At 61.6% G+C, this 111,951-nt stretch carries 108 protein-coding genes and 2 pseudogenes (1 of these 110 only partly in view); 62 read left to right on the top strand and 48 right to left on the bottom strand.

The genetic code is table 11. From position 1 onward, the window contains the following. Positions 1-582: the 5' portion of an aldose 1-epimerase family protein gene (locus HMPREF3153_RS10930; RefSeq protein ID WP_141740952.1), read on the bottom strand. 240 nt of this gene lie to the left of the window's left edge; 582 of the gene's 822 nt are visible here — the first part of the coding sequence; it begins with the start codon at positions 580-582; the stop codon falls past the left edge of the window. Between the two features lie 168 nt (positions 583-750). Continuing rightward, positions 751-1,221, bottom strand: coding sequence for a YdcF family protein (locus tag HMPREF3153_RS10925; RefSeq protein WP_070420863.1), 471 nt, complete (start codon positions 1,219-1,221; stop codon positions 751-753). Positions 1,222-1,251: 30 nt separating this feature from the next. Between HMPREF3153_RS10925 and HMPREF3153_RS10920 the strand changes: the two genes are divergently transcribed. Beyond that, positions 1,252-2,235, top strand: coding sequence for a LacI family DNA-binding transcriptional regulator (locus HMPREF3153_RS10920; protein ID WP_005528046.1), 984 nt, complete (start codon positions 1,252-1,254; stop codon positions 2,233-2,235). Positions 2,236-2,310: 75 nt separating this feature from the next. Here HMPREF3153_RS10920 and purE read toward each other — a convergent pair whose 3' ends face one another. Beyond that, the gene (purE, locus tag HMPREF3153_RS10915; protein WP_005528045.1) at positions 2,311-2,811 is read right to left on the bottom strand and encodes a 5-(carboxyamino)imidazole ribonucleotide mutase; all 501 of its coding nucleotides are present in this window, start codon (positions 2,809-2,811) and stop codon (positions 2,311-2,313) included. A 9-nt stretch (positions 2,812-2,820) separates the two neighbouring features. Further along, positions 2,821-4,038 carry a 5-(carboxyamino)imidazole ribonucleotide synthase gene (locus HMPREF3153_RS10910; RefSeq protein ID WP_070420862.1) on the bottom strand — a complete coding sequence of 406 codons (1,218 nt, stop codon included), beginning with the start codon at positions 4,036-4,038 and terminating at the stop codon, positions 2,821-2,823. Between HMPREF3153_RS10910 and budA the strand changes: the two genes are divergently transcribed. Next, positions 4,024-4,743, top strand: coding sequence for an acetolactate decarboxylase (gene budA, locus HMPREF3153_RS10905; RefSeq protein ID WP_046646521.1), 720 nt, complete (start codon positions 4,024-4,026; stop codon positions 4,741-4,743). The genes HMPREF3153_RS10910 and budA overlap by 15 nt on opposite strands. Here budA and HMPREF3153_RS10900 read toward each other — a convergent pair. Continuing rightward, entirely contained in the window at positions 4,740-5,180 is a 441-nt protein-coding gene (locus HMPREF3153_RS10900; protein WP_005528042.1) for a hypothetical protein, read from the bottom strand. The two genes, budA and HMPREF3153_RS10900, sit on opposite strands and share 4 nt — an antisense overlap. Before the next feature lie 240 nt (positions 5,181-5,420). Here HMPREF3153_RS10900 and HMPREF3153_RS10895 point away from each other — a divergent pair, with 240 nt between their 5' ends. After that, complete coding sequence (locus HMPREF3153_RS10895) at positions 5,421-5,828, top strand: DUF4956 domain-containing protein (RefSeq protein WP_052953218.1); 408 nt, start codon at positions 5,421-5,423, stop codon at positions 5,826-5,828. A gap of 106 nt (positions 5,829-5,934) precedes the next feature. Here the strand turns inward: HMPREF3153_RS10895 and HMPREF3153_RS10890 are convergent, their stop codons facing one another. After that, positions 5,935-6,765, bottom strand: coding sequence for a biotin--[acetyl-CoA-carboxylase] ligase (locus tag HMPREF3153_RS10890; protein ID WP_070420861.1), 831 nt, complete (start codon positions 6,763-6,765; stop codon positions 5,935-5,937). A gap of 116 nt (positions 6,766-6,881) precedes the next feature. Further along, positions 6,882-7,157, bottom strand: a complete 276-nt coding sequence (locus HMPREF3153_RS10885) for a PC4/YdbC family ssDNA-binding protein (RefSeq protein ID WP_083281038.1) — start codon at positions 7,155-7,157, stop codon at positions 6,882-6,884. 331 nt (positions 7,158-7,488) lie between these two features. On the opposite strand from HMPREF3153_RS10885, the gene HMPREF3153_RS10880 reads away from it, so the two are divergent. From HMPREF3153_RS10880 to HMPREF3153_RS10810, 15 genes are all read left to right on the top strand, one after another. Next, on the top strand, positions 7,489-8,481 hold the full coding sequence (locus tag HMPREF3153_RS10880) for an ABC transporter ATP-binding protein (RefSeq protein ID WP_046646524.1): 993 nt from the start codon (positions 7,489-7,491) through the stop codon (positions 8,479-8,481). A 161-nt stretch (positions 8,482-8,642) separates the two neighbouring features. Next, positions 8,643-9,932, top strand: coding sequence for an ABC transporter substrate-binding protein (locus HMPREF3153_RS10875; RefSeq protein ID WP_046646525.1), 1,290 nt, complete (start codon positions 8,643-8,645; stop codon positions 9,930-9,932). Positions 9,933-10,120: 188 nt separating this feature from the next. Beyond that, on the top strand, positions 10,121-11,077 hold the full coding sequence (locus tag HMPREF3153_RS10870) for a carbohydrate ABC transporter permease (RefSeq protein ID WP_070420860.1): 957 nt from the start codon (positions 10,121-10,123) through the stop codon (positions 11,075-11,077). Beyond that, positions 11,077-11,898 carry a carbohydrate ABC transporter permease gene (locus HMPREF3153_RS10865; RefSeq protein ID WP_005528032.1) on the top strand — a complete coding sequence of 274 codons (822 nt, stop codon included), beginning with the start codon at positions 11,077-11,079 and terminating at the stop codon, positions 11,896-11,898. Before HMPREF3153_RS10870 ends, HMPREF3153_RS10865 begins: the two co-directional genes overlap by 1 nt. Then, positions 11,898-12,266, top strand: a complete 369-nt coding sequence (locus HMPREF3153_RS10860) for a hypothetical protein (RefSeq protein WP_070420859.1) — start codon at positions 11,898-11,900, stop codon at positions 12,264-12,266. Before HMPREF3153_RS10865 ends, HMPREF3153_RS10860 begins: the two co-directional genes overlap by 1 nt. Continuing rightward, positions 12,266-12,451, top strand: a complete 186-nt coding sequence (locus HMPREF3153_RS10855; protein ID WP_005528030.1) for a hypothetical protein — start codon at positions 12,266-12,268, stop codon at positions 12,449-12,451. Before HMPREF3153_RS10860 ends, HMPREF3153_RS10855 begins: the two co-directional genes overlap by 1 nt. Then, positions 12,448-13,977 (top strand): maltose alpha-D-glucosyltransferase, encoded by a 1,530-nt coding sequence (gene treS / locus HMPREF3153_RS10850; protein WP_070420858.1) that lies wholly within the window; start codon positions 12,448-12,450, stop codon positions 13,975-13,977. Before HMPREF3153_RS10855 ends, treS begins: the two co-directional genes overlap by 4 nt. 310 nt (positions 13,978-14,287) lie before the next feature. Next, on the top strand, positions 14,288-15,595 hold the full coding sequence (locus HMPREF3153_RS10845) for an inorganic phosphate transporter (RefSeq protein ID WP_083281036.1): 1,308 nt from the start codon (positions 14,288-14,290) through the stop codon (positions 15,593-15,595). A 9-nt stretch (positions 15,596-15,604) separates the two neighbouring features. Then, positions 15,605-15,907, top strand: coding sequence for a hypothetical protein (locus HMPREF3153_RS10840; protein ID WP_046646527.1), 303 nt, complete (start codon positions 15,605-15,607; stop codon positions 15,905-15,907). A 175-nt stretch (positions 15,908-16,082) separates the two neighbouring features. After that, entirely contained in the window at positions 16,083-16,334 is a 252-nt protein-coding gene (locus tag HMPREF3153_RS10835) for a hypothetical protein (protein WP_070420857.1), read from the top strand. Between the two features lie 254 nt (positions 16,335-16,588). Then, positions 16,589-18,202, top strand: coding sequence for an acyl-CoA carboxylase subunit beta (locus HMPREF3153_RS10830; protein WP_046646529.1), 1,614 nt, complete (start codon positions 16,589-16,591; stop codon positions 18,200-18,202). A gap of 26 nt (positions 18,203-18,228) precedes the next feature. Then, entirely contained in the window at positions 18,229-19,761 is a 1,533-nt protein-coding gene (locus HMPREF3153_RS10825; RefSeq protein WP_070420856.1) for an acyl-CoA carboxylase subunit beta, read from the top strand. Between the two features lie 11 nt (positions 19,762-19,772). Then, positions 19,773-19,997 carry an acyl-CoA carboxylase subunit epsilon gene (locus tag HMPREF3153_RS10820; protein WP_005528020.1) on the top strand — a complete coding sequence of 75 codons (225 nt, stop codon included), beginning with the start codon at positions 19,773-19,775 and terminating at the stop codon, positions 19,995-19,997. A gap of 14 nt (positions 19,998-20,011) precedes the next feature. Next, on the top strand, positions 20,012-20,608 hold the full coding sequence (locus HMPREF3153_RS10815; RefSeq protein ID WP_070420855.1) for a Maf family protein: 597 nt from the start codon (positions 20,012-20,014) through the stop codon (positions 20,606-20,608). Between the two features lie 47 nt (positions 20,609-20,655). After that, positions 20,656-21,078 carry a DUF3151 domain-containing protein gene (locus HMPREF3153_RS10810; RefSeq protein WP_005528018.1) on the top strand — a complete coding sequence of 141 codons (423 nt, stop codon included), beginning with the start codon at positions 20,656-20,658 and terminating at the stop codon, positions 21,076-21,078. Positions 21,079-21,087: 9 nt separating this feature from the next. On the opposite strand, the gene HMPREF3153_RS10805 is transcribed toward HMPREF3153_RS10810, so the two are convergent. The 3 genes from HMPREF3153_RS10805 to HMPREF3153_RS10795 all read right to left on the bottom strand — a co-directional run bounded on the left by HMPREF3153_RS10805 (position 21,088) and on the right by HMPREF3153_RS10795 (position 23,759). Continuing rightward, positions 21,088-21,426, bottom strand: a complete 339-nt coding sequence (locus tag HMPREF3153_RS10805) for a DUF1801 domain-containing protein (RefSeq protein ID WP_141740951.1) — start codon at positions 21,424-21,426, stop codon at positions 21,088-21,090. A gap of 163 nt (positions 21,427-21,589) precedes the next feature. Next, positions 21,590-22,519, bottom strand: coding sequence for a DUF4282 domain-containing protein (locus tag HMPREF3153_RS10800; RefSeq protein ID WP_070420853.1), 930 nt, complete (start codon positions 22,517-22,519; stop codon positions 21,590-21,592). A gap of 187 nt (positions 22,520-22,706) precedes the next feature. Continuing rightward, positions 22,707-23,759: a Cj0069 family protein gene (locus HMPREF3153_RS10795; RefSeq protein WP_049147333.1), complete on the bottom strand. Its 1,053-nt coding sequence runs from the start codon at positions 23,757-23,759 to the stop codon at positions 22,707-22,709. Between the two features lie 387 nt (positions 23,760-24,146). On the opposite strand from HMPREF3153_RS10795, the gene HMPREF3153_RS10790 reads away from it, so the two are divergent. The 3 genes from HMPREF3153_RS10790 (at position 24,147) to HMPREF3153_RS10780 (ending at position 27,533) form a co-directional block, all read left to right on the top strand. Further along, complete coding sequence (locus tag HMPREF3153_RS10790; RefSeq protein ID WP_070420852.1) at positions 24,147-25,010, top strand: sulfurtransferase; 864 nt, start codon at positions 24,147-24,149, stop codon at positions 25,008-25,010. A 171-nt stretch (positions 25,011-25,181) separates the two neighbouring features. After that, positions 25,182-26,951 (top strand): acetyl/propionyl/methylcrotonyl-CoA carboxylase subunit alpha, encoded by a 1,770-nt coding sequence (locus HMPREF3153_RS10785; RefSeq protein WP_070420851.1) that lies wholly within the window; start codon positions 25,182-25,184, stop codon positions 26,949-26,951. An 18-nt stretch (positions 26,952-26,969) separates the two neighbouring features. Then, positions 26,970-27,533: a GNAT family N-acetyltransferase gene (locus tag HMPREF3153_RS10780; protein WP_070420850.1), complete on the top strand. Its 564-nt coding sequence runs from the start codon at positions 26,970-26,972 to the stop codon at positions 27,531-27,533. A gap of 89 nt (positions 27,534-27,622) precedes the next feature. On the opposite strand, the gene HMPREF3153_RS10775 is transcribed toward HMPREF3153_RS10780, so the two are convergent. Further along, the gene (locus HMPREF3153_RS10775) at positions 27,623-31,054 is read right to left on the bottom strand and encodes a pyruvate carboxylase (RefSeq protein WP_070420849.1); all 3,432 of its coding nucleotides are present in this window, start codon (positions 31,052-31,054) and stop codon (positions 27,623-27,625) included. 284 nt (positions 31,055-31,338) lie between these two features. Here HMPREF3153_RS10775 and HMPREF3153_RS12555 point away from each other — a divergent pair, with 284 nt between their 5' ends. The 3 genes from HMPREF3153_RS12555 (at position 31,339) to HMPREF3153_RS10760 (ending at position 34,876) form a co-directional block, all read left to right on the top strand. Further along, positions 31,339-31,698, top strand: a complete 360-nt coding sequence (locus HMPREF3153_RS12555; protein WP_168161730.1) for a peptidase inhibitor family I36 protein — start codon at positions 31,339-31,341, stop codon at positions 31,696-31,698. Between the two features lie 66 nt (positions 31,699-31,764). Further along, a complete protein-coding gene (locus tag HMPREF3153_RS10765) occupies positions 31,765-32,451 on the top strand; it encodes an ABC transporter ATP-binding protein (protein WP_070420848.1) in 687 nt (228 codons plus the stop codon). Further along, positions 32,441-34,876 (top strand): hypothetical protein, encoded by a 2,436-nt coding sequence (locus tag HMPREF3153_RS10760; RefSeq protein WP_070420847.1) that lies wholly within the window; start codon positions 32,441-32,443, stop codon positions 34,874-34,876. Before HMPREF3153_RS10765 ends, HMPREF3153_RS10760 begins: the two co-directional genes overlap by 11 nt. Here the strand turns inward: HMPREF3153_RS10760 and HMPREF3153_RS10755 are convergent. From HMPREF3153_RS10755 to prpD, 3 genes are all read right to left on the bottom strand, one after another. Beyond that, positions 34,873-36,024 (bottom strand): bifunctional 2-methylcitrate synthase/citrate synthase, encoded by a 1,152-nt coding sequence (locus HMPREF3153_RS10755; protein ID WP_070420846.1) that lies wholly within the window; start codon positions 36,022-36,024, stop codon positions 34,873-34,875. The genes HMPREF3153_RS10760 and HMPREF3153_RS10755 overlap by 4 nt on opposite strands. Positions 36,025-36,119: 95 nt before the next feature. Further along, a complete protein-coding gene (gene prpB, locus HMPREF3153_RS10750) occupies positions 36,120-37,049 on the bottom strand; it encodes a methylisocitrate lyase (protein ID WP_005528003.1) in 930 nt (309 codons plus the stop codon). Then, positions 37,050-38,579 carry a 2-methylcitrate dehydratase PrpD gene (gene prpD, locus HMPREF3153_RS10745; protein ID WP_070420845.1) on the bottom strand — a complete coding sequence of 510 codons (1,530 nt, stop codon included), beginning with the start codon at positions 38,577-38,579 and terminating at the stop codon, positions 37,050-37,052. It lies immediately after the preceding gene. Positions 38,580-38,790: 211 nt separating this feature from the next. On the opposite strand from prpD, the gene HMPREF3153_RS10740 reads away from it, so the two are divergent. Together HMPREF3153_RS10740 and HMPREF3153_RS10735 are read left to right on the top strand one after the other, a co-directional pair. Beyond that, positions 38,791-40,104, top strand: coding sequence for a short-chain fatty acyl-CoA regulator family protein (locus HMPREF3153_RS10740; protein WP_070420844.1), 1,314 nt, complete (start codon positions 38,791-38,793; stop codon positions 40,102-40,104). Between the two features lie 132 nt (positions 40,105-40,236). Further along, entirely contained in the window at positions 40,237-40,926 is a 690-nt protein-coding gene (locus tag HMPREF3153_RS10735; RefSeq protein WP_070420843.1) for an Ltp family lipoprotein, read from the top strand. 16 nt (positions 40,927-40,942) lie between these two features. On the opposite strand, the gene HMPREF3153_RS10730 is transcribed toward HMPREF3153_RS10735, so the two are convergent. The 4 genes from HMPREF3153_RS10730 to upp form a co-directional block, all read right to left on the bottom strand. Continuing rightward, entirely contained in the window at positions 40,943-42,391 is a 1,449-nt protein-coding gene (locus tag HMPREF3153_RS10730; protein WP_246817199.1) for an NAD(P)H-quinone dehydrogenase, read from the bottom strand. A 72-nt stretch (positions 42,392-42,463) separates the two neighbouring features. After that, positions 42,464-43,645, bottom strand: a complete 1,182-nt coding sequence (locus HMPREF3153_RS10725) for an amidohydrolase (protein ID WP_070420842.1) — start codon at positions 43,643-43,645, stop codon at positions 42,464-42,466. A gap of 190 nt (positions 43,646-43,835) precedes the next feature. Continuing rightward, on the bottom strand, positions 43,836-44,186 hold the full coding sequence (locus HMPREF3153_RS10720) for a helix-turn-helix domain-containing protein (protein ID WP_005527991.1): 351 nt from the start codon (positions 44,184-44,186) through the stop codon (positions 43,836-43,838). Between the two features lie 49 nt (positions 44,187-44,235). Then, positions 44,236-44,871, bottom strand: coding sequence for a uracil phosphoribosyltransferase (gene upp / locus HMPREF3153_RS10715; protein ID WP_005527989.1), 636 nt, complete (start codon positions 44,869-44,871; stop codon positions 44,236-44,238). Positions 44,872-44,997: 126 nt separating this feature from the next. Between upp and HMPREF3153_RS10710 the strand changes: the two genes are divergently transcribed. From HMPREF3153_RS10710 to HMPREF3153_RS10700, 3 genes are read left to right on the top strand one after another with little or no spacing between them, the layout of a single operon-like run. Continuing rightward, positions 44,998-45,276 carry a hypothetical protein gene (locus HMPREF3153_RS10710; RefSeq protein WP_070420841.1) on the top strand — a complete coding sequence of 93 codons (279 nt, stop codon included), beginning with the start codon at positions 44,998-45,000 and terminating at the stop codon, positions 45,274-45,276. Next, on the top strand, positions 45,273-46,181 hold the full coding sequence (locus HMPREF3153_RS10705; protein ID WP_070420840.1) for a C40 family peptidase: 909 nt from the start codon (positions 45,273-45,275) through the stop codon (positions 46,179-46,181). The genes HMPREF3153_RS10710 and HMPREF3153_RS10705 overlap by 4 nt, the downstream gene beginning before the upstream one ends. Before the next feature lie 48 nt (positions 46,182-46,229). Then, positions 46,230-47,468, top strand: a complete 1,239-nt coding sequence (locus HMPREF3153_RS10700; RefSeq protein ID WP_070420839.1) for a hypothetical protein — start codon at positions 46,230-46,232, stop codon at positions 47,466-47,468. Here the strand turns inward: HMPREF3153_RS10700 and HMPREF3153_RS10695 are convergent. Both HMPREF3153_RS10695 and HMPREF3153_RS10690 read right to left on the bottom strand, forming a co-directional pair. Continuing rightward, a complete protein-coding gene (locus HMPREF3153_RS10695) occupies positions 47,465-48,463 on the bottom strand; it encodes an alpha/beta hydrolase (RefSeq protein WP_070420838.1) in 999 nt (332 codons plus the stop codon). The two genes, HMPREF3153_RS10700 and HMPREF3153_RS10695, sit on opposite strands and share 4 nt — an antisense overlap. After that, complete coding sequence (locus tag HMPREF3153_RS10690; protein WP_349018537.1) at positions 48,463-49,368, bottom strand: amidohydrolase family protein; 906 nt, start codon at positions 49,366-49,368, stop codon at positions 48,463-48,465. The genes HMPREF3153_RS10695 and HMPREF3153_RS10690 overlap by 1 nt, the downstream gene beginning before the upstream one ends. A 39-nt stretch (positions 49,369-49,407) precedes the next feature. Here HMPREF3153_RS10690 and HMPREF3153_RS10685 point away from each other — a divergent pair, with 39 nt between their 5' ends. Next, a complete protein-coding gene (locus tag HMPREF3153_RS10685; protein WP_070420836.1) occupies positions 49,408-50,667 on the top strand; it encodes a D-alanyl-D-alanine carboxypeptidase family protein in 1,260 nt (419 codons plus the stop codon). Here the strand turns inward: HMPREF3153_RS10685 and HMPREF3153_RS10680 are convergent. From HMPREF3153_RS10680 to HMPREF3153_RS10650, 7 genes are all read right to left on the bottom strand, one after another. Beyond that, complete coding sequence (locus HMPREF3153_RS10680; protein ID WP_070420835.1) at positions 50,636-51,490, bottom strand: RDD family protein; 855 nt, start codon at positions 51,488-51,490, stop codon at positions 50,636-50,638. The two genes, HMPREF3153_RS10685 and HMPREF3153_RS10680, sit on opposite strands and share 32 nt — an antisense overlap. A gap of 50 nt (positions 51,491-51,540) precedes the next feature. After that, positions 51,541-52,623 carry a YhjD/YihY/BrkB family envelope integrity protein gene (locus HMPREF3153_RS10675; RefSeq protein WP_046646549.1) on the bottom strand — a complete coding sequence of 361 codons (1,083 nt, stop codon included), beginning with the start codon at positions 52,621-52,623 and terminating at the stop codon, positions 51,541-51,543. 78 nt (positions 52,624-52,701) lie between these two features. After that, entirely contained in the window at positions 52,702-53,721 is a 1,020-nt protein-coding gene (gene trpS, locus HMPREF3153_RS10670) for a tryptophan--tRNA ligase (RefSeq protein WP_005527978.1), read from the bottom strand. A gap of 11 nt (positions 53,722-53,732) precedes the next feature. Continuing rightward, on the bottom strand, positions 53,733-54,212 hold the full coding sequence (locus tag HMPREF3153_RS10665) for a DinB family protein (RefSeq protein ID WP_070420834.1): 480 nt from the start codon (positions 54,210-54,212) through the stop codon (positions 53,733-53,735). Between the two features lie 333 nt (positions 54,213-54,545). After that, positions 54,546-54,737, bottom strand: a complete 192-nt coding sequence (locus HMPREF3153_RS10660; protein WP_046646551.1) for a hypothetical protein — start codon at positions 54,735-54,737, stop codon at positions 54,546-54,548. Between the two features lie 55 nt (positions 54,738-54,792). Continuing rightward, on the bottom strand, positions 54,793-55,716 hold the full coding sequence (locus HMPREF3153_RS10655; RefSeq protein WP_070420833.1) for an exodeoxyribonuclease III: 924 nt from the start codon (positions 55,714-55,716) through the stop codon (positions 54,793-54,795). A gap of 57 nt (positions 55,717-55,773) precedes the next feature. Next, complete coding sequence (locus HMPREF3153_RS10650; RefSeq protein WP_083281032.1) at positions 55,774-57,039, bottom strand: MFS transporter; 1,266 nt, start codon at positions 57,037-57,039, stop codon at positions 55,774-55,776. A gap of 182 nt (positions 57,040-57,221) precedes the next feature. Here HMPREF3153_RS10650 and HMPREF3153_RS10645 point away from each other — a divergent pair, with 182 nt between their 5' ends. From HMPREF3153_RS10645 to HMPREF3153_RS10605, 9 genes are all read left to right on the top strand, one after another. Beyond that, positions 57,222-58,277, top strand: a complete 1,056-nt coding sequence (locus HMPREF3153_RS10645; protein WP_070420832.1) for an iron-siderophore ABC transporter substrate-binding protein — start codon at positions 57,222-57,224, stop codon at positions 58,275-58,277. Between the two features lie 5 nt (positions 58,278-58,282). Then, entirely contained in the window at positions 58,283-59,275 is a 993-nt protein-coding gene (locus HMPREF3153_RS10640) for a FecCD family ABC transporter permease (RefSeq protein ID WP_070420831.1), read from the top strand. Further along, entirely contained in the window at positions 59,275-60,309 is a 1,035-nt protein-coding gene (locus tag HMPREF3153_RS10635) for a FecCD family ABC transporter permease (protein WP_070420830.1), read from the top strand. The genes HMPREF3153_RS10640 and HMPREF3153_RS10635 overlap by 1 nt, the downstream gene beginning before the upstream one ends. Before the next feature lie 7 nt (positions 60,310-60,316). Then, on the top strand, positions 60,317-61,117 hold the full coding sequence (locus HMPREF3153_RS10630; RefSeq protein ID WP_046646557.1) for an ABC transporter ATP-binding protein: 801 nt from the start codon (positions 60,317-60,319) through the stop codon (positions 61,115-61,117). After that, positions 61,117-62,001 carry a siderophore-interacting protein gene (locus tag HMPREF3153_RS10625; RefSeq protein ID WP_070420829.1) on the top strand — a complete coding sequence of 295 codons (885 nt, stop codon included), beginning with the start codon at positions 61,117-61,119 and terminating at the stop codon, positions 61,999-62,001. The genes HMPREF3153_RS10630 and HMPREF3153_RS10625 overlap by 1 nt, the downstream gene beginning before the upstream one ends. A gap of 69 nt (positions 62,002-62,070) precedes the next feature. Continuing rightward, positions 62,071-64,242: an NADP-dependent isocitrate dehydrogenase gene (locus tag HMPREF3153_RS10620; protein ID WP_070420828.1), complete on the top strand. Its 2,172-nt coding sequence runs from the start codon at positions 62,071-62,073 to the stop codon at positions 64,240-64,242. Positions 64,243-64,621: 379 nt separating this feature from the next. Continuing rightward, positions 64,622-66,007 carry a PepSY-associated TM helix domain-containing protein gene (locus tag HMPREF3153_RS10615; RefSeq protein WP_070420827.1) on the top strand — a complete coding sequence of 462 codons (1,386 nt, stop codon included), beginning with the start codon at positions 64,622-64,624 and terminating at the stop codon, positions 66,005-66,007. 50 nt (positions 66,008-66,057) lie between these two features. Beyond that, positions 66,058-68,124, top strand: coding sequence for a M3 family metallopeptidase (locus HMPREF3153_RS10610; RefSeq protein WP_070420826.1), 2,067 nt, complete (start codon positions 66,058-66,060; stop codon positions 68,122-68,124). A 120-nt stretch (positions 68,125-68,244) separates the two neighbouring features. Continuing rightward, complete coding sequence (locus HMPREF3153_RS10605; RefSeq protein WP_070420825.1) at positions 68,245-69,273, top strand: HNH endonuclease signature motif containing protein; 1,029 nt, start codon at positions 68,245-68,247, stop codon at positions 69,271-69,273. On the opposite strand, the gene ppc is transcribed toward HMPREF3153_RS10605, so the two are convergent. The 3 genes from ppc to pdxS all read right to left on the bottom strand — a co-directional run bounded on the left by ppc (position 69,270) and on the right by pdxS (position 73,591). Continuing rightward, positions 69,270-71,948: a phosphoenolpyruvate carboxylase gene (ppc, locus tag HMPREF3153_RS10600; RefSeq protein WP_070420824.1), complete on the bottom strand. Its 2,679-nt coding sequence runs from the start codon at positions 71,946-71,948 to the stop codon at positions 69,270-69,272. The genes HMPREF3153_RS10605 and ppc overlap by 4 nt on opposite strands. A 153-nt stretch (positions 71,949-72,101) precedes the next feature. Then, positions 72,102-72,686: a pyridoxal 5'-phosphate synthase glutaminase subunit PdxT gene (gene pdxT, locus HMPREF3153_RS10595; protein WP_070420823.1), complete on the bottom strand. Its 585-nt coding sequence runs from the start codon at positions 72,684-72,686 to the stop codon at positions 72,102-72,104. Beyond that, complete coding sequence (gene pdxS / locus HMPREF3153_RS10590; RefSeq protein ID WP_141740949.1) at positions 72,680-73,591, bottom strand: pyridoxal 5'-phosphate synthase lyase subunit PdxS; 912 nt, start codon at positions 73,589-73,591, stop codon at positions 72,680-72,682. Before pdxS ends, pdxT begins: the two co-directional genes overlap by 7 nt. Positions 73,592-73,672: 81 nt before the next feature. Between pdxS and HMPREF3153_RS10585 the strand changes: the two genes are divergently transcribed. Then, on the top strand, positions 73,673-74,980 hold the full coding sequence (locus tag HMPREF3153_RS10585) for a MocR-like pyridoxine biosynthesis transcription factor PdxR (protein WP_070420821.1): 1,308 nt from the start codon (positions 73,673-73,675) through the stop codon (positions 74,978-74,980). 44 nt (positions 74,981-75,024) lie between these two features. Here HMPREF3153_RS10585 and HMPREF3153_RS10580 read toward each other — a convergent pair whose 3' ends face one another. Genes HMPREF3153_RS10580 through HMPREF3153_RS12785 form a run of 3 tightly spaced genes read right to left on the bottom strand, consistent with a single transcriptional unit; the run spans position 75,025 to position 76,421 of the window. Next, positions 75,025-75,648, bottom strand: coding sequence for an anti-sigma factor (locus HMPREF3153_RS10580; protein WP_046646572.1), 624 nt, complete (start codon positions 75,646-75,648; stop codon positions 75,025-75,027). Further along, positions 75,645-76,208, bottom strand: a complete 564-nt coding sequence (locus HMPREF3153_RS10575; protein ID WP_070420903.1) for a sigma-70 family RNA polymerase sigma factor — start codon at positions 76,206-76,208, stop codon at positions 75,645-75,647. The genes HMPREF3153_RS10580 and HMPREF3153_RS10575 overlap by 4 nt, the downstream gene beginning before the upstream one ends. A gap of 57 nt (positions 76,209-76,265) precedes the next feature. Continuing rightward, a complete protein-coding gene (locus HMPREF3153_RS12785; RefSeq protein ID WP_005527944.1) occupies positions 76,266-76,421 on the bottom strand; it encodes a hypothetical protein in 156 nt (51 codons plus the stop codon). A gap of 151 nt (positions 76,422-76,572) precedes the next feature. Between HMPREF3153_RS12785 and HMPREF3153_RS10570 the strand changes: the two genes are divergently transcribed. Then, on the top strand, positions 76,573-78,162 hold the full coding sequence (locus tag HMPREF3153_RS10570) for a redoxin domain-containing protein (protein ID WP_070420820.1): 1,590 nt from the start codon (positions 76,573-76,575) through the stop codon (positions 78,160-78,162). A gap of 9 nt (positions 78,163-78,171) precedes the next feature. Then, the gene (locus tag HMPREF3153_RS10565) at positions 78,172-78,768 is read left to right on the top strand and encodes an MBL fold metallo-hydrolase (protein ID WP_070420819.1); all 597 of its coding nucleotides are present in this window, start codon (positions 78,172-78,174) and stop codon (positions 78,766-78,768) included. Between the two features lie 68 nt (positions 78,769-78,836). Here HMPREF3153_RS10565 and HMPREF3153_RS10560 read toward each other — a convergent pair whose 3' ends face one another. From HMPREF3153_RS10560 to HMPREF3153_RS10550, 3 genes are read right to left on the bottom strand one after another with little or no spacing between them, the layout of a single operon-like run. Further along, positions 78,837-79,691, bottom strand: a complete 855-nt coding sequence (locus tag HMPREF3153_RS10560; RefSeq protein WP_046646575.1) for an SPFH domain-containing protein — start codon at positions 79,689-79,691, stop codon at positions 78,837-78,839. Beyond that, positions 79,691-80,338 (bottom strand): hypothetical protein, encoded by a 648-nt coding sequence (locus HMPREF3153_RS10555; protein ID WP_070420818.1) that lies wholly within the window; start codon positions 80,336-80,338, stop codon positions 79,691-79,693. Before HMPREF3153_RS10555 ends, HMPREF3153_RS10560 begins: the two co-directional genes overlap by 1 nt. Positions 80,339-80,350: 12 nt before the next feature. Beyond that, positions 80,351-82,942, bottom strand: a complete 2,592-nt coding sequence (locus HMPREF3153_RS10550) for a nitric-oxide reductase large subunit (protein WP_070420817.1) — start codon at positions 82,940-82,942, stop codon at positions 80,351-80,353. A 415-nt stretch (positions 82,943-83,357) separates the two neighbouring features. Between HMPREF3153_RS10550 and HMPREF3153_RS10545 the strand changes: the two genes are divergently transcribed. The 3 genes from HMPREF3153_RS10545 to HMPREF3153_RS10535 all read left to right on the top strand — a co-directional run bounded on the left by HMPREF3153_RS10545 (position 83,358) and on the right by HMPREF3153_RS10535 (position 86,208). Further along, positions 83,358-83,567, top strand: a complete 210-nt coding sequence (locus HMPREF3153_RS10545) for a hypothetical protein (RefSeq protein WP_070420816.1) — start codon at positions 83,358-83,360, stop codon at positions 83,565-83,567. A gap of 131 nt (positions 83,568-83,698) precedes the next feature. Then, complete coding sequence (locus HMPREF3153_RS10540) at positions 83,699-85,027, top strand: O-acetylhomoserine/O-acetylserine sulfhydrylase (protein WP_070420815.1); 1,329 nt, start codon at positions 83,699-83,701, stop codon at positions 85,025-85,027. A 29-nt stretch (positions 85,028-85,056) separates the two neighbouring features. Then, positions 85,057-86,208, top strand: a complete 1,152-nt coding sequence (locus HMPREF3153_RS10535) for a homoserine O-acetyltransferase MetX (RefSeq protein WP_080970022.1) — start codon at positions 85,057-85,059, stop codon at positions 86,206-86,208. On the opposite strand, the gene HMPREF3153_RS10530 is transcribed toward HMPREF3153_RS10535, so the two are convergent. Then, positions 86,205-86,558 (bottom strand): DUF3017 domain-containing protein, encoded by a 354-nt coding sequence (locus HMPREF3153_RS10530; RefSeq protein ID WP_046646580.1) that lies wholly within the window; start codon positions 86,556-86,558, stop codon positions 86,205-86,207. The genes HMPREF3153_RS10535 and HMPREF3153_RS10530 overlap by 4 nt on opposite strands. Beyond that, the gene (locus tag HMPREF3153_RS10525; RefSeq protein ID WP_046646581.1) at positions 86,559-87,416 is read right to left on the bottom strand and encodes a bifunctional methylenetetrahydrofolate dehydrogenase/methenyltetrahydrofolate cyclohydrolase; all 858 of its coding nucleotides are present in this window, start codon (positions 87,414-87,416) and stop codon (positions 86,559-86,561) included. A gap of 24 nt (positions 87,417-87,440) precedes the next feature. Between HMPREF3153_RS10525 and HMPREF3153_RS10520 the strand changes: the two genes are divergently transcribed. The 4 genes and pseudogenes from HMPREF3153_RS10520 to HMPREF3153_RS12550 all read left to right on the top strand — a co-directional run bounded on the left by HMPREF3153_RS10520 (position 87,441) and on the right by HMPREF3153_RS12550 (position 90,663). Next, positions 87,441-87,911, top strand: a complete 471-nt coding sequence (locus HMPREF3153_RS10520) for a tRNA (cytidine(34)-2'-O)-methyltransferase (protein WP_005527936.1) — start codon at positions 87,441-87,443, stop codon at positions 87,909-87,911. A 254-nt stretch (positions 87,912-88,165) separates the two neighbouring features. After that, the gene (locus HMPREF3153_RS10515; RefSeq protein ID WP_083281042.1) at positions 88,166-88,432 is read left to right on the top strand and encodes a FeoA family protein; all 267 of its coding nucleotides are present in this window, start codon (positions 88,166-88,168) and stop codon (positions 88,430-88,432) included. 2 nt (positions 88,433-88,434) lie between these two features. Beyond that, a pseudogene (gene feoB / locus HMPREF3153_RS10510) lies at positions 88,435-90,382 on the top strand (ferrous iron transport protein B). Continuing rightward, a complete protein-coding gene (locus tag HMPREF3153_RS12550) occupies positions 90,379-90,663 on the top strand; it encodes a hypothetical protein (RefSeq protein ID WP_005527932.1) in 285 nt (94 codons plus the stop codon). Before feoB ends, HMPREF3153_RS12550 begins: the two are co-directional and overlap by 4 nt. On the opposite strand, the gene HMPREF3153_RS10505 is transcribed toward HMPREF3153_RS12550, so the two are convergent. Together HMPREF3153_RS10505 and HMPREF3153_RS10500 are read right to left on the bottom strand one after the other, a co-directional pair. After that, on the bottom strand, positions 90,617-92,068 hold the full coding sequence (locus HMPREF3153_RS10505) for a PH domain-containing protein (RefSeq protein WP_070420813.1): 1,452 nt from the start codon (positions 92,066-92,068) through the stop codon (positions 90,617-90,619). The genes HMPREF3153_RS12550 and HMPREF3153_RS10505 overlap by 47 nt on opposite strands. Then, on the bottom strand, positions 92,065-92,514 hold the full coding sequence (locus HMPREF3153_RS10500; protein ID WP_049192340.1) for a PH domain-containing protein: 450 nt from the start codon (positions 92,512-92,514) through the stop codon (positions 92,065-92,067). The genes HMPREF3153_RS10505 and HMPREF3153_RS10500 overlap by 4 nt, the downstream gene beginning before the upstream one ends. 91 nt (positions 92,515-92,605) lie before the next feature. Here HMPREF3153_RS10500 and HMPREF3153_RS10495 point away from each other — a divergent pair, with 91 nt between their 5' ends. From HMPREF3153_RS10495 to HMPREF3153_RS10485, 3 genes are read left to right on the top strand one after another with little or no spacing between them, the layout of a single operon-like run. Continuing rightward, positions 92,606-92,866 (top strand): helix-turn-helix transcriptional regulator, encoded by a 261-nt coding sequence (locus tag HMPREF3153_RS10495; protein ID WP_005527929.1) that lies wholly within the window; start codon positions 92,606-92,608, stop codon positions 92,864-92,866. Positions 92,867-92,869: 3 nt separating this feature from the next. After that, positions 92,870-93,343, top strand: a complete 474-nt coding sequence (locus HMPREF3153_RS10490) for a hypothetical protein (RefSeq protein ID WP_070420812.1) — start codon at positions 92,870-92,872, stop codon at positions 93,341-93,343. Between the two features lie 2 nt (positions 93,344-93,345). Continuing rightward, positions 93,346-93,798: a hypothetical protein gene (locus tag HMPREF3153_RS10485; protein WP_070420811.1), complete on the top strand. Its 453-nt coding sequence runs from the start codon at positions 93,346-93,348 to the stop codon at positions 93,796-93,798. A gap of 9 nt (positions 93,799-93,807) precedes the next feature. Here the strand turns inward: HMPREF3153_RS10485 and HMPREF3153_RS10480 are convergent, their stop codons facing one another. The 3 genes and pseudogenes from HMPREF3153_RS10480 to HMPREF3153_RS10475 all read right to left on the bottom strand — a co-directional run bounded on the left by HMPREF3153_RS10480 (position 93,808) and on the right by HMPREF3153_RS10475 (position 97,541). Then, entirely contained in the window at positions 93,808-94,095 is a 288-nt protein-coding gene (locus HMPREF3153_RS10480) for a hypothetical protein (RefSeq protein ID WP_070420810.1), read from the bottom strand. 10 nt (positions 94,096-94,105) lie between these two features. Beyond that, positions 94,106-94,207, bottom strand: a pseudogene (locus tag HMPREF3153_RS12665) (BCCT family transporter); the annotation flags it as partial. 187 nt (positions 94,208-94,394) lie between these two features. Further along, entirely contained in the window at positions 94,395-97,541 is a 3,147-nt protein-coding gene (locus tag HMPREF3153_RS10475) for an error-prone DNA polymerase (RefSeq protein WP_070420809.1), read from the bottom strand. A gap of 133 nt (positions 97,542-97,674) precedes the next feature. Here HMPREF3153_RS10475 and HMPREF3153_RS10470 point away from each other — a divergent pair, with 133 nt between their 5' ends. From HMPREF3153_RS10470 to HMPREF3153_RS10460, 3 genes are all read left to right on the top strand, one after another. Continuing rightward, entirely contained in the window at positions 97,675-98,559 is an 885-nt protein-coding gene (locus HMPREF3153_RS10470) for a MetQ/NlpA family ABC transporter substrate-binding protein (protein ID WP_046646586.1), read from the top strand. An 84-nt stretch (positions 98,560-98,643) separates the two neighbouring features. Continuing rightward, complete coding sequence (locus HMPREF3153_RS10465) at positions 98,644-99,687, top strand: methionine ABC transporter ATP-binding protein (protein WP_046646587.1); 1,044 nt, start codon at positions 98,644-98,646, stop codon at positions 99,685-99,687. Further along, complete coding sequence (locus HMPREF3153_RS10460; protein WP_070420808.1) at positions 99,684-100,364, top strand: methionine ABC transporter permease; 681 nt, start codon at positions 99,684-99,686, stop codon at positions 100,362-100,364. The genes HMPREF3153_RS10465 and HMPREF3153_RS10460 overlap by 4 nt, the downstream gene beginning before the upstream one ends. On the opposite strand, the gene HMPREF3153_RS10455 is transcribed toward HMPREF3153_RS10460, so the two are convergent. Further along, entirely contained in the window at positions 100,351-101,205 is an 855-nt protein-coding gene (locus HMPREF3153_RS10455) for a sucrase ferredoxin (RefSeq protein WP_070420902.1), read from the bottom strand. The two genes, HMPREF3153_RS10460 and HMPREF3153_RS10455, sit on opposite strands and share 14 nt — an antisense overlap. A gap of 115 nt (positions 101,206-101,320) precedes the next feature. Between HMPREF3153_RS10455 and HMPREF3153_RS10450 the strand changes: the two genes are divergently transcribed. After that, positions 101,321-101,941, top strand: a complete 621-nt coding sequence (locus HMPREF3153_RS10450; RefSeq protein WP_070420807.1) for an AMIN-like domain-containing (lipo)protein — start codon at positions 101,321-101,323, stop codon at positions 101,939-101,941. 6 nt (positions 101,942-101,947) lie between these two features. Here the strand turns inward: HMPREF3153_RS10450 and HMPREF3153_RS10445 are convergent, their stop codons facing one another. Together HMPREF3153_RS10445 and HMPREF3153_RS10440 are read right to left on the bottom strand one after the other, a co-directional pair. Continuing rightward, positions 101,948-103,501: a Y-family DNA polymerase gene (locus tag HMPREF3153_RS10445; RefSeq protein ID WP_070420806.1), complete on the bottom strand. Its 1,554-nt coding sequence runs from the start codon at positions 103,499-103,501 to the stop codon at positions 101,948-101,950. Continuing rightward, on the bottom strand, positions 103,498-104,190 hold the full coding sequence (locus tag HMPREF3153_RS10440; RefSeq protein WP_246817198.1) for a hypothetical protein: 693 nt from the start codon (positions 104,188-104,190) through the stop codon (positions 103,498-103,500). The genes HMPREF3153_RS10445 and HMPREF3153_RS10440 overlap by 4 nt, the downstream gene beginning before the upstream one ends. A gap of 65 nt (positions 104,191-104,255) precedes the next feature. Between HMPREF3153_RS10440 and HMPREF3153_RS10435 the strand changes: the two genes are divergently transcribed. Then, positions 104,256-104,669: a hypothetical protein gene (locus HMPREF3153_RS10435; RefSeq protein ID WP_034656540.1), complete on the top strand. Its 414-nt coding sequence runs from the start codon at positions 104,256-104,258 to the stop codon at positions 104,667-104,669. A gap of 3 nt (positions 104,670-104,672) precedes the next feature. On the opposite strand, the gene HMPREF3153_RS10430 is transcribed toward HMPREF3153_RS10435, so the two are convergent. Together HMPREF3153_RS10430 and HMPREF3153_RS10425 are read right to left on the bottom strand one after the other, a co-directional pair. After that, complete coding sequence (locus HMPREF3153_RS10430) at positions 104,673-105,326, bottom strand: response regulator transcription factor (RefSeq protein WP_070420805.1); 654 nt, start codon at positions 105,324-105,326, stop codon at positions 104,673-104,675. A 2-nt stretch (positions 105,327-105,328) separates the two neighbouring features. Continuing rightward, positions 105,329-106,477 (bottom strand): ATP-binding protein, encoded by a 1,149-nt coding sequence (locus tag HMPREF3153_RS10425; RefSeq protein ID WP_070420804.1) that lies wholly within the window; start codon positions 106,475-106,477, stop codon positions 105,329-105,331. On the opposite strand from HMPREF3153_RS10425, the gene HMPREF3153_RS10420 reads away from it, so the two are divergent. From HMPREF3153_RS10420 to HMPREF3153_RS13070, 5 genes are all read left to right on the top strand, one after another. Beyond that, complete coding sequence (locus tag HMPREF3153_RS10420; RefSeq protein WP_083281028.1) at positions 106,476-107,606, top strand: PspC domain-containing protein; 1,131 nt, start codon at positions 106,476-106,478, stop codon at positions 107,604-107,606. The two genes, HMPREF3153_RS10425 and HMPREF3153_RS10420, sit on opposite strands and share 2 nt — an antisense overlap. Beyond that, positions 107,606-109,213, top strand: coding sequence for a permuted SH3 domain-containing protein (locus HMPREF3153_RS10415; protein ID WP_070420802.1), 1,608 nt, complete (start codon positions 107,606-107,608; stop codon positions 109,211-109,213). Before HMPREF3153_RS10420 ends, HMPREF3153_RS10415 begins: the two co-directional genes overlap by 1 nt. Next, entirely contained in the window at positions 109,210-109,881 is a 672-nt protein-coding gene (locus HMPREF3153_RS10410; protein WP_070420801.1) for an ABC transporter ATP-binding protein, read from the top strand. Before HMPREF3153_RS10415 ends, HMPREF3153_RS10410 begins: the two co-directional genes overlap by 4 nt. Next, positions 109,878-111,149, top strand: a complete 1,272-nt coding sequence (locus HMPREF3153_RS10405) for an ABC transporter permease (protein ID WP_046646595.1) — start codon at positions 109,878-109,880, stop codon at positions 111,147-111,149. Before HMPREF3153_RS10410 ends, HMPREF3153_RS10405 begins: the two co-directional genes overlap by 4 nt. 304 nt (positions 111,150-111,453) lie before the next feature. After that, a complete protein-coding gene (locus HMPREF3153_RS13070; RefSeq protein ID WP_070420800.1) occupies positions 111,454-111,885 on the top strand; it encodes a hypothetical protein in 432 nt (143 codons plus the stop codon). Positions 111,886-111,951: the final 66 nt, after the last annotated feature.

Genomic DNA, 111,951 nt, shown 5'->3' with positions numbered 1-111,951 from the left:
GAAGCAGTCATCCCATTCCACTTCGGCAATGCGCTGGCGCTTGACGACGACCTCTTCTACCTCACCCGTCGGCAAGTTCCGGGCGTCCAGCAGGTGGTGCTCGGTGACGGGGAGGGTCAGTTCGGAGGCGTCGGCAGCCGCGCCGCGTGCCGAGAGATAGGTGTGCAGGCCGAACGCGAACGGGGCGGGCCCTTCGGCGCTGGCCTCGAAGTGGGCGGATAAGCCGGCTGCGTCGAGGGTGTAGGTGGCTATGAGTTGGGTAGGCCACGGCCACGGTTCCTCGATGCGGGTGGTGAGTTGCACGCGGTCGGTGGCGTAGTAAACCAGATCCCAGGCTGCGTCGAGGACGAAGCCGTGGTTTGCGTTGTTGCGCTCGGGCTCGTTGACGGGGACTAAGTGCTCAGTCCCGCGCCAAGTGAAGCAGCCGTCTTCTGTGCGGTTTGGCCATGGTGCAAGAACCACGCCGGCGCACATCGGAGGCAGGCCGTCGTAGGTTTCCACAAGGGGTTCGCCGTTGTAGGTCAGCGCCTTAATGCCGCCGCCTAGGCTGGCGATTTCCGCCATGTATGCACCGTGTGCCATTCGGTACACAGGTGCAGAGCTGCTCGGGCTAGCCGTTCTGGTCATAACCTATTGCCCTTTCTTCCGTGTGTAACTCACTACGGGTTTTAGGTTAAGTCGCAGCTCAAGGGCCAGTCAATCGTTTGCATAAACTTGCATAGTGATATCCCTGAAATCTACTTTTAGGTGCTACTGGTCATACACAGCAGCGCAAATCCTCCGCCAAATGATGCGCGCGGCCGAATGCGGGGTGGCCAAGACTTCGCGCAGATAGTTCTCCGGCTTCAGCTCCCACGGCGTAAAGGCAGAGTGCACGCGCACGGGAATTCCCAGGTGCCACGACCACAGCTTGGTCCGCAAGGCATGAAAGTCACTGGTGACCACATCAAAGTAGGGCGCGCGGTACAGCGCGAGGGAGTTCTCCAAATTTTCGTTGGTACTCGTGGCGTTGGGCTCGACGATGATTTTCTCGGCTGGCACTCCCCTGCCAATGAGATAAGCCTCCATCACCTCGGCTTCTCCGCGTCCGGACACGATGATGTCCTGCCCGCGCCACAGCAAAAATGCGCGCTCAAGGCGACGCTCGAGCATAGGACCTGGCACGCCGCCTTGGACGCGAGCTCCCAATACCAACAGGGGGACTAAGATAGGTCCGGACATAAAGCACGAGCTTAATCCAGGAAGGACACCGTGGCCACACCGACTCTGAAGGACCTCGCCGCGGCCACAGGAGTGTCCATCTCCACGGTCTCGCGCGCATTGGCCAACCATCCGGCCATTTCGCAGGCCACCACGAAAAAGGTCAAAGACGCCGCGGAAAAGCTCGGCTACCGCCCAAATGCCCAGGCCCGCGCGCTGCGCGGCTCCCGCTCCGACGCCATCGGTGTGGTCATCCCCAACCTTGCCGACCCATACTTCGCGCTCATCGCCGCCGCCATCGAGGCCGAGGCCGAACGCGAGGGAATTGCCGCAATCATGACCACGTGTTCGGAATCCCCGGAGCGCCTGGCCAAGGCTCTCGATGCCCTGACCTGGCGCCAAGTCGACGGCATCATCACCGTCCCCGTCGAAGGTGCAGAGGCCGCTCTCAACGAGGCCGCGAAGTCCCGCCCGCTTCTGCTCATTGACCGCGAGCTAGCCCCCTTCCCTGCCGTGGCCTCCGATCCACGGCCCGGCATGTTCGCCGCGCTGACCCAGCTGCGCCAGAAGGGCCACGAGCGCATCGGCTACATCCCGGGGCCTCAACAAACATCCACGGGCCGGCAGCGACTCAAGGTTTTTCGCGGCGCGACCAGCGAGTTCAGTACCTTCTATGCGCAGGGTGGCTATCGCCGCAAGGACGGTTACGTCGGAGCGCTGGAGCTCTTTGAAAAGGACGTCACGGCTATCGTCGCGGGCGATTCCATGATGACCGCCGGTGCACTGGAGGCCTGCTACAACGCGGGCAAGCGTATTGGTACGGATATCGCATTGGTCGGATTCGACGACCTCAACTTCTTCCGCCTGCAGCCGGTCCCCATTTCTGTGGTGGACCAAGATATGGCGGCGCTTGGCCGCCTAGCGGTACAACAACTGACCGCGGCCATCGCGCACAACGCCACCCCCACGGGCGTCAAGGTCCCGACAACCTACATTCCCCGCGTCTCGACTGCCGCGCGTTTGACCAAGAGCTAGCCGACTGCCGCACGTTTGACCGAGAGCTGGCTCTACGATCAAACGTGCATTTACTGCAGGAGGCAATCGCGGCCCCTACTCGCCGAGAAGCTTCGCGCGCAGGTTCGCGTCCTTCTGTTCGACCTCGGCGGCCATGTTCTCTTGGTACTCTGCCATCTTCTGCATCAGGGCAGGATCGCCAGCACCGAGGATGCGCACGGCCAGCAGGCCGGCGTTCTTTGCGCCGCCGATGGACACGGTCGCAACCGGCACGCCGCCCGGCATCTGCACGATGGACAGCAGCGAGTCCATACCGTCGAGCTCCTTAAGCGCACGCGGGATGCCGATAACCGGCAGCGGAGTAGCCGCCGCAACCATGCCCGGCAGGTGCGCCGCGCCGCCCGCACAGGCGATGATGGCCTGCAGGCCACGCTCGTGCGCGGACTTGGCATAAGCCAGCATCTTCTCCGGGGTGCGGTGCGCGCTGACCACGCCCACCTCGAAAGGCACGCCGAACTCCGCGAGCACCTCGGCTGCGGGTTTGACGGTGGGCCAGTCGGAATCGGAGCCCATAATCAGACCAACCTGCGGTTCCATAAAATCTCCTTAAGCTTCGGCCCACTCAGCGTGGACGAGGAAGTGTGCGGCATCGGCAGCGATGCGGCGGGTTTTAGCCACATCCGTGCCCACGACGTTGACGTGGCCAATCTTACGGCCGGCGCGATAGTCCTTGCCGTACAGGTGAATCCTGGCCTGCGGGTAGCGCTCCATCACTTCGCGCACGCGCTGCCGCATCGGCATTTCTGGGTCGGCAGGGCCGCCCAGCACGTTGGCCATGACGGTGATAGGCGCCAGCGGATCGGTAGCGCCCAGCGGCAGGTCCAAGACCGCGCGCAGGTGCTGCTCAAACTGCGAGGTTACTGAGCCATCCTGGGTCCAGTGGCCGGTGTTGTGCGGGCGCATGGCCAGCTCGTTGACGGCGATGTCTTCACCGGCATCAGCATTAAACGCGAAGAGCTCAACCGCCAAGACGCCCGTGACGCCGAGCTGCGCGGCCACGAGTTCGCCGACCTTAGCAGCACGCTCTGCCAGCTCAGGGCTCAGCCCCGGCGCGGGGGCGAAAGCCTCGGCGCAGATACCGTCGCGCTGCACGGACTCGGTGATCGGCCAAGCCTTCACTTCGCCGGAAGGGCGGCGGGCAACGAGCACGGAAAGCTCGCGGGTCAGCGTGACCTTCTCCTCTGCCATGAGGGGTGTGCCCGCATCAAGCAGCTTGGCAACCAATGACTCCAGCTCATGCGCTTCAGGGAACCACACGCCGTGGCCGTCGTAGCCACCGCGGCGGGCCTTCAGGCACACACGGCCCTCAACGAGTCCGAAGAAGTCCAGCGCATCTGCCACGGTTTCAATCGCGGCAAAACGCGGGACTGGTGCACCCAGCTCCGCGAGCTTCTGGCGCATGAGCAGCTTGTCCTGCGCGTACAACAGTGCAGAAGGCTGGGGCTGGACATTGTATCCGGCGTCGATAAGCGCCTGCACATGCTCGGTAGGCACGTGCTCGTGCTCGAAAGTCAGGCCGTCCGCGTCCTGGGACGCGCCGACGAGAGTGTCGTAGTCGTGGTAATCCCCCAGGACAACGTCCGGGATGACCTGCGCTGCGGACTGCTCGCCGGAGGAGGCGAGGATGCGCAAATGGATGTCTAGCTCAGCGGCTGCCGGCTGCAACATGCGTGCGAGCTGGCCGTCGCCAAAAACGGTAACGATGGGCTTTGCTTGTTGACTCACCTGTCCAATACTAGCCTTAAGGCTATGATCGTCCGGCATACTATCTTCCAAAACTCCCTCATGACGGCCCTTCTCGACGGCATCTATGACGGTGAGATGACCATCGGCGAGCTACTCGGCAAGGGTAACTTCGGCATCGGCACGTTCGACGCCCTCGATGGCGAGATGATCATCCTCGACGGCGTGTGTTACCAGCTGCGCGGCGACGGAACTGCCACCATCGCGGACCTGGACCAAGGAACGCCCTTTGCGGTGGCTACGAACTTTGTGCCGCGCATCAAGGTCGAGGCGCCGCAGGGCATGCTGCGCTCCGAGCTTTCAGCTTTCGTGGATGAGATTCAGCCCTCCGCGAATTACATGTATGCCGTGCGAATCTCGGGCCGCTTCCGCTCGGTGACCACCCGCACCGTGGTCAAGCAGTCCAAGCCCTATCCCCCAATGGCCGAGGCCGTGGGCGGCGATAAGGAGCTGCACTTCACCGATGTCGAGGGCATCATCGGCGGCTTCCGCACTCCGGTCTTTGAAAAGGGAATCTCGGTGCCGGGCTGCCACGTGCACTTTATCGACGTCGATCGCACCTCCGGCGGACACGTCCTGGACTACGTTGTGGACCACGCCACCATCGAGCTATGCCCCGGCACCGACCTCGAAATGCGCCTGCCGCTGACCCAAGAGTTTGGCCAAGCCAACCTGGCTCCTGAGGATCTGGACCACCAGCTGCACGCCACAGAGGTTAAGAATTAGAAGAGCTCCTGCTCGTTGAGGATCTCCTCCACGCGCTTGGCCTTGGGGATGGAAGGGAAGTACATCGGGCGCTCGTAGCCGTGGATAGCGAGGGAGATGCCGCCGCGGCGGCGTCTAGCGCCGCGAATATCCCGCAGTGGGATCGAGTCCACGTGGCTGCCCTCGCGCGCGATGACGCGCAGGTTGGTCACGATGAAGCGCCGGCGCCGCGTGCGGTACAGCGGCAGGCCAAAGCGCCAGAGGGAAAGTACCGCCCACAGGCCCACGATGCCGTTGCGAAGATTGACGTCAAGGCCATAAGAATCCGCCCAGCCGATGGCCATCCAGGCCAGGCCGGTGATGAGGATGAGCTCGAGAAATGGGAAAAGGAGCGCACGGTACGGCGCGGTCATATCTACGCGGACGACTTCACCGCGGCCCATCTTCATCAATCCCATAGGGGTGCATGATACCCGCAGGAGGCGACGGCGTCGGCAAGCATGGCGTAGGTGGGGCCAAAGCATTCCGGAGCGGGAACTTGCAGGAGCCCGCCCCCCCACAGGAACCATTCAGCGAACTCTCGGGCTAACTGTGCGAAGACTTCACACCTAATCCCACATTTTCAAAAGCTTTCCCACAATTTGGTCTTCGATACTCGTCTCCGACAGCACACCACTGATTGAAGAGGAGATCCCCTTATGACCACCACCGCGCTCATGATGGCCGTCGACATTGCCGCCATCCTCACCCTTGTTTTCGCTGTATACTTCCCCCGCCACCACCGCGCTGACCTTGTCGTTGCCTTCATCGGCGTCAACATCGGTGTGCTCGGTGTCTCCACGATGCTCACCTCCGCGGAAGTCTCCATGGGCATCGGACTGGGCCTGTTTGGGGTGTTGTCCATCATCCGCCTGCGGTCCTCGGAAATCTCGCAGCGCGAAATCGCCTATTTCTTCGCCGCCCTCGCGCTCGGCCTCATCTGCGGCCTGTCCACTGCCCTCAACCCGGTGACCATCGCAGTGGTGGTCATGCTCGTCGCAGCGCTGGCGCTGGCCGACTCCACCCGCCTGTTCGGTGACTACATCAGCCAGGAGGTTGCTAAATAGACACAATTTGCCAAATAGGAATGCCTACCACGCTCTGGGGCGGGCCTTATTTGGCAAATTGTGCTTTAATACGCCCCGCCACTCCACGCGGCGCGGTAACGAGTCGCTACTGGACCGGGCGCAGGTGCGTGACGTCGCCGGCGGAGTAGTACTCGCCGCCGACGTTGATGCGTCCGTCGTCGGCGATGCTTTCGACGACACCGACGACGTCGCCAGTCGGCGCCTCAAGACGAACTTCCTGGCCGATGGAAGAACAGACCTTGCGGTAGTCAGCCATCAGCTGTGGATCCTGGTTCTCCCACTGGGTGATGCGGCGGCGCAAGTTCTTCAGTAAAGCAATTGCCAGCTCGGTGCGGTCGGTGTCGCGGCCTTCGAGGGCCAGGGACGTGGCCTTCTCGATGGGCAGCTGCTCGCGGGTCAAGGTGACGTTCAGACCCATGCCCACGACAACGCGTGCAGACAGCGTAGCTCCTGCTTCGGTCTTCGGGGCGACCTCAGCCTTGTTAACCTCCGCCTTATTAAACTCAGTCTTCGGCGCGGACTTGAAGGCAGCGCCCACTGGGCCAGCTTCGGCGAGAATGCCGCAAAGCTTGTTGCCGTCGATGTGGACGTCATTTGGCCACTTAAGCACGGAGCCCTCAACCGTATCGGTGACCGCCAAACCAGAAGCAAGCGGCAAAGTGCCGAGGTACTCAAGGGTCTCGGGAAGGATGAGCACCGAAAGAATCAGCTGTGAACCCGCCGGGCTAACCCAAGTACGGCCCAAGCGGCCTTTGCCGGAGACCTGCTCGTTGGCCAACAGCACGGTGCCATCAGCGACGTTTTCCGCCTGCATGAGGTCCGTGTTGGTTGAACCGGTCTGCTCTACGTAATCAATTACAGCGAAGTCATCAGCTAGCGCGGTACGAATGCGTTCAATATCAAGTGGAGCTGTCATGCCACCGAGATTACCCGCCACCTAAAAGCAGCCCCGGCTGACACTAGCTAATGCGCATAACCACCCCGCCCACACTAGAACCAGCCAGGCTTATCCAGGATTTCCTGCTTGCCCTTTTAATCAAGACAGGTGGTCAACACCGCCTGCGGCAGGGCTTTTTCTACCTGCTCAGGGGATATAGTTATGCCGCGCTGCCCCGGCAACCATTCGACGGTGTCCTTAATGAGGAGGTCATGCGTCCCACGCAGATCGCCCTGCAGTGAGTCGCCGTTTCCTTCCATAGCCACCGTGTAGCGAATTCTCGGGTCTACCCACTCGCATACCCATTGCCCGTACTCGGTAACCTCAGCATCGGAAAGCTGAAGGCCCGCAGTATTCAGACTGTCTTTCATTAATGCAGTGTCGAACTTGCCGTGGTTTTCTAAATAGTCGCGGACCCCGGCAGCTTCAGCTTGCTCACCGAAGATATTGCTGAAAGTGGTGTCGCGTGGTGCTGAATTTGATGTAGTTTCCGGTCTTTCCGAAACAGACGCGCGCCTGACGTTTCCGCGTTCGGAGCCTGTTCATCCGCAGCTCCAACGGCATTGTTAGTGGTAAACGAAGCCGCGTTATCTACGGTATCGGCACCAGAACAGCCGGCTACGAGCAGAGCTAGGAGTGGAGCAAGCTTTTTCATAGCGCCGACCAGCATAGGCTATTTAACGGGGGTGCTAGTGTAGGCGCATGGCAAAGGTCACTTTTGAGAAGGTCAACATCACCTACCCCAACGCCGCCCAGCCCACGGTCAAGGACCTTGACCTGGAAATCGCAGATGGTGAGTTTCTGGTGCTCGTCGGCCCATCCGGCTGCGGAAAGTCCACCACCCTGCGCTCCTTGGCAGGTCTTGAGCCGACCTCCAGCGGCCGCATTCTCATCGACGATAAAGACGTCACCGGCCTCGAACCAGGCGAGCGCGATATCGCCATGGTCTTTCAAAATTATGCCCTCTACCCGCACCTTTCCGTAGCTGAGAACATGGGCTTTGCCCTCAAGCTCGCCAAGCTGCCTAAGGATGAGATTAAGAAAAAAGTCGACGAGGCCGCAGCCACCCTCGGCCTGACCGAGTACCTCGACCGCAAGCCGAAGGACCTCTCCGGCGGTCAGCGTCAGCGCGTAGCCATGGGCCGCGCCATCGTGCGTAATCCCAAGGTCTTCCTCATGGATGAGCCGCTGTCCAACTTGGACGCGAAGCTACGCGTCCAGACCCGCTCGGAGCTCGCCAGCCTGCAGCAGCGCCTGGGCACCACCACCGTCTACGTCACGCACGACCAAGTCGAGGCCATGACCATGGGCGACCGAGTGGCTGTACTCAAGGACGGCGTCCTGCAGCAGGTCGCTCCCCCACGCGAGCTCTACGACGCCCCCGTCAACGAATTCGTCGCTGGCTTCATCGGCTCGCCTGCCATGAACATCTTCAACTACAACGAAGGCCGCATCGGCGTTCGCCCAGAGGACATGCTCATCACAGAAGCCCCGACTGATATCTCCGGCATCGTTGACATCGTCGAGGAACTCGGCGCTGAGTCTTATGTCTACGTCACCGTTGGCAACCAGCGTTTCGTCGCCCGCGCAGATAAAGCACACACTCCACAGCGCGGCGACAGCGTACATCTATCTTTCGACCCGAATAAAGCGCATCACTTCGACCCCGAAACGGGCGAACGCATTAACTCCTAATAAGACGTTGGGGGTGGATCTCACCCCCGACCGCGTCTTTCTACTGGGACTTTCGGAAAAAATAACGGTCTCAGACCGGGAAATAAGTCAAACCCCCGCGCGATGTGCTCGTTTTAACTTATTTTTAAGTCACCAGAAGTTTTCCGAAAGGTGAAATGCCCATGAAGAAGTCCGTACTTCGTTCCAGCCTCCACACCGCCCGCAAGGGCGCCGTTGTCACCACCGCTGCTCTCGCGCTGGTATTGGCAGGCTGCTCATCCTCCTCTGACGAGGGTTCCTCCGATTCCGCATCCAGCGGTTCCGCCGACGGCGCTGACGGCCGCGGCCCCATCACCTTCGCGATGGGTAAGAACGACACCGACAAGATCCAGCCGGTCATCGAGAAGTGGAACAAGGAGCACCCTGACGAGAAGGTCACCCTCAAGGAGCTCGCCGGTGAGGCAGACGCTCAGCGCGACACCCTCGTACAGTCCCTGCAGGCTGGCAACTCTGACTACGACGTCATGGCACTCGACGTCGTCTGGACCGCAGAGTTCGCCGCAAACCAGTGGCTCGCTCCGCTGACCGGCGATCTGGAGGTTGACACCTCCGATCTACTCGAGTCCACCGTTGAGTCCGCTACCTACAACGACACCCTCTACGCTCTGCCTCAGAACACCAACGGCCAGCTCCTCTTCCGCAACACCGACTTGGCTGACAAAGCACCAGAGAAGTTCGACGACATCAAGACTGCTTGCGAGGCGCTCAAGGAGGACACCTCCTGCCTGACCACACAGCTCAAGCAGTACGAAGGCCTGACTGTAAATACCGCAGGCTTCATGGAGGGCTGGGGCGGCTCCGTTCTGGCTGACGACGGCACTCCTTCCGTAGACTCGGCTGAGTCCAAGGCTGGTCTGCAGGCGCTTGTCGACGCTTACAAGGACGGCGTCATCTCCAAGGATTCCACCGCCGCTACCGAGGAGGAGACCAACCTGGCCTTCACCGAGGGCAAGACCGCTTTCGCCATCAACTGGCCGTACATGTACACCAACGCTGAGGATGAAGGTGTGAAGTTCGAGGTCCAGCCGCTGGTAGGCAAGGACGGCGTTGGCGTTTCCACCCTGGGTGGCTACAACAACGGCATCAACATCAACTCCGAGAAGAAGGCCACCGCGCTGGACTTCATGAAGTTCATCATCAACGAGGAGAACCAGAAGTCCTTCGCTGAGGCTTCCTTCCCGCCGGTTCTGGCTTCCGTCTACGACGATGCTGCCCTCATCGAGCAGTTCCCGTACCTGCCAGCTCTCAAGGAGTCCCTGGAAAACGCCGCACCGCGTCCGGTCTCCCCGTTCTACACCGCAATCTCCAAGGCTGTTCAGGACAACGCTTACGCAGCGCTGACCGCTGACAAGTCCGTGGATGACGCAACCAAGGACATGAAGGCTGCTATCGAGGCTGCTTCCCAGGGCTAAAAGACCAGTCCCTTTTAACTAGGTTCTCTTTTAGATAGAGAGCTGAGAATGCGGGGCGTGAGTGAGCTTGTGTGCTCACACACGCCCCGCATTGTCTTTGATGTCCGGCACACCCGTTAAACTCTTAGCCAACCTGATCACTTACTGCAGAAAGGCGTCCCAGCGTGGCAGTAACAACTCCCACAGCCATGAAGCGCAAGCAGAACCTCAATGCCGCGGGCCTTATCGCACCGGCACTGATTGTGCTAGCCGTTGTTATCGGCTACCCCATCCTGCGTGCTGTCTGGCTTTCTTTCCAGGGAAATCGCCACTTGAACCCCAAAACGGGCATTTTCGAGGAAGGCGGCTTCGCCGGCCTTGAGAACTACCTGTACTGGATCAATAACCGTTGTGTTTCTGGCACCGGGCAGATCTCGCAGTGCCCTCCTGGCGTTATCGCCACGGACTTCTGGCCGGCGCTAAAGATTACGCTGTTCTTCACCGTGGTCACCGTGTTGTTGGAGACCATCCTCGGTATGTTCATGGCCATCATCATGAATGGTGAGTACAAGGGCCGCGGCCTTGTCCGCGCGGCAGTGCTGGTGCCGTGGGCTATTCCTACGGCTGTGACGGCTAAGTTGTGGCAGTTCATGTTCGCCCCAGATGGCATCGTGAACTCCCTGCTGGGAACCCATATTTCTTGGACCACGGACCCGTTCTACGCCCGTCTTGCCGTCATCATCGCGGACGTGTGGAAGACCGCCCCATTCATGGCCCTGCTCATCTTGGCTGGCCTGCAAATGATTCCGCGGGACGTGTATGACGCCGCGCGTGTCGACGGCGCGAGCCGCATCCAGACCTTCTTCAAGATCACGTTGCCACTGGTGCGCCCCGCCCTCATGGTGGCTATCTTGTTCCGTACCCTCGACGCACTGCGCATGTACGACCTTCCGGTCATCATGATCTCGGCGTCGTCTAACGCGCCCACTGCCACCATCTCCCAGCTGGTGGTTGAGGATATGCGCCAAGGCAACTTCAATTCTGCCTCGGCACTATCGACTCTCATCTTCTTGCTCATCTTCCTCGTTGCCTTCATCCTGGTTCGCTTCCTGGGAGCTGATGTCTCCGGCAATGAGCGGCGCTCGAATAGGAAGGCGGCCCAGTAATGAAAAAGTTCGGACACTACGCCGGCATCATCTTCATCATGTTCTGGGGCTTGGCCCCCTTCTACTGGATGGTCGTAACGGCACTGCGGCACAAGGACCACACCTTCGACACCACCCCGTGGCCGACCCACGTCACCATGGAAAACTTCCAGGACGCACTGGCCACTGACAAGGGCAACAACTTCTTGGCGGCACTCGGCAACTCGCTGGCCATCTCGTTGGCCACCACCGCCATCGCCGTAGCAGTGGGTGTCTTCACCGCCTACGCGCTGGCCCGCTACAACTTCCCTGGCAAGGGAATCGTCACCGGCATCATCCTGGCGGCTTCGATGTTCCCTGCCATCGCATTGGTCACCCCGCTGTTCCAGATGTTCGGCAACCTGGACTGGATCGGCACCTACCGCGCCATGATCATCCCGAACATCTCCTTTGCACTGCCGTTGACGGTCTACACGCTACTGAGCTTCTTCCGTCAGCTTCCATGGGAACTGGAGGAAGCCGCTCGCGTCGACGGCGCCTCGCGCGGCCAGGCCTTCCGTCTCGTACTGTTGCCGCTCGCTGCCCCGGCGCTGTTTACCACCGCCATCATCGCATTCATCACTACGTGGAATGAGTTCATGTTGGCTCGTCAGCTCTCCAACGACTCCACTGAACCAGTAACCGTGGCCATCGCACGCTTCTCCGGCCCCTCGGCCTTCGAGTACCCGTACGCCGCCACCATGGCAGCAGGTGCACTCGTGACCATTCCGCTCATCATCATGGTTCTCATCTTCCAACACCGCATCGTGGCCGGCCTGACCGCCGGAGGTGTCAAGGCCTAATGCTGAAGCACCTGGGAGTTATCGCAGCGGCTGCAAGCATGGCATTGGCCGGCACTGCGTGCACACCATCTCAAGAGGAGGAAAGCACCGCAGTGGAACGAAGCGAAGCCGTCGGCGCACCCGCCCCCGTCATCTTGAGACCCGCGGAGCTTTCGGGGCAGACCATCGATCTAAAGCTCGGCGAAAACCTCGTCATCACCGAATCCAACGGGCTCACCGCAGAAGTCAGCAATCCTGAGGTCGCCGAATTTACCCCAGCACGTACCGACGGTACCACGGAGTTCAACGCCGGGTTTGCCGCTCTCAAGAAGGGCGTGACCAGCGTGAAGCTCTCGGACGGAACCGCTTTTAACCTCAAAATCAGCTAATGCGCCACGCACTTTTGTGGGACACTGCCCTAGGATTCGTCGGCTTTTTCGCCTTTCTCGCCATCGCACAAGCAATTCTCAATCTCTTCCAACCCGAGCCCGCCATCTGGCCGGGGATTCTCGCCGCTGTGCTCTGCGGTATTGAATACCTCCTGTGGCGCGCCAAAAGAAAGGACCTCAGATGAGTTGGTACCAGAACGCCATCTTCTACCAAGCCCTCGTTGGCTCTTTCAAAGACTCCGGCGCCACCGGGAATCCCGAGGCAGCCGGTGGCAAGGGCGTGGGCACGCTCCAAGGCATCATTGAAAAGCTTGACTATCTAAAGTGGCTCGGCGTCGATTGTCTCTGGCTTTCGCCTTTCTATGCCTCCCCGCTCAAAGATGACGGCTACGACATCGCGGACTACTACTCCATCCATCCCGATTACGGCACCATGGAGGACTTCGAGCAGCTCATCTCTGAGGTTCACAGCCGCGGCATGCGGCTCATGACTGACCTCGCGCTCAACCACACTTCCTCCGAGCACGAGTGGTTCCAGGCCTCCCGCCGCGATCCCGAAGGCCCATACGGTGACTACTACGTGTGGGGCGACGATCCAGACCGCTATCCCGAAATCCGCATCATCTTCACCGACGTGGAAGATTCTACGTGGGCCTGGGATGAGGTGCGCCAGCAGTACTACTTCCACCGCTTCTACTCGCACCAGCCGGATCTCAACTACGACAACCCCGCGGTGCACGAGGAAGTCTTCAACATCGTGCGCTTCTGGATGGACAAGGGCCTGGACGGCTTCCGCTTGGACGCAATCCCATACCTCTACGAGCGCGACGGAGCGGGCGGCGAATCGCTGCCCGAAACCCTCGAGTTCATTGAGAAGCTGCGCACTTTCGTTGACGAGAACTATCCCGAGGCTGTCATGATCGCCGAGGCCAACCAGCCTCCGGCGGAGACCATGGAGTTCTTCGGCAAGGGCAACCGCGTGCACATGGTGTTCAACTTCCCGCTGATGCCGCGTTTGTACGAGGCGCTTGCGCTTGGCGACGCCACCCCCATTTACAACATCATGGAGGAGACACCGGAGCTGCCCGAGGGCTGCCAGTGGGGCACCTTCCTGCGCAACCATGACGAGCTCACGCTGGAAATGGTGAACGAGTCGCGTCGCGAGTTGATGTACCACCATTACCTGCCGGATGACGAGATGCGCGCGCACGTGGGCATCGCTAGGCGCTTGGCTCCGTTGCTGGGAAATGACCGCCGCAAGATTGAGCTGTTTTACTCCCTGTTGCTGACCATGCCGGGCTCGCCTTTCCTCTACTACGGGGATGAGATTGGCATGGGCGATTCGCCTGCCCTGCCAGACCGCGACGCAGTGCGCACCCCTATGCAATGGGAACCTGGCGACGGCGCCGGGTTCACCACTGCCCCGCACCCGCGGCGCCCCATCGTGGGCGGCACGAAGGTTAACGTGGCGGAGCAAAAGGATGACCCAACCTCCTTGCTCAACACCGTTCGCGAACTCATTGCACAGCGCAAGGCTTTCCCGGAGTTGGCCACTGCCCCCTTCGAGGCTGTCGAGACCGGCGAGGCCGGCATTCTTGCGTTCCAGCGTGGCAGCTTGTTGTGCCTGCACAACTTCACTGAGGAATCCGTGGATCTGGGTCCGGTCGAGTTAGGCCCATACGGCTACGCGTGGTTGCCTATTGAGGCTTAACCAGAGTCCTAATTAGGAAAGGTCAGTTGGGGTGGAGTCCTCACTCCACCCCTTTGGTTAACGGCAGGTTAACGCGAGGCGTATACCGCGGAAATCTTCACTAAAGGTAATTGGGTTAATGAATTAGTTAGCGCACATAAACCACAAAACCCCAGTTCACGACTAAACCCCAAGATTAGGAAGAGAATTGCAAGGGGTCTACGCTAGACCCTTGGTAGCTCGATTTGTGGTTGCGACACTGCTTAATTTTCAAAGCAAAGTCTTAACCCGTCTCAAATCCCTCAACAGAATCTTGAAAGGGGTCGCGATTGTGACAGCGACACTGATCATCTTGGCAATTGTGGTCGTCACTGCCCTCGCCTTTGACTTCACCAACGGTTTCCACGACACCGCCAACGCAATGGCAACCTCCATCGCCACCGGTGCGCTGAAGCCCTTCACCGCAGTTGCAATCTCCGCAGCTCTCAACCTCATCGGTGCATTCCTGTCGGTCCACGTGGCCGCAACCGTGGCCAAGGGTATCGTGAACCTCGACTCCTACGACCTCTCCGTAGGCGCCGACGGCGAAGCCCTCCTCATGGTCGTTTTCACCGGCCTCATCGGCGGCATCTTCTGGAACCTGTTCACCTGGCTCCTGGGCATGCCGTCCTCTTCCTCCCACGCACTGTTCGGCGGCCTCATCGGAGCCGCTTTCGCAGCGCTGGGAACCGGCGGCGTCGCTTGGGCCTCCATCGCCGGCAAGATCATCATCCCGGCTATCGCCTCCCCTTTCATCGCAGCGATGGTTTCCGCCTGCGGTACCGCGTTGGTCTACTGGGTCACCAACACCATTCCGGAGCGCGTAAAGAACGGACACTTCCGCCACGGCCAGATTGTCACCGCCTGCCTGGTTTCCCTGGCACACGGCGCTGGCGACGCCCAGAAGACCATGGGTGTCATCTTCCTCGCCCTCGTTGCAGCCGGTGAGGCAAACTCCGACCAGCGCATCCCGACCTGGGTCATCGTTGCTTGTGCTGTGGCCATCGCAGCCGGCACCTTGTCCGGCGGCTGGCGCGTCATCCGTACCCTGGGCAAGGGCCTCGTTGAGATTGAGTCCCCACAGGGCATGGCAGCTGAGGCTTCCTCCGCAGCCATCATCCTCACCTCCGCCGCTGGCGGTATGGCACTGTCCACCACCCACGTTTCCACCGGTTCCATCCTCGGTACCGGCCTGGGCAAGAAAGGCGCCCAGGTTCGCTGGGGCGTCGCAATGCGTATGGTTGCCGCATGGCTCATCACCCTTCCTTGCGCCGCGGCGGTTGGCTTCGTCACCTGGTGGATTGCTCACCTCGTTAGTGGTGCTACCAACACTCTCACCGGCGCTATCGTCGACGCCATCATCCTGCTGGCCATGGTCGCCGTCATCCTGATGCGTGCTCGCCGCAACCCGGTTGATGCTTCCAATGTCAACGACGATTGGGACGCTGACGCAGAGACCGTCGACTCCTCCTTGCAGGCACACGAGAAGGTCGCCGCAGGTGTCACCACTGGCAACGCACCAGGTGCTGCCAATGCCGCACACGGCGTGATCAACGATGCCTACAGCGCCGCTCACACCACCACCATTAAAGGAAAGTAGGACAACGCCATGACCGCAATGGAAATTCTCGTCGCTATTTCTCGCGTCGCTGGTTTGGCGCTCGCCTTCGGCGCTGGTATCCCGCTCCTTTTCGCTCTGGGCATGCGTTGCATGACCGGTGACCCGATTCGCAACAACGAGGGCGTTATCGTGGGCGATACCGAAGCTTCCACTCAGATGAAGATCTTGGGATGGACCGTGTACGCCGTACTGGGCGTCATCATCCTGGTTGCCATCTCCTGGATTGCCAAGGATTCCATCAACCACTACTTCGGATTGGAGCTGTTCCCCGGCTTGTCCAGCAAGCACTAGGGCCTGCTTCACTCCACGCCTTAAGTTAACAAAAAGTTAACAAACGCGTAACTCCAGGTTGATTACTTAGCGGACCGAGCGTACCATGTTAGAAACATCAGCTCGGCCACCATTTTCTATACCCACCTTAAGCGGCCGTTGATTCATTGCACGGACTGAAAGAAGGTGAGCATCAATGAATACCATTAACGGACTGATTTCCTCGTTTACTACGACATTCAAGAGTGCCACCGGCACAGGCCTTGACGCATTGGATGCAACCCCAATGGAAGCGCTCGTCACTGAGGAGCTCGTTGACCGCGGAACCACCCCGGCAACAACCGACAATATCGTTGCCGCATTCAATGCGGTAAATAACCGCTCCCCTCGCGAGGAGGAGCTGTACGAAGTTGAGCTATTCCTGATGGATTTCGGCCTCGCAGCCTAAGACAGCACCCCCCTTTCCATTGAGCGTTAACGTGCCCTACTCCCCACGGGAGAAAGGGCACGTTTCTTTTTGTAGTGTCCTAAAGAATTTGAGACCCCCAGGCAAATACCCCGCCCAGCAAAGGGTTAAAATTCTAAATGCGAGAGTTTCCTCATATTCTGCAAGCCGCCTAACTGCACAAACTAGTTTTGTGAGGGAAATCACCGGCCCGTCAGGGTGTAAAACTCAAGCAAAATTGCCTAAACTCCCCAAACATGACCATTTCCTCACATTTGTCGGATCTTGATTCTATGAACGCGACCACCACGGCCGGCAAGATTGCTGAGCTAAAGCGCCGGCGCGAGCAAGCTGCTGCGCCCATGGGCGAAAAAGCCCACCAGAAAGTCCGCGATCAAGGCCGCCTCACCGCACGCGACCGCCTGGACTACCTCCTCGACGAAGGCTCCTTCGTCGAAACTGACATGCTCGCAGTACACCGCACCACCGACTTCGGTATGGCCGCCAAGAAGCCCGTGACCGACGGAATCGTCACCGGCTGGGGAACCATCGACGGCCGCGAGGTTTGCATCTTCTCCCAAGACGGCACTGTCTTCGGTGGTGCCCTCGGTGAGGTCTACGGCGAGAAGATGATCAAGATCATGGAGCTGGCCATCACCACCGGGCGCCCGCTCATCGGCCTCTACGAGGGCGCAGGCGCCCGCATCCAAGACGGTGCCGTGTCCCTGGACTGGATCGCCAAGACCTTCTACCAAAACATCAAGGCCTCCGGCGTGGTCCCACAGATCTCCGTCATCATGGGCGCCTGCGCAGGCGGCAACGCCTATTCTCCGGCGCTCACCGACTTCGTGGTCATGGTGGACAAGAAGTCCAAGATGTTCGTTACCGGACCCGACGTCATCAAGACCGTCACCGGCGAGGAAATCACCCAAGAAGAGCTCGGTGGCGCGTCCGTCCACATGCTCGCGGCCGGCAACTCGCACTACACCGCATCCTCCGACGAAGAGGCCCTCGACTGGGTCCACGACCTCGTGGGATACCTCCCGTCAAACAACCGTCAGCGCGCTCCTTTTGAGCCTTTCGAAGAGCTCGGCGAGGAAACCGCTGACGACCTCATGCTCGACGAGATCATCCCTGACTCCCCTACCCAGCCTTATGATGTAAAGGATGTCATCGCAGCGCTCACCGATGACAGCGAGTACCTCGAGATCCAGGCTGAGCGCGCCGAGAACGTGGTCATCGCATTCGGACGCATCGAAGGCCAAACGGTTGGCTTCGTGGCTAACCAGCCACAGGTCTACGCAGGCTGCCTCGACATCGACTCTTCTGAGAAGGCCGCACGCTTCGTGCGCACTTGCGACGCGTTCAACATTCCGATCGTCATGCTTGTCGACGTCCCAGGCTTCCTGCCGGGCGCTTCCCAGGAGCACAACGGCATTCTGCGTCGCGGCGCCAAGCTGCTCTACGCCTACGGTGAGGCCACTGTCCCGAAGATTACGGTGACCATGCGCAAGGCCTACGGCGGCGCCTACTGCGTCATGGGCTCCAAGGGCTTGGGTGCAGACGTCAACCTCGCGTGGCCAACCGCCCAGATTGCCGTCATGGGCGCAGCCGGCGCCGTGGGCTTTATCTACCGCAAGGAGCTCAAGCAGGCCCACGAGAAGGGCCTGGACGTGCAGGAATTGGCAAAGTCCTTCGAGCGCGAGTACGAGGACCACATGCTCAACCCATATAAGGCTGCTGAGCGCGGGCTTATCGACGCCGTGATTCTCCCCTCCGAGACCCGCAGCGCCATCACCAAGAACTTGCGCCTCTACGCCGACAAGAATGTGGCACGCCCTGCACGCAAGCACGGCAACATCCCGCTCTAAGAAGACGGGTTGTAGAATTAGTCCCTATGACTGATCTGAAAACCACGGCTGGCAAGATCGAGGATCTCAACAACCGCCTCAGCGAGTCGCGCACCCCCATGGGCGCCGAGACCCTCGAGGCAATCCATGCCGCAGGAAACTTGAGCGCTCGCGAGCGCATCGAGAAGCTGCTCGACGAGGGTTCTTTCGTCGAGACCGATGCCCTCGCCCGCCACCGCTCGACCGACTTCGGCCGTGAGCACGATCGTCCGTACACCGACGGCGTCGTCACCGGCTATGGCACCGTCGACGGCCGCAAAGTTTGCATCTTCAGCCAGGACCCCACTGTATTCGACGGCACCCTCGGCGAAGCGTACGCAGAAAAGCTCACCAAGGTCTACGACCTCGCACTCAAGACCGGTGTCCCAATCATCGGCCTGTATGACTCCACCGGTCCGCGCGTCCAGGAAGGCATCGTCACTCTGGCTGGCTACGCCCGCATCATGGCACGCGTAACCCAGGCCTCCGGTCTCATTCCGCAGATCGGTGTCGTTGTAGGTAACACCGAGGGCATCGCTGCTTTTGCACCGACGCTTTCCGACGTCCTCATCATTACCCAGGGCGTTACCCTCCACCAGGCAGCGCCGCACATCGCTGGCGCGGGAGCAGAGACCTTCGGCGGCGCCGCCGTGCACGCTGCAGCTGGCACCGCTCACCTCGTCGCGCAGTCCGACGCCGAGGCCGTCGCCCTTGCCCGCGACGTGCTCGCATTCCTGCCGGCCAACAACCGTGCCGAAGCCCCACGCGTTGCCGCTGAGATTAGCTCTGGCTCCATTGCGGACAACGTCAGCGACCGCGACCGCAAGCTCGACACCATCATCCCGGATACCGCTGCCGAGGCCTACGACATGCACGACGTCATTAACACCGTCGTCGACGAATACACCTTCTTCGAGCTCGCGGCCGACGCCGCCGAAAACATCATCACCGGCTTTGCATACATCGAAGGTCGCCCAGTCGGCATCGTGGCTAACCAGCCGCTGGCCCTAGCAGGTGCACTGGATTCAGCAGGTTCCGAAAAGGCTGCCCGCTTCATCCGCGCCTGCGATGCCTTCAATACCCCGGTCATCGAGTTCGTCGACTCCCCTGGCTTCGTCCCTACTCCGGAAGAAGAGAAGTCCGGCCTGCTACGCCGCGCTTCGAAGCTTTCCTTCGCTTACGCAGAGGCAACCGTGGGCAAGCTGACCGTTATCACCCGCAAGGCAATCGGCCCGGCTTATGTCTTCATGGGTTCCAAGGACTTAGGCGCAGACTTGGCCTACGCATGGCCTACCGCTGAAATCGCCGTCACCCAGGCCTCCCAGGCTGCGCTGGCCATCTATGGCGAGGAAGCTACCCCGGAGCAGGAAACAGAGCTCGCCGAGCAGTTCCTGCACCCCTATGCCGCTGCCGAGCGCGGTTTGGTTGATAATGTCATCGAACCCTCCGCAACCCGCGGCTACCTCGTCGAAGGCCTGCGACTTCTGGAACGCAAGATCGTCGCCCAGGCCCCGAAGAAGCACGGTAACATCACCCTCTAAAAGGAGAATCCATGACCGCACCAACATTTCGTGTACTCAAGGGCAACCCCTCCGACGATGAGGTTGCCGCACTTACCGCAGTCCTAGCGCAGCTCAGTGCTGATGCCCGCGCAAAGCAGGCCGGTTCTGACGCCGGCGAGCGCAACCTGTGGGGCCGCCTCGACGAGCGTTTCGACGCATACGGCGCACAGGACGTCTTCAACCCGTCCGCCTTCCGCAACGTGCGTTACTACTAAAGGCTGCTTGAAGGATGCGAATCGTCCTCGCTTCTCAATCCCCGTCCCGCGCTTCCATTCTGCGTGGGGCCGGGGTTGAGCCCGTTTTGGCGCCCGCGCACGTGGATGAGGAGGCTATCGAGACGTCGCTAAGCGGCGCAGCTCCTGCCGATATCGTCGCAGCATTGGCCACCGCAAAAGCGGAAAAGATCGCGCCCGAGTACCCGCAGGACGTCGTCATCGGGGGCGATTCCATGCTGCTTCTCGACGGCGTACTCCAAGGCAAGCCACACACTGTCGACGCCACGATTGAACGCTGGCGCGCCCAGGCTGGCCGCCGTGCAGAGCTGCTCACCGGACACTGCATCATCCAGGGCGACAAGCGCCACGTTGAAACCTCGCGCACCAGCGTCTTTTTCGCCGCGGCAAACGAGCGCGACATCGCCGCCTATGCCGCGACTGGTGAACCTTTGGAATGCGCCGGTGCCTTCACCTTGGAGGCAATCGGCGGTTGGTTCATTGACCGCATCGAGGGCGATCCTTCCTCGGTCATAGGGCTATCGCTGCCGGTGGTCCGCCGTGCCTTGTACTCCTTTGACCTCTGCGTCTCAGACTTCTGGGCCAAGCCTTAAAGACGTGGCCGCTGCCAATGTCCGGCGGGCGCGGTAGTCTAGCGGGCATGGAAATGAAAGACATGCTCGCCCCCGCCCCCATCAAGCTGCCTGCTGATCCCGGCGCTGATTCCACCGCTGACCTGCAGGCTGGCATTGTAGAATACCCCAACTCCCCGCTGCTGTGGGCTTTGCTCGCCGAGCAGGAGCTCACGCGCTTGCGCGAGGATGAGGCCATGCCTACCGCCTACATCACCGCTTATGCTTATGCCCGCACGGGCTACCACCGCAGCCTTGACCGCCTGCGCGGCAACGGCTGGAAGGGCTGGGGTCCGGTTCCTTTCGAGCACGAGCCGAACCAGGGCGTCCTGCGCGCCATTGCTGCCCTCGCGCACGCGGCGCAGGCCATTGGTGAGGAGGACGAGTACGACCGTCTCCGCCAGATGCTTTCCGACGCCGACCCAGACTCCGTCGCCCGTCTCCTCGACTAAAGTAACTTTCTAGCAGCCGGCGGGCGCGGATTCCCAGCCGCGCCAAATGAGCTCCTCGAGCACCTTAAGGTCTACGTCTTCTGGCTTGTTAATGTACAGACAGGACTTGCTCACGGTGTGCTTAACGAGTCGTTCCAGCAGATCCTCATCGTGCGGTAGCCCATAAAGAGAAATCTTGGCCCCTGCCATATCCTCGGAGTTTTTGCCTGTGTGTCCGCGAGTGAAGGTCGCGCTGCGGTTCTCCGGGGCTGGTGCTCCGTGAAGGTCCATCCCCTGCTCCTGCAACGCCGCATTCAGGCGCTCGAGCCCGCGCTTGCCGACGCCGGCTATCGATTCAAAGTCAGTCAATGGAGCCTCGTTTTCCAATTCGGTAACCACCGTTATCCCAAGCAGGATATACAAACTTGGCTGCCAAGCACGCCCAAACAGCAAACCCCGGTTCGTTCCTATTCAGGAAGAACCGGGGAAGGTGGAAACCAACGAACTCTGGTGTTCGTTACTCAAAAGAGCCTTACTTGTCCGCCTCAGCGTTTTCAACGAGCTTCTTGGTGTTCTCAGTGGTCTGGATGTTTGCCACGAAGAACTCCAGAACGAGGCGAACCTGGATAAGGTAAAGGACCAAGCCCAGGGTGCCGAAAATGAGGTGTCCGAAGATCATCATCACTGCCATGCCGCCACCGAAGGAGCTGCCGGACAACGAGCCAGCGAGGCCGCCGATGGAGCCGCCCATGACTGCGAAGAGCAAGCCACCGAGCCACCACAGGACACCGACTATCATCGCGATGATGTAGATGACGGAAGCGAACTTCACGGTGATGAAGCTGGAGAACTTGAAGTCGAATAGGGACTTGAAGAAGCTATCCTTCTGCGGCTGTGCCTGCTGCAGGCCCTGAGGGTACGGGCCAAAGCCCTGCTGTGCTGGCTGGTTGAAGCCGCCGTGGTTCTGCTGTGGATAGCCGCCAAAAGCCTGCTGGCCTGGCTGACCTGGCTGCGGCTGCCCCTGCTGCGGGAATCCGCCAAAGCCCTGCTGTGGCTGGCCCGGCTGGTTCTGCTGGCTCTGGAACTGCTGGTTGAAGCCGCCCTGTTTGAAGTTGCCTACAGGCGGGACCGACTGGCCGAAGTCATTGTTACCGAAGTCGTTGCTGCCAAAGTCCGAACCGCGGAAGTCCGAAGCACCAAAGTCCGAATCAGAAGCATGGTTAGCCACGGAATTTTCTCCAAAGTTTACGGTCTCTTCGCCTTCTGCGTGGTGCACGCCGGAAGCTTCGGAAGAATCGAAAGAGCTAGCTGCTCCGAAGGAAGAACCACCAAAATCAGACTGCCCTAAGTCGGAGCTACCAAAGTCAGAATTGCCGAAGGAGGAGGAACCAAATGAGTCCTCGGCGGCATGCTGCGGGTTCTGCTCGGAGTTCTTTTCTCCGTACTGGTCTGGATTGGCCATAAGCGAGATTTTCCTTTCGATTACTTAACTGCGTCTTAAATCACGCACACTTGAAAATACAACAGATAAAACCAATCGGCAGCCCAATGGGGACCACTCCCCTTGTTATGAGTACAAAAATAACCCCGTACCCTCCCTGTTGGAGACTACGGAGTTATTGGAGATAAAGCTGATTTATGGCTATACCTTAAGCGTGCTTTGCTTCGACGCGCTTGATTGCCTCAGCTGCAACCTTCTCCTGGATGCCCATGTCGAGCTCAGAGGTGAAGCCAACGCAGGAGCAGTTAATCTCGCCGAGAACATAGGTGTCCTCGCCATTCTCGCCGTCGGCAAGCATGAAGTCAGCAGTCCAGATAAGCGGAATGTTGTCGCCGCCGAGCTTCTCAGCGATGACAGGGCGAACCTCTGCGAACATGTCAACCAAGCTCTGCCAAGCCTCTGGCTTGTCGTAGGTGTACTTCGCACCGGAGAACAAGGTAGCGGAGAAGTTATCGCCGCCTTCAGCTGGCTTCTTGTGGACCACGAATACTGGATCCGGACCAACGAGAAGAATGCGGATCTCGCCCTCAACGATGCGCGGCATGAAGCGCATATCGACGAGCATGCCGTTGTCACCGATAATGTACTGGTCGCAGAAGTCCATGAACTCGCCGAGCTCGCGAACCTCGGTGTGGTTGTCCACAGCCTCGGTGCACTTGAGCTTGGTGTCCAGCGGAAGCACGGTGCCCGGAGTTACTTCAAGGGACTTGTCCTCAATCTGGACGCGCCAGATGCCCTCACCGGTCGAGCCGCGGTTCTGCTTAAGAACGCGCTCACCGTAGGAGATGGAGGTCGGGAAGGTGTTGTGGAAAGACTCAACGTCGTAATAAGCCGCGGTGTCAGCCGGGACTAGTTCAGTGTCGTTGAGCTTGACCAGCGCATCCTTTGCGCCATATGCCATCATCTCGTAAGGAGTGGACATGCCTACCAGGCCAGCCTCAGAAAGCTTGGTCAACAGGTCGAAATAGCCCTTCTCGCCACCCGGGATGTTGCCTGGGTTCACGCGGGAGATGTAAGCGTCAAAGTTCTCAGAGACGTACTCGAAGATGCGCTCGGACCACTCTGGGCGGAAGAACACGACCTCGGAGTGCCAGCCGGCTTCCTTGATGGAGTCGACGATAGGCATGGTGTCCTTGCGGTGACCGTTGAGCTGCTTGTCAGATCCGCCCTCGACCTCGAAGACGACGATTGCCTTATGCACAGCAATTCCCTTTCGTTTGGGGTTTGTGGGTATTGGTCCGGCACACAGGGCCACTACTGCTCTGGCCCGCCATATTTAACGAGAATTAGAGAGTGAATATGCAGCGTTCTGCACCGCACCACGTTTTAAAAATATCGCAGTCTTTGCCCCTGCGCTCGCTTGCTAACCCCGCCTTAACCCCGGTCATTTTCGCCGCTCAGAAATCGTTTTAGGGCTTGACCTGCACACTTGTTATAACCAGCAGTTTCAACTTATGCACAGTAGACCAAAAATGTATCCAACAACACAGTAGGGACGCTGGGTGACCAATCTAGAGGTTTTCGCGTTAAAGTTGATTTGACTAAACATGCCTAACCAAAATCCCCTTCATAGAAAGGTAGGCGAACCATGGCCGAGTTCGATCCCAATCCTCCGTTCCAAGAGTATGCACACCCAGAGCGTCTCGTATCTGCACCCTGGCTATCGGCCCGCCTAGGCATTAAAGGCCTACGCGTAATCGAGGTTGACGAGGACTCCCTCCTCTACGACATCGGCCACGTACCCACCGCCTCCCGCATCAACTTCCAGACGGAGCTACTGGACCCCGTTACCCGCGACATCGTCAGCGCAGAAGGCTTCGCACAGCTCATGCGCGACAAAGGGATCAAGCGCGATGACACTGTGGTTATCTACGGCGACAAAGCCAACTGGTGGGCCGCCTATGCCCTGTGGGTATTTGAGCTTTACGGCCACCCGGACGTCCGTCTCCTCGACGGTGGCCGCGATGCTTGGGTTACCGAAGAGCGCGACACCTCTTTTATGGTTCCCGACTTCCCAGAGTCTGATTACCCAGAGGTAGAGCGCAACGACGAGACTTACCGCATCTTTGTGGACCAAGTTCGCGGCACGCCCGCAAAACTCGTAGACACCCGCACGCCGGAGGAGTTCTTTGGCGAGGCCACCCACGAGTCCCCCAACGGCGACTCCGCATACGGCACCACCATGCGCCACGGCCACATCCCAGGCGCCGTGAACCTAGAGTGGGACCGCGCGGTCTACCCCAACGGCTGCTTCCGCGCGCTTTCCGAGCTCAACGTAAACTACGGCGAGCTGGAACCCGCTTCCGAGACCGTCCTCTACTCCCACGTCGGCGCACAGGCTGCGCACACCTGGTTTGTCTTGACCTTCCTCCTTGGGTTCAAGGACGCCAAGGTCTACGACGGCTCCTGGGCCGAATGGGGCAACATGATCCGCATGCCTATCGAAGGTTAATCAATAGCGAGAAGCATCATACTTAAGCACTCAACACGCCGCATTTTCCCGCATCGACGCTGGTGCGGGAATATTTTTGGAAACAAAACCGGAACCTGACGGTTTTCTCATGTTTTTGTGTGCAAGAATAGTGGACAGTCCAATTCGAGTTTTATCAGGAGGGTTCCTGCCGTGGCAGTTGAAACCAAGAAGATCACCAAGCTGCTAGTTGCTAACCGCGGTGAGATTGCAGTCCGCGTGATCCGCGCCGCGCGCGACGCTGGCATCGCCTCCGTCGCTGTGTATGCAGAGCCAGACGCCGACGCGCCTTTCGTAGCTTTGGCAGACGAGGCTTTCGCCCTCGGCGGCCAAAATTCCGCCGAGTCCTACCTTGTCTTTGACAAGATTCTCGACGCCGCAGCAAAATCCGGCGCCAACGCCATTCACCCGGGCTACGGCTTCTTGTCTGAGAACGCCGACTTCGCCCAGGCTGTCATCGACGCAGGCCTCATCTGGATCGGCCCTTCCCCACAGTCCATCCGCGACTTGGGCGACAAGGTCACTGCCCGCCACATCGCCGAGCGCGCCGACGCCCCAATGGCGCCAGGCACCCCAGACCCGGTCAAGGATGCCGCCGAGGTTGAGGCCTTCGCCGACGAGCATGGCCTGCCCATCGCTATCAAGGCTGCCTTCGGCGGCGGCGGACGCGGTATGAAGGTTGCCTACAACCGCGACGAGATCGCAGAGCTCTTCGACTCCGCTACCCGTGAGGCCACCGCAGCATTCGGCCGCGGCGAATGCTTCGTCGAGCGCTACCTCGACAAGGCTCGACACGTTGAGGCCCAGGTCCTAGCTGACCAGCACGGCAACGTCGTCGTCGTGGGCACCCGCGATTGCTCCCTGCAGCGCCGCTTCCAGAAGTTAGTGGAGGAAGCACCAGCGCCGTTCCTCACCGACGAGCAGCGCGCTTCCATCCACGAGTCCGCTAAGCGCATTTGCCGCGAGGCAGGCTACTACGGCGCAGGTACCGTCGAGTACCTCGTTGGCTCCGACGGTCTCATCTCCTTCCTTGAGGTCAATACCCGTCTGCAGGTCGAGCACCCGGTTTCCGAGGAGACCACCGGCCTCGACCTCGTGCGCGAGCAGTTCAACATCGCAGAGGGTGGCAAGCTTTCCTTCACCGAGGACCCAACCCCGCGCGGCCACGCATTCGAGTTCCGCATCAACGGCGAGGACGCTGCGGCTGGCTTCATGCCGGCACCGGGCAACGTCGTCAAGTATGCAGAGCCAGCAGGCCCAGGCGTGCGTGTGGATTCCGGCGTGCGTGAAGGCTCCGTCATCGGTGGCCAGTTCGACTCCATGCTGGCCAAGCTCATCGTCTGGGGTCAAGACCGCGAGACCGCGCTGCAGCGCGCACGCCGCGCCCTGTCGGAGTACACCGTCGAGGGCCTTCCGACCGTCATTCCTTTCCACCAGGCCATCGTGAGCGACCCTGCGTTTACCGCTGAGAACGGGTCCTTCGATGTCTACACCAAGTGGATTGAAGAAGAGTGGGTGGGCGAGCTGCCTGCGTACGTCGACCCAGATGCTCCGGCTGAGGACGATGCAGACCCAGCCCAGAAGTTCGTGGTTGAGGTCGCTGGCCGCCGCATTGAGGTTGCGCTGCCGTCCAACCTCATCTTCGGTGGCGGTTCTCCGCGCAAGAAGTCCAAGAAGCGTCGCGGTGGCGGCGCCAAGGCCGCTGCGTCTGGCGACGCCGTCGTGGCACCAATGCAGGGCACCGTCATCAAGGTCAACGTCGAGGAGGGCCAGGAGGTCGCAGAAGGCGACGTCGTGCTCATCCTCGAGGCCATGAAGATGGAAAACCCAGTCAAGGCCCACAAGTCCGGCACCGTGACCGGCCTCGCTGTGGAGCAGGGCGCCCAGATCAACAAGGGCACCCCATTGCTGGAGATCAAATAGGTCACTAGAGTCGGTGGAATGACTGCCAACGACTCTGCTTATGGGGTCCGGCTGGCCAAGGAGCCAGACCGGACCTACCTGTCCCGTCTGCTCTTCCTCGCTGATGTTTTGGGCGACGAAGAGGCTGCCGTCCCTGACTTCCACACGGCAGACGTGGGCCTGTACATCGACGAATGGTCGCCGCTTGTCGACGGCGGCTGCATCGCCGTTTCCAGTCACAAAGTACCGATGGGCGGTGCGTGGCTGCGCTACTACACCGGTGCGCGCAAAGGTGCGGCGTACCTGGGTAACCCGGAAGCAGAGCCTTTCGACGAATCCCAGTGGGCAACCCGTTTTGACCCGGAGGAAATCCCCGAGCTATTCATCGCGGTGGAATACCGCTACCGTGGCTTAGGCGTGGGCCGCCGCCTGCTGCGCAACATTTGCGACCTCGCTGAGGCCCAAGAGGCCCCCGCGATTGCACTGTGGGTCGACCCCAAGAACCCTGGCGCCCGCAAGCTCTACGAATCCGAAGGCTTCGAAGACATCACCGTCCCCGGTAATTCGGAGGCGCCCACCATGGTCAAGTACTTCGCCCACTAGGTTGCAACCGCGCAGAATAGAGCGCCCTTCCCGCCGACGCTTCAAAGGTCAGCGGGAGGGGCGCTCTTCTGTTGACAGCTTATAGCCGATTAGTTAATGACCACGATGAGGTCGCCACCTTCGACCTTGGTGGCCTGGCCGATGGCTACGCGCTCGACCTTGCCGTCCTTGGTTGCGGAGATGGAGGCTTCCATCTTCATGGCCTCGATGACGGCGACTTGGTCGCCGGCCTTGACCTCGTCGCCAGCCTTCACGGTGGCGTTGACCACGCCCGCGAAAGGCGCGGCCACGTGGCCGTCGTTGGACGGGTCGGCCTTCTCCACGGTGGCCACAGAGGACTCCACGTTGTTGTCGCGGACCTTCATCGGGCGAATCTGGCCATTGACGTTGAGCACAACGTTGCGCATGCCCTTCTCATCCGGCTCGCCAAGGGCGTCGAGACGCAGCGTGATCGTCTTGAGATCCGCACGATCGTTGGAGCCCTCCGGGAAGTAGTGGACGATGTACTCGTTGCCCTCTTCCAAGCCGTAGAGGAAGACGGTGTCCGTGAGCGCCTCAGTGTTACCAAAGGTGCGGCGGAACTCATTGAACTCCTCGAACTGCTTCGGGAAGAGCAGTCGGTTCAGGGACGCACGGCGCTCGTCAGAGTTGTCGGAGACCAGGTGAGTTTTCTCCTCTTCCGGTACTGGCTTGACGGAGACGTCGCCAGGCGCGCGGCCCTCAAGGACCTTGTCGCGCAGCGGTGGCCAGCCACCCGGAGGGGTACCGAGCTCGCCGCGGAGGAACGCGATGACGGAATCCGGGATGTCGTACTTGGTGGGGTTGGCCTCGAAGTCTGCTGGATCGACGCCCGCACCCACGAGGTGCAGAGCCAAGTCACCAACAACCTTGGAGGACGGGGTCACCTTGGTCGGACGGCCAAGCATCTCATTGACAGCGGCATAGGTGTCCTCTATGACCTCGAAACGGTCCTCCAAGCCAAGCGCGGTAGCCTGCGCACGCAGGTTGGACAGCTGGCCGCCTGGAATCTCGTGGCGGTAGACACGGCCGGTCGGGCCAGGAATGCCCTTCTCAAACGGACGGTAGAGCTGGCGGACAGCCTCCCAGTAAGGCTCGAGATCGGAGACGGCCTGCAGATCGATGCCGGTGTCGCGCGAGGAGTTGGAGAACGCCGCGATGATGGCGGACAGCGAAGGCTGCGAAGTGGTGCCAGCCAGCGGTGCGGAAGCACCGTCGACGACGTCCGCGCCAGAGAGCGCCGCAGCGTAGTAGGTAGCCAGCTGGCCGCCCGCGGTGTCGTGAGTGTGGACGTGGACCGGCAGGTCGAATTCCTTGCGCAGCGCCATGACCAGCTTGGAAGCGGACTCCGGACGCAGCAGGCCAGCCATATCCTTAATGGCCAGCACGTGTGCACCGGTGTTCACGATTTCCTCAGCCAGCTTCAGGTAGTAGTCCAGCGTGTAGAGCTTCTCCCCCGGCGAGCACATGTCGCCCGAGTAGGCCATGGCAACCTCGGCCACGGTGGTGTTGGTCTCCAGGACGGCGTCGATAGCCGGGCGCATCTGGGTGACGTCGTTCAGTGCATCGAAGATGCGGAAGACATCAACTCCGGACTTGGCAGCTTCCTGAACGAACGCGTTGCATACGTCGTTTGCATACGGGGAGTAGCCGACGGTGTTGCGGCCACGCAGCAGCATCTGGATGTTCTGGTTCGGCATTGCCTCACGCAGCAGATCCAGGCGGACCCACGGGTCCTCCTTGAGGAAGCGCATGGCGACGTCGTACGTTGCGCCGCCCCACGCCTCGACGGAGAAGAGCTCCGGGGTCATGCGCGCGACAGCCTCAGCAGCGGTGACCAAGTCGGTACCGCGCACACGGGTGGCCAGCAGGGACTGGTGCGCATCGCGGAAAGTGGTGTCGGTGACAGCCAGCGCGGACTGGGCACGAATCTTCTCAGCCCACTTCTTCGGACCGAGCTCCAGCAGCTCATCGCGGGAACCGCGCGGCAGTGGCTGGGACTTGTCGAAGGTAGGAATCTTGTCGAAAGGACGCAGCTTGGTCGGGCGTTCACCGTTTGGCTTATTCACGGTGACATCAGCGATGTAGTCGATGATGCGGCCAGACTCATCCACTGCCGGCGGAGCCTTGAGCAAGTCTGGGTGCTCCGGAATGAAGCCGGTGTCCACACGGGTGGCCACGAAGTCCGGCTCGCGCAGCAGGGCGCGCAGGAAGCCGATGTTGGTGGCCACGCCGGAGACGGTGAACTCGTTGAGTGCGCGCTGGGCACGGGCTACGGCCTGCTCGAAAGTGGCGCCACGGCAGGTCATCTTCACCAGCAGGGAGTCAAAGTTCGGCGAGATCTCCGCGCCGACGGCCGTTGCGCCGTCGAGACGCACGCCCGCGCCGCCCGGCGAGCGGTACTGGGTCAGCGTGCCGGTATCCGGGCGGAAGCCGTTAGAGGGGTCCTCAGTGGTGATACGGCACTGCAGCGCCGCGCCGGTGATGTGGATATCCTCCTGCTTCAGGCCCAACTCCTCCAGGGAGAGGCCAGCGGCAATCTGCATCTGGGACTTCACAATGTCCACGCCCGTGACCTCCTCGGTCACCGTGTGCTCGACCTGCACGCGCGGGTTCATCTCGATGAAGACGTGGTTGCCCTTCTCATCAACGAGGAACTCGACGGTACCGGCGCCCTCGTAGTTGATGTGCTCGCAGAATTTCACGGCGTCCGCGCAGATGCGGTCACGCAGCTCCGGGTCCAGGGTCGGCGCCGGGGCGATCTCGACGACCTTCTGGTGGCGACGCTGCACGGAGCAGTCGCGCTCGTACAGGTGCATGACGTTGCCCTGGGAGTCAGCCAGAATCTGCACCTCGATGTGCTGGGGCTTGATGACAGCGGTCTCGAGGTAGACGTGGCCGTCGCCAAAAGCCGCCTCTGCCTCACGGGAAGCCTCAGCACACTTGGTCTTGAGCTCGGCCTCGTTCTCGATGAAACGCATGCCGCGTCCGCCGCCACCGGCGACGGCCTTGACAAATACCGGGAAGGTGAAGTCCTTGGCGTAACCAGCCAGTACATCGGGGTCAGTGGAAGGCTCGGAGTCCTGCAGGGTCGGCAGGCCAGCTTCCTGAGCGGCGGTCACAGCGGCGGCCTTGTCACCGGTCAGGTCCAGGGTCTCCGGGGTCGGGCCGATGAACTTGATGCCATTGTCCTGGCACGCACGAGCTAGATCGGCGCGCTCCGACAGGAAGCCGTAGCCAGGGTAAATGGCATCCGCACCAGACTTCTTCGCAGCGCGGATGACCTCGTCGATGTCGAGGTAAGCCTTGACCGGCTGGCCCTCGGTACCGATACGCACTGCTTCGTCCGCGAAGGCGCGGTGGAAGGAGTTGCGGTCTTCTTTGGGATAAATTGCAACGGTCTTGGAACCGACCTCAAAGGCGGCGCGGAAGGCACGCACGGCAATCTCACCGCGGTTGGCCACCAAGATCTTGGAGAAGGGCTTGTGGGCGGTATCAGACACTAGGAGTGGTCCTTTCAGATAGGAACAATACGAAGACAAGGATAGTGTCCGAGGCGACAACGCGGGCGAAATTCGACATATAGCTCAACAGAAATTGTTCAGTTTCTCACTAAACTCACCATGCATATCTCTAAACGCCCCACCCCATATCACTTTGGAACTGAAGCCGAAAAAGTACTTTCTTATTGAAAATATATAAATCTCTTGACATGTCCCGTTCCGGTTTCTATCCTTCAATCAGGTTCACAAGAACTAACTTCATCTTTCACCCCAAAGGACTCGCAATGAAGATAAAAAAATTGGCTATAGGCTGTACTCTCGCCGCTAGCTCTCTCCTCGCCGTTCCGACTGCTCAGGCCGCCGACTGGGAGTGTGGCGGTAACCTCGTGTGCATCTTCGATCATGCAAACTACGGTGGTTTCCTTGGCTCTCGGGGCTCAGGTATTGGCTTGATGAACGTCTCCCGCAACGCAAACGATAAGACTTCGTCGTGGATCAACAACACTTGGTCAAACGCCGCTTGGTATCACGATGCCAACGGGCAGGGCAAATGCCACACCATGACCCTGCAATCTCGCAACAACTACGTCGGTTTCTGGAATAACGACCGTCTGTCGTCGTGGCGAACTGACCGAGGCTGCTAGCCATCCCTTTTCCACACACGCCTCGGTCAATAACCTTGGCGTGTGTCTCTCTGTTGTAAAGAGCTCATGAATACAGTCACCATATCTAGGGTCCACAAGTATTTGGGCGAAGGCGCCCAGCGCACGCATGTTCTCAAGGGCGCAAGTCTAGAGGTTGATGAAGGCGAGTTTCTCGGAATTTCGGGAAAGAGCGGCTCCGGCAAAACCACTCTCCTGCGCGCGGTTGCAGGTCTTCTACCTATCGATGAAGGCTCAATCTCGGTTTTCGATACCTGTGTATCCACCGCTGCTCCCAAGGAACTACTCGCCTTGCGCCGCAACACAATCGGCTTCGTCCATCAAGACGACTTATTAATGAATGAACTCACCGCGCTCGAAAATGTCATGCTTGTGCTTGCCGCAGCGGGTGCCGATGAAACGGCGGCACACGACAAGGCTTCCGAGGCATTAGCCCAGGTAGGACTAGCAGAACTTGCTCAACGGTTTCCCACAGAGATGTCGCGCGGCCAGTGTCAAAGAGTCGGAATCGCCCGAGCACTGTCTGGCAACCGGCGAATTCTCTTGGCTGATGAGCCGTCTGCTGCGCTCGATTCCGAGAACTCCCATGGCATTTTTCGACTCTTCAAAAAGCTCGCATCAACTGGCACAACCGTGATAGCAACCAGCCACGATCCCATCATGCTCGACTATTGCAGCACGGCCTACACGCTGATCGACGGCCAGATCGGGAAAGCAGCCCCGCATGCTCAATGAACTGATTACGAAAGTCGTGCATTCTTCGAAACGGTACCGCTTCGGCGCAGCGGCAATCGCAGTGTGCTTAGGATTATTCACATTTGCTGTCTCGGCCGATCTCTTCATGACGTTGTCCCCGCAGCAGAAGGCGCAGTCAGAATTGGGAAACAACGCCGTGCGCGTGGACGTGCCTGTGTACACGCGGGCGGGCGTGGTTGAGCAGACGCTGCCACAACTTGATTCCCCAGAGCGGGGATTTACTGCCCAGCTCGAGACTTACGATCTCTATATCGATAGCGATCCTTCAACTTCCCTTGTCTACAAGGAGTCTCACTGGGAAGAGCAAGCTCCCGATTTTGGGTTGGCATTGGTTCAGGGCCATTGGCCTAGCGCTCCTGGCGAGGTAGTAGTCACCGAGGACGTGAACCTTAGTCTTGGAGAGAACACAACTGCATTCAACGGCACGCTACCTCTCCGTATCGTTGGCGTTGCATCGAATTCCTTCCACAAGCATGAAGAAGCTGTGTACGGCGCGTCGGGAACGTGGAACACCATCGACGCTGACGCTTATTCCATGACCTCCGCTTCGGTCCGGCCAATTGTTTTCGGTTCCGAAGGAAAGACTCCTGCAGCCCTCACCGAGTTCATTAGGAGTCAGATCGGGGATGCAGACCTCGTCGATCGTGCAGCGCTTGACGACGCCTTCTCGGCATCGCTTCTCACCCGAGAAAGCTTGCTCGCAACACCACCTTCAGGGTTCGCCGATAGCTATTCCTTCTTCTTCGGCCTGTTCGCCGTTGTCATCCCATGCGCTTTGATCTTCTTCCTGTGGCGGATTACCTACCAGGTACTTCGCCCGTTGAGCCAGCGGTTTTTCGAGCTAGGAATCTCACCCTTCCTATTGTGGAAGTCCAACGCATTCATCCTGCTTCGTTCAGCCTTGATGTACTCCGTCGCAGGACTCGTATTGGGTGCAGGCCTGGCACAATGTGCGCGCCCTTTCATTTCTGGACTTGCAGGTTTGCCTGATCCTGGAGTCCTGATTCCATGGAAATGGTTAGTGCTTCTTCTCGCTAGCTCGCTAACGGCGCTCCTGATTGGTGCTATTGCCACTACACCGTCGGCTCAACCTCATCCGTTCTGGAAGGACTTCCCGACACCGACCCCATCGGCATCATTCTTACGCTGGGGTGCAGTCGTTATTGTCCTTGTCACTGTCCTCTTCACGTTCGCTGCAGCACTGCTGGGGCCCGACGTATTTGAAACATGGGCGCCAGCGCCAACCGTGGCGATGTGCATCGTCTTTTCTCTTCTTCTCGCACGCTGTCCGCGAACCAGCCGGCCCTACACTCCAGCAGGCGTGGCCCTGAGATTTGCCGAGAAGCATCGTCAACTCATTGGTACGGGTCTAACGCTGTTGGTCCTGTGCATGGGAACCGCGGTGTTCAGCAGTTCAATGTCAGCCAGTTTTACAGCCAGTGAGAATGACAGTTTGACGTCAACGATTGCCCCAAACCAGGCACACGTTTTAGAAAAGACAGATAACGGGCTTTCCACAAGTGCTGAATCCGTTCAGCACGTCGCCACTGCGTTGGGTGTGCCCGCCCCAGTTCGTATTTCTTATGTCCAAGCCACGCTGGACATGCCCATGGAGATGTCGGGAACTTTTGGTGTACTGGGCGTCGAATCCGTTCATGACGTAGAACGGCTCTTAGATCGAGAGCTTACTGCCTCGGAAAAAGATGTCCTTGCGACCGGAGCATTGGTCCGCGATAACAGATTCATCAACCAAGGCCATGCTTCAATCAGCACGAGCAGAAATCCCAGTCCCACAACCCTTCCAGCGGTGAGTACCGACTTCGGACCTCACTGGGAGAAGCTGGCTGGAGGAATTATTCTCGCATCCACGGCGCAGAAACTAGATGCACCGGCAGGCAGGACACAATGGGTCTTTACGGGTCTCCAGGAAGACCAAGAAAAGCGCTTTCTCGATAGCGCTGCACAAGCCCGTATCCCCCACGAGCTCGTACTACTGCCGCTGGTTCAAACCTCTTCGACACCGCGGGCATTCTATATCAGTTTGGCAGCCGCGCTGCTCAGCGCGTTAGCCGTAACCTTTGTTTTCTCGCGGCACCTCGCTCGGGCTACCGAAGCAATCGAGACCACCTTCAAAGTACTGGGCCTCGATTCTTCCTGGCACCTAAGAATCGTTGTACTCACGACGGCCACACTGGCATGTACTGCGATCATTACTGGCTGTATTGCTGGAATCCTCCCGCTTGCCGGAATGGTCTATGCAATGGGAGATGGCCTCACATTCGCCATCGATTGGAAGGCTCTTCTTGTTGCCGCGGGCGCAATAGCACTGGGCGCTGCAAGTGGCGTTGGCATGACATGCTTTCGCTACGTGCAGCGCCCGTCGTCAAGCGCAGCCGCTAACTAAATCTGCTTTGGTGGCACCGAACGCTGTTCCTCGCCGTTGTAGGCAGACAGCGGGCGGATAAGCGAGTTGTTCTCGTTTTGCTCCACGATGTGGGCGGTCCAACCGGTGATACGCGCCATCACAAAGATCGGGGTGAAGAATTCGATGTCGAATCCAAGGATGTGGTACGCCGGGCCAGCCGGGAAGTCCAGATTCGGCTGAATCTTGATGGAGGTGTTCTCGTACATGGTCTTGGACATGTTCTCGTACATTGCAACCCACTGCTCCTGGCCGTGGTCCTTAGCCAGCTCGCGGAATGCTGCCTCCATGGTAGGCACGCGGGAGTCACCGTTCTTGTAGACGCGGTGACCAAAGCCCATCACCAGTTCCTTGTTCTTGAGCTTATTGAGGGTCCACTCCTCTGCCTTGGCTGGGTCGCCAACCTCTAAGAAGTTGTGCATGACGGCCTCGTTTGCGCCACCGTGCAGCGGGCCCTTCAGAGCACCGATTGCGGCGGTCACTGCGGAGTAGGTGTCCGACATGGTCGAGGTGACCACGCGAGCCGCGAAGGTCGACGCATTGAAGGAGTGCTCAGCGTAGAGGATGAGGGACTTGTCGAATGCCTCGATATCGGAGCGGGAGTTAGCCGGCGAGCCTTCCTCGTCGCCGAAGACCATCCACAGGAAGTTCTCGGCAAAGCCCTTCTTGCGGTCTGGCTCGATGTAGCCCTCGCCACGGCGGCGTCGGATGTCGAGCGCAATGATGGTCGGAATCTTGGCCATCAGCTCGAGAGCGGTACGGCGGATGTGCTCGGAGTCCTTGGTGTACTCTTCCGGGTCCTGCGAACCGATGAAGGAGATGGCGGTACGCAGCACGTCCATCGGGTGGCAGGACTTAGGCATCGAGGTAATCAGGTCGATGAGGTGGCGGTCGATGTGACGCAGCGCCTTCTCACGAGCAGAGAAACGGACCAGTTCACCCTGGTTCGGCAGCTCGCCGTTCCACAGCAGGTAGGCCACTTCCTCGAAGGAGCAGTAGCGGGCCAGCTCCTGGACTGGGTATCCGCGGTAGGTCAGGGAGTTGGTCTCTGGGACCACCTTGGAGACTGCGGTTTCATCAACGACGACGCCGTAAAGGCCCTTGCGGATTTCTGGGGTGTTCTCGGACATGATGTTCTCCTTTTACTTGGAAAGATTGTTCTTTGCTTGGGCGGCGCTTGACGACGCCGCGGAGCGGGCGAGCCTTGCTCGCCCGGACCAGGTGTTTACTCGAAGGTGGCCTTGTAAGCGTCCTTGGAGTAGGTGAAAACGGCCTGGTCGAAGGCGTTGTACTCGTTGTAGCGAACCAACTCGTAGAGGCGAGAGCGGTGCTGCATGCGCTCGAGCCAGTCGGTCTGGATACCGGTCTCCTGCAAGTCCCGTAGGAAATCCTCGGTCGCGCCCATAGCCACGCGGAGGGTGGACACCGGCCAGATGACCGCGTTGTAGCCCAGGTCCTCTAGCTGCTGGGCAGACAGCAGCTCGGTCTTGCCGAACTCAGTCATGTTCGCCAGCAGCGGGGTGTCCACAGCAGCGCGGAACTTCTCGAAGTCAGCCGGCGAGTAGAGAGCCTCTGTGAAAATGAGGTCCGCACCTGCATCGGCGTAGGCCTTGGCACGCTCGATGGCGTCATCGATGCCGTGGATGCCAGCAGCGTCGGTACGGGCACAGATGATGAAGTTCTCATCGCGGCGCTCGTTGACCGCAGCGGAGATGCGGCGCACCATCAGGTCGGTGGGCACGACCTCCTTGCCGTCGAGGTGACCACAACGCTTCGGGTTGACCTGGTCCTCAAGGTGGCAGCCAGCCAGGCCGGCATCCTCGAGGGCGGCCACGGTGCGGGCGGCAGACATGGGCTCACCGAAACCAGTGTCGGCGTCGACAAGCACCGGCAAATCCGTGGCGCGGGCGATGTGCCCGGCGCGCTGGGCCACCTCGGTGAGCGTGGTCAGGCCGATGTCCGGCAGACCTAAGTCGTTGGCCAGCACGGCGCCGGACACGTAGACACCGTTGAAGCCGCCAAGGTCTTGAATCAGGCGCGCGGTCAGCGGGTTGAATGCGCCCGGCAGCTTGGTGATTCCGGGGCCTTCGAGGGCAGCACGGAACTCCTCGCGCTTTTGTGCGTTGGTCTTGATGGAACCGAATAGTCCAGCCATTTAGAACAGTCCTTCCGGGGTCTGAGGTGCGGAAGCGAGTGCTTCCGGAGTGACAACGACGTTGAGCTCGCTCAGGTCGGTCAAGTTTTCCAGGTTCTGTACCGCTGCGAGGAAGCGCTCCTGCTCCTCCTCGGAGACGATGCCGGTGGCCAGGGTCTTGAACTTGTTGATGTACTCAGCGCGGCCGAATGGGCGGGCGCCGAGCGGGTGGGCGTCGGCAACAGCTGCCTCATCCTCGATGACGGTGCCGTCGGTGAAGGTGATGACTGCCTTGCCACCGAATGCCTTCTCACTGAGGTCGAGGGAGTGGTAGCGGCGGGTCCACTCTGGGTCCTCCACGGTGGAGATCTTGTGCCACAGCTCCACGGTCTCTGGGCGCTGTGCGCGCTCCGGAGCGTAGGAGTCGACGTGGTGCCAGGTGCCGTCCTCGAGGGCCACCGCGAAGATGTACATGATGGAGTGGTCCAGGGTCTCGCGGGAGGCAGTTGGGTCCATCTTCTGTGGGTCATTAGCGCCGGTGCCGATGACGTAGTGGGTGTGGTGCGAGGTGTGCAGCACGATGGACTCGATGTCCTTGGTGGACTTGCCTGCATCGGCGATGGTCTGCTTCATGCGGCGTGCCAAGTCGATTGGTGCCTGTGCCTGGTACTCCGCGGAGTGCTCCTTGGTGTAGGTGTCCAGGATGGCGCGCTTTTCCTCTCCGTCGGCAGGAAGCGGCACGGTGTAGGTGCGCTCTGGGGAGTGGAGCATCCATGCAATGAAGCCGTCCTCGCCTTCCCAGATAGGAGCCGGTGCACCCTCACCGCGCATGGCGCGGTCGACGGCCTCGATGCCCATCTTGCCCGCGAATGCCGGCGCGTAGGCCTTCCAGGAGGAAATCAGGCCCTTGCGGGACTGACGGGTAGCGGTGGTGGTGTGCAGAGCCTGGCCGATTGCCTGGTAGATGGTCTCGACCGGCAGGTCGAGCATGGTGCCGATACCTGCTGCAACGGATGGGCCGAGGTGGGCCACGTGGTCAATCTTCCACTCGTGGAGGCAGATGGCCTTAACGAGGTTGACCTGGATTTCGTAGCCGGTCGCGATGCCGCGCAGGAGGGTCTTGCCATCGAGGCCCTTGTGCTGTGCCACGGCAATCATCGGCGGGATATTGTCGCCTGGGTGGGAGTACTCGGCTGCGAGGAAGGTGTCGTGGTAGTCGAGCTCGCGTACCGCGGTGCCGTTGGCCAGCGCAGCCCACTCAGCGGAGTAGTCGCCCTCGATGCCGAAAATCTTGGCGCCCTTGCCGGTGCGTGCGGCGTCGGCCGCGTGTGGGTGGCCCTCTGCGATGACGCGTGCGGAGGTCACTGGGCGGCGGGCCACGGAAGCCACTGCGACGGAGGCGTTGTCGATGATGCGGTTGATGATCATCTCCTTGGTCTCCTCCGGTACCTCAACTGGGTCGGCGGCGACCTTGGCGATCTTGTAGGCCAGGTGCTCTTCGATAGGGAAATTCTCGGCGGACTTGTGAGTGCGGACTTCGTGGTTGATCACAGGTGCTCCTTTGGGACATTTCAACGTGAGGTGCCTTGACTTCAACGTGAGGTTTCTCGCCTCACGGTGCTGCGTTTGCAAAATCACATTAATTTCCAGAACGTGTCGAGCGCCACATGTGTAAAATGTGTAAATCTGTTGTAGCTATCTTTCCGTTTTGCAAAACATGTGGAAACAGCTGCTCAAGAGCAATAAAGAGGATGACTGGACAATGAGCAAGCACTACGCGGGGGCACGAATCCACGCGCTTCGCAAGCAACAAGGACTCACTCAAGTGGCCATGGCCAAGCAGCTGCAGCTGTCCACGAGCTACCTCAACCAGCTGGAAAATGATCAGCGCCCGCTCACCGTCACCGTCCTCATGCAGCTGTCCCAACGCTTTGGGGTGGACCCCACGTACTTCTCCGCGGACAAGGACGTGCGCACCATCACCGAGTTGCGCAGGCTATTTCCCGACGCCGGCGAGGCCACGCTTTCCGATCTCGTCACGCGTTTCCCAGAGCTGATGCCGCGCTTCCTCGAGGCCGCAGCGGCCGCACCGCAGCAGCAGGAGGGCCCATTCGAGGCGGTGCGTGACTTCTTCTACGATGCACACAACTACATCCACGCACTCGACGTCGCTGCCGAGGATCTGGCGCTGCAGTTGGGCGATCGCGTCCTGCGGCGCGGGCGCCTGGCGGCGAAGTTGCAGGAGGAGTTGGGTGTGAGCGTGCGCTTTTCCAGCCCGGTCACACGGCGTGAGTTTCGCCCACAGACGAGGGAGTTGCACCTGCGTGCGGGACTGACGGAGTCGCAACTCGTCTTTGAGATGGCTTTGCAGTACTGCCTGTTGGCACACACTGAGCTGTGCGAGAAGCTCGTGGCGGAGCTGCCGCTTGGCGACGCCCAGCGCATCGGTACCCTTGGTCTGGCTCAATATTTCGCCGCGGCCGTGACGATGCCCTATACCCAGTTCCTGGAGACAGCCGAGGAAACCCGCTACGACATCGACATCATCGCCGGCACCTTCGGCACCGGTTTTGAGACCACCGCGCAGCGTCTATCCACCCTGCAGCGCCCCGGCAACAAGGGCGTCCCCTTCTCGTTCATCCGCACTGACCGCGCGGGCAATATCTCCAAGCGCCAGTCCTCCACCGCGTTCCACTTCGCCCGCGGTGGCGGCTCGTGCCCGCTGTGGATAGTCCACCGCGCTTTCGAAACCCCCAACCGCATCACCCGCCAGGTGGCCTCCATGCCGGATGACCACACCTATCTGTGGATTGCACGTTTCGTGCAAGGCCAAGCCAAGGCCTGGGGTACCCCGCGTAAGGAGTTTGTGGTGGGACTCGGCTGCGACATCTCCCAAGCCGACCGCTTGGTGTACGCGGATGCTTTGACACTCACGGCGTCGGCAGCCACGCCGATTGGTCCCGGATGTAGCGCCTGCCCGCGCGAAAACTGCGCCCAGCGCGCTTTCCCACTAGCCAGCCGCCCGGTAAAGCTCGAGCTCAACGCCACTCCAGAGAACGCTTACCAAACCAGATAGGGCGTACGTTCGAAACGCGCAGAAGCCGTGTCCAGCGCCTATGCGAAACTGCTTGTGTTCCCAAGGTTGCACCCCAGCATTTCTCTCGCTGGGAAGGCATCCTCCCCAACAGTTTCTCTCTGGAGGTTTTCCATGACCAACTCGAACAATCCATATGCAAACCCGCTGCAGCAGCCCGGTCCACAGCCCGGTCAACAACCCGGCCAACAACCCGGCCAACAACCAGGTTTCCCCGCCGCTGACGGTACCTTCGGCGCAGGTGCTGTACCACCACAGGAACCGAAGAAAAAGAAGAAGGGCGGCTGCTTCAAGTGGGGCGCTGGCGCCTTGGCCGTGCTCGTTATCATTGGTGTCGCTACCAGCGGCGGCGGCGACAAGGAAGACACCGCGGCAGACAATCCGACCAGCGTTGTCCCCGAAAGCAACGTTGCACAAGATTCCGATACCTCGGGTGACCTTGCCAAGCTTTCCGACGCCCTAGCAAACATGAGCGGCGACGAGGGTGACCCCAATGCTCCCGTTGAGCACCGCAACGCACTGCGCAAGGCCAACCAGTACATCAAGACCATGAACTTCTCCCAGGCCAAGCTCTACGATCAGTTGACCAGTGAGTACGGCGAGAAGTTCCCAGCCGATGCTGCGCAGTACGCCATCGACAACGTCGAGGCCGACTGGAACGCCGAGGCCGCGGAGTCCGCGCGCAACTACCAGGACACCATGGGCATGTCCGGCGCCGCGCTGATTGACCAGCTCACCAGCGACTACGGCGAGAAGTTCACCTACGAAGAAGCCCAGCAGGCCGTAGACCAGCTGGGCATGTAGGAAGAACTTCTGGGTTCTACTCCAAGTCATCGTGTGCCACGAGACGGCGTGCCGCCTCGGTGATGGTGCCCGAAAGCGACGGGTAGACCGCGAAGGAATCAGCCAGCTGGTTTACGGTCAGCTGGTTGGTCACGGCAACGGCGACCGGCAGAATCAGCTCGGACGCGGTCGGCGCGACGATGACGCCGCCGATAACGCGGCCGGAGGTGGCGCGGCAGAACAGCTTCACGAAACCGTGGTTCAGTGAGCGCATCTTCGCGCGCGGGTTGGTGTTCAGCGGCATCGTGATGGTGCGCGCGGAAACCTCGCCAGCTTCAATCTCAGCCTGGGTAAAGCCCACGGCGGCGATCTCCGGGCGGGTGAACACCGCGGTGGCCACGGTCTTCAGGCGCAGCGGGGACACGCCCTCACCGAGTGCGTGGTACATCGCGATGCGGCCCTGCATAGCGGCCACGGAAGCCAGCGGGAAGAGGTCAGAGCAGTCACCGGCTGCGTAAATGCCAGCAACGTTGGTGCGGGAGACGCGGTCGACTTTGATGTGGCCGGACTTCTGCGTAGCCACACCCACGTACTCCAGGCCCAGGTCCTTGGTATTCGGTATGGAGCCGATGGACATGATGACGTGCGAGCCATGAATCTCGCGGCCGTCCTGCGTCTTGACCACAACATTGCCGTCCTCAGTGCGGGATACGGATTCCACACGGCAGTTCTTCTCCAGCTCCACGCCGCGCTCAGCCAGCACGGTCTCGAGGACGTCGGCAGCATCGGCGTCATCATGCGGCAGAATGCGGTCGCGGGAAGCCACCATGGTTACCTTGACGCCCATCTCCGCGAAAGCGGACACGAATTCCGCACCGGTCACACCGGAACCGACCACGATGAGGTGCTCCGGATCTTCCTTCAGGTCATAAACCTGCTGCCAGGTCAGAATGCGCTCGCCGTCCGGCTGCGCGCCCGGCAGGATACGCGGGGTTGCACCGGTTGCCACGAGCACGAGATCTGCCTCGAGGGTTTCGGTGGAGCCATCGCTCTTGACGACGTCGACCAAGTGCGCCGCGCCCTGCACACCATGCTGATCCTCAGCAAAGCTTGCACGGCCGTCGATAACGTTGACGCCGATCTTCTCCAGGCCTGCACGCACGTCTGCCGACTGCTTGCCGGCCAGCGCCTGCACACGCTCGTTGAGCGCCTGCAGCTTCAGCTGCATAGAGCCGAGCTGCTCGTTGAGCCCCATGGCTTCAGCGCGACGGAAGTCGGTGCGCAGGTTTGCACCAGCAATGAAGGACTTGGAAGGAACGCAATCCAGCAAGACGGAGGAGCCACCGGGACCCTGCTCCTCTACCAGGGTAATGTGTGCTCCATACTTGGCGCCGGCAATCGCAGCTTCGTAGCCTGCTGGTCCGCCACCGATAATAACGATGCGCGGTGCATCCTCGATTACTGCGTCAAGCGCTTCCTTTGTCACTGTCTATTGCTCCTTTATAAAGTTTGTTAAGGACATGGGGTAAATCCTTTTGACAGTGTAGTAGTTGCGCCCCTATTCCTGCACGTTGGCGAATTGCTCCACTACGGAGCCGAAAAGCTTCACGCCTACACCGATGCAGCGCTCGTCCACATTGAGGTCCCCCATGTGCAGGTCATGCTGCTCGCCTTCGCCGGACCAGCAGCCCAAACGCGCCATGGAACCCGGCACATGCTCGAGGTACCACGAGAAGTCCTCGCCGCCCGAGGACTGAGGTGCCTGCACCACGGCCCGCGGGTCGATGGCCTGCGCGGCGGAGGCCAACAGTGCGGTAGAGACGTCGTCGTTAAGCACGGGCGGAACGCCGCGGTGATAGGTCAGCTCGTGTTCCACGCCCACCGGTGCCAAAACTTGGTCCACCAACTCAGAAAACAGGTTCTGCATGTCGCGCCAGATGGCGATGTCCGCGGTGCGCATCGTGCCGGTCAGCGTTCCGGACTCCGGCATTGCATTCGGCGCATAGCCCGAGTTGACCTGGCCAAAGACCAGTACGGTGCCCGTGCGCGGATCGACGCGGCGCGACAGCAACGCGGGCAACTCCGTGATGACCTTGCCCAACGCATAGACCACGTCGGCAGACAGGTGCGGACGCGAGGTATGACCCCCTGGCCCCTTGACTTCCAGCTCCACGACGTCCGTTGCCGAAGTAATAGCACCTGCACGCACGCCGATGCGACCCACGCGCAGCTTCGGCTCTACGTGCACGGCAAAGATCGAATTGACCCCCTCCAGCGCACCCCACTCGATAACGTCGGTGGCACCACCTACCCAGACTTCCTCGGCAGGCTGGAAGATGATGCGCAGCCCCAACTCGAGGGAGTGTTCGCGCTGGTAGTCCGCCATTGCGCAGGCAAGACCCAAGGCGATGGTGGTGTGCACGTCGTGGCCGCAGGCATGCATGGTACCGGGGTTCTCTGAGGTGTACTCCAATCCGGTGACCTCGGTGACCGGCAGCGCGTCAATGTCGGCGCGGAATGCGAGGCGTCCCAGTTCCGTGTCCGGACCGATGTCCACCATGAGGCCTGTCTCGGGGAAGCGCTGCGGCTGCAGCCCGTACTCCTTGAGGGTGCGCGCGATGAAGTTGGTGGTCTCCACCTCGTTGTTGGAGGTCTCAGGGTGGCGATGGATATGACGGCGCCACGAGATAACCTCCGCGCGGTGGCTATCAAACCACGCGTTCACGAATGTCGAAATCATTGCGTACCTCCTGCACACCCACCCGCAGAACATGCGAAACCGGGGTCGTTGTCTTTCAGTGCAGTCTACAACTAGACAAAGCGGTACAGGTAGTCGCGCAGCTCATCGCTGTAATATACAGAGCGGTACGGAGCGCGGCATGTCATTTTGCCGACCTAATAGCCGCGTGGGAAACCGCGCGTGCGCGTGATCAATCCAGCACCATATCGGCCGCAGCGAAGCGACGGCGATCGATATAGGAGGCTGAGAAGGCGGCGACGTCGTCAAGCGCTGCAACGACCTCATCCCCGACCCCGCCTGGCAGCAACAGCGAAGGCGGAACCTCCAGTGCATAAGCCAGCTTGAACAGCGTGGACAGCTGCGGATCGGCCCGCAGATTCAACGCTTTGTCAGTGCGCTCCAGATTGGAAATCTGACTGCGCGAGACCCCCGAGATCTCCGCGAGCGCTTTTTGCGACATGCCCCGCCGCTCGCGCGTCTCACGCAAGCGGGATGCGAAATCGTGGCCCAAGGCGGACCACCCACCAAAAGAAATGGACACGAGTCTTGACCCCCCATTCAGACGTTCGTGGGGGCAAGCCTAGCGCACTTTAGAGGTCGATGTTGCGCGGTCCGTAGAGGCGATCGCCGGCGTCGCCCAAACCTGGGACGATGTAGGCGTCTTCGTTCAAGCTCGGGTCAATAACCGCGGTAACCAGGCGGACCGGCAGGCCGGAATTCGCCAGCGCATCCACGCCTTCCTGCGCGCAGACCATGCAGATTGCAGTAATGTCGGTGGCACCGCGATCGGCCAGCAGCTTCAAGGAGTGCAGGAGGGAGCCGCCGGTAGCGAGCATCGGGTCCACGACGAATACGGTGCGGCCGGTGAGATCCTCGGGCAGCGCCTCGAGATAAGGAACCGGCTGGTGGGTTTCCTCATTGCGGGCCATGCCGATAAAGCCCACCTGGGCATCCGGAATCATGGCTAGAGCTGGGTCGATCATGCCCAGGCCCGCACGGATGATGGGGACGATGATGGGCGGGTCCAGAAGGCGGGTGCCCTGTGCAGTATCGACAGGAGTGACGCAGTCGAAGTGCTCGACGGCGAGGTCACGGGCTGCTTCATAAACGAGCATGGTGCCCAGGTCCTTGAGGGCGGCGCGGAAGGCAGAGTTGTTGCTGCGAGCATCGCGCATGATGGTCAGGCGGGAGGCGGCAAGCGGGTGATCTACTACGTGGATGTCCATGGTTTCCCACTCTATCCCCTCCTCTGCCGGTTCTGGTATCTAAACGTTTCCCCCCGCCCCTGCAATGGGCAATACTTTTCTCGTTGGTGAGGGAACCGCGGGCGCTTTTGCGCAGTCCAATAAGGCATGACAGCTTTTAAGATTGATACTGAGTTCACCCGCCATCTTGCCCGCGAGCTTTATGACGCTGCCCAGGGCACCACTCCACCACTGCCCGAGATTCCAGAGGGAACGCTTTCCACTTTTGGTTCCGCTTTGTGCGCAGCCTTGCGCAACGTCGGGGCGCGGACGGAGAGTCTGCGTACTGACATGGAAATGGTTGCTGACGCGTCTTTCGCCATGGCACAGGAAGCAGAATCTACTGATTCTGGCCTAGCGGCCGGATTGGGAGGTGTGCTCTCGTGATTGAGGCAGCGGTCAAACAGATTTCCCAGATGGCACCGCCCGCGCTCCCAGCGGTGGGCCTGCCGCAGTTGCCGGATCTGAGCACCATCGGCCCCTTGGCGGACATCGCACACGGCGATCCGAGCAAGCTTCTCGACGCTGCCGGTGTCCTCGCCGCTGATCGCCACACCATCGACGCCGCGGTGGCCAAGGCCCGCACGCTCATCCAGGCCACAGGCCAGGACCTCATCGGTATTGGATTGCAGCTGCTCACCCAAGCCGCACCCCTGGCGCTTGGGCTCTTGGTTCCAAACCCAGCAGTGCAGGCAGCTGCACGAGCACGTCTGCACGGTCTCATTACAGAACACTTGGCCAACGCTTTTGCCCGCGTCAAACAATTGCTGGCAGAACTGGTCGCTGTGGCGAGGCCGTTGCTACCCATCGCGCAGCGCGCCATCGAACCCACGGTAAAAGGACGCGCAGAAGGAACCGGGAACGAGCTTTCGCCTTCTAAGACTCCAGAGCCCCACGCAATTTCAGCGAAACACTCCACGGCCATCGGCGGCGATGAGTCCAGTGGGTCGGCACAGGGGCGGGCCGCGGTGGCCGCCGCGATGAGCAAGCTCGGTACTCCCTATGTATGGGGCGGCACGGGCAATGGCGGCTTCGATTGCTCTGGGCTTACCCAATGGGCGTGGCGCCAGGCCGGAGTAGAGCTCCCGCGCACCGCCGAGTCCCAGACCGTAGGCAGGCAGGTCAGCGCCAACGAGCTACAGCCCGGTGACCTCGTGGTGTGGGATGGCCACGTGGCCATGTACAAGGGAGGCGGCGAAATGATCGAGGCTGGTAGCCCCGTGGAAACCAGCCCATTGCGCACCACCAACATGGGCATGGCATTCAAGGGGTTCTGGCGCCCCACCGGCTAGCAAGCTCTTATGCGGATTTAATAAATGGGTAAGTTAGACTGTCTACCCATGAGCACCCGCGCAATCATTCCAGTCCAGCTCTCCTTGACCGAGGGCGATTTTTATACCCTGTGGGCACCAAAGTGGCGTCAGAATGGCTCCGAGTGGCAGGCATTCTTGGGCGACGAAGAATCCGTCCTCGCTTTCAACTCCGCAGCAGAAATGCTGTGCTTCTTAGAGTCCGGTAAGCACCACGACTTGGTCGACCACCCCAAGTGGGCCGATTTCCGCGCCCAAGGCGAGGATCGCATCACGCCAGCAAAAAAGGATCACTTCGACCTCGTCGGCATGCCTTCCCATCTGGCGGGCCGCCCGAGCCACGAGAACGTCACCGCTGTTGCCCGCAACCTGGAGATCGCCGAGGCGCTCGCCAACGTCGCCGGCGCGCAGCACACCGTAATCTTCTTCGCGTCGCACTCCATCCTGCGCAACGTCACCCGCGGCGCTAGCCACTACGCCGGGGACCAAGGCATGAGCGAGTGGTCCGGCGTGGGCCGCGTGGTCCTGGCGAACTGGAAGAGCGTCATTGAGGACCTCGACAAGCAGGTCAAGGTCGTCGACTCCTCCGAGTTCGATTCCGCGCAGGTCAAGGATGCGGAAGAGCGCATCGCCGCCGCCACCGCGGCTGCCGAAAAGGCCCGCAAGAAGGCCGAGGAAGAGCGCAAGGCTGCGTCCGCTGCCGCCGACCCTTATGACAACTCCCCGTGGGCCACTGCTGGCATCGACCCAGTCAAGATCACCGCGGACATGAAGTCCGTGTACACCCTGCGCACCTACCTCGATGGCAAGCCTGTCTTCTTGGGCAAGTGGGGCGAGATTTACACCTTCAACTCCCTGAAGACACTCGTGCGCTGGATCATGGAAAATGACGACCACGATCTCGCCCGCGTTTCCACCTGGGAAGAGCTCGTCTCAGCAGCTAACGCCGGCGAGCTGAAGGCCAGCGTTCACCCAGACAACCAGTACACCTTCAACGGCATCGTGCGCGATATCGAGAAGGGCCCAGAGGCCGTCGATGCTGACCAGATGGGCCGCTGCTACGAGGTGTGTGCCGACGCCGCAGACTGGGCTGGCGACGACTCCATCAACTCGTACATGCTGGAAAACCCCCGCTTCCAGGACTACCTGGGCTATATGCTGGGCTCCACCGAGCACGCTGGCTACATCCCCTCCAAGCCTTATAACCACCACGCCGAGGCATGGAAGGGCCTGGAGGAGATGCTCATCAAGCGCTTCTCCCGCTTCTAAAGAGCCTCCAGGGTGCGGCGAAGGGCGGCGATGAGGTCGTCGACAAGCGCCCGCGAAGCCCGGGCTTTCGGCCGAATGTGGTCGAAGCCGTGGTACGCGCCCTCATAAACCTGAAAGTCCACCGGCACGCCTACTTCCTGCAGGGCGTCCGCGTGGGCTTTTGCTTCGTCATAGAACAAATCCAACGAGCCCACGCCGATCCACGTCTGCGGCAGCCCCCGCAAATCCGCACGGGTCGCCGGCGAAGCATATGGCGCAATCTCCGCCTCCAGGTGGTCCGCGCCCAGGTACTTCGACCATGCGCCACGGTTGGAGTTCGGCGTCCAAATGAACTCTCCCCTGCCGGACTGTGCGCGCAGGGTGCGGTGGTCAATCATCGGGTACACGAGCCCCTGGAACACCACGGGGTGGCCCTCGTCGAGTGCGCGCTGGACGACGCCCGCCGCCAGCCCACCGCCCGCACTGTCCCCGGCCACTGCGATGCGGTGCTTGTCGACGCCCACCTCTTCCGCATGCTCTTGCAGCCACCGCAGGGCGGCATAGCACTCGTCATGGTCGGCCGGGAAAGGTGCCGCGGTGGACTTGCGGTAGCTCGGAGCCAACACCACGGCCCCCAGCTCGTCCGCGATGCGAGAGTTCTGCGGATCGTAGAATCCCGGGCTACCGATGAGGTGACCACCGCCGTGCGTCCACAGCAGCGCTGGCGCGCCCGGCTTTTGGTTGCGCGGGGCCAGCAGACGGGCGCTGAACTTCTGCCCTTCGAACTCGCCATGGATTACGCGGACGTCGACGTCACGCTCCACGGCACGGATGTAGTCGTGGTTAGCAATGAGCTTGCTGATTGCCACGAATCCGCCGTCCGGAAGGAGATGCATGGGCAGGTACAGAGCAGGATGTCGCAGCTCCGGCGAAACCTCCTCCACGACTTTGTGGCGATTCCACGCGTAATAGGCGCACCCCGCTGCTAGGCCGATTCCGGTTCGCCAGGCACGCATTAGTTCTCCTCTGCTTCCTCAGCCAGTGACTCCTCGGTATCCGGCCCGGCCAACTCTGGGTCAGAGAACTCCTCATAAGCCGGCAAGATGACGGTCTCGATCAGGTGCTGGCGCTCCTCCTCCGTGCTGAAGGAGTTCTCCAGTGCCTTCACAGTGAGGTCGAAGAACTCTTCGAGTCCGTAGCCAAAGTGCTCGTTCAGCGCCAAGAACACGTCGTTGAGGTTGCCCTCGCTAGCGCTGCCTGCTGTGACCGCGCAGGTAAAACCGAGCTGCTGCAGAAGCGGCAGCGGGTGATCGCTGAACTCTTCGAAGGACAAAGGCTCGAAGGTAGCAGCCAGGTGGCGGTCACGAATCCATGCGGAGACCGTGCCCGGCTGGATGCCATCGAGGTCGGCGGTGAAGTCGTCGGGAAGCTGCGTCGCGTGCGCCAAGCGGGTGGCACCTGCTTGCACCGCCGCGGCCACGGCCTCGAACTCGAGGTCGCGCACGTCCACAACGAAGGGCACAAAATTCGCACGCAGATCAGCCACTACGTGTGGCTCGGTCTCGCCCTCGAGCACAAAGCCCACGACCCTGGAGCCCCTGCGGGCGCTGGCTGCCTGTGGCGCGCTGGTGAGCAGGAGCCGGGCATCAATTCCCGGCACCTCCAAGCCCGCGATGGCTGCCTCGAGGGCAGTCTCTGCCCCAAAGTCGAAGGCCTGCGGGTCGAAGCGAATCTCGGCATACACCACGTTTGCAGAGGCCAACTCCTCCACCGCCTGGGTCATCGCTGCGGTCAGGGCAGCGCTGTCTGCCGGTACCTGCTGCGGCGCAAAGACCGCGTCGAGCTCGACCTTGGGCAGCTGTGCCACCAGCTCCGGCACGGGATCTTTGTTTTCTGGGCTAATTAATGGTGCGTCATGCATAAGGAACATCCTAGGCACGGGCTTAAGATGTGTCATGTTATGAAAAACTTCATCACTACTGCCCTCGCCTCGGCCTGCCTCGTCGCCAGCACCCCGCTCGCCTTAGCTCAGGACACCGAGCCTAAGCCGGGCGACGCCGCAGAAATGAGCGCGGAAGCAGAGTCTTCTTCCATCCGTAGGGAAGCGCCCAATACCGATAACTGTCCCCACGCACTCAGGCCCGCCGAACCGGTGTCCACCTCCGAGCGCCTCGCCCCCGGCCAGCCCACCCCGACGCCGCTGCCCGCCGTGGAGTCATCTGAAAGCTGCGGCGTCACCGCGCCCCATGGTTTTGAGGTCAACAAGGACGTCGTCGCCTCCGCGTGGATGGTCAGCGACATCGACACCGGCGAAATCATCGCGATGAAGGACCCCAACGGCCGCTACCGCCCAGCATCAATCATCAAGGCGTTGCTGGCGCTCGTGGTCATCGACGAGGTTCCGCTCGACAAGAAGATCAAGGCCACCATGGAGGACGCCTCCATCGAAGGCTCCGCCGTGGGCATCGGCCCGGACGGCGAATACACCGTCGAGCAGCTCCTACAGGGCCTGCTCATGGCATCCGGCAACGACGCCGCACACGCCCTTGCGGGCCAGCTTGGCGGCGACGAGGAAGCGTCCAAGAAGGTCAACGCCCTCGCGAAGAAGCTCGGCACCCGCTCCACCCGCGCCGCCAGCTACTCTGGCCTTGACTCCGCAGGCATGTCCACGTCCGCGGAAGATATTTCCATCATTTACCGCGCTGCATTCCGCAACAAGACCTTTGCCCGCATCGTGGACACAGAACACGTCGAGTTCCCCGGCTGGGGCGAGCTGCCCGGTTACGAGCTGTGGAACGATAACGGCCTCTTCCTCAACGATCCAGACGGCATCGGCGGCAAGACCGGCTACACCGAGGACGCCCACCACACTTTCGTCGGCGCACTCGACCGCGGCGGCCGCCGCCTTCAGGCAGTCATCCTCGACACCACCGTCGAGCACGGCTTCCGCGCCTGGCAGCAGGCACAGATGCTGCTAGACGAAGCCTACAAGGTAAAGCCAGGCGAGGGAGTGGGCACGCTTTCCGACGCCGCCGCCCCCACTAGCAACACCTCTACCGCGACGAAGACAAAAGAGCCTGCACCGACGACGTCGCCAAGCGCATCTGCCCATAAAAAATCAGCCCTCGAGGGAATCGAAGGCTGGGCTGGCTGGGCCGTGGCCGCAATTGTGGCCCTGCTAGTTATCGTTAGCGCTGTTTTTTCACTACTTCGGCGTTAGCAAGCTTGTCATGCGCGCCAAGTAGGCCGTTTTCCTGCTTGATAGAGGTGGCGTAGAAGATAGCGGCGAAGAAGCTCACCACACTGCCCAGACCCGGCACGATGGTGATGGCGCGCCACCACTGACGCTTCAGCGACTGAACCCAGCTGAGTTTTTCGCCCGTGGTGGAATCGCGAACCTCGTAGCCCATAAGTTTCTTCACTGGGGTTCCGCCGAGAACCACCTCGAAGCCTACGCAATAGAGAATGGCACACAGCCCCATCAAAAACGAGGCAGAAAAAGTCGAGGTATCGGAGGCGAAAGCCAGCACCGGCGAGGCGATGATGCTGCAGACGAAGATGTCGGCGATAGCCATGATGGCGCGGGTGCTGGCCAAAGGGCGCTCCTGCGCAGAGGCTGCCGGGGTATAAGGGCTTGCCTGAAGCGCTGGCACAGAGGCTTGGTTGGGATGTGTGAAGGGATCGAACGGTGACTGCTGCGCCTGTGCAGTCGGTGCGAATCCGTACTGCTGCTGATTGGACTGCTGGAAGCTGTGCTGAACATTGAAGGGCCACTCACCATAAGCCGCTAGCTCGCTCAGCTGCGGCCACGTTGGGCGCAGCTGATCCTCGAGTCCCTGATCATAAGTCGCACGAATCTCTGGCGAAGACAAAATGGTATGCGCAATCTGCGCTTCCTGACGGCGATCATCGCCGATTTCAAACCCCATCTGTTCCAGACGTGCATCCTTCGCCGCCAATAAAATTCCCAGCTCACGGGAGGTGTTACGGCGGTCAAGGTCGAAGTGCTCATACAGGTCTGGGGCAAAGGAATCTGGAGTCATAGCAGGCAGTCTAAGTCAGGGATCGGAAACTTTTTGAACTACGGGGAATGCTACTTACGGCGCAGCAGCGCAGCAACGCCCGCGGCGGCTGCACCAAGCGCGGCGCCCGCGCCCAAGGTCACACCGGTGGACGGGCCAGACTTGACCTCGTTGCGCACGCGGATGATGGCCGGCTCCGGCACTGGCGGCTCAGCCAGCTCCATGGATTCCTCGGTGGTTGCAGTCCACGCGGAGACGTACAGAACAACGCGCCAGATCAGGTACATCACGACCATGAGCACGATGACTGGACCGAATACCGCACCGGCCGGGTTGCCCGAAGCTGAGGACATGATGACGGTGGACAGCTGCTTGATGGCCTCGAAGGCCACCGCGCCGATAGCTGCGCCCTTCAGTCCTGACTTGGTCGGCACGTCGGTGCGCGGCAGGAAGACAATCATCCACCAGAACACCAGGAAGTTGGCCACCAAGCCGATCACGATGCCGGCCAAGACCAGCACTGCATCCATCCCCGGGAAGGACTCAATGCCGACCCACTCGAAGACCTTCTGAGTCAGTCCAGAGGAACCCGCAGCGGTTACGCCGAAGGCGATGATGAGCGCCACCAGCAGGCCGATGAGGCCCAACAGGTCGCTGAGCTTCTGCGTAAAGAAGTTGCCCTGGGTCTCGTTTGGGTCCTTATCCCACATCGCGGAGATGCCGATGCGCAGGTTATTCATCCAGCCCAGGCCGGACCACAGGGTGGTCAAACCACCGATGCCGTACATAGCGCCGCGCTGGGCGATGGCGGTCTCAAGGAGCTCATTGAGGGTGTCGCCCAACTCGCCGGACACGGAGTTCGAGATCTGGTCCTGCACTTGCTGCATGAGGTCTGGGCGGGTAGCCAAAACTGTGGCCGCGCCAGCAACCGCAAGCATGAACAGTGGGAAGATTGCCAGCACTGAGAAGTAGGTAATGCCGGCGGAAAACTGGTTGCCGCCCTGCTCGCCATAGCGCCCCAGCATGCGCATGATGTGGTCAACGAAGGGGGATTTCTCCCTCACCTTGTCCACAGGACCCGGATCATCGGCATGTGCGCGCTCGATGCCGTAATCGTCCGTTTTTGATTGATCTGTCTGAGTGGAGGTAGCCACGGGCAGTCAGTCCTTTACAAATTTTCACTAATAAGTTCGGACTACCCAGGTTAGCGTGACTACGCACCACCGTGCAGATTACTTGCGCAGGCGGGGGAGGAAACCAACCGCCTTGTAGACCTTTTCCACGAGCGGTTCCGCAACCTCAGAAGCTCGCTCAGCGCCCTGCGCAAGCAGTCGCTCCAGCTCACCGCGGTCAGCCATGAGCTCCTCATAGCGTGCCTTGAGCGGCGCAGTGAAGGCCTCCAGAGCCTCGGCGGTGTCCACCTTCAGGTGGCCGTAGCCCTTGCCCTCGTACTTGACCACAATGTCGTCGATCTTCTCCCCCGTCAGCGCGGACTGGATGACCAAAAGGTTGGACACGCCCGGCTGAGTCTCGCGGTCGAAAGCCACCACACCAAGGTCATCGGTCACAGCGGACTTGATGCGCTTAGCCGAGGTCTTCGACTCATCCAGCAGGTTGATGATGCCCTTCGGGTTGGCGCCCGACTTCGACATCTTGGCAGTCGGCTCCTGCAGGTCATAAATCTTGGCCGAGTCCTCCGGAATGAACGGCTCCGGAACGCGGAACGTCTCGCCGTACTTATTGTTGAAACGCTCCGCGAGGTTGCGGGTCAGCTCCAAGTGCTGACGCTGATCCTCCCCCACCGGCACGTAGTTCGGGGAGTATAGGAGGATATCCGCCGCCATGAGCACCGGGTAGGTAAACAGACCAACAGTGGTGCGGTCAGTGCCCTGCTTAGCGGACTTGTCCTTGAACTGCGTCATGCGGGAGGCCTCACCAAAGCCGGTCAGGCACTGCAGGACCCAGGTCAACTCAGTGTGGGCCGGGACGTGGGACTGCACGAACAGCGTGGACTTCTCAGGGTCAATGCCCAGTGCGATGAGCTGAGCGGCACCAGCAACGGTACGGTTGCGCAGCTCCTCTGGGTTCTGCTCCACGGTGATGGCGTGCAGGTCCGGGATGAAGTAGAACGCGTCATAATCGTTCTGCAGATCAATCCACTGCTTGAGCGCTCCCAAGTAGTTTCCCAGGTGGTAGGAATCTGCCGTGGGTTGAATACCGGAAAGTACGCGGGAGATGTTCTGCTCAGTCATGGTTGACTAGTCTACCCTTGCGGCACGCCCGCCAAGTGGTTGGCTGCGCCAAGGTGTTGCAGGGCATCATCGATGATGGAAACCAAGCGCACTCCCCTACTCACGTGCGGAGTCCAGTTGGTGTCGACGATGTCGTCGAGGGCGGCGTCGGAAAGCGTGGCGCAATAGTCGCGCACCGCCTCAAGGGTGGTGCGGACGTAATCACGCACTGCGCTTAGCGACGCCTCATCTACCGCAATCGCCCGCGCCTCCTCCGGGGTCTGCCCGTAGCCCATGGAATCCGGCAGCGCGATGTCGAAGCGCTCCCACACCTCGGGCTCACCAGTCAGGGCTACGAGCTGAATGTCCGCCATGCGGCCGGTATGCCACAGCAACCAAGCAATCGAATTCGGGTGCCCACCCAGATGGGCGTTGGCCTGCTCGACGGAAACCTCCGGCAGTGCATCAAGCGTGTCGATGGGGCGCTGGGCTAGATCAAGAAGAACGTTCACAAGACCCAGGCTAGCTCCCCTTAGCTCGATACAGAGGCAGCCTGATAATCGGCGAAGTTATCTACGTCATCAATGACGGTAAAACTATTGAGAAAATTTTGCCTAGAGTCGTAAATAACCCCGGTGTTTCACTCCTGCTTTCGGCCCAAGGTTAACATGTTCACAGTGAGCCGACACGTGGAGCAGCCACAAAGCAACGAGGCGGCAGTTCGAAGAGCTTATAGTCGGTGTAACGACATAAAAAATCCCCACTAGGCAGCGTCTGTTCTTTCAGACGAACCTAATGGGGGAGACTCTCACCTGCGGGTGAGTGCTTTAGCAGCAAATGCAAGCTTAGAGCTTGCGAGAAGTCGGCGCGTGAACGTCGAGCATAATTGCCCAACCAGCGACCATGAACGCGCCGCCGACGCCCTGGAGGATGATCGGAGCCAGGAATGCGAAAGACGGACCGATGATGGTCCACCACCAGATACCCAGGCCGAGCAGGACGGCGCCGAGCACGAAGTAAATAATTGCGCGGGTCATGAGGTTCTCCGTTTTAAGAATCTAAGATTTTGAGACTCACACAGCTTAGCACCGTCTAGCGGTACTGCACCAGCAAAGGCGAGTGATCCGACCAGCGTTGTTCCACCGTGGGTGCCTTTTCGACCCAGGTTTTCTCCGCGCGCTCCAGCATTACCTTGGTGGCAGCCTGGTAGTCGATGCGCCAGCCAGCGTCGTTATTGAACGCTTGGCCGCGGTAGGTCCACCAGGTGTACGGACCGTCAGCATCGGGGGCAAGGCGCCTGGCGACGTCGTACCACTGCACGGCGTCCTCCCCCGGAACGCGGGCTGACCAGTCGGTCTTCGTGGCGTAGTCGATCACGCCGAGGTAGTCCCCAAGGCCCTTCTTGTCCTGTGGCAGCTCATCCGGAAAGGAGCCAAACACGTGGTCCATGAACGCACGCTCCTCAGGCAGATGACCGGACTTCTTCTCATTGGACTTGTTGTTCTTGAGATCCTGCGCTCGGTGGCAGATGTTCCAGTCGCCACCGATAACGGCCTGCGGATAAGTCGCGGCCAAGTCGGCGAGGACCTCCGAGAACTCGTCGAGGAAGAGGTACTTCTCGTCCTGCTTCGGGGAATCAGTATCGCCAGACGGCAGGTACAGGGAGGCCACGCGTACCGGGCCGCCCTCGGCGTCGACAGTCGCGGCGATGAGGCGACCGGACTCGGAGAAGGACCCGAAGCCAACTGAGACGTCGCTCAGCGGCGTGCGCGAAAGAATGCCCACGCCCGCGCGGCCCTTCGCGGCGGACTCGGCCTGGACCAAGTGCCAGCCGGCCTCAAGAGCGGGCGCGAGTGCCTTCTGGGTTTCCTTCGGATTCGCGCGAACTTCTTGCATGAGGACCACGTCGGCGGTGGTCTCCTCGAGCCAGACATTCATTCCCGGGTTATTTTCATTGCGCTGCTTGCAGGCGGCGCGGATGCCGTTGACATTGACGCTCGCAATAGTAAAAGTCATGCGCGCTAGTCTACTTGCGCGCAAAAGGAACAAGACCACCCCACCGTGTGCTGGGTGTTAGCTCTGTTCGATGATCTTTACATACACGCCACTACGCTTGGCGGTGACCTGGGAAACGATCCACACGATGAAGCCCAGCGAGGCGAGGACGACGCCCACCAGGGAGGTAGCGTTGTAGTTGAAACCGGCGCCCACCACGAGGCCGCCGAGGGCCGCACCCATGGCGTTGGCGATGTTGAGCGCGGACTGGTTCAGCGCGGAGGCGAGGGTCTGGGCGTCGCCAGCAACGATCATGAGGCGCAGCTGCAGCGACGGGATGAGGACCGCGCCGAAGAAGGCGAGAACGCCGAACGCGATGGTCGCTAGCCAGAGATTGTGCGCGCCGAAGTAGAACACCAGGGACGTCGCCACGAGGAATACGAGGGCGAAAAGGATGGAGTATTCGGTGTTGCGGTCAGACAGCGCACCGCCGACGCCGTTGCCAATGGTCATGCCGATGCCATAAACCATGAGCACTGCCCAGGTCCAGTGATCCGGCATTCCGGCGACTTCGGTCATGGTCCAGGTGATGTAGGTGTAGACCGCGAACATGCCGCCGAATCTGACGATGCCCATGATGACCGACAGCCAAACCTGCAGGTTCTTCAGCGCGCCGAGCTCGGTGGAGATGTCAGTGGACGGCATCTCCGTCATGTGCGGGAAGAGGAAGTATAGCAAGACCATCGTTGCCAGCGCGAGGATGACCACGAGGAAGTAGGCAGCGTGCCAGCCCAGGTTCTGGCCGAGTGCCTGGGCCGCGGGAACGCCCATAACAGTGGCCACGGCCAGGCCCATGCCGATGGCAGCCATTGCCTTACCGCGACCGCCCTTCGGCGCCATGGCGGCGGCGGACAGGTTGGCCACGGAGAAGTACGCGCCGTGCGGCAGACCTGCAATGAAGCGAGCGGCCAGCAGCGTGGCGTAGTTCGGCGCCAAGGCGGTGAGCAGGTTGCCCACGAGGAGGAAACCAATGAGCAAGATGATGAGGCGGCGGCGCGGCAGCTTGCCCGTCACGGCTGAGATAACGGGAGCGCCGACGACGACGCCGATGGCGTAGACGGTGATTAGTGTCGAGGCGGTGTCTTCCGTAATGCCAAAGTCACCCGCGATGAGCGGCAGCAGACCCATGGAGACGAACTCCGTGGTGCCGATGGAAAAGGCACCCAGCGCCAGGGCGAGCGTGACGAGGGTGCGGCGGGTCGACGAGATTTCAGTTTGGCGGGGCACGCGCGGTTGGTCGGCGCGGTCGTGGTTGTTTTGGGAGCTTACGGAGACAGAATTCACGAGCGGAGACCTTAGCGCGCGGGAGGGATCCTTCGTAAGCCACGGCCGCCCAAATGTGCTTTTCCCACATCATGATGGGTTTATGCCACACATCACAGAGGTCAAATTACACAACACGAGTGTGGTGCAATAGTCTTGCCTAAGTTAGAAAAGCTTTACCTACATTTCAAAGGAGTTCCCTAGTGCGAGCACAACGCATCATCGCCACCGTCGCGGCAGCGGCCACCATCTTCACTTTGGCAGCCTGCTCCTCGGACAGCTCTTCCACTGGAGAGAACAACTCCGCGTCGTCGTCTAACTCCGCGGATTCCGCCGCATTCCCGGTGACCATCAAGCACGCGTTCGGCGAGACCACCATCGAGAAGGCACCAGAGCGCGTGGCTACCGTGGGTTGGGCTAACCACGAGGTTCCTTTGGCGCTGGGCGTTGTCCCAGTGGGCATGTCCAAGACCACGTGGGGAGACGATGACAACAACGGCGTCTTGCCGTGGACCGAGGAGAAGCTAAAGGAGCTCGGCGCGGAGACTCCGGTCCTCTTTGATGAGACCGACGGCATCCCGTTCGAGCAGGTCGCTGACACCCAGCCGGACGTCATCCTCGCTTCCTACTCCGGTCTGACGCAGGAGGACTACGACACCCTGTCCAAGATTGCTCCGGTCGTGGCCTACCCGGACGTCGCGTGGGCGACCTCCCTCGAGGACATGATTGAGATGAACGCTGAGAGCATCGGCAAGAAGGACGAGGGCGAAAAGCTCATCAAGGATCTCGATGCCCAAACCGAAAAGGCCCTGGACAAGTACCCGGCTCTCAAGGACAAGAAGGTCCTGTTCACCGCCTTCGGCGGCACCACCGATGCTTCCAAGATCGGCTTCTACACCACCGACGACCCACGCATGGGCTTCCTAGCCGAGCATGGCCTAGGCACCCCGGACATCGTGGAAAAGAACTCCGAGAACGCCGAGCAGTTCTGGGTCGAGGTCTCCGCTGAGAAGCCAGAAGAGTTCAACGACGTTGACCTCATCGTGGCCTACTCCACCGGAAACGCCGACGATGACAAGAAGACCCTCGAGGAGATGCAGAAGGATCCGCTCAAGGGCAAGATCCCGGCAGTTCAGAAGGGCAACGTGGTCTTCCTCGAGAACGGCCCGCTGGGCGCTTCGGCGAACCAGTCCCCGCTGTCTATTCCGTGGGGCATCGACAAGTACTTCGAGCAGCTGAACTCCGGTCTGCAGGCTTAAATCACGTGGCGGCCAAGAAAATCGCCGTCATCATCGGACTCTTAGCCGCCACCGCTCTCGCAGTGGTGGCTTCGGTCATGTTTGGCGTGCGCACAATTTCCCCTTCCGACGCCCTCTCGGCCCTCGGCGGTTCGACCGCGACAGCCAGTGAGGCCGCCGCATATTTGCGTGTCCCACGCACCGTGTTGTCGCTCTTCGTCGGTGCCGCGCTCGCCATGTCCGGAACCACGTTCCAGGCCATGACCCGCAACCCGCTCGCCGACCCTGGCATCTTCGGTGTCCTCTCCGGCGCCGCGCTGGCCGTCGTGGTGGGCATCGCGTTCTTCGGGCTCTCTCGCCCCGTGCCCACGATGATCGTGGCGATTATCGGCTCCTTCGCTGCCGCCTCCTTCGTCTACGTCGTCGGCTCCCTAGGCCGCGGCGGCGCCACGCCGCTCAAGCTCACACTCTCAGGCGCTGCCACGGCCGCCGCGTGTTCCAGCATGGTCAGCGCCGTGCTGCTCCCGCGCACCGACGTCATGGACAAGTTCCGTTTCTGGCAAATCGGCTCCGTCGGTGGCGCACAGTGGTCCCAAATTAGTATGGCCGTGCCGTTCCTCGTCATCGGCCTCATCATTGTTCTGGCCTGCGCCACGGGACTTAACGCACTTGCGCTTGGCGACGACGTCGCTACCGGCCTCGGCATCAACGTTGTGCGTACGCGCTTGTTCTCCGCCGTGGGCGCGGTCATTCTGTGCGGTACTGCCACCGCGATTGCTGGCCCCATCGCTTTCGTAGGCCTCATCGTCCCCCACGTCATGCGCCTAGTGCTCGGCACCGACCACCGCCTGCTGCTGCCCATGACCGGCCTGGCCGGCGCCTTCCTGTTGGTGGCGGCGGACACGGTGGGGCGCGTCGTCGCCAAGCCGAGCGAGGTCGCCGTGGGCATCCTCACCCCACTTCTAGGCGCACCGCTGTTCATCTGGATTGTCCGCCGAACCAAGGTGCGTGATCTCTAATGCCGAATCAAACCTCCTCGGCTCCCACCTCCGCGACGTTGCAACAGCAACGCCACGCCCGCGCGCGTTCCTTTGCCTGGCGCCTGAGCATGCTCGCCGTCATCATCGTGGTTTTGTGGGCCACCAGCCTCATGGTGGGCGAGACCTTCTATGGTCCGGGCAAGGTGCTTCGTGTTGTTTTCGGTGAGACCGTCCCCGGCGCGTCCTTTACGGTCGGCGACCTGCGCCTGCCGCGTGCCACCGTAGCCGTCGCCGCGGGCATCGCTTTCGGTATCGCCGGCGTGACTTTCCAGACCATGCTGCGCAACCAGCTGGCCTCCCCCGACATCATCGGTATCTCCTCCGGTGCCTCCGCCGCGGGCATCACGGCGATTGTGTTTTATAACGTCTCCCAGACCACCGTGTCTTTGGTTTCGCTGGTGTGCTCGCTGACGATCGCCGCGCTGATTTACCTGCTGTCGCTGAAGTCTGGTTTCACCGGCACGCGCCTTATTCTCATCGGCATCGGTATGTCGGCGATTCTGCAGGCGTGGACCAACTTCGTGCTGTCGAAGGCCCCGTCCTACGACCTGCCTACGGCCACACGTTGGATCACGGGCTCGCTCAACACCATGTCCTGGGAGCGCGGCCTGCCACTTCTTCTTACGGTGCTGATCATCGCGCCCGTCATGATTTTCTTGGGTCACCAGCTCAACGTTTTGCGGCTTGGCGACGACCTCGCCGTCGGCCTTGGCCTGCGGCTCAACGTTGTGCGCGTTTCGGCAATCGTGGGCGCGGTAATCCTCATTGCGGTGGCCACGGCGTCGACAGGCCCGATTGCCTTCGTGGCATTCATGGCCGGGCCGATTGCCACCCGCCTGTTTAAGGCTGGCCCCTCCATGATCGCCCCTGCCGGTGCGGTGGGCGCCATCCTGGTGCTCGTCGCTGACATGGCTGGTCAATACTTCTTTGGCACCCGCTACCCCGTCGGCGTCATCACCGGCGTGCTCGGTGCGCCATTCCTTATTTACTTGCTCACTCGCTCGAATCGTTAGGACTGTCATGCACAAACCTGCTCAGCTCACCGCGAAGGACATCTCCCTCGGATACGGCGAGCGCGACATCATCACCGGGCTCAGCGTCGACATCGCACCTGGCAAGGTGACCTCCATCGTGGGCCCCAACGGCTGCGGCAAGTCCACCTTGCTGCGCTCGCTGTCCCGCCTGCTCAGGCCCACCGGCGGCGAGATTTTCCTTGACGGCAAAGCCATCTCCGAGATTCCCACCAAACAGCTGGCTGCCTCGCTGGGCCTACTGCCGCAGTCTCCCATCGCCCCAGACGGCATCGTGGTGGCGGACCTCGTGGGCCGCGGCCGCACCCCACACCAGGGGCTGCTCGGCCGCTGGAGCCAGGAAGACTACGACATCGTGCAGGAATCCATGGAGATGACCGGGGTGGCTGAACTCGCGGAGCGCTCCATCGACGAACTCTCCGGCGGCCAGCGCCAGCGCGTGTGGATCGCCATGGCACTCGCCCAGCGCACCGACATCCTGCTGCTCGACGAGCCCACCACCTACCTCGACATCAAACACCAGCTCGAGGTCCTCGACCTGCTCGTCGAACTCAACGAGACCCACGGCACCACCATCGCCATGGTCATTCACGACCTCAACCTGGCCGCCCGCTACTCCGACGAACTTATCGCGGTCTCAAACGGCAACGTCTACGCCCAGGGAAGCCCCCAAGACGTCATGACGCAGCAAACGGTCAAGGACGTCTTCGGCGTGGACTCCGTCATCGTCGAAGACCCAGTCTCGGGGCTTCCGGCCGTCATGCCCATTGGTAAGAGAAAGGTAAAGTAATGCCCTACCAGCCATTCCGCGCCACTGTCTTGGACTCTGTGCGCATCTCCCCCAGCTTCCAACGAGTACGCCTCACCGGCCTGACAGAGATGGGCCCCTCCGGCGTCATCCGTGACCTGCGCATTAAGCTCATCATCCCCGGCGCCCACGGCCTGCCGGAGCTTCCCGCCACGGAAGACTGGTACGCCGCTTGGCAGCAGCTCGATCCGGCCACCCGTGGCGCAATGCGCACCTACTCCGTGCGCGAGCTCGACCGCGAACGCGGCATCCTCACTATCGACTTCGTGCTGCATACCGCGCCTGGTGAAACGGGCCCGGCATCCACGTGGGCGTCGACAGCCGTGCCCGGCGATAAAATCCACGTCATCGCCCCACACTCCTGCGACGAATCCGGCCCCGGCATCGAGTTCCAGCCCGGCGAGGCCCGCGAGGCCCACGTCTTCGGCGATGAGACCGCCCTGCCTGCCATCGCCCGCATCCTCGACGAGTGGCCCGACGGGCTTAGCGGCAGCGTGCACATCGCGGTGCCCTACTTCCAGGACGCCCAGGCCCTCGCCGCTCCTGCCGGCGTCACCGTCGAGTTCCTCCCGCACGGTGGCAAAGCCACGCTTATCGACGCCCTCTCCTCCCTCACCGGCATCGACCCCGCCCCGGACACCCCACAACAGGCCACCCCTGAGCGCGAAGTTCTCTGGGAGACCCCAGGCTTTTCTGCTTCAGGCGAAGAGCTCGGCACCCGTGCCGCGGACGGTGCGTATTGGTGGATAGCGGGCGAAAGCGGCGTCGTCAAGCGCATGCGTCGCATGCTGGTCAAGGAGGCAGGCGTGCCGCGCTCGGCGGTGTCCTTCATGGGCTATTGGAAGCGTGGGGTCTCTGAGGGGTAATTGCCCGCACAGCTGTAACAAGACAGGTATCCTGTTAGGTTGAAACATTTTCGAACTATTAGGAGAAACATGTCTAAGATCATCTGGACCCGCACGGACGAAGCTCCGCTGCTCGCCACCTACTCTTTCAAGCCGGTCGTTGAGGCTTTTGCCTCCACCGCGGACATCGAGGTTGAGACCCGCGATATCTCCCTGGCTGGCCGTATCCTGGCTCAGTTCCCAGAGCGCTTGGGTGAGAAGAAGGTCGAAGACGCACTGGCTCAACTCGGCGAGCTGGCTAAGACGCCGGAAGCAAACATCATCAAGCTTCCGAACATCTCCGCTTCCCTGGTACAGCTGAAGAAGGCTATCGCCGAGCTGCAGGCTGACGGTTTCGACATTCCGGATTACGAGGACGCTCCAGAGAAGTACGCCGTTGTTACCGGTTCCGCTGTGAACCCGGTTCTGCGCGAGGGCAACTCCGACCGCCGCGCACCGATTGCTGTGAAGAACTTCGCTAAGAAGTACCCGCACAAGATGGGCGCTTGGACCGCTGATTCCAAGACCAACGTTGCCACCATGTCTGATAACGACTTCCGCCACAACGAGAAGTCCGTCATCATGCCGGCTGATGACACCCTGACCATCAAGCTCAATGACACCGTCCTGCTCGAGGGCCTCAAGGTTCTCAAGGGCGAGGTTATCGACGGCACCTTTATCTCCGCCAAGGCTCTCGACGAGTTCCTTAAGGCTCAGGTGGCTCGCGCTAAGGAAGAGGGCGTTCTCTTCTCTGCTCACCTGAAGGCCACCATGATGAAGGTCTCCGACCCAATCATCTTCGGCCACGTGGTCCGCGCGTTCTTCGCAGATGTTTATGACAAGTACGGAGAGGAGCTGCTCGCAGCTGGTCTCAACGGTGAGAACGGCCTCGGCGCTATCTACGAGGGCCTGAAGTCCCTCGAGAATGGCGAGGAGATCAAGGCCGCATTCGACGCTGCTCTCGAAAACGGCCCGGACCTGGCTATGGTGAACTCCGCTAAGGGCATCACCAACCTGCACGTTCCTTCCGACGTCATCATCGACGCTTCCATGCCGGCCATGATCCGCACCTCCGGCCACATGTGGAACAAGAACAACGAGGAACAGGACACCCTCGCTGTTATCCCGGATTCCTCCTACGCTGGCGTTTACCAGGCTGTTATCGAGGACTGCAAGGCTAATGGCGCATTCGATCCGTCCACCATGGGTACCGTTCCAAACGTCGGCCTGATGGCTCAGAAGGCTGAGGAGTATGGCTCCCACAACAAGACCTTCAAGGTGCCGGAGAACGGCACCGTGCAGGTGACTAACTCCGCTGGCGACGTCCTCATCGAGCACGACGTCGAGGCTGGTGACATCTGGCGCGCATGCCAGACCAAGGACGCTCCGATCCAGGACTGGGTCAAGCTAGCTGTTAACCGCGCACGCCTGTCCGGTATGAAGACCATCTTCTGGCTGGACCCAGAGCGCGGTCACGACGCCAACCTCATCACCCTGGTGGAGAAGTACCTGAAGAATCACGACACCGAGGGCTTGGACATCTCCATCGCTTCCCCGGTTGAGGCAACCAAGATCTCCATCGAGCGCATCCGTAAGGGCGAGGACACCATCTCCGTCACCGGTAACGTGCTGCGTGACTACAACACCGACCTCTTCCCGATTCTCGAGCTCGGCACCTCCGCAAAGATGCTGTCTGTGGTTCCGCTGATGGCTGGCGGCGGCCTCTTCGAGACCGGTGCAGGCGGATCCGCTCCGAAGCACGTGCAGCAGGTTGAGGAAGAAAATCACCTGCGTTGGGACTCCCTGGGTGAGTTCCTCGCACTGGCTGAGTCCTTCCGCCACGAGCTCAACGCTCACGGCAACGCTAAGGCAGGCGTGCTTGCCGACGCCCTCGACAAGGCCACCGAGACCCTCCTCGACGAGGGCAACTCCCCGTCCCGCAAGGTCGGTGAGAACGACAACCGTGGTTCTCACTTCCACCTGACCCTGAACTGGGCCAAGGAGCTGGCTGCACAGTCTGACGACGCCGAGCTGGCCGAGACCTTCAAGCCGGTTGCTGAGGCCCTGGAGGCCAAGGCTGGCGAGATTGAGCAGGCGCTTCTCGACGTCCAGGGTTCCCCCGTCGACCTCGGCGGCTACTACGCCCCGAACGAGGAGAAGCTCAACCAGACCATGCGCCCGGTTGCTGCCTTCAACGAGATCATTGACGGCCTGAAGAAGTAATTCTGCGCAAGACGCTTAACAAAAGACCGCTTCGTCTCCTCCCTGGAGTTCGAGGCGGTCTTTTCTTGCTTCATTAGCCACAAACCGGCCCAAATCAACAGATTCGGACGCTATTTTCCCCCGTTGAGCTGCGAGAACTTTTTCTTGACTGTTTCTTGCTTCTTAAGCCTGATATCGAGCAGATCCCCATCCTGCGGCACCGAAAACGTCAACTATTTAAAAAGTTTTTCAATCCGCGGGAACCGAGAAGCCATCACCTCCGACTAGTAGTGCAGCTGATATCAGCGCCTGTCCATCGCCCGTCTTGAGCGCTCGGAAGCATTCATCCTTAGGCACTCGCCACGGGCCCTACCTGTACATACTGAAAAGAGCACTACATATGAGTCGGACGGCTCTGCAATCTTTCATTCAACGCATCCATTTCTACGGCGGCATGTTCGTCGGCCCCTTCATCCTCGTCGCGGCATTGACTGGCTGCCTCTATGCCATTGCCCCCACCTTGGAAAAGGTAGCCTATCGCGATGTCATGAACGTTCCGGCGGTCGAGCACCCGCTCAGCCTCGAGGAGCAAATCCAGGCCGCGCAACACGAGCACCCAGATATGCCTGTGACCCAGGTGTGGCCCGCTACCACGCCCACGGACTCCACCCGCGTGCTGGTTAGTGACCCGGGAATTGATGAAAGCCTCCAGCGAACCGTCTTCATCAACCCCGCCAACGCTGAAGTTATCGGGGACTACCCAACCTACTCCGGACTGGGTGAGATGCCGCTGCGCCGTTGGATTTCCTCCCTGCACGAAAGCTTCCACCTGGGCAAGGTCGGTGAGCTCTACTCGGAGCTGGCCGCCTCCTGGCTGTGGGTCATGGCCTGCGGCGGGCTCTACATGTGGTGGATTCGCCGCCGCCCCAAGAACAAGGCAACCGCGAAATCCACGCAACAGCAGCCGAAGCGCTCCGCACGCTCGAAGGCTACGCGCCTCCACTCCACCATCGGTGCCTGGATATTCATCGGCTTGCTTGGACTGTCTGCTACTGGCATCACCTGGTCGGGCCTGGCCGGCGACAATGTCAACTCCCTCGTGGAACGTATGCACTGGAAGGCCACCCCCATTGAAACTGCCCTCCCCGGCGCAAGTACAGAAACGCATGAGCACACCGGCCACGAAGGCCATGAGGGACATGGCGGCCACATGAGTGGGACGTCGGAAAGCGCCAGCGTGGCTGCTGAGGCTGAGCGCGTCCTCGCCACCGGCCGCGCCGAGGGACTGACCGGCCCGCTGCGCCTGTACCCGCCGGAGGACGCCCACTCCGCCTGGCAGGTCAGCGAGCGTTGGGTCGAATGGCGCACCACCTCCGATGCTATTTCCGTGGACGGCTCCACCGGTGAGGTCATCGACCGCCAGCCTTTCTCCAGCCTTCCGTTGTTTAGCAAGCTCAGCAGCTGGGGCATCTACCTGCACATGGGCATCATGTTCGGCCTACCGCTGCAGATCGCGCTGTTCGCGCTGGGCCTGGCTATCGCCGCCCTCGTGGTCTTGGGCTATTACATGTGGTTCAAGCGCCGCCCCCGCTTCGTGCCGGGCTCGATGAAACAGTTCTCTTGGGCCACCACGGCGCTCGGCGCTGTCTTTGCCGCCACCGTCGGCGCCTTCCTTCCGCTGTTGGGCATCACTCTGGCCGCGTTCCTTGTTCTTGACGTCATCCTCATGAACCGCCCCACCACGCCAACGCGAGCACAGGAACCCGAGTTGCTTCCCACGAGCTAGATAGTGAAAGCCATCACATAGAGCGGGGCTAATGGGTACAGTGTTCATCTATGACTAACCCATTACTCCACCCTTCGCCACTGCCCTACCAGCTTCCGCCCTTCGCAGACATCAAGGTAGAGCACTTCCGCCCCGCCTTCGACGAGGCACTCGAGCGCCATCGCTCCGAAATCGCCGCCATTGCTGATAATTCCGCCGCCCCCACGTGGGAAAACACCGTCGAAGCATTGGAGCGCTCCGGCCAGGACTTGGACCGCGTCATGGCCGTCTTCGGCAACCTCTCCGGCACCGACGTCACCGATGAGATGGAGGAGATTGCCGCCGATATCTACCCCCGCCTCGCCGCGCACTATGACGGCATGTATCAAAACGAAAAGCTCTACGCGCGCATCAAGGAGGCAAAGTCGCTTGACGACGACCCCGAAGGCCACCGTCTCCACGACCACCTCCTGCGGACCTTCAAGCGCAAGGGCGCGGATCTCGACGCCGCCGGCAAGTCCCGCCTCTCCGACATCAACCAACGCCTGTCCGCACTCTCGGAGGAATTCGGCCGCAACCTCATGGCCTCTACTCGCGCGAAAGCCGTTGAGTTCAGCGAGGAGGAACTCGAGGGGTTGCCCGCCGAACGCATCGCCTCCGCCAAAGCCGATGCTGAGGCGCTGGGCCGCGAAGGCTATGTCATCCCGCTAGAGCTGCCGACCGTGCAATCAGAGCTGAGCCGTCTGGCGCGGGAGGATGCGAGGGGGAGGTTGTATGGGGCGTCGGCAAGCAGGGGCTCCGAGAACAACATCCCAGGTCTCATCGAGGCCGTCCAGCTGCGCGCCGAACGCGCCGAGCTGTTGGGCTTTGCCTCCCATGCCGACTACGTGATCGCCGAAGAAACCGCTGCGACTGCCGACGCCGCCCGCACCATGCTCTTCGACCTCGCCCCCGCCGCCGCGGCCAACGCCGAAGGCGAGCAGAAGCTCCTCGCAGAGGAAGCAACACTCAACGGCCAGGGCTTCACCGCCGCCGACTGGCCGTATTGGGAATCTAAGGTCCGCGCCCGCGATTTCTCCCTCGATGAGGAAGAACTGCGCAAGTACTTCCCGCTGGACCAGGTCCTAGAGAAGGGCGTCTTCGCCGCCGCTGAGCGCCTTTACGGCATCACCGTCGTCCCGCGCGAGGACCTGCAGGGCTACGCCGAGGGCGTACGCGTGTGGGAAGTCTTCGACGCGGGCCAGGAGCCCGAAGCTGACCGCGACAACGGCATCGGCTTGTTCGTCACCGACTACTTCGGGCGCCCCACCAAGCGCGGCGGCGCCTGGATGAGCGAGTTCGTTGGCCAGTCTGGGTTGTTGGGCCGCAAGCCGGTCATCGTCAATGTCATGGGCATCACCAAGCCTGCCGACGGCTCCCAGCCGCTGCTGAGCCTCGACGAGCTGCACACCGTCTTCCACGAGTTCGGCCACGCTTTGCACGGGCTGCTTTCCGACGTCCGCTACCCCACCTTCGCCGGCACCAACGTCCCGCGCGATTGGGTGGAGTTCCCCTCGCAGATCAACGAGAACTGGGCATTAGAGCCGGCACTGGTGAAGCGTTACGCGCGCCATGTTGATACCGGCAAGGTTATCTCCGACGAGATGCTCGCAGCAGTCACGGCTGCCAGCGAGTTCGGTCAGGGATTCGGCACGGTGGAGTACTTGGCGGCGTCGATTGTGGACTTGGCGTGGCACTCGCTCTCACACGAGGAAGCTGCCCAGCTCACGGCCGCGGACATCGAACAGTTTGAAAAGGACGCGCTGACCAAGGCCGGGCTGAACAACCCGCTCATCGCGCCGCGTTACCGCTCGACGTACTTCAATCACATCTTCGCCGGCGGTTACTCCGCGGGCTACTACTCCTACCTGTGGGCTGAGGTCCTCGACGCCGACGGCTTCTCCTGGTTCAAGGAAGTCGGCGCGGCAGACTCGGCCGACGGGGACGATGCTAAAGCCCGCGCAGCTGGCCAAAAGTTCCGCGAACTCATCCTGTCTAAGGGCGCCTCGCGCGATTTCACCGAGGTCTACCGCGAGCTGCGGGGACGCGACAAGGACGTGCAGCCCTTGCTGCGCCGCCGCGGTTTGTTGGGCTCTTAACTAGCCAGCTAGCTTGCGAATGTGTATAACTTGCGGCGAGCTCCTGAGTTATCCACAAATTTGGCCTCTCGCGAAAACTGACTATTGAAGCGGGCTTGACCGCGCTTTAGCGTTGAGGTCATGAGATTACAGTCCTTCTTCGCCGCACTCGGCCGGGCCATTGACCTGATGGCCGAGTGCGCGGGCATGTCTGAATCCGATCTGTTGGCATTAGGAGCCGCGCCTGCCGACGCCGCCGAGCTTCTCGCCCTCCATCACTCCTACTTCGGGCCCACGCACTCCACCAAGAAGCAGCGCACGGCGGTAGCAGCGGCGCGCAGCCGCGGCCATGGGCTGGTTACGCTGCGGCAAATTGAGTCTTTCGTGGCCAAGGTTCGCGACCATAACAAGGCCTGGGACCTGCGCGTGGAACTGTGCCAGACCAGCGCCGAGCTGGTGGAAAAGGTTGCGCGCAAGCGCCTGCGCGAGTGGCGCAAGCCCCGCGAGTACGCCGAGCGCGCGAAGCTGACCCAGCATGGCAACGGCTTGGCCACGTTGACTGTGACGGCGGATTCTATGCAGCTAACCGACGTATTCCAGGGCATCGACCAGCAGCGTCCCGGCGAGAGCTTTCTGGAAAACCTCGACGGCAAAGGCGTGAAAACTGAGGTCATGACCATGGCGGTGCTGCAGGTCGACGACTATGCGCAGCTGCTCAAAGGAAACACGGACAAGGATGGCGAAGAGTTCATCGTGCGCATGACCAACGGTGCCACGCTGACCGGCTCGCAGCTCGTGGAGCGCGCACTGCTGGAAAAGGGCGTTATCGTGGCTGTCAGCCGCGAGCACGGACCGCTGGATGTCTTTCGCACACGCCGCTTCGCCACGGACAAGCAGCGGCTGGCACTCATGGCGGAGAGCCCATGCTGTGCGTGGAAGGACTGCCCGGTCCCATTTGAGAAGTGCCAGATTCACCACATGGTGGCCTGGGCGCGGGGCGGATCGACGAATATCCTAAATTTGGTTCCATTATGTCCGTATCACAACGGAGTCAACGACGATGACCCCACTGCCCCGCCCATGCGCGGGCGGATGGTCCGCGTCGGCGGCAGGGTGGCATGGCAGCCGCCTTACGACGCCGCGCCCATCCCCACCAGCAAATTCAACTAGCCTGCGTTGCGCAACGCAGTAGCTAGTCCATTCATCGTGACCTGAATGGTCTTCGAGACGAGGAACTGATCATCGCCGGCGCGGTAGCGGCGCAGCAACTCCAGCTGCACCGCATTGAGCGGGAGCAGGTATGGGTAGCGGCGCTTGAGCGATCGCGCTTGGCGCTGGTTCTCCGCGGTGAGGTCTGCATTGCCCGTGATGTGCAGGTAGACCTCGCGGGTGAGGGCGAATTCGTCGGCGATGAGGCCGTAGATGCGGTCGGCAACGGCTTTGTCGTCGACGAGGTCCGCGTAGAGACGAGCGAGCGAGAGCTCCGCCTTCGCCATCACCTGCGCCATATTCGACAACACCGAGCGGAAGAAAGGCCAAGTGCGATACAGCTCGCGCAGCTCCTCCCAGCGTGCCGCCTGCTCGCCGACCGGCGCCTGCTCCACCCACCGCGTCACTGCGCTGCCCACGCCGAACCAGCCCGGGATGTTGGTACGCGACTGCGACCACGACAGCACCCACGGAATCGCGCGCAGATCCGAAATCGCAGTGGTCTGATTGCGGGCCGACGGGCGCGAGCCGAGGTTGAGGTCGCCGATTTCGTGCAGCGGCGTGGACTGGGTGAAGTACTCGATAAAGCCGGGGTCGCCGATGAGATCTTCGTAGCGTTCGCCGGACAACGCTGCGAGCTCACGCATGATTTCGTAGGCGCGCTCCGTATCGGCGATAGGCTCGGTATCCAGCAGCGATGCTTCCAGTGCGCCGGACACAAACGCCTCAAGGTGGCGACGCGCCGTCTCCGGAGCACCATACTTGGCGGAGATGACTTCGCCCTGCTCGGTGATGCGCACCGAACCCGACACCGCGCCCTTGGGTTGGGCCAGGATGGCGTCGTAAGTCGGACCACCACCGCGGCCAACCGCGCCGCCACGGCCGTGCGCCAGGCGCAGCTCGATCCCATGTTGGGTGCACAGCTCGACGAGGGAAAGTTCGGCGTCGTAAAGCGCCCAGTTCGCCTGCAGGTAGCCGCCGTCCTTGTTGGAATCGGAGTAGCCCAGCATGACCTCCTGAATGTCCCCACGCGCGCGCAGGTGCTCGCGGTAGAAAGGCACGGCCCACAGCCGCTCCAGGATGCGCGCGCCGGCCTTCAGATCATCGATGGTTTCAAAGAGCGGAACAACGTCGACCTCGCTCAGGCCCACTTCCTTGAGCAGGACCATCGGCTCCAGGATGTCCGATACCGAGCCCGTCATCAAAATGATGCAGTGCGAAACCGACTGCGGGCCAAACTTGCGCACCGCCTGCGATGCCGCACGGAAAATGCCCAGCTCTTTGGCCGTGACTTCGCTGAAGTCCTGGTCTGCGCCAGGAAACAGCAACGGGCGCGCGGTCTGCAGCTCGCGGACCAACAGCTCGACCTTCTCCGCTTCGCTCAGCGCGGCGTAATCATCGCACAGGCTTGCGGCAGCGAAGACCTCCGTGAGCACCTGCTCGAAAGACTTCGAGTTCTGGCGCATATCCAGTGAATAAAGATGGAAACCAAACGTAGTCACGGCCGAGCGGATGCGGGCCAGGCGGTCATCGGCGATGATGTCGTCGTTGAACTGGCGCAGCGAGCGATCGATGACGTCGAGGTCGCGCTGCAGCTCCTCCGGCGAAGCGTACGGGGTGAAGTCGCCCTTCGGCGCCTTCTTCTCTCCCAACGCATGCAGGTTTGCACGCACGCGATTGCGGATGCCATAAATCGCACGGCGATAAGGCTCGTCCACGCGCGACTCCCAGTCGTTGTTAGCAATCTCCGCCAACGACAGCAGCTCGGTAGAACACGAGGAATAGCGATCCGACAAAGACAGCTCGCGCTCCAACTCATCGAGCTCCGACTCGTAGTAGCGCAAAATCGTCTTCGCTGCCTTACGGGTAGCGTAGGTCAGCGTGCGCTCGTTGACGTACGGATTGCCGTCGTGGTCACCGCCGATCCAGGAGCCGGGTCGCACGACGGGGGCGTCGGGAAGCTGCAGCCCAAAGGTCTCCCGCATGCTATGGCGAATCGCGCGGTTGAGCGCCGGGACCTGCTCCAGAAGCGAAAGCTTGTAGTAGCGCAGCCCGACGTCGACCTCATCCTCCAGCGTCGGCCGGGCAATGCGGATAAGCGCCGTCTGCCACAGCAACGTCATGCGCAGGTACATCTCGCGCTCGATGGCGTCCATGTCGCCACCGCGGTGGGCGTCGATAAGCAGCTGCTTAATGCGGGTCTGGGTATCGAAGACCGTACGCCGGCGGGTCTCCGTGGGGTGCGCGGTGAGGACGGGCGCCACCTGCGCGTCGCGGATGACGGCGGCCGCATCCGCGGGGGCGACGCCCTCCTCCTTCAGCTTGGTGAAGGTCTTGCGCAAGCTCACCGGCGCCTCCACCGCCTCGTCCGCGAGGTCCTCGGCAAGGTTTGCCAAAAGTGCAAAATAGCTAAACGCGCGCGCCACGAGGTTGGCTTTATTGATGTCCAGGTCCCGGAAAACCGCCACGAGGTCCTCGGGCTTGGCGTTGCCGTGGGCTACATTGAAGGCCATCTTGCGGGTGGATTCGACCAGCTCAAAGACGTCCTCGCCCTCTTTCTGCGCGAGTACTCGGCCCAGCACTCGGCCTAGGAGGCGGATGTCTTCTCGGACTTGGTCGATGTGCGGATTTGTCACCAGATTCGTCTTTCGATGTGCTTCACAGAATTAACACGCTTAAATGTATCCCAGGTCACTATCGCGTCGGCGCTTTTCCGCTCGTTTACCCCCGTAAGCTTTCAGCGCATAAAGGATCTGGTGGCCGGGTTGCCATAACCACTACTACGCCGGCTATCTGGCACTAGTAGCTCCCAAACAACAGTTGAGCCACGTTTCGTGGATGCGAGTCTCACCGTTTTCTTCCGGGTGGAAACTCAAGGCAGTGACGTGGCCTTGGCGCACACCGACGATGACGTCGCCCGCGATGGTGGCAATGACCTCAACATCCGCGCCCACGCGCGTGACGACGGGCGCTCGGATGAAGCTAGCCTCCACAGGAACGCCGTCGACGGTGACGGTGCGTTCCTCGGAGAAGCGCTGGTTGCCGAAGGCATTGCGTTTCACGGTCACATCCAGAATCCCCAGCGTCTGCTGCCCGGCCGCTGGGTTCTCCAGCTCGCGGGCGGAGTAAATCAAACCTGCACACGTGGCGAGGACGGGGAGGCCGGAGCGGACGGCGTCGCGAAGCGGCGCAGCAAGGTCGAAAGCCCTAGCAAGACGGTCGATCGTGGAGGACTCGCCGCCCGGAAATACGATTCCGTCGAGCCCGTCCAGGTCACGCGGCAGCCGCACCCGACGCACCTGTGCGCCCAGCGAGCTCAAGATCGCCGCATGCTCCTCGACGCCGCCCTGCAGTGCCAGTACTCCAATCACCATCCGCGCTCAGCCAAACGGTGCGGTGCCGGCACGTCCTTGACGTTGATTCCCACCATGGCCTCGCCCAGGCCGCGGGAGATCTTCGCCAGCTCGGCAGGCTGGTCGTAGAGTGTCGCGGCCTTCACGATGGCCTCCGCACGCGCAGCCGGGTTGCCGGACTTGAAAATGCCGGAGCCGACGAAGACACCCTCGGCGCCCATCTGGCGGACCAGGGCGGCGTCGGCAGGCGTAGCAACACCACCCGCAACGAACAGGACCACGGGCAGCTTGCCGGTCTCTGCCACCTCGGCTACCAGGTCGTACGGTGCCTGCAGCTCCTTGGCCGCAACGTAAAGCTCATCGCGGTCCAGGTTCTGCAGGCGCGCAATTTCTCCCTTGATGGTGCGCAGGTGCTTGACGGCCTCGGAGACGTCGCCAGTACCGGCCTCGCCCTTGGAGCGAATCATCGCAGCACCCTCAGTAATGCGACGCAGCGCCTCGCCCAAGTTGGTCGCACCGCAGACGAAAGGAACATCGAAGTCCCACTTGTTGATGTGGTTGATGTAATCCGCCGGCGAAAGAACCTCGGACTCGTCGATGAAGTCCACGCCCAGCTCGCCGAGAATCTGCGCCTCAACGAAGTGGCCGATACGGGCCTTGGCCATGACGGGGATGGAGACGGCGTCGACAATGCCCTCGATGAGGTCTGGGTCGCTCATACGCGCCACGCCACCCTGCGCGCGAATGTCTGCCGGGACGCGCTCCAGCGCCATAACAGCTGCAGCTCCGGCGTCCTCGGCAATCTTTGCCTGCTCCGGCGTCACGACGTCCATAATGACGCCACCTTTAAGCATGTCTGCGAGTCCGCGCTTTACGCGAGTAGTTGCTCGCGTCGTTTCATTCTTAGAAGAAGTATTTTCAGTCATGCGGACCATCCTCACACTACGAAGTGGTCTAAATCAAGAGCCAATTCAAGCGTGTTGAATTAGACCACTTATGCTGGGACCATGTCTATACGGCTTGCCCCCTCTGATACACGCGCACTGCCCGTCCAAATCGCGGAAGCCCTGCGCACCCAGGTGACGGCGGGCATTCTGCTGCCGGGTGAACAGGTTCCTTCCACCCGCGCGCTTGCCGCGAAACTCGGCGTTTCCCGAGGCAGCGTGGTTACCGCCTACGAACAACTCACCGCCGAGGGTTACCTCACCGCCGAGGTGGGCTCCGGCACCGTCGTCAATCCGCGGTTGCCACATTCGCAGCTGCGGGAGGTGAAGGTAGAGCGCCCCGCGCCGGCAGCGTCGACAGTCAGGCTCACGCCCGGGCTGCCGGATACCGACGGAATCCTTACCCCCGAATGGCGGGCCGCATGGCGCGAAGCGGCCAATCATCCGCTTTCCGACGCCACCTCACTCCCCCACGAAATCGCCCACCACGTCCGGCACATGCGCGGGCTGCGGGTGGATCCGCAGCGAATCGTTGTCACGGCCGGCGCCCGCGACGGTTTGACGCTATTGCTGCGCGCGCTTGGCGACCACCTGCGCGTGGGGGTGGAGTCGCCGGGTTACCCGAGCTTGCGGCGTATTCCCGAGGCGTTGGGCCACGAGCTGATGGAGGTGCCTACCGACGCCGAAGGCGTTACCGTGCCCGGTCCGCTGGATGCGCTCATCGTCACGCCGAGCCACCAATACCCTTACGGGGCGTCGCTTCCCGCTGCTCGCCGGGGCGCGCTGGTGGAGTGGGCGCGCCGCGAGAACGCGTTGCTGATCGAAGATGACTTTGATTCCGAGCTGCGCTACGTAGGCCAGCCTCTGCCCGCACTGACAGCGCTGGCGCCGGAGCATACGGTGCTTTTGGGAACGTTTTCTTCGGTGATTTCGCCGTCGATTGCGTGCGGCTACCTCGTGGTTCCGGAGCGGTTGTTGTCCGCGGTCCAGGACGTCCGTGAGGTTTTCGGCCAGCCCGTGGGCTCCATCCCGCAGGCGGCATTGGCGTCCTATCTAGCTAGCGGCGCACTGCGGCGGCACACCGGGCGGATGCGCCGGGCCTACAAGCGGCGCCGCGACCTCGTCCACGCCATGCTTTCCGACGCCCCCGCCACCCTCCTTCCCATCAACGGCGGCCTCCATGCAGTGTTGCTGTGCGACGAATCCGTTGTAGACCGAGCCGCCACCCGCGGGCTGACGCTGACGCCGCTTCGCGATTACTGGGGCGGCGCCACTGCTGAGAAGGGCATCGTGCTGGGATTCGGACACCTAAGCGACGTCGAGCTCACCACCGCATTGCATATCGTGCGCGACTGCCTCAGCACACCATAAGCAATGAAACGATTCTCGAGCCAATTTGGGTAATGCTGGTATGGCTAGCTGAGGCGGACCTCGGCGAGCATCCGGCCCGTGGGCTTGGCGCTGCCGCCCATGGGTTCCTCAGTGATCATGACCTTGGTGGCATCGCCGTCGAAGGGCATCCACACATCGTCGTGCGGGTCTTGGCCGATGACGCCCGCCGACGTCACCTCACCATTGGAGGCCACGGCCCAGACTTGGGCGCCCATGCCGTCGGCGAGTGCAGGCTGGCCGTCGACCATCGCGCCAGACTTGCCCATCTCCTTCGAGGACACAATGTCTAACGTTGCACCGGAGGCATCCGCGTTGCCGGTCAGGAGGTCATCAGCAGCCATGATGGCGTGCATCTGTTCCACGCCCGCGGCTTGAATCCGCGCGTCTTCCTGCGAACGCAGCTGGACGACGCCAATTCCCCCCACCATCAACAACACTGCCGCCGCGGCAGCTGCGAAGAAGCCACGCGTACGACGACGCGGCAACTCCACCACCTCCGCTATGGGCTGCGCAGTCGGCGAGGTGTGCTCGCCGGCATCGATAGCGGCGAAGACGGAGTGTTTGAGATCCTCTGGTGGGTCGACGTCGGGAAGAGCGTCGAGGAACGCCTCGAAGGACTCGTCGTCGAATTCGCGGGTGTTACTCATCGCTCCTCCTTTCCCAGTGTGGCTTTGAGTTTCTTGATTCCGTCGCGCACGCGCGTCTTCGCGGTACCCAGCGGCACTCCTGTTGATTCTGCCAGCTCAGCATGGCTCAATCCACCGAAGAAAGCCAGCAGGACTGCGGTGCGGTGAGGCTCGCCGATGGCGTCGACAGCCGCGCGCAAGCGTTGCGATTCCACGTGCTCCAGCGCTTCGGACTCGACGTCGATAAAGCGTGTTGGCTCCTCAAGATGCGCGTCCCTATCGTCGCGCTCCACGCTCGCCACGTGCGAGCGCAGCCGATCTACCGCGCGCCCATGCGCCAACCGCGCAACCCATGACCGTGCATTCCCACGCTCTGGGTCGAAGTTGGCCGCCTTATTCCACGTCTCCATGAACACATCTTGAGCGACTTCTTCCGCCAGCGCCTGATTATTGAGCACGTGGAGGCAGACGCTGAAGACGGTAGGACTGAGGACGTCGTAAAGCTGCGAAAAGGCGTGCCTGTCCCCTGCCGCGGTCGCAACGAGCTGGTCGTTGAGCCGGGCGATTTGTTGTGGGGACATGGTGGACACGGACGTTGAGTTTACCTCCGCCGTAGGCGCTGGCGCGGACATTTGGACTTACTTGGACATTTCTTCCGACATCATCGCACCGGATGACGGTGCCATCATCTCGGACGTCATCATCTCGTCCTTGCTTTCCTTGTTGTCGTTGCAGGCAGCGAGACCGGTTCCGGCGATGGCCAGGGCTGCGGCGGTAGCGATGAGCTTCTTCATGAGTTTTCTCCTTTTGACTGTGGGCCAGCGTTTCTGGCCCCTTCACAAAGTCATTCGGAGCGGGGCGGAAAGTGGATTGGAAAAATTTTCACCAATCCGTCCGCTGGTTCCGCTCCGAACAGATGGGTATACCCCAACAGAAAGGTTTCCCATGTTGTCAACCCTGTCCATCGGGCTTGTCGGTGGCCTAGTCACTGGTCTCTCACCATGCATCCTGCCCATCCTGCCGCTGGTTCTTGCGGTGAGCGGAAACGGCGGAAGGTCGCGACCATGGCTGGTCATCGGCGGGCTGGTAACGAGTTTTACAGCGGTGACGCTCTTTGCCACAACACTGCTCAACGCGCTGCACCTGCCCGGCGACTTAGTGTGGAAGGTGGGCATCGGGCTGCTGGTGCTCGTGGGCCTGGGCATGATGTTCCCCAAATTCCAGGAGATCCTCGAGTGGCCGTTCCTCAAGCTTCCCAAAGCAGGCGGTCTGCAAGCTAAAGCGCGCGACAAAGGCGGATTCGCGGTGGGCTTGGCGCTCGGCGTGGTCTTTGTGCCGTGTGCGGGTCCGGTGCTGGCGGCTATTTCCGTCGCCGGTGCGACAGGCACAATCGACGCCCACATCCTCATCCTCTGCCTCGCCTTCGCCGTCGGCGTGGCTATTCCGCTGATGGCATTCGCCCTCGGCGGCAACGAAGTGGGCAAACGCGTGGACTTCTTCCAAACACATCAGCGGGGCTTCCGTTTCGGCGCGGGCGTAGTGGTCATCGCCATGGCAGGTGCCATCGCCGTCGGTGCGCCGGCGTGGCTGCAGCAGAAACTGCCCTCCCCGGAGTTTGGGCAGGAGGTGTTGGCGAAAGAGGCGTCGTCAAGCAAGGCGGGACAGCAAGTACCCGAATTCCAGGGGCTGACCGGCTGGTTCAACACGGATGAGCCCGTGGACCCGCGCACGAACGGCAAGGTGACGCTCATCGATTTCTGGGCCTATGCCTGTATCAACTGCCAACGCAACAACGTGCATCTGACCAAAATATACGACCACTACAAGGACTCTGGGCTCGAAGTAGTGGGCATCCACGCCCCGGAATATTCCTTCGAGCGCGTGGCCGCCAACGTCCAGCGCGCGGCGCGGGAACAGGGAATCCACTACCCCGTTGCCCAAGACAACAACTTCGCCACCTGGCGTGCATTCGGAAACCAGTACTGGCCAGCGCACTACCTCGTTGACGCACAGGGAATCCTGCGCGAATCTCACCACGGCGAGGGCGATTACGCCGAAACCGAAAATCACATCCGCGAGCTGCTTAAAGAGCGCGACCCGAACGTCCAACTCCCCGCGCCGCTGGAATCCGCCGACCAAGCCTCCACGGAGGGCCGCAATCCAGAGACCTACCTCGGCACGGCGCGTGCGCGTTACTTCGCCAACCGCAACTACGCCCCAGGAACACACGACTTCGAGCTCGGAACGCCGGAGCGTGGCCAGTACTCCCTCGGCGGAACGTGGACACTCGAGGACCAGCCGATTACTGCCGGCAAGGATGCGCGCCTGCGCCTGAACTACCACGCGGCGTGGGTCCAGCTGGTGGTCTCCGGCAAAGGAACCGTGACGGTGCGCCACGCAGACGGCACCACGCGTGAGTTCCCTGTGAAAGAAGACGGAACGCTCGACCTCGTTAAAGAGAACGCCCCGCAAACCGAAGTTCTCGACATCGAAGTCAGCGAAGGCGTCAAACTCTATTCCTTCACGTTTGGTTAGGCTGGGACCATGAAAGTCACCATGCTCGGCCACTCCGCAATCGCAGTCGACGCCCCTGCGGGTCGCTTTGTCATCGACCCCGGTGGATTCACGGACTCCTCGTGCTTGGATTCGGCAGATGCCGTGTTGGTTACCCACGCGCATGCGGATCACCTCGACATCGAGGCCGTGCGCGACTGTGGCCTGCCGGTATGGGGCACGCAAGAGACTGTCGACGCCGTGGGCCACGGCACTGCGGTCCGCGCGGGCGAGAGTTTCGAAGTGCTCGGGATAAAAGTCCAGGCAGTCGGCGGGTTGCACGAAGAGATTCACCCGGCGATTCCCCGCCCAGAAAACGTGGGTTTCTTCTTCGGTGGTGTTCTCCACCCTGGCGATCAATGGGTGCATGTCGAGGGCGTAGAGCTGCTCTTCCTCCCGATTTCCGCACCCTGGGTGCGTGGCGCGGATGCCGCGGACTACGCCATGTCCATCGGCGCGCGGACAGTGGTGCCGATTCATGATGCTGTGCTTAGCGACGTCGGCAAGCAGCTCACCGACGGCATGCTCCAGAAAGCTGGCGTTAGCGGCTACCGGCGCCTAGCCGTTGGCGAATCGGTGGAAGCATAGAAATACTCCCCACAATCTGGTTTCTGATTTCTCAGTCCGGATTATGGGGAGCAGTTCGAGTGCGACCCTTACTCGGCGCTGGGGGCATCGGTTGTCGTGCTGGCCTTGCCTGTGAGCTGGGAGAGGTTCTCGTTGAGGTCCTTGAAGCCCTTGGAGAAGCTTCCGAGGTTATCCATGAACCCACCCATGATGTCAATCGGCAGCGGGAAGACGATGGTGGAGTTCTGGTCAGCGCCAAGCTCCAGCACGGTCTGTAGATAACGCAGCTGGAGGGCGGCCGGGGCCTTACCGAGCTCTTCGGCGGCCTCACGCAGCTCGCGGGAGGACTGAAGCTCGCCGTGTGCGGAAATGACCTTGGCGCGGCGCTCACGCTCGGCCTCGGCCTCTCGGGCAAGGGCGCGCTGCATCATCTCGGGGATTTCGACGTCCTTGATTTCGACGATGCGGGTGATGACACCCCAACGCTCGGTCTGGCCGTTGATGATGTTGGCAAGGTCCTCGTTGAGCTCTTCACGGTGTGCGAGAAGATCGTCGAGATCCGCACGGCCCAGCAAGCTACGCAGCGTAGTTTGCGCGATTTGCGACGTCGCGACCGCATAGTTTTCTACTTCCAGCACCGCCTTCAGGGAATCGGTGACCTCGAACATGACCACGGCGTTAACGCGCACGGAGACGTTGTCCTTGGTGATGATTTCCTGCGGTGGGATGGTCAAGGTGACCACGCGCTGGTCCACGCGCTCGAGCTTATCGATGCCCGGCCACATAAAGTGCAGGCCCGGCTCCATGAGAGGACGCAAGTGACCGAAACGGAAGGCCACGCCGCGCTCGTATTGTTTGATGACTTTGAGCGAGTACATCAAGAACACGATGATGAGCGCGATAATGATACCGATGACAATCGGCCAGAATACAAGTGCTGACATTAGCTAGCTTCTTCCTTCTTACGATCCGAGCGGTAGCGGTTGGTCTTGCCGTACTTCGAACCGTAGCGGTCGATTTGGGCAGCCAACTCAGCCTCACGGTTGTCCATTTCTGGGACCACGATCCTCGGCGCATTCGACGGCGTGTTCCACAGGTGGCGCGCCAGCGGGTATACACCGAGACCGGTGATCACGAAGACGGTGGCAATCGTTATGAGAATCTCGGACGGCGAATGGTTAGTGATGAGAGAAGACAGCGGAAGCAGGTAGCCCATGGCCGCCACCGCGAGCGCGATGCCGCGGTGGAAACGACCGGAGTCAGAGTGCGGCCACGGGTCGAGCTGCCGGGTTACTTCCCTGCCGTGATGGGACACCGTGCAGGCGTCCTTGACCGGACAGGTGTTGCACACCGTGGGGTTGGCGCGGTAGCGCATGACGCGGTTTTCCGGGTCGAAGCTAGACGGCCACAGCCACTGGTCCTCAGGGCACTGCCAGGCGTCATGCTCCTCCAAGTAGCGGAAGGTGCCAGCGCGGTTAGCCATGGTGCGGTTGGCGGTTTGCTTCGCCATTGCGTCAAAGCCCCACGCTACGACCAGCAAGAAAAGGCCGTAGCACACCGCCAAGAGGGTGAAGATACCTGGAGCATCCATTATGAGCCTGCCTTACTTCTTGTCGGAACCATAGGTGCCGCCCCACTTGGTCTTGGAGTCAAACACCGGATCCTGAGGACCCGTGGCAGCGGAGTCACCGCGGCCGTCGTCAGGCGCCTGCTCCTCCACGAACGCACCACGTTCGTCGATGTAGCCGTAGCGGCGGCCGTCGATGCGGCCGGTGTTGTGAGCACCGTCGCGGGAATCGACGCGGCCCTTGCCACCGGACACGAGCCCCACGCTGGAGGCAGCCCCGGCCACTGGGACTTCGCCGGCGTGATCGTCGTCGTCAGGCGCAATGATGCTAAACAGCGGATCCTTCGGGTGCTCTTCGATGGTCGGGATCTCCTTGTTGAAGAGCACGCCCTTGAGCGCCATCCACAGGAACGGGATGATGCCCGCGAGGAACATGACGTCGCCAGGCATGCGCAGCCACTCCATGATGAAGTTGCCAGGCTCGGTGATGTAGCCCAGGGAACGTGCCTCGACGTAGCCGGAAGCCACGGATTCGTAGAGCTGCATAACGCCCAACGGGAGCAGGGAAATAACAACCATCCACAGCAGACCGATGTTCTGCAGCCAGAAGGACCACGCCATGGCCTTGTCGGACCACTTGTCCTTCGGGAGGAGGTAGCGCAGTGCGAAGACGGACAAACCGACAGCCAGGAAGCCGTAGACACCCATCATGGCGCCGTGTGCGTGGTTTGCGGTCAGTGCGGTACCGATCTCGTAATAGGAGACGATTGGCAGGTTAACCAGGAAGCCGAAGATGCCGGCACCCAGGAAGTTCCAGAAACCAACGGCCACGAGGAACATAACTGCCCAACGGTGCGGGAACGGACGTTCGCCAGACGCACGCTGACGGGAGCCGAGCTGCATAAAGGTCCATGCCTCGACGGTTAGCAGGGTCAGCGGGACAACCTCGGCTGCGGAGAAGAACGCGCCGAGTGCCATGTGCTCAACCGGGGTACCCGAGAAGTACAGGTGGTGCATGGTGCCTAAGACGCCACCCGTGGAGTACAGGATGATGTCGAGGAAGATAATGCCCAGAGCAATCTTTTCGCGGATGACGCCCAGCAGAACGAAGACGTACGCAACCATGACTGTGGTGAACAGCTCGAGGAAGTCCTCCACCCAGAGGTGCACAACCCAGAAGCGCCAGAACTCAGCGACGGAGATGTGAGTCTCGGAGCCGGCCAGGTTACCCACGGCGTAGAAGGCCGGGATGGCGATGCCGGCGTAGAAGAACAGCCACGGCATGTTGGACTTGTGCTCGTGCTTCAGGCGGCCGCGCAGCTGGCGGAAGATGATGCCGATCCAGACGAACATGCCCACGGTGAGCAGAATCTGGAAGAAGCGCGGCAGGTCAAGGAACTCCCACTGCTGTGAGAACAGGGTGCCTTCCTTGATGTAGCCCATGGTGGACAGCCACTCGAAGGCCATGGAGCCAAAGACCACGAAGGCGATGGCGCCGAGCAGGAACCAGACCAACCAATGCTGGCCCTTGGGCTCCTTCTTGCCCACGAAGGAGGCGAGGAAGATACCGGCTGCGAGGAGGCCACCTGCGGTCCACAGCAGGGACAGCTGGAGGTGCCAGGTACGCGAGACGTTGTACGGCAGTATCTCCTGCAACGGAATGCCGAAGAAGCCAGTCAACTCCGTGCGGTAGTGCTGCGAAGCGGCACCCAAGAGAGCCTGGATGAGGAAGAGCAAAGCGATGACGAGGACGAACCACGCCACGACCTTCTGGGACTTGGTCAAGCCGACTTCGCCCGGTTGGGTGAAGTCAAGGTTAGGAGCCTCCTCTGCGTGCCAACCGATGGACTTGGACCAGCGGCCGTAGATAGCGAAGATAAGGCCGGTACCGCCGATGAGGGCGATGAGGGAAAGCACGGACCAGACCACGAGGTCAGCGGTCGGGCCGTTGTCCACGCGCGGCTCTGCCGGCCAGTTGTTGGTGTAAGAGTAATCGTGGCCCGGGCGCTCCGCAGCGGAAGCCCAAGAAGTCCAGCCGAAGAAGCCGACAAGGTTGTTGATCTGCTGCTTGTCCGTAATGAAATCGGAAGGCAGACCCTTCTCGTGGGAATCCTCGCCGAAGTACTTCGCGTAGTACTCCTTATTGGATTCAAACGCAGCAATCTGGTTATCGGTCCACTTCAGGACGCCAGTTGCTTCATCGTAACGGTTTGCCCGAAACTCCTGCTGGACGGCCTCTTCTGGAGTGGCGTCCTTGTCGATGAAGTCGGGGTAGCCGTTGGCGTCGTTAAGCTCGCGTGCCTTATCCAAAGACATGCGCAGGTACTCGGCGGTGTAGTCCGGACCGAGGTACGCGCCGTGGCCGAGTACGGAACCGTACTGCTGCAGGCCGCGGGTTTGATAAAGGGCCTGACCGTTAAGGATTTCATCCTTGGTCAGGATGGTCTCACCGGTGGTTTCGGAAACAATCTTTTCCGGGAGAGGCATAGAGGCGTTGTAAGTGCGGTACGCCAAGAAACCCATGACTAGAAAGCCAAAGATCATGACTAGGGCGACGCCCTGCACCCACACGCTGCTGAGCTTGAGGACCGGCTTGCGGCGATCCTCATGGCTAGTAGTGGTGGACATATATTTTCCTGTCTTCTCATTGTGCTGACACTTAACTGCGCAAGGATGCGAGTCAAGGTGGCCGGTGCCCCAAGTCAGACGGCACCCAGAACGATTATGAACGGAAAAAGTCGCATTAAATAACCGAGAAAGACCCACCATGACCCATACGCGGTCATCCTTATGGTTGATACGGAAAACGGGCGAATCTCTTTAACCATTTCCACCGACAGGAAATTTCTATATTTTTCCAAGTTAAACCGGAGAAATAAAACGCTTAACCCATGCGAATTCTATTTAGTCATAAAGCATTTTCGGACGATTGTTATTTTGGACACAATTTGCAAGGGTTTGCAAATTTTAAGTTACCGCAGGTTGCTGGCTGAAATTTTTTACACGGCTTGTTTAATTCGGTATTTACCGTATTATTTGAACCATGACTTTCGCAGAGCACACCAAGCGCAACTGGCTCATCACCCTGTTTGCCGCCATCTTCTTCGCGGCCATTGTGTCGATGATCTTCCTCAACGACCCCCACAAAACGGTTACTGTCGCCATGGTCTTCATTGCAGCAGCGCTACTTCTCTTCGGCGCCATCCTCGGCGTGTGGTACCTAATTCATAAACGCAAGAATCCACAGGCCTAGCCAAGGGATCCATAGTGGTCGGTTTATGCCAACCGCTTTGTCTGTTTTTATTCACTACTTCGCCAGCGGAAACAAGGCCAAATTCCGGCAGCCCTATACGCTTTTGTACCGCTTGGTCTAGTCTTACCTCCATGACTACCAAGTACGACAACAGCAACTTCGAAAACTGGGCACTGTCCACCCGTTCCCTGCACGTGGGTCAAGACCTCGACGGCTCGACCAACTCGCGCAACGTCCCGATTTACCAGACCACCTCTTATGTCTTCGATTCCGCAGAACATGCTGCAGCACGCTTTGCGCTTAGCGACGCCGGCCCCATCTACACGCGTCTGACCAATCCCACCGTTGACGCGCTCGAGCGTCGCCTAGCAGCTCTCGAAGGCGGCATCGCCGCCGTAGTGTTTGCCTCCGGCCAGGCTGCTGAGACCGCAGCCATCGAGGTCCTCGCTGGCGCAGGCGACCACATCGTCGCCTCCCCGCGCCTGTACGGCGGAACCTCCAGCCTGTTTACCCACACCCTCAAGCGCCTCGGCATCGAGACCACCCTGGTTGAGAACCCGGATGATCCGCAGTCCTGGCAGGCAGCTGTGCGGCCAAACACCAAAGCTTTCTACGGCGAGACCTTTGGCAACCCGATCGCCGACGTGCTCGACATCCCGGCTATCTCCGAGGTCGCACACTCCAACCAGGTGCCGCTCATCGTGGACAACACCATGGCCACCGCTGTGCTTGCTCGTCCACTGGAGCTGGGCGCTGACATCGTCGTGGCGTCGACTACCAAGTTCTACTCCGGCTCCGGCTCCGCTATCGGCGGCGCGCTTATCGACGGCGGTAAGTTCGACTGGACCGTCGAGCGCGACGGCAAGTCCGTCTTCCCGTTCTTCACCGAGCCGGACGAGAGCTACCACGGTCTGAAGTACGCAGACCTTGGAGCCCCGGCATTCGCGCTGCGTGCCCGCGCTGGCATCATCCGCGACACCGGCGCAGCCGCTTCCCCATTCAACGCCTGGCTGACCCTGACCGGCCTGGAGACTCTCGAGCTGCGCGTCCAGCACCACAACGAGAACGCTCAGGCAGTCGCTGAGTTCTTGGAGGACCACGACAAGGTCGCCAAGGTCAACTACGCGGGTCTGGATTCCTCCCCGTACAAGTCCGTAAAGGAGAAGCTGGGCTACAGCTACACCGGCTCGGTGCTCTCCTTCGAGATCGAGACCGGTGGCAAGGACGCCAAGGAAGTGGCGTGGAAGTTCATCGACGCCCTGAAGCTGCACTCCAACCTGGCCAACATCGGCGACACTCGCTCGCTGGTGGTCCACCCGGCAACCACCACTCACTCCCAGTCTGACGAGGCGGGCCTGCGCGCCGCTGGTATTACCCAGGCAACGGTGCGCCTGTCCGTCGGCATCGAGGATGTCAAGGACATCATCGCTGACCTCGAGCAGGCTTTCGCTGCCCTGTAACTGCGCAACAACGAAGGGAGTTTCTTCGCGTGACCACGATTCCGGAGCTCGCCCCTGAGGGCGAGCTGGACCACGTCAAGATCGGTGATTTCGCTACGGAAGCCGGAGCTTCCATTGCGGACGTCACCATCGCTTATCGACGCTGGGGCGCCTTTGCCGGCGACCCACATGGCGCAAACAATATCGTGGTCATCGAACACGCCCTGACCGGTGATTCCAACGCCGCCGACTGGTGGGGCGACCTCATCGGCCCAGGCAAGGCGCTGGATACGCAGCAGTGGTGCGTGATTGTCACCAACGCGCTCGGCAGCTGCAAGGGCTCCACTGGCCCGTGTTCCCCGCACCTAGACGGCAAGGCCTGGGGCTCGCGCTTTCCGGCGTTGTCCATCCGCGATCTCGTCGAAGCCGAGCATAAGTTCTTGCAGGAGCTGGGGTTCGAGCACGTCCACGCCGTCATCGGCGGCTCGATGGGCGGCGCCCGCACTTTGGAGTGGAGCCTGCTGCATCCGGAGTTTCTCTCCGCGGCCTGTGTCATCGCGGTGTCTGCCCGCGCTTCCGCATGGCAGATCGGCATCCAGTCCGCGCAAATCTCTGCGATTGAGCGCGATCCTTTCTGGCACGGCGGCGACTACTACGAATACAACAAGGCCCCGCGCGAGGGCCTCGCGGCGGCCCGCCGCATCGCGCACCTGACCTACCGCGGTGAGCAGGAAATCGACGAGCGCTTCGGAGTCCAAGCCCAACGCGGCGAGAACCCGCTTGGCTCATACCGCGAGCCCAACCAGCGCTTCGCCGTGAATTCCTACTTGGATTACCAGGGCGACAAGCTCACCGAGCGTTTCGACGCCGGCTCCTACGTGACGCTGACTGAGGCGCTGAACCGGCACGACGTCGGGCGCGGGCGCGGCGGCCTCAACAAGGCGCTGGCTTCCTCGACCGTGCCCACCATGGTCGTGGGCGTGGACACGGACATTCTTTACCCGTACCACCAGCAGGAACACATCTCCCGCAACATCGGCAATCTGCTGGCCATGGCCAAGGTGGTCTCCCCCATCGGCCACGATGCCTTCCTGGCTGAGTCGCGCCAGATGGACCGCATCCTGCGAAACTTCCTGGCGCTCTCCGCGCCGGACGGCCTGGATTTGGGTCCGATGTATGTGGGCGACGAGTACTACATCTAAGAACCCAGCGAATCCACGGACACCGCCAGGAACGTCATCAACGCTCCCAGGCAGGCTGTGTAGGTGGCGTCGAAACGCCGCGAGCGCACAGCGAGAACGCCGACGATGCGTGAGTCGCATGTCAGACGCACCAGCGACAGCCACAACAGCGACGCCCCCAGAATCACGGTGGCGCGGCGCCAGTGTTCAGAAATGGCAAAGACCGCAGACAGCGCTACGCCCGCGACGAAGAGCCCCACGGCAACCCACTGCACGCCGGCCGGCAAGCGCGAAGGCCGCAACTTAACGTCGTGGGGGTTATCCAGGTTGAGATCCTTCGCCCGGTGGGCAGCCCCTTTTTCGGAGGCCATTTAAGCCAGGCCCGCCAGCTTTTCTGCGCGCTCCACGATGTTGGACACCAGGAAGGCACGGGTCAGCGGGCCGACGCCGCCTGGGTTCGGGGACACGTAACCGGCTTTATCCCACACGTCGGGCGCGACGTCGCCAGCCAGCTTGCCATCCACGCGGGAGACTCCCACGTCGAGGACCGCAGCGCCTTCCTTGACCATGTCCGCGGTGAGCATGTGAGCCTTGCCCGCAGCCGCGATGATGACGTCAGCAGCCTTGGTCTCAGCAGCCAAGTCCTTGGTGCCGGTGTGGCACAAGGTCACGGTGGCATTCTCGCTGCGGCGGGTAAGCATGAGGCCAATCGGGCGACCCACGGTCACGCCACGGCCAATAACCACAACCTTGGCGCCATCGAGCTCCACTCCGAAGCGACGCAGGAGATGGATGCAGCCGTTCGGAGTACACGGCAGCGGAGCGTCCTCGTTGAGAACCAGCTTGCCCAAGTTGACCGGGTGAAGGCCGTCGGCGTCCTTCTCCGGATCAATCTTGGCCAAAATCTTGTTCTCATCCAGGTGCTTCGGCAGCGGCAGCTGCACGATGTAGCCGGTGCAGGCGTCATCGTTGTTGAGTTCGTCGATGACCTTCTCCAGCTCTTCCTGGGTGATATCCCCTGGCAAGTCCTTGCGGATGGAGTTGATGCCCAGCTGCTCGCAGTCGCGGTGCTTCATCTTCACGTAAGCGTGGGAGCCTGGATCGTCACCGACCAGCACGGTGGCCAGGCCAGGCTGGATGCCCTTGGCCTGCAGGGCGGAAACGCGAGCCTTCAGGTCCTCGAAGATCTCGTCGCGGTACAAATTGCCATCTAGTTTGGTAGCGCTCATGCAGTCCATCCTAGACTGAGCACTATGAGCCAGCTGCACATCGTCTTTGATAATCCCGTGATTCCCACCAACACCGGCAACGCCATCCGCACCGCTGCCGTCACGGGTGCCTCCCTGCATCTCATCGAGCCGCTGGGTTTCAACTTCGACGATAAGCACCTCAAACGCGCTGGCCTGGACTACCACGACCTCGCAGATCTGCAGATCCACAAGGACTTCGACGCCTGCATGGCTGCCCTGCCCGGTGCGCGCGTCTTCGCATTCACCACGCACACCGACAAGTGGTTCACCGACGTCGAGTTCCAAGAAGGCGACGTCCTCCTCTTCGGCACCGAGCCCACTGGCCTGCCACCGGAGCACGTCAATCACCCGCGCATCACCGAGCAGGTTCGCATCCCTATGGTCCCGGCGCGCCGCTCGATGAACCTGTCCAACGCGGCCTCCACCGCCGTATACGAGGCTTGGCGCCAACTGGGTTTCAAGGGCGCGGTCTAGTCTCACCGATCTCATCACGGCAATTGAGGCTGCCGCGCACAACGTGCTCGGTTTTGCGCAGGCAGGCATGGAGTTGACGCAGCGCCCTGTGGTGCCTCTGCTTGTCGACGTCGTTAAGCGGAATTGCTCCCTTTAAGCAGAAGCTGCGCCAGATCGGCAGCTGGGAAAACGCACTGGGATAAAGTTCACAAAGTGTGGACAACCTAATATTCGGCAAGGGTAACTTTAAAAGTGATTCGAAAGGACTCTTTGTCATGTTGCCTTTGCGTTTGAGCTCAGGCGAGTCGACCACTCACTCATCGGCTTACTCCCTGCCTGTTGGCAGCACTGTTACCCTCCGCCCCGAATGCCTCGACTGTGTGCAGAACCCAGCGATGGCGCGCCGCTTGTGCGAGCTCGGGATCCGGCCGGGCGCGTGCCTGACTCTGGGCGCGCACGTGGCGGGCGGGGCACGCATCGTAACTGTTGATACCTGCCGCTACGCCATCGACCGGCAGACGTTGCAATCCATCGGGGTCTAGTAATGAGCTCCACTTCCCCTAGCTGCCACGGAAATCCTGGCGGGGCGCTGGCTCCCGCGGGCGCAGCCATCATCGCGATGGTGGGCGCTCCCAACTCCGGCAAGTCCACGCTTTTCAACGCGCTAACCGGCGCCAAGGTGTAGACCGGCAACTGGCCGGGCACCTCGGTGGAGGTCAGCCGCGGCGCCTGGAACATTGCGCATTCGTGTTGCCCGGCCGAGGTTGCCGATCTCATTGACTTCCCCGGCACCTACTCGCTGGATCCGCTCAGCCCGGATGAGGCGCTGACCCCGCGCCATGCTTTACGACGCCGCTCCTGCCGAGCGCCCCGATCACGTCATCGTGGTGGTCGACGCGACTGCGGTTGCGCGCGGGCTCAACTTGGCTTTCCAGCTCGCGGAGCTTCCCTGCCGGCTCAGCATCGCGCTGACCAAGCTGGACGTAGCACAAGACCAGGGCTTGCGGGTCGATGCCGATGCGCTCGCGAGGGCCACGGGAATCCCGGTCGTCTGCATTGATGGCCGCCGGCGGGAAGGCCTGGAACGCCTGCGTGAGACGGTGCAGGTTTCCCTTACTGAGGAGCCACAGGTCCGGCGCGAGGACGCCAGCATCGACGCCCGCTTTGCGGATCTCGACGCCACTACCAAAGCAGCGGTGCACACCGAGTCGCAGCCGGTCACGCGTTCGCAGCGCCTAGATGCGGTAGCGCTGCACCCGGTAGCCGGCCCGTTGCTTTTCCTCGCGGTGATGTGGCTGGTCTTCCAGATAACCACCACGGTGGCCGCTCCTCTGCAGGACGGCTTGGAGGCGCTGGTCTCAGGACCCATCTCTGACGCAGCACGCCACCTTCTGAAGGCAGTCGGCCTTCACCATCCGCTGGTCGAGGGCCTTATTGTCGATGGCCTTATCGGCGGCGTCGGCATGGTGCTCACCTTCGCGCCGCTCATGGCCTTGATGTTCCTGTGCCTCGCCGTCCTTGAAGACTCTGGATACATGGCGCGTGCCGCGGTGGTCACCGACCGCCTCATGCGTGCCATTGGCCTTCCAGGCAAGGCGTTTATCCCCATCGTGGTGGGCTTTGGCTGTAACGTGCCAGCCATTGCGGCCACGCGTGTTCTGGGCTCGCCCCGCCATCGCATCATGACTTCTTTGCTCATACCGTTCACGTCGTGCTCGGCGCGCCTCGTGGTCTTTGTGATGCTGGCGCAGACTTTCTTCCCGGCCCACGCCGGCAGCGTGGTCTTTGCCTTGTACGTGGCCTCCATCGCTCTGCTCGTGTTGGTGGGCTTAGCACTGCGCAAGACGCTATGGCGTGCGGTTCCCGAGGATCCCCTGGTCATCGACCTGCCCACCTACCAACTGCCCACGGTGCGCCTGGCGTTATCCGTGATGTGGACGCGCCTGAAGGGCTTCCTCCACACGGCGGGCGGCATCATCGTATCCACGGTCGTGGTCATCTGGTTGCTCATGGCCATCCCGGTGGGTGCCGCGACCTCCCTCGATGGCGGCTACACCACCCCGGCTCCGCAGGAGTCTGCTTATGGCGCGGTCTCGCGCACCATCGCTCCGGTCTTCGCGCCGGCGGGCTTCGACTCTTGGTCGCTGGCCGGCCCACTGGTCACCGGTTTCGTGGCCAAGGAGGCACTCATCTCCACGTGGTCGCAGACCTACGCGGTCAAGGACGTCACCGACGCCACCCCCGAGGAACAGGCCGCAAGCTCGCTCAGCGATCACGTGCGCGCCGACTTCGCGGCGGCCTCCGGCGGCCACACCAACGCGGCAGTGTGGGCCTACATGCTTTTCCTGCTGGCTTATACCCCCTGCGTGGCCACTCTGGCTGCGCAAAAGCGCGAAATCGGATGGCGTTGGACGCTCTTCGGCTTCGCAGTTCAGCTCACCACGGCGTGGGTCTTGGCTGTCGTGGTCTTCCAATTGTTGAGGTTGCTGTGAACTCCCCCATCGAAGCAGTCCGCTCAACCATCGCGGCAGGAATCACCACCCGAGCCGGAGTCGCCAAAGCCACGGGCTTAGAAATCGGCACGGTCAACCTGGTGATGTCGCACCTTCTTGCCACCGGCGAGCTCAGTGCCGAAACGCTCAGCACCTGCCCCACCACGGCCTGCGGCTCCTGCGCAGCCTCCGCGCTGTGCGGCGCCCCGCGCAAGACCGGCGCCCCAGTGTTGCTTACTCTGCGTCGGCCGAGTCACCCGGCTCCGGCGAAAGCATCCTAGCCTCCTGCGCCATGCTCGGCAGCTGGCGCTTGCGCAGGCGCTCGAGGAGATCGGCGGCGTCGTCAAGCGCTAGCTGGCGTCCTGCCATCGCCACCGGCCCGCGGACCAAGTCGAAGTTGATGTTGCGCACGCCCAAAAGCTGGTTGAGCGGGCCCGCCTTGACCGTGAGCTCCTGGATGTGCGGGGTGCCCACGACCATCACCCGGCGCGCCAGGCGCCCGGCATGCACGACCGCCACCTCGGTGCCCACCAGCGTGACCGCCTGCTGACGCAAGTCCACAGGCGATGCCAACCAAGCCCTGCCCGGTGAAATGTACGTGGGGCGCGTGTGCCCCTCGGGGCGGGCAAATTCCTCAATCTGCGCGGCGTCGAGATCGGAGACCAACTCCAACAGCGCGAGTGCCTGGTCGCGCGTACCCACCGGCAGAATTCGCGTGGAACCCGACTGCTTACCGCCGGCCTTCGCACCATAGCCCGCGACGGAGACCTGAACCTCGTACCAGCCAAACATGCGCCACAGCAGCGGCTGCGTCACGCGCACCGCATGGATGCGGGAGCGGCGGATGGTCTGCCGGCGGCGATCGGCTAGGCCATATGCAATATTGAGCACCTCATCCTGCGCGTCATAGCGGGAGTTAAAGCGCCACGACGTATCAATGAGATTCCAGATGTTCGGCACAAATCCCACCACGATGGGCAGCGCCGCCGCGCGGAAGAAGGGCAAGATGACGAGGATCGTCATGACTACGAGGGCGATAAGCGTGGGCAGGCGCAGCGCCTCCGCTGCGAGGGTACGGCTCACGGGAATCTCCGGGATGAGGTCGTCACCGGCCGGGTCGGGTTCCACGGTTGCCGAGGCGTTTCCTGCTGCCGGGCGATGCACGTGCGCGAGCAGCTCTTGGCGCAGCTGCTCGGCTTCCGCCTTACGCAGGAAGGAAATCTCGATGACCGACGCAGTGCCGCCTGCGGTTTCCACGCGCACCGCCGCCAGACCAAAGATGCGCGCGATGACCGTCTCCACCACGTCCACGGCCTGAATGCGGTCATAGCGAGCAGAGCGGAAGGACGAGGAAATCACGCCATGGCGCAACGCCACCTCATCAGGGCCGAGCTTATAGCCCAGCTTGCGCCACCAGATGGCGGAGACATACCAAATGCCCAGGCAAACTACGATGAAGCCGCCGAGCCCCGCGAGCGTTCCAAGGCCGATGTCACTCCAGTGCCCGCCACGTAGGTAGGCCGCGATGTCGGAGAGCATCTCCAAGTTGAAGTTGAGCACGAAAATGGCCAGAAACGCGAAGATAACCGACCAAAAGCGCAGCAACGGGGTCAGGCGGTGGACGCGGCGAAAACCTTCTGCGTCCGCGGACGCGCGGTCCTTGCGCAGACGATGCCGGCCGCTCATAGTCCGCTCATCCGTTCGCGTGCCTTGACGGCAAGCCGCTCGCGCAACGCATCCGCGTCTTCTGCAACGAGGCCCGCGATTCGCGCATCTGAGCTTGCCGACGCCGTGTGAATCTCCACGCGCTTCAACCCCAACGCCCGCTCGATGGGTCCGGCGGAAACGTCCACAAACTGGATGCGGCCGAAGGGGACGATGGTCAGGCGGTACCACAGCTTGCCGCGGGTAATCACCAGCTCATCGTCGGTTTCCTTCCACCCCATGTTGCGCACCTGTGCGGGGATGAGCCAGAGCAAGTAGACGAACCACACTACCCAGGCTCCGGCGAACCAGTACCAAAATGAGCTGGCGAAGTACCCCGCAACCGCGAAAGCGATAGCAAAGACTGCCGACCAGCTCAGGTGGTGAATATAGCGAGCTGTGGTCAGCTTCCGGGAGACCGGATGCATGTCTGGGGAAAGGGCGGAGTGCATGCCGCCTATGCTAACAAAGCCCTCAGACTCCTTGACAAAGTGTTAGGTTTATACAACACTTTGGTTTATGTCCCCAAAGAAAAAGCCGTCTTCCCCAATTTTCAATCGGGTTCGGTTGCTCCGGGTCGAGAGGGACATGTCGCGCGCCCAGCTTGCCGACGCCGTCGGGGTCAACCCCCAAAGCATCGGTGCTCTTGAGCGTGGCGATCACTCTCCCAGCCTCGACCTCGCGTTCAGCATCTGCGAAGTATTCGACCTCCCCGTCGAAGCCGTCTTCTCGCGCACCGAATTCCAGCCGCTATCCACCGAGATCTACCGAAAGGACTAGGCCATGACGTCCACCGCCACCAAAGCTCGCGTCACAAAGCGCAACCGCCTCATACGCCTCGCCGACGTCGGGCTTGCAATCATCGTCGTATCCATCCCGCTGCAGTTCTGGGACGATTTCACGTCCTTCATGCTGGCCTGCTTGGGTACCTGTGTAACCGGCTTCGGCGTGTCCAAGCTGCGCAAGACTATCGACTCCGCCGACTTACCCACTATCGAACTCGACGAGTACATGCTGCAACTTCATGTAGAGGCCCACGAAGATGGACTTAAGCTCGCCTTGTTTTCTTCCATGTTCATGTTCATGGCCTGCGGCGCTATTGCTCTCGGAACCCGGTTCGTCGACTCCATGGACGGAATCTTCGTGGCCAGCTTGTTCTTCAAGCTGATCATGCTGCAAATGCTGTGGGTTCCATTCACCGTGGCCAGGTCTCTGGCAGGCAAATTCAACCGCGACGAACTAATTTCTAAGGATTAATCATGCCTATCCGCACCAAGTACTTCTATTCCAGCTTCGTCGGACTGCTCATTGCACTCGCCGCTATAGCAGTCAACCCCTTCTACAACGTCATTGCGATGTTCTTGTGGGCCGGCGGCCTTGCCTGGCTCGTCATCTGCCTGGGGCGACTTCAAGTTCTAATCGGAAAAGACAATATGGGCCCAGCCTTTGCAGACGAATATCAGCGCAGCCGCATCGATCGCGCGCGCAGCAACGTCTTCAAGTACACGTACTTCGCCCTCGGCAGTTTAATGGTGCTGATGCTCTGCCTGCCGTTGCTCGACCTAGTTGGACAAGACGTTCCATGGCCGGAAATCGTGCGCTGCCTAGGCATGCTGGCCGGCGTATTGATGTTCGGGGCATCGCTGACTCTGCTCGGCACGATCGCCCTTGGCATGGACGCCGACGATCATGCCGAACTCGCAGATTCCTAAACCCCTTTATTAGGTATCCTGCCCCCAGCCGTCGACAACTTCCTGCTTGGAGATGTACTCGCTGGCTTCGTAGTCATAAGGGATAGGCTCGCCCTCTTCGTCGGTACGCACGTACCACTCGGTGGCTTCCTCCGAGGTGGAGTCGAACTCCGCGCCGGTGGAGTACTCGGAGTTGCGCTCGGTTTGTTCGACCGATAGAGCAAAGTCGTCACCGTGCTCGCGAACGCCCTGCACCACGGCGTTGGCAAGCGCTTGCTCCTCAAAGTGGTAGAGAATAACCGCCGGGTCAAAAGACAAATCCCACCTCAACGCCACGGCCGATCTGCAAAGCACCAATGCCAAGCGACGCCGCGGTGCCGAACAGCGTCGCGATAATCGCCAAGCCATCGATAATGAGCGCAGGCACGGAATCCGCCCGTACTTAGAAAAGGCCGGGTAGAGCAGGAAGCAAAGCAGCCCGCTGCCAGAGTGGTAAAATCCAGCGCGGGGTGAATGTTGTGCGGGTAGACAGTATCTTTCAGGATGCGCCGCGCTGTACGGTCTCTTCGCTCTTCCATTCCCGTCCACGATAAACACATAACGAATGTTTACGCGGCCTAACGGAAATCACGCGAGCCGCGGGAGAGCCACTCACCCATGGCGAGCGGCTCCAGCTTGTCTGCCACCACGTTGACCGCGCCCGTGGCATTTTGCACGATGCCACGAATAACCAGCGCTTTAGACGTCCTGGCTACGGTCTTGTTGAGCTGCCACAGCCCCGGTGAGACCATCACGTTCATCAAGCCGGTCTCATCCTCCAAGCCCAAAAAGATGACGCCGGCGGCAGTCTGCGGACGCTGCCTATGCGTCACAATCCCGGCGATACGCACGCGCGTTCCATCCGGAACGTGGCGCAGGTCGGAGGCGGTGCACACGTGGGCGTCGTTAAGCGCGGCGCGCACGAGCTCCATCGGCTGTTTGTCATGGGTAACGCCAGTACTGGCGACGTCGGAAGCCATCAGCTCAAAAGCGCTCATCCCGGGCAGGCTCGGCGCAGAAATAGCCGAAAGTCCCGGCAACATGCCGGCACGCTCCGTCGCCGCAACGCCCGCCTGCCACAACGCCTGACGGCGCGAAAGCCCGAAACAATCCAACGCCCCCGCACAGGCCAATGCCTCCACGTGCTCCACGCTGAGATCCGCACGCCGCGCCAGGTCCGCAATATCCGCAAAAGGCGCCTGCGCGCATGCATCCTCGATACGCTGCGCAGCCTTCTCCCCCAACCCCTTGATGAGGTTAAGGCCCAGCCGGATCGCCACCTCGCCGCTGTCTTGGACCACCGCACGCGCCTGACACCCCGAAGCGTTCACGTCCAGCGGAAGAACTTCCACTCCGTGCCGCCGCGCATCCTGAATGAGCGATTGCGGCGAATAAAAGCCCATCGGCTGCGCCCGCAACAATCCCACGCAGAACTGCGCCGGATAGTGATACTTCATCCACGCCGAGAAGTAGACCAACGAGGCAAAAGACTGCGAGTGCGACTCCGGGAAGCCATAGGCTGCAAAGGCCACAATCTTGTTCCACAGTTTGTCCGCGGTCTCGCCCACAATCCCATTGGTCTGCGCCAGCCCGTCGTAGAAGCGCTGCCGAATCGCCGCCATCCGCGCAGGCGATCGCTTCGAGCCCATCGCACGCCGCAAATCGTCGGCCTCCGCGCCGGAAAAGCCCGCGGCGTCGACGGCAATCTGCATCAGCTGCTCCTGAAACAGCGGAATGCCCAGCGTCTTGCCCAGGGACTTCTCCAGCACCGGGTGGTCATAGGTCACCGCCTCCTTACCGTCGCGCCGGCGCAGATAAGGATGCACCGAACCACCCTGAATCGGGCCGGGACGAATGAGCGCAACCTCCACCACCAAGTCGAAGAACTTCTGCGGGCGCAAACGCGGCAGCGTGGACAGCTGCGCGCGCGACTCCACCTGGAACACCCCCACCGCGTCGGCGCGGCACAGCATGTCGTAGACCTCTTTTTCCGCCAGGTCCAGCTCCCACAGATTCACCTTGTGCCCAGTGGTCTCCTCCACCAAGTCCTGCATGTGGTGCAGCGCCTCGAGCATGCCCAGCCCCAGTAGATCGAACTTCACCAGCCCGGCCGCCGCGCAATCATCCTTGTCCCACTGCAACACCGAACGCTTTTCCATCCGTGCCCACTCCATCGGCACCACATCCGCGATGGGGCGGTCGCACAACACCATGCCGCCCGAGTGAATGCCCAGATGGCGCGGTTGCCCGAGGAATTGTTCCGCCAGCTTGACGACGTCCCCCGGCGGCTCCGAAAGCCCCTTCGACCAGGAATCCGCGGAGCCCTGTGGGTAGCCGAGGGCACGAGCGGCGTCGCGAGTCGCGCCCTTGCGGCGATACGTGATGACGTTGGCCACCTGCGCAGCCCGCTCACGCCCATACTTTTCGTAGACGTACTGGATAACCTCCTCGCGGCGACCGGACTCGATGTCAATGTCGATGTCCGGCGGCCCGTCGCGGTCAGGAGAAAGGAAACGCTCAAAAAGAAGGCCCGCGGAAATCGGTTCCGCGTTGGTAATACCCAAAGCAAAACACACCGCAGAGTTCGCCGCCGAGCCGCGGCCCTGGCACAGGATGTTGGAGCGCTTACAGAAATCCACTAGGTCGCACACGATGAGGAAGTAGCCGGGGAATGTCAGCTGTTCGATAACCCCTAGCTCATAGGCGATCTGCTTCCATGCCCGCTGCTGCACGTCAGCGGGCCGGGAGGCATAACGCTCCTCGGCGCGCACCCAGGTCAGGTGTTCCAGCCAGGTCATCTCCGTGTACCCGTCGGGCACCTCGAAGTCCGGCAGGTTGGGCGCCAACGCGTCCCAGGTAAAACTGCATTCGTTTAAAACAGCGACCGTCTCCGCGATAAGCTCCGGCCGGTCCGGGAAAAGCTGCGCCATCTGCTCACCCGAGCGCAGCCAGCCGGCGCCCATGGGGTGGGCATCGGGAGCCGCCTGCTCGAGGGACTGCCGCCTGGCCAACGCCTGCTTGGCACCAGCCAGCCTGGCCTGCTGCCGGGTGGCCGCTGCGGGACGAGCGGTTGCGATGGCCCGGAGGCCGTTGTATCTATCGAGCGCAGCATAGTGATCCGCGTCCTCAGGAGTCATAGTGCACGCATATTCGAGGACTATGCTGTCTATTTTTATTCTTTCGAGCAAGTGGTCGATTTTATCCAGCCACTCCCACCCCACCAGAAAAAGGCAATGATCCTGTAGCCGCTCAGTAATCTCCCCCAAGGGCGGGTACGCCACTTCGCCCTTTACCCCCGCATCCATACGGGCCTGTGCGATCAAACGTGAAAGCCGGCGGTACCCCTCGGGTGTGCGAGCAAGGACGGTCAGGGGGGCGTCGGAAAGCGAAAGCTCCGCACCGAACACCGCAGGTAGCCCCACTTTGGCTGCGGCCTCAGCGAATTTCATGAGGCCGTAGAATCCGTCCTTGTCCACCAGCGCAAGGCCACACAGACCCAGCTCCACCGCCCGCGCCACCAGCTCCTCTGGTTCCGAAGCGCCGTCCAAAAAGCTATAGGACGACACGGCATGCAGCTCCGCAAACGCCACTGACGACGCCCCGTGCTCCGGCAAATCCACAGGGGAACCCACATGATCCACGGGCACGGGAGTGGGCGTAGGACGTCCAGAAAGAATCCTTTCCACCCGTGACCAGGGCAGCGCCGCCCCACCGTTGAACCTCATGGAAAAACAATATGATCGAAATTATGTTCTAGTCAATTTACGTGCACGCTACATCCGATATAGACAAAGCGGTTCAATCCCTGTTAGGTTTCTTTCATTCAAATCTATTTCAATCGAAGGGATTCCTCCTATCATGCGTATCCGTCGCGTTCTTGCAGCTTCCTCCGCAGCAGTTATCGCAGCCACCAGCCTCGTGGCTTGCTCCTCCGATTCCTCCGACTCCGCTTCCGGCGAGCCTGACGGCCCAATCGTCATCGGCACTACCGACGCCGCCAAGAAGGCATGGTCTGCTTTCGAGGACGAGGCTGAGAAGCAGGGTCTCGAGATCGAGGTCAAGAACTTCTCCGACTACAACACCCCGAACCAGGCCCTGAACCAGGGCGAGCTGGACACCAACAACTTCCAGCACCTGAAGTTCCTTGCTGAGTTCAACAAGGGCAACGGCACCGACCTCGTTCCGATCGTCGCAACCGAGATCGTTCCGCTGGCCCTGTTCTGGAAGGACCACAAATCCCTCGACGGCATCGAGGGCCAGGAAGTCGCCATCCCGAACGACTCCACCAACCAGGGCCGCGCCATCAACGTGCTGGTCCAGGCCAAGCTCGTCACTCTGAAGAAGGAAGGCCTCATCACCCCGGGTCTGCCGGACATCGACGAGGCTAAATCCAAGGTCAAGGTTGTGCCTGTCGACGCCGCCCAGACCCCAACCGCTTACGGCGAGGGCAAGCCGGCCATCATCAACAACTCCTTCCTCGACCGCGCAGGTATCGACCCGACCACCTCCGTGTTCCAGGATGACCCGAACTCCCCAGAAGCTGAGCCTTACATCAACGCATTCGTCGTTCGCGCTGAGGATGCTAACAACGAGCAGATCAAGAAGGTCGCTGAAATCTGGCACACTAAGGCTGTCCAGGACGCAGTTGCTGAGGACTCCAAGGGCACCTCCGTTCCCGTTGAGAAGTCCGCAGAAGAGCTGAAGGAAATCCTCGACCGCCTGGAAAAGACCACTTCCAAGTAGTCATCTCAGCCTTCCCCGGAACACCACAGCGTGTCCGGGGTTTCGGCCGTCAACCGTCACATCGATTTGAAGGAAACACCTCACGTGACACAGCAATCAGGGGCCAAGCAAGGTACCCGCATTGAGTTTCGAAACATCACCAAGGTTTTCAAGAACAAGAAGACCGAAACAAAGGCGCTTGACAGCGTTTCCCTGACCGTCGAGCCCGGCGAGATCGTCGGCATCATCGGTTTCTCCGGCGCCGGTAAGTCCACGTTGGTCCGCATGATCAACGGCCTGGACAAGCCGACCTCCGGCCAGCTGCTGCTAGACGGCACCGACATCGTGGGCATGCCAGAGCCCACGCTGCGCGGCATTCGCCGCAACATCGGCATGATCTTCCAGCAGTTCAACCTGATGTCTTCGCGTACCGCTGCGGGCAACATTGAGTACCCACTGCGTCTGGCAGGTGTTCCAAAGGAGGAGCGCAAGCGCCGCGTCGAGGAGCTCCTGCAGTTCGTCGGCCTGGGCGACAAGGGCTCGAACTACCCGGAGCAGCTCTCCGGCGGTCAGAAGCAGCGCGTGGGCATCGCTCGTGCGCTGGCTACCAACCCGTCCCTGCTGCTGGCCGACGAAGCCACCTCCGCGCTCGACCCCACCACCACCCACGAGGTGCTGGAACTGCTGCGTAAGGTCAACCGCGACCTTGGCATCACCATCGTCGTGATTACCCACGAGATGGAGGTCGTCCGCTCCATCGCCGACAAGGTCGCCGTGATGGAAAACGGCCGCATCATCGAGGCCGGTAGCGTATACGAGGTCTTCTCCAACCCGCGCACCGAGGTCGCGTCCAAGTTCGTGGCAACCTCCCTGCGCAATACCCCGGACCTCGTCGAGGCAGATGACCTGCTCGCGCATGAGGGCCGCTTGTTCACCATCAATCTGACCGAGAACTCCGGCTTCTTCGCCGCTTCTGCTCGCCTGGCCGAACAAGGCGTATCCATTGCGGTCGTTCACGGCGGCATCACGACGCTGCAGAAGCACTCCTTCGGCAAGCTGACGGTCCGCCTCAACGGCAACCCGGCTGCCATCGAGGAGTTCTACAACACCTTGCAACAGACCACCGAGATTGAGGAGATTTCCCGATGAACGTGACCTACCAAGCTGCCGCTGACTGGGATCGCTTGGGCGATACCCTCGTCGAGGCCATCCAAGACACCCTCATCATGGTCTCCACCACCATGGTGGTCGCAGGTCTCCTCGGCCTCGTGCTGGGCGTGCTGCTCTTTACCACCCGCCCGGGTGGCATCCTGCAGAACAAGGTTGTCTACTTCATCATCAACATCCTGGTGAACTTCGTCCGCCCGATTCCGTTCATCATCCTGCTGGCCTTCGCGCAGCCGCTAACCGTGGCGGTCCTTGGCGGTTCCATCGGCCGCGAGCCGGCGACCTTCGTCATGATCATCGCAGCCACCTTCGCCGTGGCCCGCATCGTGGAGCAAAACCTCGTGGCCATCGACCCGGGTGTCATCGAGGCCGCCCGCGCGATGGGCGCTTCCCCGTGGAAGATCATCACCTCGGTCATCATCCCGGAGGCTCTCGGCCCGCTGGTTCTGGGCTACACCTTCCTGTTCATCGGCATCGTCGACATGTCCGCGATGGCCGGCTACGTCGGAGGCGGCGGCTTGGGTGACTTTGCCATCGTCTACGGCTACCGCGCCTTCGAGTGGGAAGTCACCGTGGTGGCAACGCTCATCATCATCGTGCTGGTCCAGGCCGCACAGTTCTTCGGCAACTGGCTCTCGGCCAAGATTATGCGCCGCTAACGTTCTCCGCGTGCACACCCACTGCGTGCCACGCCTTCGAGGTCTTCGGTTCGTCCCCACACGAGGAGACGACGCCGGAGACCTCTTTTTCTTGCAATTCCACCCGCCACTCACGGCCGTCGGCGTGGCGCACGTGGGCGTCGTCAGCGCGCAGCTGTCCAAAACGCACGCGCTCCCCTGCCTCGATCAACCCACGCGCCACGGCCAGCTCTGCCACCTGCCCGCGCGGTCCGTACAAACCGCAGCCGCGGTTGCCCGGGTAGAAGTACTCGCCGCGCTGCGCAGCGCGCACCAGTTCACGGGCTGCCTCAATGTTGAGACGCCCAAAGGAATAGCCCCACGGCATCAGCAGAATCGACGGCGCAAAACGGTGCCCCTTCGTGTGCGAAGTCTCCCATACGACGTCTGGGAATTCGGCGGCCAGTTCCGCCGCCAGCGCGCGCCCTTTCACGGCGCAGCACACGTCACGGCGTCCATGGGTGCAGATGAGCACGAGCGGATGCTTTGCGACGTCGCCAAGCGGCGCCCCCAAATCCAGCCCCAGGATGTCCGCGGGTCCATCGAGGAGATACTCCTTGTATACGCCCTGTTCCGCCCACACCACGTAGCAGCGGTGCTGGCCGTTGATGACGCGGCCTTCCTTTCCGGGCTTGCGGATGAGCTGCAGCCCGGCGACGCCTTTGAGCTTGGCTTTGAGCTGCGCGGTGAGCTCGGGGCCGAAGGTTCCACCGTCAAGGATGTCGCGGGACCATCCGTTGGGCCATTCGAAGAGCACAAAGACGCTTTCCTTCTTCGCCGTGCCGGGGAGGGGCTCAACTTGTACGTCAGAGCAAAAAGTCATGAAGAACAGCTTACCTGTCCCATGCACCACACCAATCACAACAATGCGGTTACGATGTTCATTCTGTTCCCTCAATGGCTATGCATTTGAACGGGTTAGGCAATACTCTGTTTTTATGCCGAAAACATCCTCACTCGCGCCTGTGCTCGCCGCGCTCACCCTCGGCGCGGTTGCCTTGGCCGCGTGCTCTAGCGTTTCCGAGAATGCGGCCGCACCCACCTCTACCTTTGCTGCCACCTTGTCCGGCGGTGTCAACCAAACCTCCGCGCCCGCCGGCATCACCCCGCTCGGAGAGACCAACATTGAGCGCAAAACCGAACGCCCCCAAGCTCCGTCCAAGCTCGTTGTCACGGACGTCCGCGTAGGCAAGCACGACGGCTTCGAGCGCGTTGTCTTTGAATTCACTGGCGACGGCTCCCCCGGCTGGTTCATCGACTACGACGACAAACCAGCCCAGCAGGGCTCCGGCAACCCCATCACCTACAAGGGCTCTACCGCGCTGAACGTCAACATCGACGGCACGGTCTACCCCTTCGAGATGGACATGCCGGATCCACACATCGGAACTACGGAGGGCACGAGCGAATCCGGCGGTTTCATCACGCAGGTGGTCAGCTCGGGCACGTTTGAGGGCCGCTCCCAGTTTGTCGTTGGTATGAACAAGCGCCACCCGTACTCCGTACAGGTGCTGCGCGGCCCGACCCGCTTGGTCATCGACGTCCTCGCAGCGACCTAATCTCGCTCAGCAGTAGGAGGCTTCTACGCTCCACCTGCCGGCCGCCCACACCAGCAGCCACGCGCGCTGCCCTTTATCGCCCTGCCCCACCACTTGGAGCCGGGCGATTCTTTGTTCTTTCTCTCCCCACCACAACGTATCTACCGGCCAGGGTCCTGCCCAGCCAATCACCCGATAGCGTTTTTGCCCCCAGCCCAGCGCCACGGGAGCTGAGCTCAGCAGCGCTTCGGCGGTGACGTAGACGTCGTGGGAGGAGGCGTCGATAAGCCGAATGCGTGCAGCCGGATGCGCCAGGCTCGCTGGCAGCGGCGAGGGAATCCGCCCCGGCCAACTGCCCTCCGGCGCGGGATCGCGCTGCTCACCGTAGGGAACATACGCGATGCGCTCGGCCACTCCGCGCCCGCCTGCCTCCCGCGGCTGCAACACGCGATCCACACCCAACTGCGACTGCACGCGTGCGATAACACGCTTAGCCTGTTCATCGCTTTTTGCGTGCCCCCATAGCCCAGCGCTTGCAGGGGCCGCGACCTCCACCGGCTCCAGCGCCAGCTTGGACACCCCGCCGCCGTTAGATGCGCGGGCCGAGCTCAGCCAACCGTCGAGCTGCCAGCGCACACGATCCGCCGTGGCATTTTCGCTCAGCGCCTCCTGCGTGCGCCAGATTCGCTCCAGCCGCTCGCCGCCCACGAACTCCGCCACGACCCGCAACCGCAGACACACCTGCCCTGCTTCCTTCAGCACGCCATGCAACCGCGCCGCCAACTGCCTCGCCGCGAAGGCTGCCGCGTCCACGCGCTCCAACGGCTCCTCGAAGACCATCTCCACAGCAAGATCCGGCCGCGCCAGCTCCGGCGCCACTCGCCTATCCGGGGCCGCACTGGCCACCGCATGACAACGCCTGCCAGCCTCGCCAAAGCGCGTAGTGACCTGCCGCAACGGCAGCTGCGCGAGCTCACCTAGGCTGCGCACGCCCAACTTCGCCAGCTGACTCACCAACTCCTCAGGGCAGGCCAACGACGTCTCCGCTGCGAGCACGGCCACCGGCTGCTGCGCCAAAAACTCCCGCGAGCCACCCACCGGGACCACGGTGCCCACCCCCTGATGCCGTGCTGCAATGAGCGCCGTAGCAATCTCATCAGCCACCCCGATGGTGGCGTCGAGGCCGGCGCGGGAGGCGGCGTCGACAAGCATGTGCATCGCCACGCCCTCGCCACCATGGAAACGCCCGGCAGCGGCCGCATCCACGATGACTAGCCCCGGGCGCAGGACCTCAATGGATGACGCCACAGCGTCGAGACCTGCAGCAATCTCCGCGAACACCGCGCCGTCCCGGTCCGCGTTAAACTCCTCCACCCGCAACTCCGGCGACACCGCCTGGGCCTGCCGCAGACGCATCCCCCGCCGCACCCCAGCCCGGCGTGCGGGCGCATCGCAGACCACGACCTTATGTTGCGCCACGATAGCCGTGCCCTGCTGCGAACTTGACTGCCCTCCTGCACCGTCGAGAACACGCAGCGCCTGGACCGGCCAATCCGGAAACCACAACGCCGCGACCCTCATACCGCCTCCAAACGACGCCTCTGGCCGCACGTCATCATGCCTTGCTTGGCGCGCACACCTTTAGCCTCCACGCGCACGGCGATATCGATGCCGTTGATTCGCCCACTTCCGCGCCCCAGCCCGCGGAAGGTGGTGACTTCCGCATCGATTTCCGTGACGGTTCCCGGCAGGCGCACGCCCACCGTCAACACTGCCGCCTGCCCGCCACGGATCTTCGCCAGAACGGGCCGCGCTTTCGACGGCGTGACTTCCCCAACCCCGCGGTGAATAACGACATCGAGCCCTTCCGCCAACACTCCAGTCACGGCCCAGGGATCAGTCCCTGGATCGGGTACCACAATCACCCGCGAAAGATCCCCATTATCGGCCACTTGTGCGAGAGACAGTTCCGGCCATCCAACGATGCCGACGTGTCCGCCCTGCGCGCTAACATGGGAGACAATCTCCACGATGAGCGAGGGACAATCAGCACAGCGCACAACCTGCCGGCGAGCTAACCCTCCGCCCGGAAGCAGCTTGGCCAGTGCAGAAGGTGCCTCAACCAGCTCTACTTCCGGCTGCACTTGAGGTGCGATAGCAGGGCTTTCCAGCTTCTGCATCTCGGCGCGCAAAGCGGCAATACGGTCCGCACGGCTCAACGCCGAGCTACCGCTAACCATATCCGCTATGCGAACGCCTGTTTGATTCATTCCCCTATTATGAACCCTGCCCCGGACACACGCAATTACGTGTTCGAATGGTAGCGTTGACCGGCATGAACGCCCATCTCAGCGATATTCGCAACCTCAGCACTCCCATCCCCACCCCACACTGGGTTCGCCTGGGCGCATCTTTTCTCATCGGCGCGGCCGTGGCCGTCATGGTCAGCGATATCCACTTCGGCATCGCAATCGGCGCAGGCCTTATCTGTTTGATTGCCGCGTTCGCGCTTGTTTTTCTCCATCCTTATAGGGCTGAGCTGCGCGCTTACGCGGACAAGAAAAATGTGACCATGCTGCCCAACATCGGGCAGCTCGTCCCTCTGATGTTCCTATGGCTCATCGTTATGCTGGCCCCGCTGTTTTCGCTTCCAGTCTGGGGCGTGGCCGTGACGTGGCTGGTCATCGCGGGCGCTGCCTTCTTCGTATTCCCCCACGTAGACGGCACCCGCAAACTCGCCTACGCCTAGGACTCAGTCCAAATCGTGGCTCGCCGCCCAGCGCGTGAGCTGGTGGCGATTGGATTGCTGCGTCTTGCGCAAGATATTCGACGCATGCGTCTCCACCGTCTTCACCGAGATAAAGAGACGCTCGCCGATTTCGCGATACGTGTAACCGCGTGCGAGCAGCCGTAGCACCTCGAGTTCGCGCCTGGTCAGCGCGTCGACTGCCGGGTCCACTGATTCGTCCGGCGCTCCGGGCTTCGACTCGGCCAGCGCGCCGGACGCGAACGCGTCAAGCACGAATCCCGCCAGCCGCGGCGAGAAATACGCGTCGCCCTCATGCACGCGGCGCACGGCCGCTGCGAGTTCCGGACCCGAGATATTCTTCGTCACGTAGCCTCGCGCACCGGCGCGAATGAGCGCGATGACATCTTCTGCTGCATCTGAGACACTCAGCGCCAAGTACACCGGCCCTGGCGCCTCGCGCAGCACCGCCAGCCCGCCACCGTCCGGCATGTGCACGTCGAGCAGCACCACGTCCGGCTGCGACGCAGCAATCCCCGCCACCGCCTCGGCGACGGTACCCGCGTCACCTGCAACTTCGATATCGGCAGCCTGAGCGAGCTCCGCGCGCACGCCGGCACGGAAGACGGAGTGATCATCGACGAGGAAAACGGAAACCATGGCTACAAAGCTACCGTGAGCTCCACCTCGGTGCCCTGCCCCGGCGTCGATGTCACCCGCGCGGTGCCCCCGGCGTGTTCCATGCGCCCGCGGATAGAGTCCCGAATTCCGTGCCGGTCCCCGGCCACCGTGCTCGGGTCAAAGCCCGCGCCACGGTCGCGCACAAAAATGGACAGCTCGCCGGCTAAGTTTTCCGCATACACGTCCACCGTATCGACGCCCGCGTGCTTACCGGCGTTGACCATCGCCTCCCGCGCGGCCTGCACCGCGAGCTTCGTGGGCTCGGTAAGCTCGATATCTTCGCCCACCGTCACCGGCGCAATCCGCACTGGGAACAGGTCTTCGACCTCGCCACACGCCGCGGCCAGCGCGCCAAAGACCGTCGCCGGCGCTGCCGAGGGGGCGTCGAATAGCCAGGCGCGCAGCTCGCGTTCCTGCGATCGTGCGAGCCGCGCGACCTCCGCCGGATCCTCCGCGCGTTTTTGAATAAGCGCCAGGGTCTGCAGCACTGAGTCATGCAGGCGCGCCGCCATGATCGCCTGGGCTTCCGACGCCGCCTTCTCCGCGCCCTCATCCGCCACCTGGCGCCACAGCTTGAGCACGAGCGGCACCACGAGGGCGCCGAGACCGACAACGGTCAGCGCGACCGCCGCCAACGCCGGAATGAAGTCCGCGCCGCCGTCCCACCGCGCGATGGTAATGACCACGCCGGACAAGACGAGCACACTGCCCGCAGCAATGCTCAGCTTGCTCGTTATGTTCTCGAGCCCGCGGTCATAGGCCTGCCATGTCACGAGCGCACCCGCGCCGACGATGACCAGCGGCAGCAGCATGTTGGCTCCGCTGGCCAGCGCGCCGACGACCGCCGCCACGGCAATGAATACAAGCAACCAGTTAGCCCGGAAGTCGAAGCGGGAGGCGGGCGCGGGAGTATCAGCAGGCTTGGTCGCAACCCATACCCCGGCGTAGAGGAACGCGCCGAGGCCGCCCAAAGCGCACAACGCGGTCAAGGCCAGGCGTACGAACAACACGTCAACGCCCAGGTGCGCCGCCACCCCCGCGCCCACGCCCGCCACGACGCGGCCGTCCTGGGGACGTGCCAAGGTCGGGAACGCGGGCTGAGTCGCGCGCGACGCGTAGGGAGAACTCATGCCCTTAATCTTCGCACGGCTGCGCCCCGTGCGGATCGGGGTAAACCCTGAAGTTCAAAAATCAGGGCGTTCCCCGATGGTGGCTTACCTCGCAGTGCGTCACGATATAGGTATGAACACCGCGACTCTCAACCAGATGTGGGACACGCGCCCGCCCCGCATCCCGAGTAACCAGGGCGGCAATGCCATGATCGCCGGTGTCTGCGAAGGCATCGGCGTGCGCTACCAAATCGACCCAGTCCTCGTCCGCGTGGCTTTCGTTGTTACCGCGCTCGTCCTCGGCGGCGGCATCGCGCTCTACGCCCTGGCGTGGATGTGCATGCCGCTCTACGGCAAGGCCACCGCACCCGTCCAGGACCTCTTTGGCAAGGCCGACGGCCCGAAGTCCGAATCCAGCCTCGCCGTCGGGCTCATCATTCTCTTCGCCGCCACGGCCGGCTTCGGCCCACTGTTCGGCGAGAAGCAAACCCTCTCCACCGTCGTCATTTTCATCCTCGCCGCCGTAGCCTGGTACGGACTGCACCAACGCCAACCCATCCCGCCCGCCGGCCTCCTCGCGGCGCCGGTCCCCGACGCCGCCCCGGGGCCCGATATGTCCGCCTTCACCCCCGTCGAGGGCTACCCGTTTCCGCCGGGGCGCACGACCCCACCGTCCTGGGATCCCCTGGGCACGGTGCCCGAGGCCTGGGACCTGCCAGACCCCGCGCCCGCCCCCGCACCCAAGAAGAAATCCCACGAGGGTCTCATCGCGACGGTCGCCGTGAGCGCCGCTGTCATCGTGGGCATCTCATTTATATGGACAATGGCCGCGTCCGAAGACAACACGAAGAACCACGCGGGCTCGGTCACCTATACCGTGCGCGACGCCGCGGACCTGCCGGACGCCTTTTCCAACGGCGTGGGATCCATGACCATCGACCTGCGCGAGCTCACGCTCGATAAGCCCCGCACGCTCACCATCGATAACGACGTGGGCAGCATCGATGTCTACCTGCCGGACAATCTGCCCATCGCGCTCGAATGCGACACCGGCATTGGTGAGAGCAACTGCGTTCCGCGCACCGATCCCGGCGCTAAGCTGACGTTAATTATCGATAACGGAATTGGCACTACTACTATTCACGAGTAATGAAAAAGAAGACTATCGCTATCACCACCGCCGCCCTCGCCGTCCTCGCTGCGGGCGGTAGTGGTGCCTACTACCTCGCCTTCGGCCCCGACGGCGTGGTGCTCACCGCCGCTGATGTCACGACCGTCGCGGCGAAGGACATCACGCAGTCCGTGCCCGCAACGGGCACCATCGCCGCGGCGCGCGAGGTCTCGCTCGCCACGACGCAAACGGGTCCCATTGTCACGCTCGACGCGAAAGTCGGCCAACGGGTCAAAGCTAACCAGGAGCTCGCCTCGTTCGACACCTCCGCCGCCGAGCGCGAGTTGCACAGCCAACGCGCGTCCCAGGCTGCAGAGGAAATCACGGCCTTCAACCAGATCGAGGCCGCGCAGCTGGAACTGGCGCACTCCCAAGACGCGCTGGATCAGGGGCTCAACGGCGAGGTAAACGCCGCGCGTGCCTCCGTCGATACCGCGCAGCGCGCCTACGACGACGCCGCGCGGGCCGTCGCCGACTCCCGCGCTGCCTCCGATCCGTCGGTCGCCGAGGCCGCCGCCGCGGTCGACACGGCCCGCGCCGGGCTGCGCACCGCGAATAACGCATCGCTACAGGCCGCGCTCGCCACGCTCGGTGCTGCTGGCGAGGGCACCGCGGATGGCGCCACCATTGCCACGTCGCTGCTCGCCTCGGTCGAGGCGGATGACGCGGTCAGCGACGCCCAGAACCGGGTTGACCACGCCGAGGAGTCCTACGCCCACGCGCTCGAGGGCGTCGACCGCGAGGTGGGATCCAAGCAGCGCGCCGCCAACGCCGCCTACGCCCAGCTTTCCGACGCCCAGCTCGCCCAGCGCGCCGCAGAGCTCGGCGCCCAACAGCAAATCGCCACGCAATCCCAGGCCGTCAACCACGCCCTCAAGTCCGCCGCGGGCGCCCGCGTCGCCGCCGAGGAAGCCAATGCGAAACTCGAGTTCGACATCTCCGGTTCTCACCTCCTCTCGCCGCTCAGCGGCGTGATCACGTCCGTCACCGCGCAGCAAGGCCGCCCCGCCGAGGGGCCGCTGCTCGCGATCGCGGATGACTCGTCCCTCCTCGTCAAGGCAACGGTCAAGGAAGCCGACATCGCGGATATAAAGGTCGGCGACCGCGTCACGTTCACCTCCCCCAGCCAGCCGCATAAGGAATACACGGGCACCGTGTCCTTCATCTCGCCCGTCTCCGCCGCGCCCGCCGAGGCCGCCGGCTCTGGGGCCTCCACGCCGGCGGGGAACGGTACCGGCGCGGGTTCGGGGAAGGCCGAGTTCCCCATCGAAGTCCGCGTGGACGGCAACCGCGAGGGCCTGCGTCTAGGTTCCACGGCAAAGGTCAAGGTCGTCACGCACGAGGACAAAGACGCGCTGACAGTTCCGCTCAGCGCGCTCATCGGTGGCGACAAAGCCGTGCTCGTCGTTTCCGACTCCGGCACCATCGAGCGCCGCGACGTGAAATTGGGCACCCGCACCGATTTCGAAGCCGCCGTCACCTCTGGCCTCCGCCGCGGCGACCGCGTGCTCACCCAGGGCGCGGCCCATGAAGGCGACGTCGGCCAGCAGGCATACCTGCCCGACGCAGCGAGCGGAGAGAAATGAGCCTCATCGACATGCGGGGCATCGTCAAGCGCTTTAACGAGGGCACCGACGCCGAAATCACCGTCCTGCCTGGCTGCGACTTCTCGATGGAACCTGGCGAGTTCGTCGCCGTCATCGGCCAGTCCGGCTCCGGCAAATCTACGCTCATGAACATCATTGGGCTGCTCGATCGCCCCACCGCGGGCACGTATTTCCTCGGCGGCGAAGACGTCTCCACCTACAACGATGCCGCACTCGCCCGCCTGCGCGCCGACAAGCTCGGCTTCGTCTTCCAGAACTTCAACCTCATCGGCCGCATCACCGCGCTCGCCAACGTGGAGATGCCCATGGTTTACGCCGGCGTGCCCCGCCGCGAGCGCTCCCGCCGCGCCGCCGAGCTTCTCGACCTCGTCGGCATGTCCGAGCGCGCCAGCCACCTGCCCAACGAACTCTCCGGCGGCCAGAAGCAACGCGTGGCGATTGCCCGCGCGCTCGCCAACAACCCGGAGGTCATCCTCGCCGACGAGCCCACCGGTGCCCTTGACTCCCAGACCGGCCGCCTCGTCATGGACCTCTTCCACGAGCTCAACCGCGAGCGCGGCACCTCCATCGTGTTTATCACCCACAACCCGGAGCTCGCCGCCGAGTGCTCGCGCACCGTGACCATGACGGACGGGGTGCTGAAATGAATCTCACCGAATCTTTGCGCATGGCGCTCACCTCGCTGCGCACCAACAAGATGCGCTCGCTACTCACGCTGCTGGGCGTCATCATCGGCATTGCCGCCGTCATCGCGATCCTCACCCTCGGCTCCGCGCTCAAGGGCCAGTTCACCTCTGACCTCGACAAGGTCGGCGCCAATAACTTCCAGGTCCAGGTCAAGGAGCGCACCGACGAAGGTGAGACCGACTACTACGTCGAATCCTCCGTCGACGACCCCGACTCCCTCCTCACCCCCGAACAGCTCGAGCAGGTGCGCACGGCGCTCGCTCCCGACGTCGAGGGCGTCATCATCGGCGAAACCGACACGTATCCGGGCGACCTGACGGTAGAGGGGGCATCGGAAAGCTCAGCGGTAGCGGTGAAACCCACCAACCCGGACTACGTGACGGCCTCGCAGTTCACCGTCCGCACCGGCCGCGCACTCACGGACGACGACATCGCGGCCGACCGTGCCGTGACCATGCTCTCCGCCGCGACCGCCACCGAGCTCTTCGGCGACGCCGACCCGGTGGGCCAGACACTGAATTTTGCCTCGCTCGACGGCACGGATCTCGAGCTCACCGTCATCGGCGTCTACGACAGCCCCGACACCGGCGCGCTCATCGGTGGCGGTGGGCCCGAATACGCGCTCGTGCCCTATCCTCTCGCTGCACAGCTTTCCGACGCCCCTTTAGCCGGCGAGGCCTTTTCCTCCGTGTCCCTGCGCGCGGCGCCCGGCACGGACAAGGCCGCGCTCGGCGCGCGGCTCCAAGCGGCCTTCGACTCGATGTACGCCGACAACGAGGACTACCGCGTCGAGGTCACCGACTTCAGCAAGGACCTGGCGAGCCTCAACCAGCTGCTCACGGCGTTGTCCGCGGCGATTGCGGCAATCGGCGGGATCTCGCTGCTCGTCGGTGGCATCGGCGTTATGAACATCATGCTGATTACCGTCACGGAGCGCACCCGCGAGATTGGCGTGCGCAAGGCGCTCGGCGCGCGGCGGCGTGACATCCGCCTGCAGTTCGTGACGGAGGCCATCATCGTGTGTCTCATCGGTGGGCTCATCGGCGTGGTGCTCGGCTCTGTGGCGGGCATGATCGGCTCGTCGCTCATGGGCTACTTCGTGTTCCCGCCGCTCGGCGCGATTGTGGTCTCGCTGCTCTTCGCCCTCGCCATCGGGCTTTTCTTCGGCTACTACCCTGCCGGCAAAGCGGCAAAGCTCGACCCGATTGAGGCCCTGCGCTACGAGTAGCCTGGCTGCACGATTCATTTCGGCAACGACTACAACGAAGCTGCCCATCCCGCCATCCTCGCGGCCCTCGCCGCACCGGGATCGCATGCGGGCTACGGTCTCGACGAGCATGACGTCGAGACCGCGATGGCCTATATCTCGCAACCCACCGCATACGGCACCTTGTACTCACACTCAGAGCTCACCGAATTGCGCGCTATTTGCGACGAGTATTCGCTCACGCTCTTCGTCGACGGCGCCCCGCCTCGGCTATGGCCGCGCGGCCTCGGACGTCACGCTGCCGAACCTCGCACGTCTCGCTCACGTGTTTACCATCGGCGGCACGAAGTGCGGCGCCGCCTTCGGCGAGGCCGTCGTCTTCGCCACCCCGCACCCATACTTCCGCAACGCGATGAAGCAGAACTCCGGGCTGCTGGCCAAGGGTTGGCTGCTCGGCGCACAATACGAAGCGCTCTTTACCGACGGCCTCTACGAGGCGATCACGGCTCACGCCAACGAGCAAGCCGCCCGGATCGCCGCCGCCTTCGCCTCCGCCGGCATTCGGATGCTCTTCGGCCCGCCCCCCAACCAGCAGTTCGCGCTTCTCACCTTGGCCCAGGAGGCCGCGCTGTCCGAGGACTACGTCTGCCAGTTCTTCGAGGAACACGACGGCCTGCGCGCCGTGCGTTTCTGCACGTCATGGTCCACACGCGGCGAGGACGTCGACGCGCTCTGCGCCTCCATCGCCCAACTCTAGGTCTACCCCTGTTCGAATACCCCTGTTCGACAAATACATTGGACAATCGGTTGCAGGCTTTCCGAT

It is taken from the genome of Corynebacterium sp. HMSC06C06, assembly GCF_001807295.1.
Classification (GTDB): domain Bacteria; phylum Actinomycetota; class Actinomycetes; order Mycobacteriales; family Mycobacteriaceae; genus Corynebacterium; species Corynebacterium striatum.
This window is presented reverse-complemented; position numbering and strand designations above follow the sequence as displayed.

Bases quoted from the DNA above. Each gene is read 5' to 3' on its own strand.
- HMPREF3153_RS10505 (WP_070420813.1), bottom strand. From the start codon at position 92,068: ATGAGCGGCCGGCATCGTCTGCGCAAGGACCGCGCGTCCGCGGACGCA.
- HMPREF3153_RS10660 (WP_046646551.1), bottom strand. From the start codon at position 54,737: ATGACCCGCGCAATTATTTACTTCGTGCTCGGCGCCGTCCTGCTCGGC.
- HMPREF3153_RS10575 (WP_070420903.1), bottom strand. From the start codon at position 76,208: ATGTCCCCACAACAAATCGCCCGGCTCAACGACCAGCTCGTTGCGACC.
- HMPREF3153_RS10655 (WP_070420833.1), bottom strand. From the start codon at position 55,716: ATGACTTTTACTATTGCGAGCGTCAATGTCAACGGCATCCGCGCCGCC.
- HMPREF3153_RS10415 (WP_070420802.1), top strand. From the start codon at position 107,606: ATGAAAAAGAAGACTATCGCTATCACCACCGCCGCCCTCGCCGTCCTC.
- HMPREF3153_RS10630 (WP_046646557.1), top strand. From the start codon at position 60,317: ATGCACAAACCTGCTCAGCTCACCGCGAAGGACATCTCCCTCGGATAC.
- HMPREF3153_RS10790 (WP_070420852.1), top strand. From the start codon at position 24,147: ATGGCCGAGTTCGATCCCAATCCTCCGTTCCAAGAGTATGCACACCCA.
- HMPREF3153_RS10815 (WP_070420855.1), top strand. From the start codon at position 20,012: ATGCGAATCGTCCTCGCTTCTCAATCCCCGTCCCGCGCTTCCATTCTG.
- budA (WP_046646521.1), top strand. From the start codon at position 4,024: ATGATCGTCCGGCATACTATCTTCCAAAACTCCCTCATGACGGCCCTT.
- prpB (WP_005528003.1), bottom strand. From the start codon at position 37,049: ATGGCTGGACTATTCGGTTCCATCAAGACCAACGCACAAAAGCGCGAG.
- HMPREF3153_RS10690 (WP_349018537.1), bottom strand. From the start codon at position 49,368: ATGCATGACGCACCATTAATTAGCCCAGAAAACAAAGATCCCGTGCCG.
- HMPREF3153_RS10765 (WP_070420848.1), top strand. From the start codon at position 31,765: ATGAATACAGTCACCATATCTAGGGTCCACAAGTATTTGGGCGAAGGC.
- HMPREF3153_RS10755 (WP_070420846.1), bottom strand. From the start codon at position 36,024: ATGTCCGAGAACACCCCAGAAATCCGCAAGGGCCTTTACGGCGTCGTC.
- HMPREF3153_RS10870 (WP_070420860.1), top strand. From the start codon at position 10,121: ATGAAGCGCAAGCAGAACCTCAATGCCGCGGGCCTTATCGCACCGGCA.
- HMPREF3153_RS10545 (WP_070420816.1), top strand. From the start codon at position 83,358: ATGACTTTCGCAGAGCACACCAAGCGCAACTGGCTCATCACCCTGTTT.
- HMPREF3153_RS10685 (WP_070420836.1), top strand. From the start codon at position 49,408: ATGAAAAACTTCATCACTACTGCCCTCGCCTCGGCCTGCCTCGTCGCC.
- HMPREF3153_RS10620 (WP_070420828.1), top strand. From the start codon at position 62,071: ATGTCTAAGATCATCTGGACCCGCACGGACGAAGCTCCGCTGCTCGCC.
- HMPREF3153_RS10740 (WP_070420844.1), top strand. From the start codon at position 38,791: ATGAGCAAGCACTACGCGGGGGCACGAATCCACGCGCTTCGCAAGCAA.
- HMPREF3153_RS12785 (WP_005527944.1), bottom strand. From the start codon at position 76,421: ATGAAGAAGCTCATCGCTACCGCCGCAGCCCTGGCCATCGCCGGAACC.
- HMPREF3153_RS10900 (WP_005528042.1), bottom strand. From the start codon at position 5,180: ATGGGATTGATGAAGATGGGCCGCGGTGAAGTCGTCCGCGTAGATATG.
- purE (WP_005528045.1), bottom strand. From the start codon at position 2,811: ATGGAACCGCAGGTTGGTCTGATTATGGGCTCCGATTCCGACTGGCCC.
- HMPREF3153_RS10470 (WP_046646586.1), top strand. From the start codon at position 97,675: ATGCGTATCCGTCGCGTTCTTGCAGCTTCCTCCGCAGCAGTTATCGCA.
- HMPREF3153_RS10560 (WP_046646575.1), bottom strand. From the start codon at position 79,691: ATGTCAGCACTTGTATTCTGGCCGATTGTCATCGGTATCATTATCGCG.
- HMPREF3153_RS10460 (WP_070420808.1), top strand. From the start codon at position 99,684: ATGAACGTGACCTACCAAGCTGCCGCTGACTGGGATCGCTTGGGCGAT.
- HMPREF3153_RS10880 (WP_046646524.1), top strand. From the start codon at position 7,489: ATGGCAAAGGTCACTTTTGAGAAGGTCAACATCACCTACCCCAACGCC.
- pdxS (WP_141740949.1), bottom strand. From the start codon at position 73,591: ATGACTGAAAATACTTCTTCTAAGAATGAAACGACGCGAGCAACTACT.
- HMPREF3153_RS10760 (WP_070420847.1), top strand. From the start codon at position 32,441: ATGCTCAATGAACTGATTACGAAAGTCGTGCATTCTTCGAAACGGTAC.
- HMPREF3153_RS10450 (WP_070420807.1), top strand. From the start codon at position 101,321: ATGCCGAAAACATCCTCACTCGCGCCTGTGCTCGCCGCGCTCACCCTC.
- HMPREF3153_RS10735 (WP_070420843.1), top strand. From the start codon at position 40,237: ATGACCAACTCGAACAATCCATATGCAAACCCGCTGCAGCAGCCCGGT.
- HMPREF3153_RS10885 (WP_083281038.1), bottom strand. From the start codon at position 7,157: ATGAAAGACAGTCTGAATACTGCGGGCCTTCAGCTTTCCGATGCTGAG.
- HMPREF3153_RS10520 (WP_005527936.1), top strand. From the start codon at position 87,441: ATGAGCCAGCTGCACATCGTCTTTGATAATCCCGTGATTCCCACCAAC.
- HMPREF3153_RS10625 (WP_070420829.1), top strand. From the start codon at position 61,117: ATGCCCTACCAGCCATTCCGCGCCACTGTCTTGGACTCTGTGCGCATC.
- HMPREF3153_RS10635 (WP_070420830.1), top strand. From the start codon at position 59,275: ATGCCGAATCAAACCTCCTCGGCTCCCACCTCCGCGACGTTGCAACAG.
- HMPREF3153_RS10405 (WP_046646595.1), top strand. From the start codon at position 109,878: ATGAATCTCACCGAATCTTTGCGCATGGCGCTCACCTCGCTGCGCACC.
- HMPREF3153_RS10475 (WP_070420809.1), bottom strand. From the start codon at position 97,541: ATGAGGTTCAACGGTGGGGCGGCGCTGCCCTGGTCACGGGTGGAAAGG.
- HMPREF3153_RS12555 (WP_168161730.1), top strand. From the start codon at position 31,339: ATGAAGATAAAAAAATTGGCTATAGGCTGTACTCTCGCCGCTAGCTCT.
- HMPREF3153_RS10825 (WP_070420856.1), top strand. From the start codon at position 18,229: ATGACTGATCTGAAAACCACGGCTGGCAAGATCGAGGATCTCAACAAC.
- HMPREF3153_RS10540 (WP_070420815.1), top strand. From the start codon at position 83,699: ATGACTACCAAGTACGACAACAGCAACTTCGAAAACTGGGCACTGTCC.
- HMPREF3153_RS10495 (WP_005527929.1), top strand. From the start codon at position 92,606: ATGTCCCCAAAGAAAAAGCCGTCTTCCCCAATTTTCAATCGGGTTCGG.
- HMPREF3153_RS10485 (WP_070420811.1), top strand. From the start codon at position 93,346: ATGCCTATCCGCACCAAGTACTTCTATTCCAGCTTCGTCGGACTGCTC.
- HMPREF3153_RS10835 (WP_070420857.1), top strand. From the start codon at position 16,083: ATGAATACCATTAACGGACTGATTTCCTCGTTTACTACGACATTCAAG.
- HMPREF3153_RS10695 (WP_070420838.1), bottom strand. From the start codon at position 48,463: ATGCGTGCCTGGCGAACCGGAATCGGCCTAGCAGCGGGGTGCGCCTAT.
- HMPREF3153_RS10425 (WP_070420804.1), bottom strand. From the start codon at position 106,477: ATGAGTTCTCCCTACGCGTCGCGCGCGACTCAGCCCGCGTTCCCGACC.
- HMPREF3153_RS10420 (WP_083281028.1), top strand. From the start codon at position 106,476: ATGCCCTTAATCTTCGCACGGCTGCGCCCCGTGCGGATCGGGGTAAAC.
- HMPREF3153_RS10830 (WP_046646529.1), top strand. From the start codon at position 16,589: ATGACCATTTCCTCACATTTGTCGGATCTTGATTCTATGAACGCGACC.
- HMPREF3153_RS10910 (WP_070420862.1), bottom strand. From the start codon at position 4,038: ATGCCGGACGATCATAGCCTTAAGGCTAGTATTGGACAGGTGAGTCAA.
- HMPREF3153_RS10555 (WP_070420818.1), bottom strand. From the start codon at position 80,338: ATGGATGCTCCAGGTATCTTCACCCTCTTGGCGGTGTGCTACGGCCTT.
- HMPREF3153_RS10570 (WP_070420820.1), top strand. From the start codon at position 76,573: ATGTTGTCAACCCTGTCCATCGGGCTTGTCGGTGGCCTAGTCACTGGT.
- HMPREF3153_RS10820 (WP_005528020.1), top strand. From the start codon at position 19,773: ATGACCGCACCAACATTTCGTGTACTCAAGGGCAACCCCTCCGACGAT.
- HMPREF3153_RS10925 (WP_070420863.1), bottom strand. From the start codon at position 1,221: ATGTCCGGACCTATCTTAGTCCCCCTGTTGGTATTGGGAGCTCGCGTC.
- HMPREF3153_RS10525 (WP_046646581.1), bottom strand. From the start codon at position 87,416: ATGAGCGCTACCAAACTAGATGGCAATTTGTACCGCGACGAGATCTTC.
- HMPREF3153_RS10725 (WP_070420842.1), bottom strand. From the start codon at position 43,645: ATGATTTCGACATTCGTGAACGCGTGGTTTGATAGCCACCGCGCGGAG.
- trpS (WP_005527978.1), bottom strand. From the start codon at position 53,721: ATGACTGAGCAGAACATCTCCCGCGTACTTTCCGGTATTCAACCCACG.
- upp (WP_005527989.1), bottom strand. From the start codon at position 44,871: ATGGACATCCACGTAGTAGATCACCCGCTTGCCGCCTCCCGCCTGACC.
- HMPREF3153_RS10615 (WP_070420827.1), top strand. From the start codon at position 64,622: ATGAGTCGGACGGCTCTGCAATCTTTCATTCAACGCATCCATTTCTAC.
- HMPREF3153_RS10855 (WP_005528030.1), top strand. From the start codon at position 12,266: ATGCGCCACGCACTTTTGTGGGACACTGCCCTAGGATTCGTCGGCTTT.
- HMPREF3153_RS10455 (WP_070420902.1), bottom strand. From the start codon at position 101,205: ATGACTTTTTGCTCTGACGTACAAGTTGAGCCCCTCCCCGGCACGGCG.
- HMPREF3153_RS10580 (WP_046646572.1), bottom strand. From the start codon at position 75,648: ATGAGTAACACCCGCGAATTCGACGACGAGTCCTTCGAGGCGTTCCTC.
- HMPREF3153_RS10610 (WP_070420826.1), top strand. From the start codon at position 66,058: ATGACTAACCCATTACTCCACCCTTCGCCACTGCCCTACCAGCTTCCG.
- HMPREF3153_RS10875 (WP_046646525.1), top strand. From the start codon at position 8,643: ATGAAGAAGTCCGTACTTCGTTCCAGCCTCCACACCGCCCGCAAGGGC.
- HMPREF3153_RS10445 (WP_070420806.1), bottom strand. From the start codon at position 103,501: ATGAGGGTCGCGGCGTTGTGGTTTCCGGATTGGCCGGTCCAGGCGCTG.
- HMPREF3153_RS10515 (WP_083281042.1), top strand. From the start codon at position 88,166: ATGTTGCCTTTGCGTTTGAGCTCAGGCGAGTCGACCACTCACTCATCG.
- pdxT (WP_070420823.1), bottom strand. From the start codon at position 72,686: ATGGTGATTGGAGTACTGGCACTGCAGGGCGGCGTCGAGGAGCATGCG.
- HMPREF3153_RS10680 (WP_070420835.1), bottom strand. From the start codon at position 51,490: ATGACTCCAGATTCCTTTGCCCCAGACCTGTATGAGCACTTCGACCTT.
- HMPREF3153_RS10710 (WP_070420841.1), top strand. From the start codon at position 44,998: ATGACAGCTTTTAAGATTGATACTGAGTTCACCCGCCATCTTGCCCGC.
- HMPREF3153_RS10430 (WP_070420805.1), bottom strand. From the start codon at position 105,326: ATGGTTTCCGTTTTCCTCGTCGATGATCACTCCGTCTTCCGTGCCGGC.
- HMPREF3153_RS10490 (WP_070420812.1), top strand. From the start codon at position 92,870: ATGACGTCCACCGCCACCAAAGCTCGCGTCACAAAGCGCAACCGCCTC.
- HMPREF3153_RS10550 (WP_070420817.1), bottom strand. From the start codon at position 82,942: ATGTCCACCACTACTAGCCATGAGGATCGCCGCAAGCCGGTCCTCAAG.
- HMPREF3153_RS10840 (WP_046646527.1), top strand. From the start codon at position 15,605: ATGACCGCAATGGAAATTCTCGTCGCTATTTCTCGCGTCGCTGGTTTG.
- HMPREF3153_RS10700 (WP_070420839.1), top strand. From the start codon at position 46,230: ATGAGCACCCGCGCAATCATTCCAGTCCAGCTCTCCTTGACCGAGGGC.
- HMPREF3153_RS10865 (WP_005528032.1), top strand. From the start codon at position 11,077: ATGAAAAAGTTCGGACACTACGCCGGCATCATCTTCATCATGTTCTGG.
- HMPREF3153_RS10810 (WP_005528018.1), top strand. From the start codon at position 20,656: ATGGAAATGAAAGACATGCTCGCCCCCGCCCCCATCAAGCTGCCTGCT.
- HMPREF3153_RS10410 (WP_070420801.1), top strand. From the start codon at position 109,210: ATGAGCCTCATCGACATGCGGGGCATCGTCAAGCGCTTTAACGAGGGC.
- HMPREF3153_RS10530 (WP_046646580.1), bottom strand. From the start codon at position 86,558: ATGGCCTCCGAAAAAGGGGCTGCCCACCGGGCGAAGGATCTCAACCTG.
- HMPREF3153_RS10440 (WP_246817198.1), bottom strand. From the start codon at position 104,190: ATGAATCAAACAGGCGTTCGCATAGCGGATATGGTTAGCGGTAGCTCG.
- HMPREF3153_RS10605 (WP_070420825.1), top strand. From the start codon at position 68,245: ATGAGATTACAGTCCTTCTTCGCCGCACTCGGCCGGGCCATTGACCTG.
- HMPREF3153_RS10435 (WP_034656540.1), top strand. From the start codon at position 104,256: ATGAACGCCCATCTCAGCGATATTCGCAACCTCAGCACTCCCATCCCC.
- HMPREF3153_RS10890 (WP_070420861.1), bottom strand. From the start codon at position 6,765: ATGACAGCTCCACTTGATATTGAACGCATTCGTACCGCGCTAGCTGAT.
- HMPREF3153_RS10860 (WP_070420859.1), top strand. From the start codon at position 11,898: ATGCTGAAGCACCTGGGAGTTATCGCAGCGGCTGCAAGCATGGCATTG.
- HMPREF3153_RS10500 (WP_049192340.1), bottom strand. From the start codon at position 92,514: ATGCATCCGGTCTCCCGGAAGCTGACCACAGCTCGCTATATTCACCAC.
- HMPREF3153_RS10780 (WP_070420850.1), top strand. From the start codon at position 26,970: ATGACTGCCAACGACTCTGCTTATGGGGTCCGGCTGGCCAAGGAGCCA.
- HMPREF3153_RS10585 (WP_070420821.1), top strand. From the start codon at position 73,673: ATGTCTATACGGCTTGCCCCCTCTGATACACGCGCACTGCCCGTCCAA.
- treS (WP_070420858.1), top strand. From the start codon at position 12,448: ATGAGTTGGTACCAGAACGCCATCTTCTACCAAGCCCTCGTTGGCTCT.
- HMPREF3153_RS10800 (WP_070420853.1), bottom strand. From the start codon at position 22,519: ATGGCCAATCCAGACCAGTACGGAGAAAAGAACTCCGAGCAGAACCCG.
- HMPREF3153_RS10895 (WP_052953218.1), top strand. From the start codon at position 5,421: ATGACCACCACCGCGCTCATGATGGCCGTCGACATTGCCGCCATCCTC.
- HMPREF3153_RS10565 (WP_070420819.1), top strand. From the start codon at position 78,172: ATGAAAGTCACCATGCTCGGCCACTCCGCAATCGCAGTCGACGCCCCT.